General features: G+C 61.1%; 100 protein-coding genes, 1 other RNA gene and 1 other annotated feature (2 of these 102 running past the window's edge). Of the genes, 49 read left to right on the plus strand and 52 right to left on the minus strand.

The annotated features are described in order from the left end of the window. On the minus strand, positions 1-21 hold the 5' portion of the coding sequence (locus ACMGF9_RS18135) for a hypothetical protein (RefSeq protein WP_015376915.1). 189 nt of this gene lie to the left of the window's left edge; 21 of the gene's 210 nt are visible here — the first part of the coding sequence; it begins with the start codon at positions 19-21; its stop codon lies beyond the left edge, outside the window. Positions 22-226: 205 nt separating this feature from the next. Between ACMGF9_RS18135 and folD the strand changes: the two genes are divergently transcribed. Both folD and ybcJ read left to right on the plus strand, forming a co-directional pair. Then, the gene (gene folD, locus ACMGF9_RS18140; RefSeq protein ID WP_004940177.1) at positions 227-1,093 is read left to right on the plus strand and encodes a bifunctional methylenetetrahydrofolate dehydrogenase/methenyltetrahydrofolate cyclohydrolase FolD; all 867 of its coding nucleotides are present in this window, start codon (positions 227-229) and stop codon (positions 1,091-1,093) included. Positions 1,094-1,103: 10 nt separating this feature from the next. Continuing rightward, on the plus strand, positions 1,104-1,316 hold the full coding sequence (gene ybcJ / locus ACMGF9_RS18145; protein ID WP_015376914.1) for a ribosome-associated protein YbcJ: 213 nt from the start codon (positions 1,104-1,106) through the stop codon (positions 1,314-1,316). 60 nt (positions 1,317-1,376) lie between these two features. Here ybcJ and cysS read toward each other — a convergent pair whose 3' ends face one another. Beyond that, positions 1,377-2,762 (minus strand): cysteine--tRNA ligase, encoded by a 1,386-nt coding sequence (cysS, locus tag ACMGF9_RS18150; protein WP_015376913.1) that lies wholly within the window; start codon positions 2,760-2,762, stop codon positions 1,377-1,379. A 309-nt stretch (positions 2,763-3,071) separates the two neighbouring features. On the opposite strand from cysS, the gene ppiB reads away from it, so the two are divergent. The 4 genes from ppiB to purK all read left to right on the plus strand — a co-directional run bounded on the left by ppiB (position 3,072) and on the right by purK (position 6,037). Then, the gene (gene ppiB, locus ACMGF9_RS18155) at positions 3,072-3,566 is read left to right on the plus strand and encodes a peptidylprolyl isomerase B (RefSeq protein WP_004940183.1); all 495 of its coding nucleotides are present in this window, start codon (positions 3,072-3,074) and stop codon (positions 3,564-3,566) included. Between the two features lie 10 nt (positions 3,567-3,576). Next, a complete protein-coding gene (locus ACMGF9_RS18160; protein WP_015376912.1) occupies positions 3,577-4,299 on the plus strand; it encodes a UDP-2,3-diacylglucosamine diphosphatase in 723 nt (240 codons plus the stop codon). Positions 4,300-4,448: 149 nt separating this feature from the next. Further along, complete coding sequence (gene purE, locus ACMGF9_RS18165; protein ID WP_004940188.1) at positions 4,449-4,973, plus strand: 5-(carboxyamino)imidazole ribonucleotide mutase; 525 nt, start codon at positions 4,449-4,451, stop codon at positions 4,971-4,973. Next, the gene (purK, locus tag ACMGF9_RS18170; protein WP_414160358.1) at positions 4,970-6,037 is read left to right on the plus strand and encodes a 5-(carboxyamino)imidazole ribonucleotide synthase; all 1,068 of its coding nucleotides are present in this window, start codon (positions 4,970-4,972) and stop codon (positions 6,035-6,037) included. Before purE ends, purK begins: the two co-directional genes overlap by 4 nt. Before the next feature lie 70 nt (positions 6,038-6,107). Here purK and ybbP read toward each other — a convergent pair whose 3' ends face one another. Together ybbP and ybbA are read right to left on the minus strand one after the other, a co-directional pair. Further along, positions 6,108-8,540 carry a putative ABC transporter permease subunit YbbP gene (gene ybbP, locus ACMGF9_RS18175; RefSeq protein WP_351005430.1) on the minus strand — a complete coding sequence of 811 codons (2,433 nt, stop codon included), beginning with the start codon at positions 8,538-8,540 and terminating at the stop codon, positions 6,108-6,110. Continuing rightward, a complete protein-coding gene (gene ybbA / locus ACMGF9_RS18180; RefSeq protein ID WP_004940192.1) occupies positions 8,537-9,223 on the minus strand; it encodes a putative ABC transporter ATP-binding protein YbbA in 687 nt (228 codons plus the stop codon). The genes ybbP and ybbA overlap by 4 nt, the downstream gene beginning before the upstream one ends. Here ybbA and tesA point away from each other — a divergent pair. The 3 genes from tesA (at position 9,194) to ACMGF9_RS18195 (ending at position 11,567) form a co-directional block, all read left to right on the plus strand. Further along, the gene (tesA, locus tag ACMGF9_RS18185; RefSeq protein ID WP_161545168.1) at positions 9,194-9,832 is read left to right on the plus strand and encodes a multifunctional acyl-CoA thioesterase I/protease I/lysophospholipase L1; all 639 of its coding nucleotides are present in this window, start codon (positions 9,194-9,196) and stop codon (positions 9,830-9,832) included. The two genes, ybbA and tesA, sit on opposite strands and share 30 nt — an antisense overlap. Positions 9,833-9,858: 26 nt before the next feature. Next, positions 9,859-10,635, plus strand: coding sequence for an SDR family oxidoreductase (locus ACMGF9_RS18190; RefSeq protein WP_004940195.1), 777 nt, complete (start codon positions 9,859-9,861; stop codon positions 10,633-10,635). 77 nt (positions 10,636-10,712) lie between these two features. Further along, positions 10,713-11,567, plus strand: coding sequence for a co-chaperone YbbN (locus ACMGF9_RS18195; RefSeq protein ID WP_004940198.1), 855 nt, complete (start codon positions 10,713-10,715; stop codon positions 11,565-11,567). A gap of 125 nt (positions 11,568-11,692) precedes the next feature. On the opposite strand, the gene cfa is transcribed toward ACMGF9_RS18195, so the two are convergent. The 5 genes from cfa to ACMGF9_RS18220 form a co-directional block, all read right to left on the minus strand. Continuing rightward, the gene (gene cfa / locus ACMGF9_RS18200) at positions 11,693-12,844 is read right to left on the minus strand and encodes a cyclopropane fatty acyl phospholipid synthase (protein ID WP_015376906.1); all 1,152 of its coding nucleotides are present in this window, start codon (positions 12,842-12,844) and stop codon (positions 11,693-11,695) included. A 194-nt stretch (positions 12,845-13,038) separates the two neighbouring features. After that, complete coding sequence (locus ACMGF9_RS18205; RefSeq protein ID WP_350981185.1) at positions 13,039-13,941, minus strand: carbamate kinase; 903 nt, start codon at positions 13,939-13,941, stop codon at positions 13,039-13,041. Between the two features lie 21 nt (positions 13,942-13,962). Then, positions 13,963-14,832 carry a DUF2877 domain-containing protein gene (locus ACMGF9_RS18210; RefSeq protein ID WP_015376904.1) on the minus strand — a complete coding sequence of 290 codons (870 nt, stop codon included), beginning with the start codon at positions 14,830-14,832 and terminating at the stop codon, positions 13,963-13,965. 16 nt (positions 14,833-14,848) lie between these two features. Next, positions 14,849-16,114, minus strand: coding sequence for a DUF1116 domain-containing protein (locus ACMGF9_RS18215; protein ID WP_015376903.1), 1,266 nt, complete (start codon positions 16,112-16,114; stop codon positions 14,849-14,851). A 9-nt stretch (positions 16,115-16,123) separates the two neighbouring features. Further along, the gene (locus tag ACMGF9_RS18220; protein ID WP_015376902.1) at positions 16,124-17,791 is read right to left on the minus strand and encodes an acyl-CoA synthetase FdrA; all 1,668 of its coding nucleotides are present in this window, start codon (positions 17,789-17,791) and stop codon (positions 16,124-16,126) included. A gap of 358 nt (positions 17,792-18,149) precedes the next feature. Here ACMGF9_RS18220 and allD point away from each other — a divergent pair, with 358 nt between their 5' ends. The 4 genes from allD to allE all read left to right on the plus strand — a co-directional run bounded on the left by allD (position 18,150) and on the right by allE (position 22,718). After that, a complete protein-coding gene (gene allD / locus ACMGF9_RS18225; protein ID WP_015376901.1) occupies positions 18,150-19,199 on the plus strand; it encodes an ureidoglycolate dehydrogenase in 1,050 nt (349 codons plus the stop codon). Between the two features lie 172 nt (positions 19,200-19,371). Next, positions 19,372-20,619: an allantoate deiminase gene (gene allC / locus ACMGF9_RS18230; RefSeq protein ID WP_015376900.1), complete on the plus strand. Its 1,248-nt coding sequence runs from the start codon at positions 19,372-19,374 to the stop codon at positions 20,617-20,619. After that, complete coding sequence (locus tag ACMGF9_RS18235) at positions 20,616-21,875, plus strand: MFS transporter (protein WP_076740494.1); 1,260 nt, start codon at positions 20,616-20,618, stop codon at positions 21,873-21,875. The genes allC and ACMGF9_RS18235 overlap by 4 nt, the downstream gene beginning before the upstream one ends. 57 nt (positions 21,876-21,932) lie before the next feature. Next, positions 21,933-22,718 carry a (S)-ureidoglycine aminohydrolase gene (gene allE / locus ACMGF9_RS18240; protein WP_015376898.1) on the plus strand — a complete coding sequence of 262 codons (786 nt, stop codon included), beginning with the start codon at positions 21,933-21,935 and terminating at the stop codon, positions 22,716-22,718. Between the two features lie 53 nt (positions 22,719-22,771). Here the strand turns inward: allE and ACMGF9_RS18245 are convergent, their stop codons facing one another. From ACMGF9_RS18245 to ACMGF9_RS18275, 7 genes are all read right to left on the minus strand, one after another. Continuing rightward, on the minus strand, positions 22,772-23,914 hold the full coding sequence (locus ACMGF9_RS18245; RefSeq protein WP_015376897.1) for a glycerate kinase: 1,143 nt from the start codon (positions 23,912-23,914) through the stop codon (positions 22,772-22,774). Between the two features lie 128 nt (positions 23,915-24,042). Beyond that, positions 24,043-25,296, minus strand: coding sequence for an MFS transporter (locus tag ACMGF9_RS18250; protein WP_226882941.1), 1,254 nt, complete (start codon positions 25,294-25,296; stop codon positions 24,043-24,045). A gap of 254 nt (positions 25,297-25,550) precedes the next feature. Then, positions 25,551-26,432, minus strand: a complete 882-nt coding sequence (gene glxR / locus ACMGF9_RS18255; protein ID WP_015376895.1) for a 2-hydroxy-3-oxopropionate reductase — start codon at positions 26,430-26,432, stop codon at positions 25,551-25,553. 10 nt (positions 26,433-26,442) lie between these two features. Beyond that, positions 26,443-27,222 carry a hydroxypyruvate isomerase gene (hyi, locus tag ACMGF9_RS18260; RefSeq protein WP_015376894.1) on the minus strand — a complete coding sequence of 260 codons (780 nt, stop codon included), beginning with the start codon at positions 27,220-27,222 and terminating at the stop codon, positions 26,443-26,445. 11 nt (positions 27,223-27,233) lie between these two features. Beyond that, positions 27,234-29,015, minus strand: a complete 1,782-nt coding sequence (gcl, locus tag ACMGF9_RS18265) for a glyoxylate carboligase (protein ID WP_015376893.1) — start codon at positions 29,013-29,015, stop codon at positions 27,234-27,236. A 119-nt stretch (positions 29,016-29,134) separates the two neighbouring features. Further along, a complete protein-coding gene (gene allR, locus ACMGF9_RS18270) occupies positions 29,135-29,950 on the minus strand; it encodes an HTH-type transcriptional repressor AllR (RefSeq protein WP_015376892.1) in 816 nt (271 codons plus the stop codon). Between the two features lie 70 nt (positions 29,951-30,020). Continuing rightward, positions 30,021-30,506, minus strand: a complete 486-nt coding sequence (locus tag ACMGF9_RS18275; RefSeq protein ID WP_015376891.1) for an ureidoglycolate lyase — start codon at positions 30,504-30,506, stop codon at positions 30,021-30,023. A gap of 353 nt (positions 30,507-30,859) precedes the next feature. On the opposite strand from ACMGF9_RS18275, the gene allS reads away from it, so the two are divergent. The 3 genes from allS (at position 30,860) to ACMGF9_RS18290 (ending at position 33,216) form a co-directional block, all read left to right on the plus strand. Beyond that, the gene (gene allS, locus ACMGF9_RS18280; protein ID WP_015376890.1) at positions 30,860-31,774 is read left to right on the plus strand and encodes an HTH-type transcriptional activator AllS; all 915 of its coding nucleotides are present in this window, start codon (positions 30,860-30,862) and stop codon (positions 31,772-31,774) included. A 72-nt stretch (positions 31,775-31,846) separates the two neighbouring features. Further along, complete coding sequence (locus tag ACMGF9_RS18285) at positions 31,847-32,752, plus strand: SPFH domain-containing protein (RefSeq protein WP_004940203.1); 906 nt, start codon at positions 31,847-31,849, stop codon at positions 32,750-32,752. Positions 32,753-32,754: 2 nt separating this feature from the next. Further along, complete coding sequence (locus tag ACMGF9_RS18290; RefSeq protein WP_015376889.1) at positions 32,755-33,216, plus strand: NfeD family protein; 462 nt, start codon at positions 32,755-32,757, stop codon at positions 33,214-33,216. Here ACMGF9_RS18290 and cueR read toward each other — a convergent pair. After that, positions 33,213-33,614 (minus strand): Cu(I)-responsive transcriptional regulator, encoded by a 402-nt coding sequence (gene cueR, locus ACMGF9_RS18295; RefSeq protein WP_015376888.1) that lies wholly within the window; start codon positions 33,612-33,614, stop codon positions 33,213-33,215. The genes ACMGF9_RS18290 and cueR overlap by 4 nt on opposite strands. Before the next feature lie 406 nt (positions 33,615-34,020). Here cueR and ACMGF9_RS18300 point away from each other — a divergent pair, with 406 nt between their 5' ends. From ACMGF9_RS18300 to ybaK, 17 genes are all read left to right on the plus strand, one after another. Continuing rightward, entirely contained in the window at positions 34,021-35,178 is a 1,158-nt protein-coding gene (locus tag ACMGF9_RS18300; RefSeq protein ID WP_021504651.1) for an acyl-CoA dehydrogenase family protein, read from the plus strand. Further along, a complete protein-coding gene (locus ACMGF9_RS18305) occupies positions 35,175-37,190 on the plus strand; it encodes an FAD-dependent oxidoreductase (RefSeq protein ID WP_226882939.1) in 2,016 nt (671 codons plus the stop codon). The genes ACMGF9_RS18300 and ACMGF9_RS18305 overlap by 4 nt, the downstream gene beginning before the upstream one ends. Next, on the plus strand, positions 37,187-39,853 hold the full coding sequence (locus ACMGF9_RS18310; RefSeq protein ID WP_088381306.1) for a PEP/pyruvate-binding domain-containing protein: 2,667 nt from the start codon (positions 37,187-37,189) through the stop codon (positions 39,851-39,853). The genes ACMGF9_RS18305 and ACMGF9_RS18310 overlap by 4 nt, the downstream gene beginning before the upstream one ends. A gap of 170 nt (positions 39,854-40,023) precedes the next feature. Further along, complete coding sequence (locus tag ACMGF9_RS18315; protein WP_015376884.1) at positions 40,024-42,627, plus strand: hypothetical protein; 2,604 nt, start codon at positions 40,024-40,026, stop codon at positions 42,625-42,627. Next, positions 42,624-45,185, plus strand: coding sequence for an aminotransferase class III-fold pyridoxal phosphate-dependent enzyme (locus tag ACMGF9_RS18320; protein ID WP_088381305.1), 2,562 nt, complete (start codon positions 42,624-42,626; stop codon positions 45,183-45,185). Before ACMGF9_RS18315 ends, ACMGF9_RS18320 begins: the two co-directional genes overlap by 4 nt. Before the next feature lie 10 nt (positions 45,186-45,195). Then, positions 45,196-46,212, plus strand: a complete 1,017-nt coding sequence (locus tag ACMGF9_RS18325; protein ID WP_004940222.1) for a methyltransferase — start codon at positions 45,196-45,198, stop codon at positions 46,210-46,212. A gap of 23 nt (positions 46,213-46,235) precedes the next feature. Next, entirely contained in the window at positions 46,236-46,499 is a 264-nt protein-coding gene (locus tag ACMGF9_RS18330) for an acyl carrier protein (protein ID WP_004940224.1), read from the plus strand. Further along, on the plus strand, positions 46,496-48,442 hold the full coding sequence (locus ACMGF9_RS18335) for an aminotransferase class I/II-fold pyridoxal phosphate-dependent enzyme (RefSeq protein WP_075685313.1): 1,947 nt from the start codon (positions 46,496-46,498) through the stop codon (positions 48,440-48,442). The genes ACMGF9_RS18330 and ACMGF9_RS18335 overlap by 4 nt, the downstream gene beginning before the upstream one ends. Before the next feature lie 4 nt (positions 48,443-48,446). Further along, positions 48,447-49,922, plus strand: a complete 1,476-nt coding sequence (locus ACMGF9_RS18340; protein ID WP_226882938.1) for a D-alanine--poly(phosphoribitol) ligase — start codon at positions 48,447-48,449, stop codon at positions 49,920-49,922. Next, the gene (locus tag ACMGF9_RS18345; protein WP_160125155.1) at positions 49,919-52,207 is read left to right on the plus strand and encodes a polyketide synthase; all 2,289 of its coding nucleotides are present in this window, start codon (positions 49,919-49,921) and stop codon (positions 52,205-52,207) included. The genes ACMGF9_RS18340 and ACMGF9_RS18345 overlap by 4 nt, the downstream gene beginning before the upstream one ends. A 13-nt stretch (positions 52,208-52,220) precedes the next feature. Continuing rightward, positions 52,221-52,535, plus strand: coding sequence for a RedY-like protein (locus tag ACMGF9_RS18350; protein WP_004940233.1), 315 nt, complete (start codon positions 52,221-52,223; stop codon positions 52,533-52,535). Then, entirely contained in the window at positions 52,519-53,166 is a 648-nt protein-coding gene (locus tag ACMGF9_RS18355) for a 4'-phosphopantetheinyl transferase superfamily protein (protein ID WP_075685309.1), read from the plus strand. The genes ACMGF9_RS18350 and ACMGF9_RS18355 overlap by 17 nt, the downstream gene beginning before the upstream one ends. After that, positions 53,163-54,221 (plus strand): prodigiosin biosynthesis protein PigM, encoded by a 1,059-nt coding sequence (locus tag ACMGF9_RS18360; protein ID WP_414160360.1) that lies wholly within the window; start codon positions 53,163-53,165, stop codon positions 54,219-54,221. Before ACMGF9_RS18355 ends, ACMGF9_RS18360 begins: the two co-directional genes overlap by 4 nt. Positions 54,222-54,239: 18 nt before the next feature. Next, a complete protein-coding gene (locus ACMGF9_RS18365; RefSeq protein ID WP_021504656.1) occupies positions 54,240-54,968 on the plus strand; it encodes a DUF1295 domain-containing protein in 729 nt (242 codons plus the stop codon). Positions 54,969-55,173: 205 nt separating this feature from the next. Further along, positions 55,174-57,885 carry a copper-exporting P-type ATPase CopA gene (gene copA / locus ACMGF9_RS18370; protein ID WP_414160361.1) on the plus strand — a complete coding sequence of 904 codons (2,712 nt, stop codon included), beginning with the start codon at positions 55,174-55,176 and terminating at the stop codon, positions 57,883-57,885. Between the two features lie 133 nt (positions 57,886-58,018). After that, on the plus strand, positions 58,019-58,825 hold the full coding sequence (locus tag ACMGF9_RS18375; RefSeq protein WP_015376874.1) for a TraB/GumN family protein: 807 nt from the start codon (positions 58,019-58,021) through the stop codon (positions 58,823-58,825). A 228-nt stretch (positions 58,826-59,053) separates the two neighbouring features. Beyond that, positions 59,054-59,533, plus strand: a complete 480-nt coding sequence (gene ybaK / locus ACMGF9_RS18380) for a Cys-tRNA(Pro)/Cys-tRNA(Cys) deacylase YbaK (RefSeq protein ID WP_046897488.1) — start codon at positions 59,054-59,056, stop codon at positions 59,531-59,533. A 10-nt stretch (positions 59,534-59,543) separates the two neighbouring features. Here ybaK and dacB read toward each other — a convergent pair whose 3' ends face one another. Then, complete coding sequence (gene dacB, locus ACMGF9_RS18385) at positions 59,544-61,010, minus strand: D-alanyl-D-alanine carboxypeptidase/D-alanyl-D-alanine-endopeptidase (RefSeq protein WP_380692799.1); 1,467 nt, start codon at positions 61,008-61,010, stop codon at positions 59,544-59,546. A 148-nt stretch (positions 61,011-61,158) separates the two neighbouring features. After that, on the minus strand, positions 61,159-62,811 hold the full coding sequence (gene ushA, locus ACMGF9_RS18390) for a bifunctional UDP-sugar hydrolase/5'-nucleotidase UshA (RefSeq protein WP_004940243.1): 1,653 nt from the start codon (positions 62,809-62,811) through the stop codon (positions 61,159-61,161). A 178-nt stretch (positions 62,812-62,989) separates the two neighbouring features. On the opposite strand from ushA, the gene ACMGF9_RS18395 reads away from it, so the two are divergent. Together ACMGF9_RS18395 and ybaL are read left to right on the plus strand one after the other, a co-directional pair. Beyond that, positions 62,990-64,210: an MFS transporter gene (locus ACMGF9_RS18395; RefSeq protein ID WP_004940244.1), complete on the plus strand. Its 1,221-nt coding sequence runs from the start codon at positions 62,990-62,992 to the stop codon at positions 64,208-64,210. Between the two features lie 245 nt (positions 64,211-64,455). Next, positions 64,456-66,147, plus strand: coding sequence for a YbaL family putative K(+) efflux transporter (ybaL, locus tag ACMGF9_RS18400; RefSeq protein WP_004940247.1), 1,692 nt, complete (start codon positions 64,456-64,458; stop codon positions 66,145-66,147). 54 nt (positions 66,148-66,201) lie between these two features. On the opposite strand, the gene ACMGF9_RS18405 is transcribed toward ybaL, so the two are convergent. From ACMGF9_RS18405 to ACMGF9_RS18460, 12 genes are all read right to left on the minus strand, one after another. Then, positions 66,202-67,506, minus strand: coding sequence for an inosine/guanosine kinase (locus tag ACMGF9_RS18405; protein ID WP_004940249.1), 1,305 nt, complete (start codon positions 67,504-67,506; stop codon positions 66,202-66,204). A 90-nt stretch (positions 67,507-67,596) separates the two neighbouring features. Beyond that, a complete protein-coding gene (gene hemH / locus ACMGF9_RS18410; RefSeq protein WP_004940253.1) occupies positions 67,597-68,559 on the minus strand; it encodes a ferrochelatase in 963 nt (320 codons plus the stop codon). Between the two features lie 119 nt (positions 68,560-68,678). Continuing rightward, positions 68,679-69,842, minus strand: a complete 1,164-nt coding sequence (locus tag ACMGF9_RS18415; protein WP_021504662.1) for a glycerate kinase — start codon at positions 69,840-69,842, stop codon at positions 68,679-68,681. 9 nt (positions 69,843-69,851) lie between these two features. Beyond that, positions 69,852-71,117, minus strand: coding sequence for a GntP family permease (locus tag ACMGF9_RS18420; protein ID WP_015376868.1), 1,266 nt, complete (start codon positions 71,115-71,117; stop codon positions 69,852-69,854). Between the two features lie 119 nt (positions 71,118-71,236). Further along, positions 71,237-72,370: a sugar diacid recognition domain-containing protein gene (locus tag ACMGF9_RS18425; RefSeq protein WP_049188621.1), complete on the minus strand. Its 1,134-nt coding sequence runs from the start codon at positions 72,368-72,370 to the stop codon at positions 71,237-71,239. A gap of 166 nt (positions 72,371-72,536) precedes the next feature. Further along, positions 72,537-73,181 (minus strand): adenylate kinase, encoded by a 645-nt coding sequence (adk, locus tag ACMGF9_RS18430; RefSeq protein WP_004940261.1) that lies wholly within the window; start codon positions 73,179-73,181, stop codon positions 72,537-72,539. Positions 73,182-73,383: 202 nt separating this feature from the next. After that, a complete protein-coding gene (gene htpG, locus ACMGF9_RS18435) occupies positions 73,384-75,249 on the minus strand; it encodes a molecular chaperone HtpG (RefSeq protein WP_004940262.1) in 1,866 nt (621 codons plus the stop codon). A gap of 143 nt (positions 75,250-75,392) precedes the next feature. Then, positions 75,393-75,998 (minus strand): recombination mediator RecR, encoded by a 606-nt coding sequence (recR, locus tag ACMGF9_RS18440; protein WP_004940263.1) that lies wholly within the window; start codon positions 75,996-75,998, stop codon positions 75,393-75,395. Continuing rightward, entirely contained in the window at positions 75,998-76,327 is a 330-nt protein-coding gene (locus ACMGF9_RS18445) for a YbaB/EbfC family nucleoid-associated protein (protein WP_004940264.1), read from the minus strand. Before ACMGF9_RS18445 ends, recR begins: the two co-directional genes overlap by 1 nt. Before the next feature lie 41 nt (positions 76,328-76,368). Beyond that, positions 76,369-78,327, minus strand: coding sequence for a DNA polymerase III subunit gamma/tau (dnaX, locus tag ACMGF9_RS18450; RefSeq protein WP_015376865.1), 1,959 nt, complete (start codon positions 78,325-78,327; stop codon positions 76,369-76,371). Further along, positions 76,972-77,036: a sequence feature (DnaX frameshifting element), on the minus strand. It overlaps the preceding gene by 65 nt. A gap of 92 nt (positions 78,328-78,419) precedes the next feature. Continuing rightward, positions 78,420-78,971 (minus strand): adenine phosphoribosyltransferase, encoded by a 552-nt coding sequence (apt, locus tag ACMGF9_RS18455; RefSeq protein WP_015376864.1) that lies wholly within the window; start codon positions 78,969-78,971, stop codon positions 78,420-78,422. A 153-nt stretch (positions 78,972-79,124) separates the two neighbouring features. Then, positions 79,125-79,505, minus strand: a complete 381-nt coding sequence (locus ACMGF9_RS18460; RefSeq protein ID WP_004940275.1) for a DUF454 family protein — start codon at positions 79,503-79,505, stop codon at positions 79,125-79,127. Positions 79,506-79,639: 134 nt separating this feature from the next. On the opposite strand from ACMGF9_RS18460, the gene priC reads away from it, so the two are divergent. Beyond that, a complete protein-coding gene (gene priC, locus ACMGF9_RS18465) occupies positions 79,640-80,176 on the plus strand; it encodes a primosomal replication protein PriC (RefSeq protein ID WP_004940276.1) in 537 nt (178 codons plus the stop codon). A 106-nt stretch (positions 80,177-80,282) separates the two neighbouring features. Next, positions 80,283-80,462: a pleiotropic regulatory protein RsmS gene (gene rsmS, locus ACMGF9_RS18470; protein WP_004940278.1), complete on the plus strand. Its 180-nt coding sequence runs from the start codon at positions 80,283-80,285 to the stop codon at positions 80,460-80,462. A gap of 31 nt (positions 80,463-80,493) precedes the next feature. On the opposite strand, the gene mscK is transcribed toward rsmS, so the two are convergent. The 3 genes from mscK to acrR all read right to left on the minus strand — a co-directional run bounded on the left by mscK (position 80,494) and on the right by acrR (position 85,036). Then, complete coding sequence (gene mscK / locus ACMGF9_RS18475) at positions 80,494-83,886, minus strand: mechanosensitive channel MscK (protein ID WP_118892384.1); 3,393 nt, start codon at positions 83,884-83,886, stop codon at positions 80,494-80,496. A gap of 101 nt (positions 83,887-83,987) precedes the next feature. Then, positions 83,988-84,341 carry a DsrE/DsrF/TusD sulfur relay family protein gene (locus tag ACMGF9_RS18480; RefSeq protein WP_004940282.1) on the minus strand — a complete coding sequence of 118 codons (354 nt, stop codon included), beginning with the start codon at positions 84,339-84,341 and terminating at the stop codon, positions 83,988-83,990. An 11-nt stretch (positions 84,342-84,352) separates the two neighbouring features. After that, the gene (acrR, locus tag ACMGF9_RS18485; protein WP_049810854.1) at positions 84,353-85,036 is read right to left on the minus strand and encodes a multidrug efflux transporter transcriptional repressor AcrR; all 684 of its coding nucleotides are present in this window, start codon (positions 85,034-85,036) and stop codon (positions 84,353-84,355) included. 142 nt (positions 85,037-85,178) lie between these two features. Between acrR and sdeX the strand changes: the two genes are divergently transcribed. The 4 genes from sdeX (at position 85,179) to ykgO (ending at position 90,124) form a co-directional block, all read left to right on the plus strand. Beyond that, on the plus strand, positions 85,179-86,366 hold the full coding sequence (sdeX, locus tag ACMGF9_RS18490; protein WP_015376861.1) for a multidrug efflux RND transporter periplasmic adaptor subunit SdeX: 1,188 nt from the start codon (positions 85,179-85,181) through the stop codon (positions 86,364-86,366). Between the two features lie 17 nt (positions 86,367-86,383). Then, a complete protein-coding gene (gene sdeY / locus ACMGF9_RS18495; protein ID WP_015376860.1) occupies positions 86,384-89,530 on the plus strand; it encodes a multidrug efflux RND transporter permease subunit SdeY in 3,147 nt (1,048 codons plus the stop codon). 186 nt (positions 89,531-89,716) lie between these two features. Next, positions 89,717-89,971 carry a type B 50S ribosomal protein L31 gene (locus ACMGF9_RS18500; protein ID WP_004940303.1) on the plus strand — a complete coding sequence of 85 codons (255 nt, stop codon included), beginning with the start codon at positions 89,717-89,719 and terminating at the stop codon, positions 89,969-89,971. A 12-nt stretch (positions 89,972-89,983) separates the two neighbouring features. Next, positions 89,984-90,124 (plus strand): type B 50S ribosomal protein L36, encoded by a 141-nt coding sequence (ykgO, locus tag ACMGF9_RS18505; RefSeq protein ID WP_004940304.1) that lies wholly within the window; start codon positions 89,984-89,986, stop codon positions 90,122-90,124. A 107-nt stretch (positions 90,125-90,231) separates the two neighbouring features. Here the strand turns inward: ykgO and ACMGF9_RS18510 are convergent, their stop codons facing one another. From ACMGF9_RS18510 to ACMGF9_RS18520, 3 genes are read right to left on the minus strand one after another with little or no spacing between them, the layout of a single operon-like run. Continuing rightward, positions 90,232-91,110, minus strand: coding sequence for a metal ABC transporter substrate-binding protein (locus ACMGF9_RS18510; protein ID WP_118892385.1), 879 nt, complete (start codon positions 91,108-91,110; stop codon positions 90,232-90,234). 25 nt (positions 91,111-91,135) lie between these two features. Next, positions 91,136-91,993: a metal ABC transporter permease gene (locus ACMGF9_RS18515; RefSeq protein ID WP_273890174.1), complete on the minus strand. Its 858-nt coding sequence runs from the start codon at positions 91,991-91,993 to the stop codon at positions 91,136-91,138. Then, entirely contained in the window at positions 91,990-92,703 is a 714-nt protein-coding gene (locus tag ACMGF9_RS18520) for a metal ABC transporter ATP-binding protein (protein WP_118892386.1), read from the minus strand. Before ACMGF9_RS18520 ends, ACMGF9_RS18515 begins: the two co-directional genes overlap by 4 nt. Before the next feature lie 402 nt (positions 92,704-93,105). Between ACMGF9_RS18520 and ACMGF9_RS18525 the strand changes: the two genes are divergently transcribed. From ACMGF9_RS18525 to ACMGF9_RS18535, 3 genes are all read left to right on the plus strand, one after another. After that, positions 93,106-93,459, plus strand: a complete 354-nt coding sequence (locus ACMGF9_RS18525; RefSeq protein ID WP_004940311.1) for a hypothetical protein — start codon at positions 93,106-93,108, stop codon at positions 93,457-93,459. Between the two features lie 158 nt (positions 93,460-93,617). After that, the gene (tomB, locus tag ACMGF9_RS18530) at positions 93,618-93,986 is read left to right on the plus strand and encodes an Hha toxicity modulator TomB (RefSeq protein ID WP_004940312.1); all 369 of its coding nucleotides are present in this window, start codon (positions 93,618-93,620) and stop codon (positions 93,984-93,986) included. A 49-nt stretch (positions 93,987-94,035) separates the two neighbouring features. Next, positions 94,036-94,239 (plus strand): HHA domain-containing protein, encoded by a 204-nt coding sequence (locus tag ACMGF9_RS18535; protein WP_004940313.1) that lies wholly within the window; start codon positions 94,036-94,038, stop codon positions 94,237-94,239. Positions 94,240-94,569: 330 nt separating this feature from the next. Here ACMGF9_RS18535 and ffs read toward each other — a convergent pair. Next, positions 94,570-94,666: signal recognition particle sRNA small type (gene ffs, locus ACMGF9_RS18540), an RNA gene on the minus strand. Between the two features lie 156 nt (positions 94,667-94,822). Between ffs and ACMGF9_RS18545 the strand changes: the two genes are divergently transcribed. Next, positions 94,823-95,137: an MGMT family protein gene (locus ACMGF9_RS18545; protein WP_015376856.1), complete on the plus strand. Its 315-nt coding sequence runs from the start codon at positions 94,823-94,825 to the stop codon at positions 95,135-95,137. A gap of 64 nt (positions 95,138-95,201) precedes the next feature. On the opposite strand, the gene ACMGF9_RS18550 is transcribed toward ACMGF9_RS18545, so the two are convergent. Next, a complete protein-coding gene (locus ACMGF9_RS18550; protein WP_015376855.1) occupies positions 95,202-95,693 on the minus strand; it encodes a YbaY family lipoprotein in 492 nt (163 codons plus the stop codon). Positions 95,694-95,924: 231 nt separating this feature from the next. Here ACMGF9_RS18550 and tesB point away from each other — a divergent pair, with 231 nt between their 5' ends. Then, positions 95,925-96,788 carry an acyl-CoA thioesterase II gene (gene tesB, locus ACMGF9_RS18555; protein ID WP_015376854.1) on the plus strand — a complete coding sequence of 288 codons (864 nt, stop codon included), beginning with the start codon at positions 95,925-95,927 and terminating at the stop codon, positions 96,786-96,788. Positions 96,789-96,878: 90 nt separating this feature from the next. Here tesB and amtB read toward each other — a convergent pair whose 3' ends face one another. From amtB to ACMGF9_RS18580, 5 genes are all read right to left on the minus strand, one after another. Beyond that, positions 96,879-98,165: an ammonium transporter AmtB gene (amtB, locus tag ACMGF9_RS18560; RefSeq protein ID WP_004940322.1), complete on the minus strand. Its 1,287-nt coding sequence runs from the start codon at positions 98,163-98,165 to the stop codon at positions 96,879-96,881. A 36-nt stretch (positions 98,166-98,201) separates the two neighbouring features. Then, positions 98,202-98,540: a P-II family nitrogen regulator gene (gene glnK, locus ACMGF9_RS18565; RefSeq protein WP_004940327.1), complete on the minus strand. Its 339-nt coding sequence runs from the start codon at positions 98,538-98,540 to the stop codon at positions 98,202-98,204. Between the two features lie 279 nt (positions 98,541-98,819). After that, entirely contained in the window at positions 98,820-100,598 is a 1,779-nt protein-coding gene (gene smdB / locus ACMGF9_RS18570) for a multidrug efflux ABC transporter permease/ATP-binding subunit SmdB (protein ID WP_004940328.1), read from the minus strand. Beyond that, on the minus strand, positions 100,591-102,366 hold the full coding sequence (gene smdA, locus ACMGF9_RS18575; protein ID WP_015376852.1) for a multidrug efflux ABC transporter permease/ATP-binding subunit SmdA: 1,776 nt from the start codon (positions 102,364-102,366) through the stop codon (positions 100,591-100,593). Before smdA ends, smdB begins: the two co-directional genes overlap by 8 nt. A gap of 92 nt (positions 102,367-102,458) precedes the next feature. Continuing rightward, a complete protein-coding gene (locus tag ACMGF9_RS18580; RefSeq protein ID WP_004940330.1) occupies positions 102,459-102,920 on the minus strand; it encodes an Lrp/AsnC family transcriptional regulator in 462 nt (153 codons plus the stop codon). A 122-nt stretch (positions 102,921-103,042) separates the two neighbouring features. Between ACMGF9_RS18580 and ACMGF9_RS18585 the strand changes: the two genes are divergently transcribed. Next, entirely contained in the window at positions 103,043-104,083 is a 1,041-nt protein-coding gene (locus tag ACMGF9_RS18585; protein WP_015376851.1) for a PLP-dependent cysteine synthase family protein, read from the plus strand. A gap of 60 nt (positions 104,084-104,143) precedes the next feature. On the opposite strand, the gene cof is transcribed toward ACMGF9_RS18585, so the two are convergent. Then, on the minus strand, positions 104,144-104,968 hold the full coding sequence (cof, locus tag ACMGF9_RS18590; RefSeq protein WP_004940341.1) for an HMP-PP phosphatase: 825 nt from the start codon (positions 104,966-104,968) through the stop codon (positions 104,144-104,146). 104 nt (positions 104,969-105,072) lie between these two features. Here cof and ACMGF9_RS18595 point away from each other — a divergent pair, with 104 nt between their 5' ends. Then, entirely contained in the window at positions 105,073-106,788 is a 1,716-nt protein-coding gene (locus ACMGF9_RS18595) for an SgrR family transcriptional regulator (protein WP_015376849.1), read from the plus strand. A 115-nt stretch (positions 106,789-106,903) separates the two neighbouring features. Continuing rightward, positions 106,904-107,602, plus strand: a complete 699-nt coding sequence (gene queC, locus ACMGF9_RS18600) for a 7-cyano-7-deazaguanine synthase QueC (protein ID WP_015376848.1) — start codon at positions 106,904-106,906, stop codon at positions 107,600-107,602. 36 nt (positions 107,603-107,638) lie between these two features. On the opposite strand, the gene ACMGF9_RS18605 is transcribed toward queC, so the two are convergent. From ACMGF9_RS18605 to clpP, 7 genes are all read right to left on the minus strand, one after another. Next, on the minus strand, positions 107,639-108,052 hold the full coding sequence (locus tag ACMGF9_RS18605; RefSeq protein ID WP_004940344.1) for an acyl-CoA thioesterase: 414 nt from the start codon (positions 108,050-108,052) through the stop codon (positions 107,639-107,641). Positions 108,053-108,206: 154 nt separating this feature from the next. Beyond that, positions 108,207-108,581: a ComEA family DNA-binding protein gene (locus tag ACMGF9_RS18610; protein ID WP_004940345.1), complete on the minus strand. Its 375-nt coding sequence runs from the start codon at positions 108,579-108,581 to the stop codon at positions 108,207-108,209. 138 nt (positions 108,582-108,719) lie between these two features. Then, on the minus strand, positions 108,720-110,603 hold the full coding sequence (ppiD, locus tag ACMGF9_RS18615) for a peptidylprolyl isomerase (RefSeq protein ID WP_004940347.1): 1,884 nt from the start codon (positions 110,601-110,603) through the stop codon (positions 108,720-108,722). Between the two features lie 178 nt (positions 110,604-110,781). Next, positions 110,782-111,054: a nucleoid-associated protein HU-beta gene (hupB, locus tag ACMGF9_RS18620; protein WP_004940351.1), complete on the minus strand. Its 273-nt coding sequence runs from the start codon at positions 111,052-111,054 to the stop codon at positions 110,782-110,784. A 216-nt stretch (positions 111,055-111,270) separates the two neighbouring features. Beyond that, on the minus strand, positions 111,271-113,625 hold the full coding sequence (gene lon / locus ACMGF9_RS18625; RefSeq protein WP_004940352.1) for an endopeptidase La: 2,355 nt from the start codon (positions 113,623-113,625) through the stop codon (positions 111,271-111,273). A gap of 194 nt (positions 113,626-113,819) precedes the next feature. Beyond that, positions 113,820-115,091, minus strand: coding sequence for an ATP-dependent protease ATP-binding subunit ClpX (gene clpX, locus ACMGF9_RS18630; protein WP_004940354.1), 1,272 nt, complete (start codon positions 115,089-115,091; stop codon positions 113,820-113,822). A 143-nt stretch (positions 115,092-115,234) separates the two neighbouring features. Further along, positions 115,235-115,343: the 3' portion of an ATP-dependent Clp endopeptidase proteolytic subunit ClpP gene (gene clpP, locus ACMGF9_RS18635; protein ID WP_015376845.1), read on the minus strand. Its footprint extends 515 nt past the window's final position; only the last 109 of its 624 coding nucleotides appear in the window; the start codon falls outside the window, past its right edge — the gene reads right to left on this strand; the stop codon is at positions 115,235-115,237.

Genomic DNA, 115,343 nt, shown 5'->3' on the forward strand with positions numbered 1-115,343 from the left:
AAGCCGGGTTATCGCTCTCATGATCCTGCCCTCTTTCGCCCTGTGTATGGCCCCAGCGTATGCAAATGCCGGTAAAAATGGCGTAGAGGTTCCTGAAGCCGGCATAAAAAAAGCGTAAATCGGCCTCGGCAACGGCGGCGAGGGTGATTCTGCGCCTGACAGCGCGCTCAGCTTCTGACAGAATAGCGGCATCCCCGCTTTTCTTAATTGATGGATTTCCACACTGATGTCAGCAAAGATTATTGATGGTAAAACGATTGCGCAGCAGGTTAGAAACGAAGTGGCTGAGCAAGTGAAACAACGTCTGGCGGCCGGCAAACGCGCCCCAGGCCTGGCGGTTGTGCTGGTCGGCGAGAACCCGGCCTCGCAAATTTACGTCGCCAGCAAGCGCCGCGCCTGCGATGAAGTCGGCTTCCTCTCCCGCTCCTACGACCTGCCCGCTGCCACCAGTGAAGCCGAGCTGCTGGCGTTGATCGACCAGTTGAACGCCGATGAGGAAATCGACGGCATTCTGGTGCAGCTGCCGTTGCCGGCCGGCATCGATAACGTCAAGGTGCTGGAGCGCATCCATCCGGATAAAGACGTCGACGGCTTCCACCCCTACAACGTCGGCCGCCTGTGCCAGCGCGCGCCCAAGCTGCGCCCGTGCACGCCGCGCGGCATCGTCACCCTGCTGGAGCGTTATAACATCGATACCTACGGCCTGAACGCCGTGGTGGTCGGCGCCTCCAACATCGTCGGCCGCCCGATGAGCATGGAGCTGCTGCTGGCCGGCTGCACCACCACCGTCACCCACCGTTTCACCAAAAATCTGCGTCACCACGTCGAGAACGCCGATCTGCTGGTGGTGGCGGTCGGCAAACCGGGCTTCATCCCGGGCGACTGGATCAAACCGGGCGCCATCGTGGTGGACGTCGGCATCAACCGTCTGGAAAGCGGTAAAGTGGTGGGCGATGTCGATTTTGACGCCGCCAGCGAGCGCGCCGCCTACATCACCCCGGTGCCGGGTGGCGTTGGCCCGATGACCGTGGCTACACTGATCCAAAATACCTTGCAGGCCTGCGAGGAATATCACGACGTTCAACCTAAATAAGTAAGGCAGTATGGAAATTTTCAATCTGGACAATCATCCCCACGTCGAACTGTGCGATCTGCTGAAGTTCCAGGGCTGGTGTGAAAGCGGCGGCGCCGCCAAAGAAGTCATCGCCGAAGGGCTGGTGAAAGTCGACGGCAAGGTCGAAACCCGCAAGCGCTGCAAGATCGTCGCCGATCAGGTGGTGGAGTTCAACGGCGGCAAGGTCATGGTTAAACCCTAACCTGCAGCCATAGAAAAAGGCGCTGAATTCAGCGCCTTTTTTGTTTTCACTTCGGCCGGCTTACTTACGGCGCCAGGTGGTGCCCTGCGGCCCGTCTTCCAGCACGATGTTCATCTCGTTCAAGCGATCGCGAGCGGCGTCCGCCAGCGCCCAGTCCTTGGCGGCACGCGCTTCGTTACGCTGTTTGATCAGCGCTTCGATCTCCGCCACTTCACCGTCGTCAACCTGTGCGCCCCCTTGCAGGAACTGCTCCGGCTCTTGCTGCAGCAGGCCGAGCACTTTCGCCAGCTTGCGCAGCTCCGCCGCCATGCCGTTGGCCGCCGCCATGTCTTCGCTCTTCAGGCGGTTAACTTCGCGCGCCAGATCGAACAGCGCCGAGTAGGCTTCCGGAGTGTTGAAGTCGTCGTCCATCGCTTCGCGGAAGCGGGCTTCGAACGCTTCACCGCCGGCCGGCGCGGCATCGGCGTCGGTGCCGCGCAGCGCGGTATAGAGGCGCTCCAGCGCGGTGCGCGCCTGCTTAAGGTTCTCTTCGCTGTAGTTCAGCTGGCTGCGATAGTGCCCGGACATCAGGAAGTAACGCACCGTCTCCGCATCGTAATGGCCGAGCACGTCGCGGATGGTGAAGAAGTTATCCAGCGATTTGGACATCTTCTCTTTGTCGATCATCACCATGCCGGAGTGCATCCAGTAATTGACGTACGGGCCGTCGTGGGCGCAGCTCGACTGCGCGATCTCGTTCTCGTGGTGCGGGAACATCAGATCGGAACCGCCGCCGTGGATGTCGAAGTGGGTGCCCAGCTGTTTGCAGTTCATGGCGGAGCATTCGATATGCCAGCCCGGACGGCCCGGCCCCCATGGCGACTGCCAGCTCGGCTCGCCCGGCTTGGACATTTTCCACAGCACGAAGTCCATCGGGTTGCGTTTCACGTCGTCGATCTCCACGCGCGCGCCGGCCTGCAGCTGATCCAGATCCTGACGCGACAGCAGGCCGTATTGCGGATCGCTGTCGATGGAGAACATCACGTCGCCGTTGCTGGCCACGTAAGCGTGATCGCGATCGATAAGGCGCTGCGTGATCTCGATGATCTCGGCGATGTGCTGGGTCGCGCGCGGCTCTTGATCCGGGCGATCGATCAGCAGCGCGTCGAAGTCGGCATGCATTTCCGCCAGCATGCGTTCGGTCAGCTGGTCGCAGGTCTCATGATTTTCCGCCGCGCGGCGAATGATTTTGTCGTCTACGTCGGTGACGTTGCGCACGTAGTTCAGCGAATAGCCGAGATAGCGCAGATAACGCGCCACCACGTCGAAAGCGACAAAGGTACGACCGTGGCCGATGTGACACAGGTCATAGATGGTTACCCCGCACACGTACATGCCCACTTTCCCGGCATGAATGGGTTTGAATTCCTCTTTTTGACGACTCAGGGTATTAAAAATCTTTAGCATCGGGAGATTCCGTGGTGTGCGTGATAACAAAAAAGATAACCGGGCTTCAGGTTTTACGCCCGGTAGCGTATTGAAACCTGAAGCCTGATCTATTGCAAGGTTAAGGCCAAGCTTTGCTGACTTCACGCGAATAAAATGCGCGAAATTCGCCGGCCGGCGCAATTGTTATAATATAACACAAATGCAATTACCACAGACAGTGCGCGGTTGAGCCGCTGCTGACTCGCTGGGGCGGATATGTTATAAGGGCGGTCTGAATGTTCACTCGCTTTACGTGACGTCTCACTTCACCTTGTTAGGATTAAAACTATGGTTACTTTCCACACCAATCACGGCGATATCGTTATCAAGACCTTTGCTGACAAAGCGCCGGTTACCGTTGAAAACTTCCTGAACTACTGCCGCGCCGGTTTCTACGACAACACCATCTTCCACCGTGTGATCAACGGCTTCATGATCCAGGGCGGCGGTTTCGAGCCGGGCATGAACCAGAAAGCGACTAACGCGACCATCAAGAACGAAGCCAACAACGGTCTGAAAAACACCATCGGCACCCTGGCAATGGCGCGCACCAACGATCCGCACTCCGCCACCGCACAGTTCTTCATCAACGTGGCTGACAACGACTTCCTGAACTTCCGCGGCGAAAACGTGCAGGGCTGGGGCTACTGCGTGTTCGCTGAAGTGGTTGAAGGCATGGACGTGGTCAACAAGATCAAAGGCGTGAAAACCGGCCGCAGCGGCATGCACCAGGACGTACCGGTAGAAGACGTCGTCATCAACAGCGTGACCGTCAGCGAGTAATCGCGGCTGCATGAGTACGCTGTTCATCGCAGATCTGCACTTGTGCGCACAGGAACCGGCAATCACTGCCGGTTTTCTGCGTTTTTTACGGCGCGAAGCGGTGCACGCCGACGCGCTGTACATCCTCGGCGACCTGTTTGAAGCCTGGATCGGCGACGACGATCCCGAGCCGCTGCACGCGGAGATCGCCGCGGCGCTCAAAGCGCTGCAACAGGCCGGCGTGCCCTGCTATTTCATCCACGGCAACCGCGATTTTCTGCTCGGCAAGCGCTTCGCCCGCGCCAGCGGCATGCAGCTGCTGCCGGAAGAAAAAGTGCTGGAACTGTACGGCCGCAGGATCCTGATCCTGCACGGCGACACCCTGTGCACCGACGATCAAGCCTATCAGCAATTCCGCCGTAAAGTGCACAACCCGCTGATTCAAAAATTGTTCCTCGCGCTGCCGCTGCGCTGGCGACTGAAGATCGCCGCCAACATGCGCGCTCGCAGCCAGCAATCCAACCAGTACAAGTCGGAAGCCATCATGGACGTCAACCCGCAGGCGGTCGAGCAAACGATGCTGCGCCACGACGTGCACTGGATGATCCACGGCCATACCCATCGCCCGGCGGTGCACCGGCTGGCGCTGAGCAACGGCGAAGCCCATCGCGCGGTGCTGGGCGCCTGGCACGTCGAAGGATCGATGATCAAAGTCAGCGCCGACGCCGTCGAGCTGATCCAATTCCCATTCTGAGTTCCGCGCAGGCGCGCGAGTGAAAATTCGCGCTTTCGCCGGTGAAAACCGGCGACGCAACCGTTTTCCTCGCCGTGCGCTCATGGTATGCTCTACGCCCTCATTCGGCCCTCAGCCGACGCCAGACAAATCACAGGAGCCTTACACCCATGGGAGCCAACGCCGCTTCAGCCGCCAATGCCGGGGCTAAAATCGCAATTGTAATGGGATCGAAAAGTGACTGGGCCACCATGCAGTTCGCCGCCGAAGTCCTGACCCAGCTCGATGTCCCCTTCCATGTCGAAGTCGTTTCCGCTCACCGCACGCCGGACAAGCTGTTCAGCTTCGCCGAGCAGGCTGCCGCCAACGGCTTTGACGTGATCATCGCCGGCGCCGGCGGTGCGGCGCATCTGCCGGGCATGCTGGCGGCGAAAACCCTGGTGCCGGTGCTGGGTGTGCCGGTGCAAAGTGCCGCGCTGAGCGGCGTAGACAGCCTCTACTCCATCGTGCAGATGCCGCGCGGCATTCCGGTGGGGACGCTGGCGATCGGCAAAGCCGGCGCCGCCAACGCCGGGCTGCTGGCGATGCAGATCCTGGCGCTGCACGACGCCGCGCTGGCGCAGCGTTTGGCGGACTGGCGTCAGGCGCAGACTGAAGACGTTTTGAACCACCCCGATCCGCGGGAGGACGCATGAAGCCGGTTTGCGTACTGGGCAACGGCCAGCTGGGGCGCATGCTGCGCCAGGCCGGCGAACCGCTGGGCATCGCCGTCTACCCCATCGGCATCGATGCCGAACCCGAGGCGGTGCCGTATCAGAACAGCGTCATTACCGCCGAGATCGAACGCTGGCCGGAAACCGCGCTGACGCGCGAGCTGGCGACCCATAGCGCCTTCGTCAACCGCGACATCTTCCCGCGTCTGGCCGATCGCCTGACGCAAAAACAGCTGCTCGACCAGCTCGGCCTGGCGACCGCGCCGTGGCAGCTGCTGGCGAGCGCCGCCGAATGGCCGCAGATATTCGCTTCGCTGGGCGAGCTGGCGATCGTCAAACGCCGGGTCGGTGGCTATGACGGCCGCGGCCAGTGGCGCTTGCGCCCGGGCCAGGAAGCCGAACTGCCGGCCGACGCCTATGGCGAGTGCATCGTCGAGCAAGGCATCAATTTCTCCGGCGAAGTGTCGCTGGTGGGCGCGCGCGGCCACGACGGCCGTTCGGTATTCTACCCGCTGACCCATAACCTGCATGAAGACGGCATCCTGCGCACCAGCGTGGCGCTGCCGCAGCCCAACCCGGCGCTGCAGCAACAGGCCGAGCAGATGCTGGCGGCGATCCTGAACGAGCTGAACTACGTCGGCGTGATGGCGATGGAGTGCTTTATCGTCGGCGATCGGCTGCTGATCAACGAACTGGCGCCGCGCGTGCACAACAGCGGCCACTGGACGCAAAACGGCGCGTCCATCAGTCAGTTCGAGCTGCACCTGCGCGCCATCCTCGGCCTGCCGCTGCCGCAGCCGGTGGTGAGCACGCCATCGGTGATGGTCAACCTGATCGGCACCGCCGTCAACGAACAGTGGCTGTCGCTGCCGCTGGTGCATCTGCACTGGTATGAGAAAGAGGTGCGCCCGGGCCGCAAGGTCGGCCATCTCAATCTGAACGACCCGAGCGCCGCCGATCTGCGCCAGGCGCTGCAGGCGCTGGCGCCGCTGCTGCCGGGCGAGTACCAAAGCGGGCTGGCCTGGGCACAGCAGAAGCTTGCCTAAAGCGCACGCCACCGAAAGCAAAAGGGGTTAGCCTTAAGCTAACCCCTTTTTTCATCGAACTAAGCCAACATCACCCCTCATAACTGCGGAACAGCGCCTTGCCGCGCAGCAGGCGCACACCCAGCCAGCCGCCGCACAGCGACAACAGCAGCGCGCTGGCCAGCGGCAGCGCCCACCACAGCACCGGCGTTGGCGTCCACGGGAAGTCAAACACCCGGCTCTGCAACAGCCACAGCGCCGCCTCGGCGCCCACCGCCGCCGCGATGCCCGCCACCAGCCCCAGCAGGGCGAACTCGCACCACAGCGTGCGGCGCAGCAGCCGTTTGCCGGCCCCCAGCGTACGGTACACCACCAGCTCCTGGCGGCGTTGACGCATGCCGACCTGCACCTGCGCCAGCAGCAATAGGCCGCCACACAGCACCACCAGCACCACCATCACCTCCAGCGCGCGGCTGACCTGCTGCAGCACGCCGCCGACCTGTTGCAGGATCGCACCGATGTCCAGCAGACTGAGCGTCGGGAACTGACGGTTGAGCTGGGTCAGCATCTGGCCGTCGCCGTCGTAGCGGAAGCTGGTGAGCCAGGTCTGCGGCTGGCCGTCCAATGCGCCCGGCGGGAAGATAAAGTAAAAGTTCGGCTTCAGGCTCTCCCAATCCACCTGGCGCAGGCTGGTGACTTTGGCGCTGAACGCCTGGGTATCGCCGCTGAAGGTCAGCGTGTCGCCCAGCTTGATCTTCAGCCGCCCGGCGATGCCTTCATCCATCGAAACCTCGCCGGTTTTCGGCGGCCAATTGCCCGCCACCAGCGGATTGTGATCCGGCAGTTCAGCCAGCCAGGTCAGGTTCAGCTCACGGTTCACCGCCTCGCCGCCCGGATCGTCTTCATGCACCCGCTCGGTCGCCACCTGCTGGTTTATCTCGGTCAGGCGCACCCGCACGATCGGGTAATAGGTTTCCGGCTTGATCTGGTGCTGCTGCAGGAAGGTTTTCACCTGCGGCACCTGCGCCTCGGTCATGTTGAGCAGGAAATAGTTCGGGCTGTCCGGCGGCAGCTGTTGCTGCCAGCGTTCGAGCAGATCGCCGCGCAGCACCAGCAACAGCGCCAACAGCATGAACGACAGCGAGAACGCCGCCAGCTGGCTGATGGTCACCCACGGCTGATGCAGCAGACGATTGACCGCCAGCCGCAGCGCCAGGCTCTTGAGCGTGATGCGGCGCAGCAGCAGCAGGCTGCCCCAGCCGATGCCGCCCAACAGCAACGCCAGCACCGCCATACCGGCCAAAATCGCCCACAGCAGCGTACTGGCCCCCATCAGCGCCACCAACAGCGCCACCACGATCGCCGCCGTCACCGGCAGGAAGTAGCGCAGTGGCCAGACGTTGGCCGTCACGTCGCGGCGCAGCACCCGCAGCGGCTGGGTCGCCAGCAGCTGGCGATACGGCCGCAGCCCGACCAACAGCGAAATCAGCACCAGCGCGCCGAGCGCCCACAGCCACGGCCAGGCGCCGGCGGCGGGCAACGCGGCCGGCAACACCGGCTTCAGCAGGCGGATCAGCAGCGCTTCGAACGCCAGCCCGATCGCCCCACCACATACCGCCGCCAGCGCCATCACCGCCAGCCACTGGCCGACGATCAGCTTACGCAGCGCGCCGCGCCCGGCGCCGAGGGTTTTCAGCACCGCGATCAGATCGTAACGGCTGCGGCAATAGTGGCTCATCGCCACCGCCACGGCGGCGATCGACAACAGCAGCGTCAGCAGGGCCGACAGCAGCAGGAACTGTTGAGATCGCTGCAACGACTTGCCAAGCGCGCTGCCGGATTCCTGCAGCCCGAACCAGCGCTGGTCCGGCGTCAACTGCGGCGTCAGCCGCGCTTCGTAACGCTGAATATCCGGCTCGGCGCCGGCGAACATATAACGGTAGGTCAGGCGACTGCCCGGCTGCACCGCGCCGGTCTTATCGACGTCGGCCAGGTTGATCATGATGCGCGGCGCGGTCTGGAACGGATTGAAGCCGGCGTCCGGCTCCTGAATGATTTCACCGGCGATGCGCAGCGTGGTGTCGCCCACCTCGAGCGAATCCCCGACTTTCACGTTCAGCAGCGCCAGCAAGCGCGGCGCCACCAGCACGCTGCCCGGTTCAGGCTTGATGTTGGCCGGGCGCGTTTCCAGCTTGCCGTACAGCGGATAGACCAGATCGGTGGCTTTCACGTCCGCCAGCTGCGGCCGATCGCCGGCATAGGTCATGGTGGTGAACGACAGCTGGCGGCTCACCTTCAGCCCCTGCTGCTGCGCGTCCAGCAACCAGCCTTCCGGCACCGGATGCGCGCTGCGCAGCACCCGATCGCCGGCGATAAAGTCGCGGCTCTGCTGGCTGAGTCCTTTGTCCATGCGATCGCTGATGCTGCCCAGCGCCAGCACGCAGGCCACGGAGAGCGTCAACGCCAGCCAAACGATCAGCAGCGACGGCGAGCGCCATTCGCGCCAGAACCAGCGCCAGATCATGCTTCCTCCCACAGCTTGCCTTCGCGCAGCCGCAGCCGCCGCTGGCAGCGCGCCGCCAGGGTTTCGTCGTGGGTCACCAGGATCAGGGTGGTGTCGAAATCGCGGTTGAGAGAGAACAGCAAATCGGCGATGCGATCGCCGGTTTGACGATCGAGGTTACCGGTCGGCTCATCGGCGAACAGCACCCGCGGCCGGCCGCTGAAGGCGCGCGCCAGCGCCACGCGCTGCTGCTCGCCACCGGACAGCTGCGCCGGCAGGTGATCGAGCCGCTTGCCCAGCCCCAACTGCTCGAGCAGCTGCACCGCCTGCTCGCGACTCTGCCTGTCGCTCTCGCCGCGCAGCAGCGCCGGCAGCTGCACGTTCTCCAGCGCGTTCAGCGTCGGCACCAACATGAACGACTGAAACACGAAGCCGACGTTCCTGGCGCGCAGCGCGGCGCGGCCTTCTTCGTCCAGCGCGGTCAGCGACTCGCCGAGCAAACGCACCTCGCCCTCGCTGCCGTCGTCCAGCCCGGCCAAAATGCCCAGCAAGGTCGATTTCCCCGATCCGGATTCGCCGATCAGGGCGATCGTCTGCGCGGGTTTGACAAGCAGCTCGACTCCGGTAAGGATGGTGAGCTGATGCTCACCTTGACCAACGTGTTTACTAAGATGATGAACTTCAAGAACGTTTTCCGCTGGCATCTTCCCTTCCTTTTGCTGTTGGGATTATTCAGTTTACGCGCTGCCGCCGCCGATACCTTATTGATTTTGGGCGACAGTTTAAGCGCCGGCTATCGCCTGCCGATCGAGCGGGCCTGGCCGACGCTGTTGGCCGAACAGTGGCAGAAAAAACCGGGCGCGCCGCAACTGGTCAACGCCAGCATCAGCGGCGACACCGCCGCTCAGGGGCTGGCGCGTCTGCCCGCGCTGCTGAAACAGCATCAGCCGCGCTGGGTGCTGATCGAGCTGGGCGCCAACGACGGCCTGCGCGGCTTCCCGGCGCAGGACGTACAGCGCGATCTCGGCCAAATCATCACGCGGGTGCAGCAGGCCGGCGCGCAGCCGCTGCTGATGCAGATCCGCATCCCGCCTAACTACGGCCGCCGCTACACCGAGGCGTTCAGCGCCGTCTACCCGGCGCTGGCCAAGCAGTTCAACATTCCGCTGCTGCCGTTCTATATGGAACAGGTGGTGGTGAAGCCGGAATGGATGCAGGATGACGGATTGCACCCCAATGGGGACGCTCAGCCGTTTATCGCCACCTGGATGGCGGAGCGCCTGGAACCGCTAGTAAAGCATGAGTCTCACTAAATTAGGGTCGTACACTAGGTAAAGTTATGCAAAAAGCGGTATTAATAACCGGCTGTTCGAGCGGGATTGGATTGATTGCGGCGCAGGATCTGCGCAACCGCGGCTACCGGGTACTGGCCGCCTGCCGTAAGCCGCAGGACGTGGAAAACATGCGCCAGCTCGGGCTGGAAGGCATCGAGCTGGATCTGGACGACAGCGCCAGCGTCGAGCGCGCCGCCGCCGAGGTGATCGCGCTGACCGACGGCCGCCTGTACGGCCTGTTCAATAATGGGGGGTTCGGCGTTTACGGCCCGCTCAGCCGCATTTCGCGCAGCCAGCTGGAGCGGCAGTTCGCCACCAACCTGTTCGGCACCCACCAGCTAACCCAGCTGCTGTTGCCGGCGATGTTGCCGCACGGCGAAGGGCGTATTATTCAGACCAGCTCGGTGATGGGTCTGGTCTCCAGCGCCGGGCGCGGCGCCTACGCCGCCAGCAAGTTCGCGCTGGAAGCCTGGTCGGACGCGCTGCGCATGGAACTGCACGGCAGCGGCATTCAGGTCAGCCTGATCGAACCGGGGCCGATATCCACCCACTTTAGCCAGAACGTCAACCAGGCGCAGAGCGACAAGCCGGTGCACAACCCCGGCATCGCCAAGCGCCTGACGCTGCCGCCGGAGGCCATTCTGCCCAAACTGCGCCACGCGCTGGAAAGCCCGCGCGCCAAACTGCGCTATCCGGTCACCCTGCTGGCGCACGCGATGAGCGTGCTGCGCCGCATTTTGCCGGGCCGCTGTCTGGATTGGCTGCTGCGCAGCAACGCTTAATTCGCCCGACGGGGTTGAAGAATGGCGGCGCGCCCCCATTTACACCCCATGGCTCCGCACGATCAGAGAGAAAAAAGATGCTAGCTCAAGCTGTTGTTGATATTAACGAAACTAACCTGCACCAGACGCTGGAACAGTCGATGTCCATTCCGGTGCTGTTCTACTTCTGGTCCGAGCGCAGCCAACACTGCCTGCAGCTCACGCCGGTGCTGGACAAGCTGGCGGCGGAATACGCCGGTCAGTTCATTCTGGCCAAGGTGGACTGTGACGCCGAACAGATGATCGCCTCCCAATTCGGGCTGCGTTCCATTCCGACGGTCTACCTGTTTAAAGACGGCCAACCGGTCGACGGCTTCCAGGGCCCGCAGCCGGAAGAAGCGATCCGTGACCTGCTGCAGCGTTTCCTGCCGAAGGAAGAAGATCTGAAACTGGCGCAGGCGCAGGAACTGCTGGCCGCCGGCAACGCCGCCGAAGCGCTGCCGCTGCTGAAAGACGCCTGGCAGAGCAGCCAGCAGCGCAGCGACATCGGCCTGACGCTGGCCGAAACGCAGATCGCGCTCAGCCGCAGCGAAGACGCTGAAGCGGTGCTGGCGACTATCCCGCTGCAGGATCGCGATACGCGCTATCAGGGCCTGGTGGCGCAGATTGAACTGTTGAAGCAGGCGGCGGACACGCCGGAAATCCAACAGCTGCAACAGCAGGTGCAGCAAGAGCCGGACAACGTCGAGCTGGCGGTGCAGCTGGCGCTGCAACTGCATCAGGTCGGGCGTAACGAAGAAGCGCTGGAACTGCTGATGGGGCATCTGAAGAAAGATCTGGCCGCCGCCAACGGCAACGCGCGCAAGACCCTGATGGACATTCTGGCCGCACTCGGCACCGGCGACGCGCTGGCCGCTAAATATCGCCGCCAGCTGTACTCCCTGCTGTACTGATATCCGTCATACCTGAAGCTGCATCCAGGCGGCAAACGTGAGAAGCCCTGGGAGCTTAGATAACTAAGTGACCAGGGGATCGAACGTGCAGCCAACAACGATGCGGCGGAAAAGACGCAGGGATATCAACGATAGACCCGCACCCCGCCCTCCACGCCCGCCGGGCTGAACAACACCTGCCACAGCTGAATGTTGCGCGAACGAAACGCGCCGGCGCAGGCGTTCAGGTAATAAGTGAACATGCGCTCGAAGCGCTCGGAATAACCGCCCGCCAATTCCGGCCACGCCCGTTTGAAATTCTCCAGCCAGGCCATCAGCGTGCGATCGTAATCGGCGCCGAAGTTGTGCCAATCCTCCATCACGAAACGCCCTTCGCTGGCCTCGGCGATATGCCGCACCGAAGGCAGGCAGCCGTTGGGGAAGATGTATTTGTCTATCCAGGCGTCGACGTTAAGGTCGGTTTGATTGGAACCGATGGTGTGCAGCAAAAACAGGCCGTCGGGCTTCAGATTGCGTGCCGCGACGCTGAAATAGGTCTCGTAGTTTTTCGGCCCGACGTGCTCGAACATGCCGACCGACACGATGCGATCGAACTGACGATCCAGATCGCGGTAATCCTGCAGCAAGATCTCGACGTCCAGCCCGGCGCAGCGTGCCTGCGCCAGCTTCTGCTGCTCGGCTGAAATGGTCACGCCGTGCACCGAGACGCCGTAGTTTTGCGCCGCAAACTGCGCCAACCCACCCCAGCCACAGCCGATATCCAGCAGCGTCATGCCCGGTTTCAGCTGCAGCTTCTCGCAGATCATCCTGAGCTTGGCCTGCTGCGCCTGCTCCAGCGTTTGCGCTTCTTTCCAGTAGCCGCAGGAGTATTGCATGTAAGGATCGAGCATCGCCCGGAACAGGTCGTTGCCGATGTCGTAATGCTCTTTGCCCACCTGCCAGGCGCGCTTGCGCGATTGGCGGTTGAACAGCCGGGCATAGGCGATGCGCGCGATGTCGCTCAGGCTTTTCGGCAACCGCTCATCGACGCCGGCCTGCAAAATGCGGGTAAACAGCATGTCCAGCCGTTCGCATTCCCACCAGCCGTCCATATAGCTCTCGCCGAAGCCGAGCGAGCCTTCCTGCAAAATGCGTTTGAACAGCGCCGGGTTATGCACCCGGATATCCCAGGCGCGCGGGCCGTTGATGGCGACGCCGGCTTCGGCCAGCATCTCCTCTACAATGCGATACCAGCGGTCTTTCTTCTGGGCGAGTTCATCAACACTGAGCGAATCCATAACAATCCTTGGCCGAAATGTCATTTCAAAAAGCATAGTCGCAAATAAAAATGACAAATTTTTGACGGTAAACACGGGGGTGTTTTTACTCTAGCCAAGGCGAGCAACATCATGAAATGAATAAAAATTATTGAAATCATGCCATTTAGGCATACTTATCCGCGCCAACGCGGGCGCGGATAAACCGAAGGCAGCTAAGGTAAAATAGAGGTGCCGGCCTGGCCCGCCAGCACCGCGTCGATATCCTGCAGGCCACCGATATGCGCCGTCCGCCCGGTGCGATCGACGAAGCGGCTGACCGCCATGATCTTCGGCCCCATGGCGCCGTCCGCCACCGCCATCGGCGCCAGCTCCTGCGTGGTGGCGCGACGAATGGCGCGCTGGCGCGGCGTGCCCCACTCCTGGTACACCGCGTCGGCATCGGTGAGGATCACCAGATGATCGGCCCCCACCTGTTCCGCCAACAGCGCCGCCGCCAGATCTTTGTCGATCACCGCTTCGCTGCCCGTCAGCCCATGCTCGCCGGCGATCATCGGGATGCCGCCGCCGCCGTTGCAGATCACGATATGCCGCTGCGACAGCAGCAAGGTGATCGCCTCGATGTCGAGGATCTTTTGCGGCGCCGGCGAAGGCACCACCCGGCGGATATAGTTGCCGTCCGCCTTCAGCGTCCAGCCGAACTTGGCCTCCAGCGCCTGCCGCTGTTCCGGCGCATACACCGGCCCGATGAACTTGCTCGGCGTCTGATAATCCGCATCCTGCGCATCCACCAGCACTCGCGTCAGCAGCGTGGACACCGGCTGCTGCGGATGGCTGGCATTCAGCTGCTGCGCCAGCATATAGCCGATCATGCCCTGGCTTTCGGCCACCAGAATATCCAGCGGATAGGGCGGCACATCGCGGTACGCCAGGTTTTGCAACGCCAGCAGCCCCACCTGCGGGCCGTTGCCGTGCACGATGGCGATGCGGTATTTCTGCGCCAGCTTGCCGATGGCGTCGGCGATGAGGGCGATGCTCTTATACTGATTTTCCGCAGAGAGCACGGCTCCGCGTTGCAATAAGGCGTTGCCGCCCAACGCAATGACCAAGGTTTTCATGGTTTGCACCCGTAGTTGAAATCATACCGTCCCGGCCGGATCCGCGATCCGGCCCTCATGTTCACACCGCGCGCCGCACAGTGCGTTAATCGTCGTCACCCCCAGCCACACGCCCAGCAGCGTGTCCGCCCCCGAGAAATGCCCCAGGTTCAGCACCGCCGCCACCGCTGCCGATACACCGTTAGGTACCTGCAGCCCCTGCGCCAGCATATGCAGCGGCGTGGCGAACACGCCCCGCTCGGCGTAATGCAGGTAGTGCGCGCTCACCAGCGTGGTCAACGCTTCCAGCGGTGGCGTCTGGGCGAAAAACGGCGTCAGCCCGGCGACCTGGATGCGGCTGTCAAGGTGCGCGCTCAGCAACAGACCGAGCAAGGTGTCGTCGTTGCTCGGCGTCAGCCCCGGCCCTTTGCCCAGCGTATGGCGCCAGTCGACCGCGCCGCCCCGCAACCAACGGGAGAAATCCCGCGCCAGCCCGGCCGGCTCCGGCGTTAACGGCCGCTTCACCAGCCGACCGATTTCGCCGTGCAACCCGCACTGCGCCGTGCAGCGCTGCAATACCGCCGCCAGCGGCCGATCGGCAATGGCCGCCCGCTGCGCCAGCCCCAGATCCCGCGCCGTCGCGGCGGGCCGGACAAGAAGCGCATCCAGCAAAATGCCAGTGGTGGAGAAAGCGCAGTGCCGTACGGACGGCATCGCATGACGCACGCGGTCGAAATCCCGCGCGCCGAGCTGCCATCCCATCGGACTCAGGCCGCTGCCGGCGCGGTGTAGCGTCAGCAACCGCGCGTTTTCCGTCAGGAAATTGATCGCGTTGTTGAAGCTGCCGACGCAGCGCAGCGCGCCATAGTCCTGCGTCACATGGCGGCTGCCGGCCAGCGCGACAATGTCCATACGCCCCTCCGTTCACTTACGCCGTGATGCCGAGCTTATCGGCCAGCGCTTCGATCGCCTTCTCGAAACAACCGAGCGGCGCGCGCACCGTGCCGGCGCCGATCTGCCCGACCCCGGCTTCGCGGTGGGCGATGCCTGTGTTGATCAGCGGCGTGATGCCGGTTTCCACCACCCGCCGGGCATCCAGCCCCAGGCAGGCGCCCTGGAAGTCCCAGGTCGGGATCTGCAGCATCATGTTGCGCTCAAGATAGATCTCCGCCATTTCCTCGGAGATGTCGGTGGCGGCGCTCATGCCGCCGGAAGCCCCGACGAAACGCGTCACGCCCGGGGCCGCGACCATCGCCGCCCCACCGATGCCGAAGGTTTCGGTGATCGCGCTGTCGCCGATGTCCGGGTTGGCGTCCGCCTGGCTGAAGCCGGAGAAGAACAGCCCTTCCGGCGTATTGACCGGCGCGGTGAACCAACGATCGCCCATGCCGCTGATCTTGATGCCAAAGTTCTTGCCGTTGCGGGTCATTACCGTGACGATAGTGCCCTGCTCAATTTCTGCTCCCGCATCCATCGCCGCCTTGCAGTAAGCCATCGCCAGATTGAGGAAGAACTGATCGGTGATGCTGAGGAACTGCATCACCTGCGCCAGCTCCGCCTTATCGCGAGGCAGCAGGCTAATCTCCGGCGCCAACCTGCGCATTAATAGCGCCGAGGCCGCGATATTGCGCTGGTGGAATTCGTCCCCCATGCTGATCGCCTGCGCCATCAGCGCGGTCAGATCGATCCCCTCCTCCAGCGTCGCCAGCACTGCTTTCAGCACCGGAGCCAAAGAGTCGCGCATCCAGCGCAGGCGCTGCTGCACATCCTCGCCATAGGCGCCGAAGCGCATCACCTTACCGATGCCTTCGTTCATGTTGCAGTAGGCGTAGTTGCCGTGGACGGTGTTCCTGACCACCACCATCGGCATGTGGGCCGAGGTGATGCCGCCCATCGGCCCCACCGCGCTCACGCTGTGGCATGGGATGAACTCGATTTCCCCTTGCTCCAGCAGCGCCAGCGCCTGCTGTTCATCCTGCGCCCAGCCTTCGAACAGGCAGGCGCCGATGCAGGCACCGCGCACCGGACCGCTCATCTCTTGCCAGGTGACCGGCGGCCCGGCGTGCAGCAGCTTGCGTCCTTCAGCCAGCTGCGGGATCAACCGATGCGCCAGATCCACATCCTGCCAGTGCGGGCGCGCCTCGCGGATACGGGCGATAACGGCGGCGTTTGCTTGCTCAATCGTTGCGTACATAGCGGTTCCTTACTTTAATTTTTTCAAGATGTTGGCTAATCGTTGATCGCCGCCGGCCACCGGCGCCCACTGGTAATGCACCACCGGGATGTCGCTGGTTTGCAGGTCATCGGCGAAGCTGCGCAGCCCGGCGTTGATCACCGCGACGCCGTCCAGCAAGGTCGGCCGTTCACGTTCAGGTGCGGGTAAGACGGGGGTAATCAGCTGATGCGCCAACGCGACCGCCGCCGGCAGCGACGGCATCACCGCGATGCCGGCCTCCTGCAGGGTGGCGATTTGCCGCGAGCGCTGCTGCGGATCCTGTTCGGTGCCGGTGACGGTAGCGATCGCCGCCAGCGGGTGGGCCGCGCCGCGCGCCGCGCGCACGTTGGCCACCTCGTCCGCCAGCGACGCCGCCGGATCGTCCTGGGCGCCAAAGCCGATCACCACGTCCAGCAGCAACACGCCGGTCTGCGGCTGCTGCGCCAGGCGGGCGATCTCTTGATTGCGGGCGGTCGGATCAATCATCGGGTGCGGGCGCCCCTGGGTATAAAAGTCATCGCCCATGTCGATGATGCGATGGCCGTCGGCCACCAGCATGGCGCCGCGCGGGTGTTCGCTATCCACCGGCAAGCGCAGTTTTTCCGCCAGCAACATCGCGCATTCGGCCGCCAGCGTGCCGCCGGCGTACAGTCCGGCGATTTTGCCGCCGGGCACCGCGGGCTGTTGCGCCGCCTGTTGCTGCACGCAGCCCAGCATCGCCGCCAGCCGCGCCGCTTCATCCAGCGTGGCGGCGAACGTGATGTTGCCATCCTGACGCACGGCGGACTGCGCGCCGAGGAACAGCGCCACCACCGGCTTGCCGAGCGCTTTCATTTCGTCGATCACCCGCTGACGCACCTCGGGCGCCGGCGGTTTGGACACGAACGCCAGCACCTGGCTCTGCGGATCCGCCGCCAGCATGCGTAGCGCGCTGATGGCGCTGATGCCGCCGATCTCCGCCGTCAGATCCCGCCCGCCCAGGCCGATAGCGTGCGAGATGCCCTGTCCCGCCAGGGTAATTTGCGAGATCAGCTCCTGAATGCCGGTACCGGAGGCGCCGACCACGCCGATGGATCCGGCGGGCGCCACGTTGGCGAACGCCAGCGGCGCGCCGGCGATGCAGGCAGTGCCGCAGTCCGGCCCCATCACGATCAGCCCACGCTCGCGCGCCTTGGTTTTCAGCGCCACTTCCTGCGCCGGGCTGACGTTGTCGGAGAACATCATCACGTTGCAGCCGTCTTCCAGCGCCCGATCCGCCAACTCCGCCGCGTATTCGCCGGCGATCGAGATCAGTGCCAGATTGGCGGCCGGCAGCTTCTGCCGGGCGGTGCGCCAGCTGCGCGCCCGCAGCAGTTTTTTACCGCCCTGGCCGCCCTGCGCAATCGCCTTGAGCGCCGCCTCCAGCGCCGCGCCGATCTCCTCGGCGATCGACTCGTCGGCGGACTCCGCTTTGATCGCCACGCAAATATCGTTCGGCGTCGCTTGGCTAAACTGCGGATGCCAGAAACCGGTCACCTCCAATAAGGATTTATTGGCCGGCGTCCCCATCATGACGGATATTTCCTCAACCTTGGGAGACTCACTGAGTTTGCGGGAGATCAACATCAGGCTGACGGAATCCTGAAAGCTCCCCTTTTTAATAAAAGCATGGATCATGGTGATATCCTTACGACAGCATTTAATAATATCGGCAATATTTCCCGCACCGGCGGCGCGGCGATGCATTGAATCCAGCGAAAAGGTTAATTATCAAGCTACAAATTAAAATCACGCCCAGAGGTGAGTGCGGTCACACTTTATTCATTGTTAGAAAAAATAACTTAATCGTCTGAATATTAATTAATCCAGACGCGAGAAAATCATTTATAAAAAACTTCTAACAATGACGATTTAATTCAACGAATTTTTAATTCAATAGAGTAAAACGCATCTGGATCACATTATTCCCCCCCGGTATTTATACATTACAACGCAGAGGCGAATTAAATAAACCGTAGTGATAAAAGGACTGTATATGAAGGTCTCTAAACAACAATTGCATCAGCTTATCCAGCAAAAGATTCACGCCGCCGGCCTGAGCCAGGAGCACGCCGGCATCGTCGCCGACGTGCTGGTTCATGCCGATGCGCGCGGCATCCACTCCCACGGCGCGGTCAGGGTCGAATACTATTCCGAACGCATCAGCAAGGGCGGCACCAACAATCATCCCCATTTCACCTTTGAAAAAACCGGCCCCTGCAGCGCCATTTTCGACGGCGACAATGGCGCCGGGCACGTGGCGGCCAAGCTGAGCATGGATCGCGCCATCGAGATGGCGAAAGAGAACGGCGTTGCGGTGGTGGGCGTTCGCCGCATCGGCCACAGCGGCGCGCTGTCGTACTTCGTGCAGCAGGCGGCGCGCGCCGGCATGGTCGGCATCTCGCTGTGCCAATCCGATCCGATGGTGGTGCCGTACGGCGGCGCCGAGGTCTACTACGGCACCAACCCTATCGCCTTCTCCGCACCAGGCGAAGGCGACGAGCTGATCACCTTCGATATGGCCACCACCGTGCAAGCCTGGGGGAAAGTGCTGGACGCCCGCTCGCGCAACGCCGCCATTCCCGACACCTGGGCGGTGGACGCCGAGGGCAAGCACACCACCGATCCGTTCGCCGTCAGCGGGCTGCTGCCGATCGCCGGGCCGAAAGGCTACGGCCTGATGATGATGGTCGACGTGCTGTCGGGCATTTTGCTCGGCCTGCCGTTCGGCAAACACGTCAGCTCGATGTATCACGATCTCAGCGCCGGCCGGGAATTGGGCCAATTGCATATCGTCCTGAACCCAGGTTATTTCACCAACGAATCGGCGTTCCGTAAAAATATCAGCCAGGTCATGAAAGAGTTGAACGCCGTTAAACCGGCGCCGGGCGTCAGTAAAGTGCTTTACCCGGGACAGAACAGCCATGCGCGTGAAATGGAAAGCGAGAAAAACGGTATCGAAATCGTCGACGATATTTATCAATACTTAATTTCAAATGCTATTTACCAGCGTTCTTACGACCACAAAGACCCTTTCGCCAGTTAACGCAATCTTATTATCGTGGGCTTTTTACGCCGCGGCTCGCGGTTGATATTTCAGAGCCGGGGAGAAAAAAGAAAACCTTCATCAGCGCGCTCAGCGCAATAGGTCGGCCGGCGGCGAATATCATTCGCCCTGGCCGCATCGCCGCTGAGACATAACATGCGGGCAGGTAAACATGAAAGACTTCCAACAAGAAATCCGTGATATTTCCGGCTGGTTATCGAAAATCGGCGCCGACCCCAGCGGCGGCATGACGCGTCTGCTTTATACCCCGGAATGGATCGAGGCGCAGCACGCGTTGAAAAACGCCTTCGACGCCGCCGGGCTGAGCACCCATTTTGATGCGGTCGGCAACCTGTTCGGCCGGCTGGAGGGCAGCAAATACCCCGACCAGGTAATTCTCTCCGGTTCGCACATCGACACGGTGGTCAACGGCGGCAACCTCGACGGCCAGTTCGGCATTGAAGCCGCCTTTATGGCGATCAAATACCTCAAGGATACCTACGGCCCGCCGCTGCGCAGTCTGGAAGTCATCGCGCTGGCGGAAGAAGAAGGCAGCCGCTTCCCCTATGTGTTCTGGGGCAGCAAGAACATCGTCGGCCTGGCCCGGCGGGAAGATGTGCAGCACATTACGGACGCCAAGGGCGTCGGCTTCGTCAACGCCATGCGCGACGCCGGTTTCGATTTCCCGCCGCCGCATCAGCCGCTGCGCAGTGATATCACGGCCTTCGTCGAGATCCATATCGAGCAGGGCAAAGTGCTGGAAACCGAAGGCAAAACCATCGGCGTGGTGACCAGTATCGTCGGCCAACGGCGCTATGACGTGCGTCTGCAGGGCGAAGCCAACCACGCCGGCACCACCCCGATGAGCTACCGCCGGGATACCGTGCACGCCTTCAGCCGCATCTGCTGCGAATCGATCGCCAAGGCGCGCGCCGAGGGCGATCCGCTGGTGCTGACCTTCGGCAAGGTGGAGCCGAAGCCGAACACCGTCAACGTGGTGCCGGGCTTCACCCACTTCACCCTCGACTGCCGCCATACCGATCAGGCCGCGCTGCTGCGCTTCACGCAGGAGATCGAGCAGGATATCCAGCGCATCTGCGCCGAGATGGGCATCGAGGCCGAGATCGATCTGTGGATGGACGAAGCGCCGATCCCGATGAACGAACAGCTGGTGGCCTGCGTCAGCCGCCTGTGTGAAACGCAGCGGCTGAATTACCGCATGATGCACAGTGGCGCCGGGCACGACTCGCAAATTTTCGCCCCGCGCGTGCCGACGGTGATGATGTTCGTGCCGAGCATCGCCGGCATCAGCCATAACCCGGCGGAAAAAACCGCCGTCGCCGATCTGAACGAAGGGGTGAAAATCCTGGCGCAGACGCTGTATCAGCTGGCCTACACCGAACAGGGGGCCGAGGCATGAGCAACGACATCGACCCGCGCTACTGGAAAAAGATCGTCGTCGTGCTCTGCCTGGGCTGGGCGGTGATCTGGATCTACCGCACCGTTCTGACGCCGATCTTTCCCGAGATCCAACAGACCATCGGCGCGCACTCCAATGCGGAAATGGGGCTGATCGCCAGCTTCTACTTCTTCGCCTATACCGGCATGCAGATCCCGGCGGGCATCCTGGTGGACAAATTCGGCAAGAAGGTGGTGTTGATCCCGGGCTTCTGCCTGTTCATCATCGCCACCTTGCTGATCGGCAACGCCACCAGCCTGACCATGGTCTATGCCGGCAGCCTGCTGGCGGGCATGGGCTGCGGCTCTTATTACGGCTCGGCCTACTCCCTGTCGTCGGAGAATATCCCCCTGGAGCGCCGTGGCCTGGCGACCGCGGTGATCAACAGCGGCTCGGCGCTCGGCATGGCCATCGGCCTGATCGCCTCCAGCCTGCTGGTGAAAAGCTTCAACATGAACTGGCAGATCATGCTGTTCATCATCACCGGCCTGCTGGTGGTGATGACGCTGGTATTCGCCGTGGTCATCAAAGGTTCGCAGCCTCAAGCGCCGGCAGCCGTCAGCCAGACCGTTGCGCCGGCGGCGCTCGCGCCCGAAGAAGACGGTCAGGCCAGCGGCCTGTTCAGCCTGCGCATGATCTCCGCCTACGCGATGTACTTCGCCACCTGCTACGGCTACTACATGATAGTCACCTGGCTGCCCTCGTTCCTGCAGCAAGAGCGCGGCTTTGAAGGGGTAGCCATCGGCTTCTCCTCCGCCCTGGTGGCCTTCGCGTCGGTGCCGGGCGCGCTGTTCTTCAGCCGCATGTCCGACCGTTTCCGCAACAAGAAGGTGCAGCTGATCATCTTCCTCGAGCTGTGCGCGGCGATAATGCTGGTCTGCACCGTCATTTCGCCGGACTCCACCATGCTGCTGATCAGCCTGATCCTGTACGGGCTGTTGGGTAAGCTGGCGGTCGATCCGATCATGATCTCCTTCGTCGCCGACAACGCGCCGAAGAAAGGCTATGGCACCAGCTTCGGCGTGTTCAACTTCTTCGGCATGTCCTCGTCGGTGATCGCCCCCTTCCTCACCGGCGTGATCTCCGACAGCACCGGCTCCAAGGTGATGGGCTTTTACATCTCCGCCGCCATCCTGCTGGTGGGCACCGCCATTTTCTTCACCGTCAATGTATTGATGAAACGCACTACGCCAACCCGAACGGCCACCGAGGCCTGACGGCGCTTTTTTACCGGGCGCCGCCGCGGCGCCCTTTCAACGATCAGGAGAATCAACGTGGGTTACTTCAACAATCAAACCGGTTATCCAACCGACATTCTGTCAACGCGCGCCATCATCAAACGCGGCAACTATGCGCTGATCCCGCCGAACGGCCTGGTGCGCAACGTCATTCCCGGTTTTGAAAACTGCGACGTCACCATCTTGTCGACGCCGAAACTGGGCGCCACCTTCGTCGATTATCTGGTGACGCTGCACGACTGCGGCCGCAACACCAAAGGCTTTGGCGGCGAAGAGATCGAAACCTTCGTGTACGTCATCGACGGCGCCATCACCGCTTCCGCCGACGCCACCGATTACCCGCTGAGCGCCGGCGGCTACCTTTACTGCCCGGCGGGCGTCACGATGCGGCTGGAAAACGCCAACGGCGGCCAATCCAGCCGCCTGTTCCTCTACAAGCGCCGCTACCAGCGCATCAAGGGCTACGAGGCGCACGTGGTCAGCAACAACGTCGCCAACCTGGAGCAGATCCACTACGAGGGCATGAGCGAGGTGATCCTGCAGGATCTGCTGCCGAAAGATCTGGGCTTCGACATGAATATGCACATCCTCTCCTTCGCCCCCGGCGCCAGCCACGGCTACATCGAGACCCACGTGCAGGAGCATGGTGCCTATATTCTCAGCGGCGCCGGCGTGTACAACCTGGACAATGAATGGATGCCGGTGAAGCAAGGCGACTACATCTTCATGGGCGCCTATGTGCAGCAGGCGGGCTATGCGGTGGGCCAGGAAACCTTCAGCTACATCTACTCCAAGGATTGCAACCGCGACGTCGAGCCGTAAGCGCTTCGCCGCCAAAACCCAGGCCACCTGCCCGCGCAGCGTGGCCTTCTTTTTTATCCCAATCGCTGGCCGACGCGCATCGCGCGGGCGACGTTGGCGGCGCTGCGCTGCAGGTTAAGCTCGCCTTGCGACAGCGCAACCTCCAGCGTACTCAGACGCGGCAAAATGCTGAACATCGCGTCGATCCCCTGCGCGTGCAGCGCCTCTGCCCCTTCCTCCACCACGCCGGCCAATGCGATAACCGGCAGGCCGCGCGCCCGCGCCAGACGGGCGACGCCGGACAGCGCCTTGCCGCCCAGCGTTTGGCTGTCGATGCGCCCTTCGCCGGTGACCAGCAGATCGGCCTCCGCCAACGCCAGCTCCAGCCCCAGCGCCGCCATCACGATCTCGATGCCCGGCTTCAGCGTTGCGCCGAGAAACACCTGGCAGGCGATCCCCATGCCGCCCGCCGCCCCGCCGCCGGCGACCTGTCGCACGTCGCGGCCGGTGCTCTGGCGGATCACCTCGGCATACTGCGTCAGGCCCTGTTCCAACTGCGCCACCATCGCTGCCGTCGCGCCCTTCTGCGGCCCGAACACCGCCGCCGCGCCGCGCGGCCCCACCAGCGGATTGTCTACGTCGCAGGCGACCTCTATCCGGCACTGCCGCAGGCGCGCATCCAGCGCGCCGAGATCGATTCCGCTCAGCGTCGCCAGCTCGCCGCCGCCCCACGGCAGCGCCCTGCCGTCCGGACGATAAAAGCGGCCGCCCAGCGCCTGCACCATGCCGACGCCGCCATCCACCGTGGCGCTGCCGCCGATGCCGAGGATCAGGTGGCGAATGCCCTGATCCAGCGCATGCAGGATCAGTTCGCCGGTGCCGTAGCTGGTGGCCAGCAGCGGGTTACGGCGTTCCGCCGGCGTCAGCATCAATCCGCTGGCCGCCGCCATCTCGATCACCGCCGTCTTGCCGTCGCCGCTGACGCCGTAAAACGCCGCCACCCGTTCCCCCAGCGGGCCCGTGGCGGTCACACTCACCTTGCGCCCGCCGGTGGCGGCCACCAGCGCGTCCACCGTGCCTTCGCCGCCGTCGGCGATCGGCAGGCAAACGCACTCGGCATCGGGATAAACCTCGTGAAAGCCGCGCGCGATCGCCCGCGCCGCCAATTCCGCGCTGACGCTTTCTTTAAATGAATCCGGTGCAATAACAATTTTCATGACGCATCCTTTATTCGAACGGAAATAAAAACGGCCATGCCTTCCCCCGCTGAATTAATCAGATGAAGAACGCATGGCGGAATAAAATAAAACTGTTGCCGACTGTTTAATTAAGATGAAGAAAAGCGTTATTTATTGACCCATTTCGCCGGCACGCTGTAGGTCAATAATGCGCCCACGATCATCATCGCCGACAAAACGCACATCGCCGCCAAGTTACTGTGGGTCAGCTGTTTGAAATAGCCGATGATGTAAGGCGAAATAAATCCGCCGATATTGGCGATGGAATTGATGAGCGCAATGCCCGCTGCGGCGCAGGTGCCGGTAAAGATGGCATTCGGCAGGCTCCAGAACAGCGGCGACGGCACCAGGCTCGACGCCACCGCCACGCACAGCGCCGCCATCACCACGTGCTTGTTGTCCGGGAACAGGCCGATAAAGATCAGCGACACCGCCGCGATGCAGAACGGCACGATAATGTGCCAGCGCCGCTCGCGATGCTTGTCCGAACTGCGCGCGGCCACCAGCATCGCCACCACCGCCAGCATATACGGCAGCATGGTCAGCAGCCCGATATCCATCACCGAGGTCACGCCGGTGTCGCGAATGATGGTGGGCACCCAAAACGCCAGCCCGCCTTGCCCCATCACGGTACAGAAGCAAATCAGCCACATTTTGGTGAACGCGGACGACCTCAGCATGCTTTTCATCGTCCACTCCTGCCCGCCGGCGGCGCCCTGACGCGGCGCGCTCTGCGCCATATCCTCTTTGATCAGCGCCTTCTCCTGCGGGCTGAGCCACTTGGCGCTCTGATAGGTATTATCCAGGAAGCAAAAAATGACGATGGCGATCAACAGCGCGCGCGGGCCGCTGATAAAGAACAGCCATTGCCAGCCGGAGAGGTTCATCAGGCCGTTCATGTGTTCGATGATCCAGCCGCACAGCGGGCCGCCGATGATGTTGCTGACCGGGATGCCGCACACGAACAGCGCCGTCATCTTGGCGCGCTGGCTGGAGGGGAACCACAGCGTCAGGTAGAGGATCACGCCGGGGTAAAAGCCGGCTTCCGCCAGCCCCAGCAGAAAACGCGCCAGGTAGAATTGCCAGGGGTTGGTGATGAAGATGCTCAGCATCGAAATCGCCCCCCACACCACCATCAGCAGCGCGATGATCTTTCTGGCGCCGTAGCGGCTCAGCAGAATATTGCTGGGCACCCCGGCGATGATATAGCCGATGAAAAATACCCCGGCCCCCAGCCCGTAAACGGCTTCGGCCATCGAGACATTGCCGTTCAGAATATCGGGCATCATTTGGAATTTCGAAAACGAAATCCCCACCCGATCGAGATAACCGACGATATAGCTCACTAGTAGAATGGGCATAATGCGCCAGGCGATTTTTCGATATAAACGATTTTTGTCAGGGGCGGTAAGAATATCTTTGTCAATAACAGCATTATCGGTTGCCATATTCAGTGTCTCCTTGGGTTGGCATCCTGCTTTTTACTTTTTATTGTGCTGAATCATTTTTATTGGATTGGCGGGGACCCTCTTTATTTATCATAAAGAGGGCATTATTAATGTCGAACATCTCTGATTCTAATGATAAGCTGGCAAATGAAACGCCGGCGGGCGCCTTAGCCGGCTACCCGGTGGTTGCCCATGATTTCCAGCGCCCGCACCAGCGCGGAGTGATCCAGTTCGCCGTCGCCATTGGCGGCGCAGACGTTGAACAACTCCTGGCAGGTGGCGGTATTCGGCAGGCTGAGCGCCAGCGCCTTCGCGCCCTGCAGCGCCAGATTGAGATCCTTCTGGTGCAGCGAGATGCGGAACCCCGGCGCGAACGCCCGCTTGATCATCCGCTCGCCGTGCACCTCGAGGATGCGCGACGAGGCGAAGCCGCCCATCAGGGCTTCACGCACCCGGGCCGGATCGGCGCCGGCGCGCGAGGCGAACACCAACGCTTCACTGACCGCTTCGATGGTCAACGCCACGATGATCTGATTGGCGACCTTGCAGGTTTGCCCGTCGCCGTTGCCGCCGATCAACGTGATGTTCTTGCCCATCAGCGCCAGCAGCGGTTGCACCCGTTCGAAGGTCGCTTGCTCGCCGCCCACCATGATGGTCAGCGTGCCCTGTTTGGCGCCCACTTCGCCGCCGGAAACCGGCGCGTCCAGGTACTGGGCGCCCAGCTGGTTGATGCGCTGCGCAAACGCTTTGGTCTCCAGCGGTGAAATGGAGCTCATGTCCACCACTACTTTGCCGTTCAGCTTGCCGGCGGCGCAGCCGCGTTCACCAAACAGCACCTCCTCCACCTGCGGCGTATCCGGCACCATGATGAAGATCACGTCCGCCTCATCCGCCACCTGCTGCGGATCGCGGCAGGCGATGGCCCCCTGTTGCAGTAACGTTGCCGGCACCTCATGTCGGGTGTGGGCGTAAAGCGTGTGCCCGCCCGCCAGCAGCTTTTCCGCCATCGGCGCGCCCATGATGCCCAGACCGATAAATCCCACTTTCATTTTCATCTCCTCAAGACAGGTATTTTTTAATCCATGACAGGCCGCTTTCCGTGGTGGTGAGCGGTTTGTATTCACAGCCGATCCAGCCGCGATACCCCATGCGATCCAGCTGCGCGAAGATAAACTCGCAGTTGATTTCGCCGGTGCCGGGCTCGTGCCGCCCCGGGTTATCGGCGACCTGGATGTGGTCGATCCTCGCCAGCAGGCGCTCGAGGGTCTGCGTCAGCTCTCCTTCCATGCGCTGCATGTGGTAGAGGTCGTACTGCAGATACAGGTTGGGGCTGCCGATCGCCTCGATCAGTTCGATCGCCTGCCGGGAGGTTTGCAGGTAGAACTGCGGCATGTCGTAGCGGTTGATCGGTTCGATCAGCAGGCGAATATTTTGCCGCGCCAGGGTGTCGGCGGCGTAGCTCAGGTTCTCCTTCACCCGTTCGTCGGTGGTGCGGCGGCTGACGGCTGGATCCGGATTGCCGATCAGGCAGTTGATGCGATCGCAGCCCAGGGCCTGCGCATACTCGATCGCGCGCCCGACGCCGTCGCGGAACTCCGCTTCGCGCCCCGGCAAGCAGGCGATGCCCCTTTCGCCGGCCGCCCAGTCGCCAGCCGGCAGGTTGAACAGCACCTGGCTCAGACGGTGCGCCTCCAGTTCGCTGCGCAGCGCCGCGATCGGATAGTCGTAAGGGAACATGTATTCCACCGCGCTGAAGCCCTGCTCCTTCGCCCGGCGGAAACGCTGCATAAAATCGACTTCAGTGAACAGCATCGACAGGTTGGCTGAAAATTTCGGCATGGTAAGGCTCCTCAGCGGTAATCAAAGAAGTTGACCGAGGTCGGCGCGTCTTCCGGCGTTGCCGCCACCGGCTCGAACTCGTTGACGTTATCCAGCTCGGTGCCCATGGAAATATTGGTGACGCGCTCCAGGATGATTTCCACCACCACCGGCACCCGGTGCTGCCGCATCAGTTCCTGGGCCTGACGGAACGCCGGCGCGATCTCTTCCGGTTTGAACACCCGCAGCGCCTTGCAACCCAGGCCTTCCGCCACCTTGACGTGATCGACGCCGTACTCGCCAATTTCCGCGTTGTTGATGTTTTCAAACGACAGCTGCACGCAGTAATCCATATCGAACCCGCGCTGTGCCTGACGGATCAGCCCCAGATAGGCGTTGTTCACCAGCACATGGATATACGGCAGCTTGAACTGCGCGCCGACCGCCAGCTCTTCGATCATGAACTGGAAATCATAGTCGCCCGACAGCGCGACCACCTTGCGCTGCGGATCGGCGGCGCATACGCCCAGCGCCGCAGGCAGCGTCCAACCCAGTGGGCCGGCCTGACCGGCATTGATCCAGTGACGCGGTTCGAAAACGTGCAGCATTTGTGCGGCGGCGATCTGCGACAGCCCGATGGTGGTGACGTAGCAGGCGTCGCGGCCGAAGGCGCGGTTCATCTCTTCATACACCCGCTGCGGCTTGACCGGTACGTTGTCGAAATGGGTCTTGCGCAGCAGCGTTTGCTTGCGCTGCAGGCAGGCGGCGCACCAGGCGTCGCGATTCGGCAACTCGCCGCGTTCGAAACGGCGCTGCGCCGTGTCCACCAGCATTTGCAGCGCGATGCGCGCGTCGGAAACGATGCCCAGGTCCGGGCAGATCACCCGGCCAATCTGCGTCGGCTCGATATCAATATGCACCACCTTGCGCCCGGCGGTGTACTTATCCACCGAACCGGTGTGGCGGTTGGCCCAGCGGTTGCCGATGCCGAACACCAGATCCGAGTCCAGCAGGTTGGCGTTGCCGTAGCGGTGCGAGGTTTGCAGGCCCGCCATACCCGCCATCAGCGGGTGATCGTCCGGAATGGCGCCCCAGCCCATCAGCGTCGGGATCACCGGCACATTGCAGATCTCCGCCAGCCGTTGCAGCAGATCCGCCGCATCGGCGTTGTGAATGCCGCCGCCGGCGATGATCAACGGCTTTTTCGCCGCGCACAACAGATCCAGCGCTTTGTCGATCTGCGCCTGGGTGGCCGCCGGCTTATAGGCGGGCAGCGACGAGTAGGTGTCCGGATCGAACTCGATCTCCGCCATCTGCACGTCGAAAGGCAGGTCGATCAACACCGGGCCCGGCCGGCCGGAACGCATCAGATGGAACGCCTGCTGCAGCACGCGCGGCACCAGCGCCGGTTCCTGCACGGTGACCGCCATCTTGGTCACCGGCTTGGCGATCGACTCGATGTCCACCGCCTGAAAATCTTCCTTGTGCAAACGCGCGCGCGGCGCCTGGCCGGTGATGCACAGGATCGGAATCGAATCGGCGGAGGCGGAGTAAAGGCCGGTGATCATGTCAGTGCCCGCCGGGCCGGAGGTGCCGATGCACACACCGATGTTGCCGGCGGCGGCGCGGGTATAACCTTCCGCCATGTGCGAGGCCCCTTCCACGTGCCGCGCCAGATAGTGTTTGATGCCGCCGTGTCGCCGCATCGCATCGTAGAACGGGTTAATCGCCGCGCCGGGCACGCCGAACGCGGTGGTGATCCCTTCTTTTTCCAGCACGTGCATTGCCGCGTCTACCGCTCGCATAATTGCCATGTGATGCTCTCCTTAATTTATTGGAAAATTTTTCCAACTTTGAAATGCCGTCAAAAAAACCCGTCTGCTCATCAAACGGGGAGTCTTGTTCCGCGCCGGCTCACCCCGGCACGCGACGATTACGCCTTGCTGCGCGATTCACCCAGCGCGGCGCTGATATCTCTGGCCACTTCCCCCACCAGTTCACCCAGCTCTTTGAACCGCTCTTTACCGACCCGCGAACTGGGCCCGGAAATGGAAATAGCGGCGATCACGTTGTTGTTGCGATCGAAAATCGCCGAAGCCAGGCAGTTCAGGCCCAGCGCGTGCTCTTCATCGTCGATGGTGTAGCCCTGCTCCAGCGACTGATGCAGATCCTTGCGCAGCAGGTTCACGCTGGTCAGGGTTTTCGGCGTATAGGATTGCAGCCCCGAACGCACGATCAGATCCAGCATCTCTTCTTCCGCCAGCGGATACAGCAGCGCCTTGCCGGCGCCCGATGCGTGCAGCGGCAAGCGGCTGCCCAGCGGCGCGCACATGCGCACCATCGCCTGGCATTCGCATTGGCGAATCAGCACCGCATCGAAATTGTTGCGGATCGCCAGGTTGGCGGTCTCGCCGGACAACAGCATCAGCCGCCGCATGAACGGCCCGGCTACCGATACCACGTCGCGATCGTTCATGTAAGCGGAGCCGACGGTGAACGACTGAATGCCGATATGCCACCAGCCCAGCTGCGGATCCTGAAAGACGAATTCCGATTTCTCCAGCACTTTCAACAATCTGAAGGTGGTGGACAGCGGCAACTCCAGCTTTTCGGACAGCACGGAAACCGACGAGCTTCCCCCGGCGTTGGCCAGATACTGGAGGATCTCCAGCCCGCGATCCAACGCCTGCGCCCCTTTGGTCGCGCCGGCTTCGGTGGCGGGTCGTCCTTTCCTGCGTAATTCGGTCATTCAAGCTTCCTTTGTCAGTGACGGCATGGGTGACGCTATGATAAACGCCCTGCGCGGCATGCGGCCAGCGCTATGCCAAAACTATGCGATACGGCTCCGGCAAGCGGCTGACTACGCAGTTGTCGGCGCCTGCACGATCGATGGTGAAAAAGTCGGTGACTTTCGCATAGGCGAACAGCGGGTGATGCCAGACGTTACGATGATAGTTGATCCCCTGTTTGCCGTTGGTGATAAAGGCGCGCAACGTGCCAACGGGGATCGTTTCGCCCGGTTCGGCGACGATCACCACGAAGCGTTCGCCGTTCATCGGCACAAAGGCCTGCGACGAGAGCGGATGCTTTTCCAGCAGGGAAAAGGTCATCGGCAGCTCGCAGGGTTCCGCCCGGTTGATGCTGGCCAGCACCCGGTTGCCGTCCGACACCTCAATCTTGGCGAGATCGTGATAACGCTCGGTCTTTCCGTCATTGATATGAAAGAAACGCGAACCTTCTATCTGCAATACATCGCCATAAGGCGCAAAGGCCGCCGGCGTTAATTCTTCGATGACTAAATCCATGTGATTCTCCAAAGCGCATGACCCAGACGACGATTAAACGGCGATATTTCACCTAACGCCTTCACTCTAGACAGCGCATGGCAAATTTGATAGCAATTTTTTGGAAAATTTTTCCATAACAAGATCGTCCGCACATTTCACGATCGGAAGCCCATATTAATTGCTTGAAATCAATGAATTAAAAAAACACCTGATCCACGATCGACAAGAATAGGGCTGCGTATGCTCATCGCTATCCGGTGATTCTGTGACCGGGATCGTGGGGTTGGGCTTTGCCGCTGCCTATCGTGTCGCAACATCAGTAGATTCTTCTCACCGATAACCGAAAAGGCGGTGTCAGCCAAGGACCCCACATGCTGGATCACGAAACCATTCGTTCGTTTATCAAAGTTGCCGAGTGCCAAAGCTTCTCGCGCGCGGCAGAGTTGCTGCATAAAACCACCGCCACCATCAGCTACCGCATTAAAACGCTGGAAGAGAGCATCGGCACGCAGCTGTTTATCCGCACCACCCGCACCGTCAACCTGACGCCGGCCGGGGAGTATTTGCTGGAGCGCTGCCGCCAGTGGCACACCTGGCTGGACGCCATGCCGGGCGAACTGCGGCAAATCAACGATGGCGTAGAGCATCAGGTGAATATCGTGATCAACAACCTGCTGTACGACGCCGCCGCCGTAGCCGGGCTGTTGACTCACCTGCACGACAAATACCCGTTCACCCAATTCCACATTTCCCGCCAGGTGTACATGGGCGTGTGGGACGCGCTGCTGAATGAGGATTGCCATCTGGCGATCGGCGCGGCGGGCAATGAATCGCTGGAAAACAGCATCAAGGTGCTGCCGCTCGGCAAGATCGATTGGGTGTTCGCCATTTCGCCGACGCATCCGCTGGCCGTTGCCGCCGATCCGTTGAACGAAACGCAGCTGCGCCCTTATGCCGCAATCAACGTCGAAGATACCGCGCGCCATCTGGCCAAGCGTACCGCCTGGTTGCTGTCCGGCCAGCAGGAGATCAAGGTGCCGGATCTGCGCACCAAGCTGGAATGCCATCTGCGCGGTCTCGGGATCGGTTTCCTTCCGCGCCAGCTGTGCCAAACTTATCTTGATAGCGGCGAATTGGTGGCCAAGCAGCTCAGATATCCGCGCCAACCTTCACCCCTGTCGCTGGCCTGGTCCGATGCTCGCGGCGGCGAAGCGGTGCGCACCCTGATCAGCCTGTTCCAGACGCGGGATCCGTTAATCGCGGGTTTGGTCAGCGCCCTGGATTAAGTCGCGGTATCGGTAGGCATTTTTCCTGCGCTGGCGTAATATCTGTTTACATATGTCTGACAGGAGGTTTGCATGCTTACTTTTATTCCCATCGTGATCGTCGTCGCGCTGATTGTGGTGTTCGCCGGCGTCAAAATTGTGCCGCAGGGGTTCCAATGGACGGTAGAACGCTTCGGCCGCTACACCAAAACGCTGATGCCGGGCCTGAACCTGGTGGTGCCGTTCATGGACCGCATCGGCCGTAAAATCAATATGATGGAGCAGGTGCTGGACATCCCTTCGCAGGAAGTGATTTCCCGCGATAACGCCAACGTGGCCATCGATGCGGTGTGCTTTATCCAGGTGGTCGATCCGGCGCGCGCCGCCTACGAGGTCAGCAACCTCGAACAGGCGATCGTCAACCTGACCATGACCAACTTCCGCACCGTGCTCGGCTCGATGGAGCTGGACGAAATGCTGTCGCAGCGCGACAGCATCAACAGCCGCCTGCTGCACATCGTCGATGAAGCGACCAACCCTTGGGGGGTGAAGATCACCCGTATCGAGATCCGCGACGTGCGCCCACCGGCGGAACTGATCGCCTCGATGAACGCCCAGATGAAGGCCGAGCGAACCAAGCGCGCCGACATCCTGGAGGCGGAAGGGGTGCGCCAGGCGGCCATTCTGCGCGCCGAGGGTGAGAAACAATCGCAAATCCTGAAGGCCGAGGGCGAACGCCAGTCGGCGTTCCTGCAGGCGGAAGCGCGTGAGCGCGCCGCCGAGGCCGAGGCGCGCGCCACCCAGCTGGTGTCCGACGCCATCGCCAGCGGCAACATTCAGGCGGTGAACTACTTCGTGGCGCAGAAATACACCGACGCGCTGCAGAAGATCGGTTCCTCCAACAACAGCAAAGTGGTGATGATGCCGCTGGACGCCAGCAGCCTGCTCGGCTCGATCGGCGGCATTACCGAACTGCTGAAAGAAAGCAAAGGCAAATAATCATGCTCGAACTGATCGCGGCGAATCCGCTGTGGTTCTGGCTCTCCCTCGGGGGCGTGTTGCTGGCGGCGGAAATGCTCGGCGCCGGCGGCTACCTGCTGTGGAGCGGCGTGGCGGCGCTGTTGGTCGGCGCCTTGATCTGGCTGCTGCCGACGCTCACCTGGGAATGGCAAGGCGTGATCTTCGCCGTCCTGACCGTCGTCGTCGCCTACCTGTGGTGGTACTGGCTGCGCCGGCGCCCGGCGGCCGCGTCCGGCGGTTCACCGGTGCTCAACCAGCGCAACCGTCAGCTGATCGGCACCCGCGCCACGCTGACGGAGCCGATGCACAACGGCATGGGGCGCATCAATATCGGCGACAGCAGCTGGCGCGCGCAGGCGGCGGAAGATCTGCCCGCCGGCACCGAAGTGGAAGTGGTGGCGGTGGAAGGGGTCACACTGGTGATCCGCGCCATCAGCCGTTAATTCGAACGACAGCATCCCGCCAGATTATTGATGATGGGGCACTCGGCCCCCTCGTCGCCCGGACATTGTTCCGCCAGCGTCAACAGGCGTTGGCGCATTTCTCCCAGTTCGCTGATGTGCCTTTCGATCTCCGCCACCTTCTGCAGCGTGCGCGCCTTCACGTCGGCGCTGTGGCGGGCCGGATCGTTGAACAACGCCACCAGCTCACGGCACTCGTCCAGGTTGAAGCCCACCTGCCGCGCCTGGCGCAGCAGCGTCAGCTCTTCAACGTGCCTGGCGGAATAATGGCGATAACCGTTATCGCTGCGGATCGGTGCGGTAATCAGCGCTTTCTCTTCGTAAAAACGAATCGTCTTGCTGGTTAACCCGGTCTTTTTCGCGACGTCGCTAATATTCATTTTTTCCTCCGGAATGCTCCTGCTCACCTTCTATCTTAAGACGCTTTCCGCCACTCACCAAGCCTCAACGCCCTACCGTCGATAGCGATGAGAAACCGATAGCCACAGCCAAAAGATAGATACTTCACCTGCAAAGTATTCATCAAAAAACAATAGACAATCTAACCTATTAAAATTTGATCAAATTAAGATTTTTATTATATGTAAATTTTTGTGTATAAATAACACAAAATAAAACACAATTAAAACAACAAAATAAAAACACAAATTAACAAAATTGTAATAATAGACCACACAAATAAACATTTATTTACATTTGCCATTACTGCGCCTGTTTGAGTTTTGGCCACCTCCAAACTAGAAATATTAGCTAATTTAATCTCTCAACCCGATGGCGGAGTTCGTCATGGATTTTAACTTATCAAGCGAGCAGCAGGCTCTAAGCGAATCCGCTCAGCGTTTTGCCCGCGAGGTGCTGGATCAGGATGCGCATGATCGGCTTTCACGGCAGGTATTAAGCCTGGATTTGTGGCGACAAGCCGCCGCCTATGGTTTTACCCGAGCCCCCGTGACGACCGCGTTCGGCGGATTGGGCATGAGCGCGCTCGATACTGCGCTGATGATTGAAGCGCTGGGTAAAGGCAGCCGCGACATCGGCATGTCCTTTTCGCTCTGCGCCCATCTGTGCGCCTGCGTGATCCCGCTTTCCCGCTTCGGTTCCGAAGCATTAAAAACGCAGTATCTCGAAGCGTTGGCGGCCGGAAAACTGATCGCGGCGAATGCGGCGACGGAGCCGGACGCCGGTTCCGATATTTATGCCATGAAATCAACCGCTCAACCCTGTGAAGGCGGCTACCGGCTCAACGGAAACAAAATTTTCATCACCAACGCGCCGATTGCCGACATCTTCATCGTCTATGCGAAAACCCATCCCGAACATGGCTTTATGGGCGTGTCCGCATTTGTGCTCGAGAAAGGGATGCCAGGCTTAAACGTAGGCGCCGTCAGCCCGAAAGATTGCCTCTCCAACTGCCCGTGGAGCGAACTGACCTTCAACGACGTCTTCATTCCAGAGGCCCAACGGCTCGGCATGCCGGGCGCCGGCGGCGCCATCTTCCACGATTCAATGATCTGGGAAAAAGGCTGCCTGTCGGCTCTGTTTATCGGCGCAATGGAGCGCGTGTTCGACAGCGCGCTGGACTATGCCAAACAACGCCGACAATTCGGCAAAGCGATTGGCCAATTTCAGTCCGTCTCCAACCGCATCATCGAGATGAAACTGCGTCTGGAACAGTGTCGGCTAATGCTCTACCGCGCCTGTTGGAAACACGATCGGGGCCAGGATGCCGAGATCGACATCGCCATGAGCAAACTGTTGATTTCCGAATATGCCGTGCAGTCCGCGCTGGACGCGATTCAAATCTTCGGCGGAGCCGGCATGGATCAAGAACTCGGTCTGGTGCGCCACTTGCTGAACGTGATCCCCAGCCGGATCTTCTCCGGCACCAACGAGATACAAAAAGAAATTGTCGCCCGCAAGCTGGGTCTGCGGGGAGGCGCATGATGATCGTTCAACGCGTTTTTGCCGTGCTCTATATGTTGGCCGGCCTGGCGAAAGCCTTCCCTCAGTTGGAAAACGTCGCCGATATTCTGCAGCAGGCGGCCGTGGCGAACCAGGGCACCTGGTACGCCGGGGCGACGGCTTGGCTGGCGGCGCAGGGTACAGCGGTTAACGCGCTGATCGGCGTGGCGCTGTTTGCCTCCGGTGCGGTCTTGATGTTCAACCCGCGTTGGACGACATTGATCATCTACTGCCAGCTGCTGATGATGGCGGGATTTGTCACGATCCTGCACCGCGCCCAGCCGCAGGTCATATTGCTCGATGCGATTTTCGCGCTGGCGGCGCTGTACATGCTGCGGCAGCAACACCACCGCAAACCCAAGCCACGCACGTTCCCCACGCGCGACTTTTCCACGCCCACGCCGGCGTCAGCCGGCTCGGTAACCCCCACGCTGGACGGCGAGTATGACGTGGTGATCATCGGCGGCGGCGTCTCCGGTTTGGCCGCGGCCAGCGAACTGACCGAACGCCGGGTTCTGGTGCTGGAAAAAAGCGCTTCATTTGGCGGCAACGCGCGCTACCGCGCGGTGAATCGTCTGAAGTTTCCCATCGCCGGCGTCTGCTTCCAGGAGCCATTGCCGGGTTCGTTCATGTTGCAACTGCTGAAGAAAATCGGTCTGAGCGGCGCCTACAAGTCCAATGAAAAGGACACGCTGGTGTTTTTCGACACCTTCTTGCTGCTCCGATGCCTGGGTGAAGTCGTCGTTGGTTTTCTCAAACAGCCGGTCTACCTGCTGAAACCCGCCGTCTGGCGCCTGACGGGACAACTATTCCTGCATGCCTTGATCGGTAAACCTTATGTTATCGCGGCAAAACAGCTGGGCGATCCGATCTTTGCCGATCTGTACGCCTTCCTCGATACCTTCTCGCCGCGCGGCGAGCGGTACCCCAGCCTGCCCTGGACGCCGCAGAGCGCCTGGAGCAAGGCGAATATGGCGCTGCTCGACACTATCCCGCTGTACACTTATCTGTTCGAACCGCACAAACTGGATCAGATCCCGGCGGATCTGCGGCCACCGAGAAAATTCGGCAAGCTGGTAGAGAATGCCGTCAGCACCACGCTGCGCGTGGAATGTCTCGATATTCGCGAAGTCTCCGCCTATGTCGGATTGCACTTCCTGGTGGGGTATTTACGCGGCAATCTGGTCACGCTGCCGGGCGGTAACGGCAGCATCAGCGCCGGGCTGCTCGACTATCTTGAGGAGCAAAACAACGTCAGGCTGCAAAGCCGCGTACAGCTTCAAACCATCACGCCCGGCGGCGACGAAACGGTGATCCGGTTCAGCGTCAATGGCGCGGCCAGCGAAATCAGAGCCAAACAAGTGATCTGGGCAGCCCCCAAAACGCATGTGCCCACCTGGTTGCCCACCCTGCCCAAAGAGCAATTGGCGGCGATCCGTCAGATCCGCCATGAAGATTACTACTTGGCGAACGTGCTGTTGAAAAAACCGATCCTCGAACACTCGTTCGGCGGCTATCTGATCGAGCCGGAAAACACCCGCACACCTTACTATTGGAGCAAAGCCGGCACCTGCCTGATCGCCAATTGGATGGACAATCACCTCAGCGCGGAAACCGGGGTATTAACCCTGCTCAAACCGACCACTCGCCCAGAGCGGCAAGGTCGCACCGCGCAGAACGAGTTCCCGGCGCTGCAGCAACAGACCTATGTCGAAATCGCCAAAGTGCTGGGCAACATGGGCATTGACGCCGACATCATTGAAGACATTCAAATCTGGTTCTGGCCCGCGGGTCTGGTGACCTCGGTCGCCGGACAACAGGCTCAGGGCGTGTTTCACCAGGCCAGCATGCCGTTTGAGAATATTCACTTCGCCAATCAGGACAGCGTGGGCATCGGTAATATCGAAAGCGCGGTGTTAGCCGGGCTGAACGCCGCCAAAGCGGTGAGAGAACGCCTCGCAATGCCCGTTACGCCTGCGGAGGTGATGTCATGAATCCTACCCTGGTGGTTGAACTTTCCGGCGATAAAACGCTGGAACCCCATCGCCTGGGCGGCAAAGCCCATTCGTTGAATCATTTGATTCAGGCGGGCTTGCCGGTGCCGCCGGCGTTTTGCATCACCGCGCAGGCTTACCGGCAGTTTATCGAATTCGCCGTGCCGGGAGCGCTGCTCGACACGGGCGCGCCGGGCAACGTGCGCGATATGATTTTGAGCACCGCCATCCCCGCCCCGCTCGATCTGGCGATCCGTCACGCCTGCAAACAGTTGGGCGACGGCGCCTCGCTCGCCGTGCGCTCTTCGGCGCTGGAAGAAGACGGCCTGACCCACTCTTTCGCCGGGCAATACGACACTTACCTGCACGTGCGCGGGGATGACGAGGTGGTGCGCAAGGTGCAATCCTGCTGGGCGTCGCTCTGGGCGGAACGCGCCGCCCAGTATAGCCGGACATCGGCGGCGCAGAGCGATATCGCCGTCGTCTTGCAAATCATGGTGGATGCAGACGCCGCCGGCGTCATGTTTACCCAAGATCCGCTGACAGGCGATGCCAACCACATCGTCATCGACAGCTGCTGGGGACTGGGGGAAGGCGTGGTCTCCGGACAGGTCACCACCGACAGCTTCATTTTGGATAAGGCGAGCGGCGAGATCCGCGAGCGGCAAATTCGTCACAAACCGCACTATTGCCAACGCGATCCGCAGGGACAGGTCACGCTGCTGCAAACGCCTGAAGCCAGGCGAGACGCTCCCAGCCTAACCCCGGAACAGCTGCAACAGCTTGCCAGGCTGGCCAGGCAAACGCGGATGATTTACGGCGCGGAACTGGATATCGAATGGGCGGTGAAAGACGATCGCGTGTGGCTCCTGCAGGCGCGGCCGATCACCACGCAGGCCAAACCGGTTCAGATGCTTTACGCCAACCCGTGGGAAAGCGATCCGGCGATCAAGGAACGGGCCTTTTTCTCCCGAATGGACACCGGCGAGATCGTCACCGGCTTGATGACGCCGCTGGGGCTGTCGTTTTGCCAGTTCTACCAAAAGCATATTCATGGCCCGGCGATCAAAACCATGGGGCTGGCGGATATCGGCGATTGGCAGATTTATATGGGGTATTTGCAAGGCTACGTCTATCTGAATATCTCCGGATCGGCCTACATGCTCCGCCAATGCCCGCCCACCCGCGACGAAATGAAGTTCACGACCCGCTACGCCACCGCCGATATCGATTTCAGCGGGTACAAAAACCCCTATGGCCCCGGCGTACAGGGATGGGCCTATCTCAAGAGCGCCTGGCATTGGCTGAAACAGCAGAGGCATAACCTGCGCAGCGCCGGCGCGACCGTCGATGCCATGATCGCCCTGCGCCAGCGCGAGACGCGCCGCTTTCTGGCGCTGGATCTGACCACCATGACGCATCAGGAGCTGGAGCGGGAACTCAGCCGCATCGACGGTTACTTCCTCGACAGCTGCGCCGCCTATATGCCCTTCTTCCTTCAGTCGTTCGCGCTCTACGATGCGCTGGCGCTGACCTGCGAACGTTACCTCAAAGGCCGCGGCAACGGATTGCAAAATCGCATCAAGGCGTCGATGAACAACCTGCGCACCATCGAAGTCACGCTGGGCATTCTCAGCCTGGTGGAGACGGTCAATCGTCAACCGGCGTTGAAGGCCGTGTTCGAGCGACACAGCGCACAGGAACTGGTCACCGTCCTGCCCACCGATCCCGAATCGCGCGCCTTCTGGCAAAGCGACTTCAGCGCCTTCCTGTTCGAGTTCGGCGCCCGTGGCCGCCAGGAGTTCGAATTGAGTCTTCCGCGCTGGAACGACGATCCCAGCTACCTGCTGCAAGTGATGAAAATGTATCTGCAACATCCGGTGGATCTGCACACGAAACTGCGGGAAACAGAGCGGCTGCGCCATGAAGACAGCGCGACGCTGCTTAAAGCGATGCCCTGGTTTGGCCGGATGAAGCTGAAGTTCATCACCAAGCTGTATGGCGTGATGGCCGAACGCCGCGAAGCGACCCGGCCAACCTTCGTCACCGAAACCTGGTTCTACCGCCGCATCATGTTGGAAGTGCTGCGGCGCCTGGAGGCGCAAGGCCTGGTCAAACAGGCCGATCTGCCCTATGTGGACTTCGAGCGCTTCCGCGCGTTTATGGCGGGGGAACAGTCGGCGCAGGAGGCGTTCGCCGCCGATCTGATCGAGCGCAATCGCCACCAGCATCTGCTGAACCTGCATGCGGAAGAGCCGCCGATGGCGATCGTCGGGGGGTATCAGCCCAGGATGAAAGCCCCCACGGCGGAAAACGCCGCCGGCATGCTGTCCGGCCTGGCGGCCAGCCCCGGCAAAGTGGTGGCGAAGGCGCGCGTCATCACCGATCTGCTGGCGCAGGCCGGCGAGCTGCAGCCCAACGAAATCCTGGTGGCGCGCTTTACCGACGCCAGCTGGACCCCGCTCTTCGCGCTGGCGGCGGGCATCGTCACCGATATCGGCTCCGCGCTGTCCCACAGCTGCATCGTCGCACGCGAATTCGGCATCCCCGCGGCGGTCAATCTCAAGAACGCCACCCAGCTGATCAACAGCGGCGACACCTTGATTCTCGACGGCGACAGCGGGACGGTCATTATTCAACGCGGAGAACGTGCCGATGGCTAGTCAGCACCACATCCGGCGAAGGTAAACCATCCGCCTGAAAACAGCACAATTCAACGAAGGTGATGCGCGCGGCAACCGCCGCCTGCAGAGACCGTCGCGGGCTTTGTCGTGCCGAATTTGCCCGCCTGGCTGAAGCCGTCACTCCATTTTGGCTGCACAAGGAACTCATCATGACGACCCTGACAGGACAAGCAAGACTCACCAACTCCGCCGCCTACGAGCAAGTGTGGCAAGCGGAGCGCCAGGCCTGCCGCACCGACGCAGATCCCGACACTCTGACGGTCGGCGTGGTGGTGGTGACGCGCAACCCGGCGTTTTTCCAAACCGGGCTCAGCGTACTGAACGATATCCGCGATTATGTTTTCAACCGCGTGCATATCCAGTCCGAGATGCCGCTGAAACTGTTGGATCTGGCGGCGGACTCGCTTTATCAGGCCGCGCGCGAAAAGGCGCTGCACTTTCTCAAAGGCCAAAACAAGGCTATCAACGTTCGCATCATCCAATGCGCCAGCCTGGCCGAAGCCACCGGCAAGATCATCTATACCCATGCGCTGGAACAGCGTCCCGAATTTCATTTGGGCATGCTGTTCTACGATCAGACCACGCCGGCCGGCGTCGATGACAGCATCGAACAGATCGATCGCGATCTGGACGCCTTTTACAGCGCCTTGCAGCGCAGCGGCATTCCCGCGTTTTACACCACCTTCTCCACCGTTGCGTTCATTCGCCAGCTGCGATCGCCCTTCCGCTACCTGCCGCAGCAATACCGCGAAATCGTGCGCAGCGAAGATCCGGCGATCTTCCAAACCGAGCTGTTGTGCCTGTGGATGGACTTCTTCGAGATGAACTACACCAACCGCCGGGTCAAGCCGATCGGCGCGCTGGCGCTGCACAACACGCTGGGTGAGCAGTTGATTCAATTTTTCGAGCGTACCGCCGCCGAACGCTGGCTGGTGTCCTATTACACCGGGTCGATCATCTCCAATCTGATCGGCTATCTGGATCGGCATGCGGAGGCGCGCGGCGCGCTGATCCTGCGCGGCCCTAACGAACACGCCATCGCCTGCGGCGCCATGGCCAACTGGCAGCTGTATCGCATGCCGTTCCTCGGCGTAGTGACCTCCGGAATGATGGATGAATTCAAGGGGACGCTGGCCAACCTCAAGGAAACCGCCGCCCAGGGCATCATCGTCGCGGCGGAAAACCGCGGCAATCAATGGTACAGCTTCCAGGGAACGCTGACGCCGACGGAAGACATGCGTGAAGTGCTCGTCGCCCGCCGCATCCCGTTCGTTTATATCGATGACGTCGAAACGATCGGCACCGGTTTGACGGAAGCCTTCCGCCTTTATCATCAAGGCCAGGGGCCGGTGGTGATTCTGGCGACGCAAAACGTGCTGGAGTCGACCCTGTCGCTGGAGGGCGCCGTCTGCGATCCCTCGCCGATCCCGGTTCTGTCGGCGGACGATCCGCTGCCGATGAGCGAAAGCCTGGCCCAGGCGATAGCGCTGATCAACCGCGGGCCGGAACGGCTGGTGTGGCAGTTGGGCCCGGTCAGCGACGACGAATACGCCCTGATCCATGACATCGCCGACGCCGCCGGCATCGCCCTGGTGGACTCGTTGGCCCATCCAGGCTCGGCGCCGAAATATTATCAGGGTCGGCGCAATCCCCACTACCTGGGCACCCTGGCGATTTACGGCTACAGCCCGCGCGTCTACAACTTCCTGCACACCAACGACAAGCTCAACGCCATGAACGAGCAGAGCCTGTTTATGATCAAAAGCCGCGTCGCTCAGATCACCACCCCCTTCTCCGACGGCAGGCTGGAGCGCAAGGTTCACCTGGTGCAGCTTACGCACGATGAGCGCCATCTGTCGCCCTATGCCGATCTGCACCTGCACATGAACTGTCTGGCGTTCCTGCGCACGGTGAAAGCGCATCTCGACGTCGATCCGGCATTGCGGGAAAGACGCCGCGCGCTGATCGCCGCCTATCTCGATTCGCCTTCCGACGTGGTCAGCCAGCTTCCCAGTCTGCCCATGTCGGCCAACTACTTCTTCTGCCAGTTGAACCGAGTGATTGAAGAGCTGATCGAAACGGAGGGGTTCGATTTTACCGGCGTATATGACGTCGGCCGGTGCGGCATCTCCGCCGCGCGCAACGTCGCCAAAACGCGCCGCGGCTTTTCCGGCTGGTATGGCCGCGCCCTGATGGGCGACGCTCTGCTGGCCACCGGCTACCTGGCTTACACCAGCCCAAGCCACGTGATGGCGTTTATCGGCGACGGCGCTAAAGGGATCGTACCGGACATCCTGCCGGCTTTTATCGACAACATTCTTACCCATCCACAGTTGCTGAATAAAAGCATCACCGTCTTCTATTTATGCAACGGCGGGCTGTCCGTCATCAATACCTATCAGGAACGCATTCTGTTCAACCGCACCTCACGGCAAATGCGGTTGGTGAACGTCGAACAGCCGGACGTCGAACAAACGGTCAATAACTTCCATATCCAGAGCAAAACGCTTACGCATTTCGACGAAGACGTCATTCGCCAGGCGCTGACCACGCCGCACCGACTCAATCTGTTCTCCGTGGTGCTGGGGCACAACAATGAAGGCGACGGTATCTCGCTGGCCACCGCCAAAGGCTGGCAGCGCGATCCGAGCGACCACGACGCCCTGCAGGAGCGCAAAGCCTGGGCGGCCCAACAGCCCGAATCGACCAGCACCGCCTTCGACCAAGATCCTACACAGGAAGCCACCTCATGAAATTCGGATTCATCGCTCATCCCACCTCGCTGGGGTTGAAACGTTACGTCAAAATGCTCGATCTGCTGCAACGCAACTCGACCGAGCAGCACAGCGGCTATACGCGTGAACTGTGGGAACGACAAAACCTGGTTCCCTTTATGAACTTCGCCAGGATCACCTCGGCGACCGGCGCCACTTGCGAAGGGGTGATCAAATACATGCCGCTGGTGGCGGATGAAATGCTGGCCGACGCACGCGGTATCGCCGCCAGGGTGGTCCAAGGCATCGAAGAGCTGGCCGGCGATGGCGCCGAACTGGTCGGTCTCGGCGGTTTTACCTCTATCGTTGGGCGACGCGGCGAAGCCACTGCGGAAAAGTCGCCGGTGCCGGTCACCTCCGGCAACTCGCTGACCACCTACGCCGGCTACAAGGCCTTGATGCAGATCCAGTCCTGGCTGGAAATCCGCCCGGAGGAGGAACCCGTCGCCATCGTCGGCTATCCGGGATCGATCTGCCTGGCGCTAAGCCGTCTGCTGCTGGCGCACGGTTTCTCTCTCCATTTGCTGCACCGCGCCGGCAACCATGATCGCAGCGAACTGCTCAGCCATTTGCCCGAGGAGTATCACTCGCGCGTTACCCTGACCAGCGATCCCGAAGATCTCTACCCGCGCTGCAAACTGTTTGCCGCCGCGACCTCCGCCGGCGGCGTGATCGACCCCGCCAGACTGCAACCCGGCTCGATCTTCATCGACGTGGCGCTGCCGCGCGATATCGCTTCGGAAACGCGCCCGGCGCGGGATGACATTCTGATCATCGACGGCGGCTGCGTCACCGCCACCGATGCGGTCAAGTTGGGAGGAGAATCGCTCAACGTCACCATCAAGCAACAATTGAACGGCTGCATGGCGGAAACCATTGTGCTGGCGCTGGAAAACCGGCGGGAAAACTTTTCGCTGGGCCGCTATCTGGCGCCGGAAAAAGTGCTGGAGATCGGTGAAATCGCCGAGCGCCACGGGTTCTTCGCCTATCCGCTGGCCTCGTACGGCGAGCGCATCGATCGGCAGAGCGTGACCAATCTCAAGCGCTACTACCACCATGACATCTATGCCGTGGAATCGGCTGATGCGGCGTTGCCCGCATCGCGCCTGGCGTTTATCGACGCGGTCATCGCCCAAACGCCGGCCAGGGAAGACACCCTCGACCGCTATCATCAATACATCAACCCCATGATGGTGGACTTCCTCAAGTTGCAGCGCTGCGACAACGTTTTCCGCAGCGCCGCCGGCACCCAGTTGTATGACGATGCGGGCGAGGCTTTCCTGGACATGGTGGCGGGCTACGGGTGCCTAAACCTGGGCCACAACCCGCAGCCAGTGGTCAACGCGCTGAAAAACTACCTCGACGCTCAAGGCCCCAACTTCATTCAATACATTTCCATTCCCGAACAGACCGCCAAGCTGGCCGAAGTGCTCTGTCGTCTGGCGCCGGGCAACATGGGCCGGGTGTTCTTCAGCAACTCCGGCACCGAAGCCGTCGAGGCCGCGATGAAGATCGCCAAGGCCTCGACGGGCAAGCCGGGCATCGCCTATCTGCGCAACAGTTACCACGGTAAAACGCTGGGCGCGTTGTCCATCACCGGACGAGACAAACACCGCCGCTATTTCACACCGCTGCTGGACGCGATGGTGGAAGTGCCGTTCGGCGATCTCGCCGCGCTGCGGGAAACGCTGAACCGTGAAGACGTCGGCGCGCTGATGATCGAACCGATCCAGGGCGAAGGCGGCGTGCATATCCCGCCCGCCGGTTACCTGCAGGCGGTGCAGCAGCTCTGCCGCGAGACCGGCGTGCTGCTGATGGTGGACGAAGTGCAAACCGGGCTTGGGCGCACCGGCAAACTTTTCGCCTGCGAATGGGACGGTATCGAGCCGGACGTGCTGATGCTGTCGAAATCCCTGTCCGGCGGCCTGATCCCCATCGGCGCCACGCTGTGCCGAGCCGATCTTTGGCAAAAAGCCTATGGCACGGCGGATCGCTTCCTGGTGCACAGCTCCACCTACGGCGGCGGCAACCTCGCCTCGGTCGTCGCCCTCAGCGCGCTGCGCGAGATCCTGGCGCAGGATTTGGTCGGCCATGCCGAACGGATGGGCGCCTACTTTAAGCAGGCACTGAGCGAGATCGCCGCCCGCTATCCGTTCGTCAGCGAGGTGCGCGGCCGCGGCCTGATGCTGGGGATCCAGTTCGACCAGGCGTTCACCGGCGCGGTCAACGCCTCCGCCCGCGAATTCGCCACCCGGCTGCCGGGCGATTGGCACACCACCTGGAAATTCTTGCCCGATCCGGTGCAAGCCCATCTGCGGGCGGCGATGGATCGCATGGAACAGGCGCTCGGCGAAATGTTCTGCATGAAATTCGTCACCAAGCTGTGCCAGGACCACAAGATCCTGACCTTCATTACCGCCAACAGCTCGACGGTGATCCGTATTCAACCCCCGCTCATCATCAGCAAAGCCGAGATCGACCGTTTCGTCGGCGCCTTTGCCACGGTGTGCGAGGAACTCTCCACCTTTTTAGACTAGGGAGCCAGCAATGCCTTTAACCAAGCAAGATGCCGTCAATCAGATGATGGGCTTTTTCCAGGCCAAGGCGCTGACCGCCGCGCTGGCGCTGAAGCTGTTCGATCAGCTGCGCGATCGGGACGCCGACGCGGCGCACATCGCCGCGCGGCTTGACTGCCCGGCGCGTTCGACCGAGCAGTTGCTCATCGCGCTGCGGGCCATGGGGTATCTCGACCAACGAGACGGCCTTTATCATCTGCCCGCCGCCCACCGGGCTTTTCTGTTGAGCGACGAACCGCAGTGGCTGGGATGGCTGGGCCGCCACATCGATACCTTCCTGTATCCGCTGTGGGGCGAGCTGAAAACGGCGGTGCGAAACGATGCCCACCAGCGCCGCACGGTATTCGGCGATGACCGCAGTTGGTTCGACATCCTGTACCAAAATCCGGACGACGTGGCGGACTTCCAGGAGTTTCTCGGTAAATTCGCCGCGCCCTTTATCGCCGGCTTTGTTCGCGATTACGACTTCTCGCAACACCGTGCGTTTTTGGATATCGGCAGCGGGATCGGCAGCCTGCCGATGGCGATCGCCGACGCTTATCCGGGGATCGCACTGGCGATCTGCGAACTGCCGCAGGCCTCGGCGTTTTTGCGCGACAAGCTGACGCTGCAAGGCTATGGCGAACGCATTGACGTCGTGGAGGGCGATGTCATCAGCGGCGATCTGCCGATCGGCGGCTATGACCTGATCCACCTGGGATGGATGCTGCACGACTACGCCCCGGAAACCCAACTGACCATCCTGCGCAACATCTATCGGGCGATGCCGGCCGGCGGCCGCTTCATCGCTTCCGAAACGCCGCTGAACGAAGACAAATCAGGGCCGGAATTTACCGCCCTGCTGTCGCTGAACATGCTGGTCTCCACCGACGGTGGCATAGAGAGCAGCGCGCAGGAATACCTGGACAGATTCCGTCTGGCGGGGTTCAGCAACGCGCGCATCATGAAAATTGCCGGCCCACGCACCCTGATCGTCGGCGAAAAATAACCAGTTAGCAACGGGAGCTCGCAATGTTAGAAAGCAAATTGATCCAGCATATCGCCACCCAGTATCTGGATGGCGATCACGACGGCCTGAACGCTCAAACCCCGCTGTTTGAACTGAACGTCGTCGATTCCGCCTCCATTTTCGATCTGGTGGATTTTCTGCGTCAGGAGTCTCATGTCGCCATCGGCATGCATGAGATCCATCCGGCGAACTTCGCCTCGGTGCAGGCGATGGTCGCGCTGGTGCAACGGTTGCAAGCGCAAGTCGCCGCAGGGGGTGTCGCATGAGCGTTCACGCCGTCGATAGCGCCGCAAACGCGCATGAAGCCGTCCGGCAGTCGGTGCTGCACACCTTCGCCCGGCTGACCGAGTATGAACCGTCGGCACTGGCCCTGACCAGCCATCTGGAAAACGATTTGGGCGTCGACTCCATCGCGCTGGCGGAAATTGCCATGGTGCTGAACCGTCAGTTTCAATTAAATACGCCGCTGGAGATCCAGGAGATCAAAACCATTCAGGATGCGCTCGACGGTATTTTGCAGCGCGGTTTCACGCTGCCGACGCCGAACGCCGCCGCGCAACCTGCCCCCGAGACGCCTCAGGCCTGGTTGAGTGCTCTCGTGCGCCAGGTGTTCGCCACCCACAGCGGATATGAAGTGCGTGATCTGTCCCCCGACGCCGCCATCGAAGGCGACCTGGGCATCGACTCCGTCGCGGTGGTGATGGCGCGCAACGAGCTGCTCAAAACGCTGGGCCTGGACGATAACGCAGCGCTGGCGGAGTGCCGCACGTTGGCTGAGCTGGAGCACAACCTGGCGGCGCGGCTGGTTCAGGAACAGGGCGAAGCGTGGTTCAGCCGCTTTGGCCAGCACACCCCCGCGTCCGCTGCGCCGCAGCCCACCAAAGCGCCCGCGTCGCCGGACGCGCGCGATGAGCTCGGCGATCCGCGCACCATGCGGGACTTCGTCGGCATCGAGCACCCGGATTTGTTCCATAAAACGCGTGAGTTTGGCGCTTTTTATCGCGATAAAAAACAGCGTCAGCTTTACTGGTACGGCATGCCGCTTGAAACGCCGTGCAAAAACCGCGCGGTCATGTTCGACGAGATCACCGGCAAAAGCCGCGAATTTCTGATGTTCGGCTCCAACAGCTATCTGGGATTGTCGAACCATCCGGAAGTGATCCACGCCATCCAGGACGCCGCCGGCCTGTACGGCGCCACCAATACCGGATGCCGCATCATCGCCGGCAGCAACGTGCTGCATCTGGAATTGGAGCGCAAACTGGCCAAGCTCAAAGGGCGCGAAGACTGCATCGTCTATCCGTCCGGCTACTCGGCCAACCTGGGATGCATCTCGGCTCTGACCAGCCGACACGACCTGGTGTTCACCGACGCCATCAACCACATGAGCATCCAGGACGGCTGCAAGTTGGCGGGCGCGCAGCGGAAAATTTATGACCACTCTTTGACCAGCCTTGAGAAATCGCTGGCCAAATACGCCGATCACCCCGGCGGCAAGCTGATCGTCACCGATGGCGTTTTCAGTATGCACGGCGATATCGTCGATCTGCCGCGCCTGATGAAGCTGGCCGAACGCTACGGCGCACGCGTATTGGTCGACGACGCGCACGCGACCGGCGTCTTGGGCAAAACCGGCTCGGGCACGGCGGAACACTTCAATATGAAAGGCCGGGTGGATCTCGAGCTGGGCACCATGAGCAAGGCGCTGTCGGGGTTAGGCGGCTTCGTTTGCGCCGATGGCGAAGTGGTCGAATACCTGCGTTTCTACTCCAACTCCTATGTGTTCGCCGCCACCATCCCCGCCGCAGTCGCCGCCGGCGTGATCGCCTCCATCGACGTGATGCTGCGTGAACCCGAGCGACTGGCCAAGCTGTGGGACAACATCTACTACTTCCGCACGCTGCTGCTTAACGCCGGCTTTGACCTTGAGCATTCCGACTCGGCCATCATTCCGGTGGTGGTGGGTGACGACGCCAAAACGCTGCTGTTCGGCCGCGCCGTCCGGGCGCGCGGGCTATTCTGCCAGACCGTGGTCTTCCCGGGCGTCAGCGTGGGTGACGCCCGCTTACGCATCAGCGTGACCAGTGAACACACGCGTGAAGATCTGGATGAAGCCTACGCCATTTTGGTGGCGGCGGCGCTGGAGACCGGCGTGCCGGTCAACGGCGATGTCCGACGGGAAGAGCGCGCACGCGCCGCCGAGGTCTGACATCATGGCAACCTTCATTTCACCGATACTGGAGGCCCTGTTCCGGCACGCCCGCCAAGCGCCGGAAAGCACCGCTCTGCTGTGCGGCGATCGGCGCTGGAGCTATCGTCGCCTGGCCGATCGCGCCTGCATGATGGCGGCGGCGCTGCGACATGCCGGGTTAAAGCAGCAGGCCGTGCTGCTCAACCTGCAGAAAGGGCCCGACGCCGTCGCCGCCATGTACGCATGTTGGCTGAGCGGCAACCACTATGTCCCTATCGATTTCAGCCAACCGACGGCGCGCATCGAACGCATTATCGCCGCCGCCTCACCCGCGCTGATCGTCGATGAGGGCTGGTTGAGCGCGCTCGATGGCCGCACCGATCTCGATGGCGCCTGGCCGGAAGCGATCGCCGCGCTCGGCTCCCCCCTCGCCGCCATTCTCTATACTTCAGGCTCCACAGGCACCCCGAAAGGGGTGCAAATCACCCATGACATGCTGACGTTTTTCATCGGCTGGGCCGTCAGCGATACGCAACTGACGGCGCGCGACGTGCTGGCCAATCATGCCAGTTTCGCCTTTGATCTGAGCACCTTCGATCTGTTCGCCGGCGTTTGCGCCGGCGCCGCGACCTGGATCGTGCGCGAAGATGAACAGAAAGATTGCCAGGCTCTCGTTCGCGGATTGCAAACGCACGGCGTCACTCTGTGGTACAGCGTGCCTTCGATTTTAGCCATGCTGGAAAAGAGCGCGTTGCTGGCGCCATCGACGGTGAAAACGCTGCGCCAGGTCACGTTCGCCGGTGAGCCTTATCCGGCCGCCGCGCTGAGGCGTCTGGTTGCGCATCTGCCGGCCCGGTGCCGCGTCAGCAACTGGTATGGCCCAACGGAAACCAATGTCTGCACCGCCTACGCGCTGGATCGAACGCAGTTGGCGACGCTGGAGCAGATCCCCATCGGCCATCCGTTGCCCGGCTTGACGGCGCAGTTGGTCGATGAACAGGGGCGCCTGCAGCCGATTGACGGTACGCCGGGCCGACGCGGAGAATTGCTGATCGGCGGGCCGTGCGTGACCCCCGGCTACAGCAACGTCGCCTCATCGCGGCAAGCGCAATGGCATCCGCGCCAATGTCACGCGACCGGCGACTGGGTGGAGACGACGGCGAATGGGCTGGTCTACCGCGGCCGGCTGGACGACATGGTGAAAATCAACGGCTACCGGGTGGAATTGGGTGAGATTGAATCGATCCTTCATCACCATCCCTCGGTCAGCCAGGCCGCACTGTATGTCGAGCTCGGCGAGCTGAAGCAAAGACTGATCGCCGTGATCACCCTCCATCCCGGCGCGCTCCGCCCCAACCTGCTGGAGCTCAAGCAGTTCCTGCAGCCCAGGCTGCCCGCCTATATGCTCCCCAGCCAACTGGTGGTCGCCGACAGTCTGCCCACCAATGCCAACGGCAAGGTGGACAGAGGACGTTTGTCCGAGGTGAACGCGCGATGAACCAGGAAATTCATGCCGCGCCGCTGGCGCTGGTCGGCATCGGCTGCGCACTGCCCGGCATCGATCGTATCGATCTGTCCAACGGCGCCGCCTGGCCGGCGCTGTTCGACGCCCCGCCGCCGATGCCGTGGAGCGATGCGGCCGCGCCGATCCGCGGTCGCCAGATCGACGACGCCGCGTTTGATTTCAAAAAATTCGCCATCCCGCCGCTGTTTCGACTGGCGGTCAGCCGCGAGACCCGCCTGGCGCTGCAGGCCGCCTCCGCCGCCATGCAGCATCTGACGTTATCCGACGCGTTGCGCGACCGCTGCGATCAATTTTGCGCCACCCATTTGGGCAGTGATGCGGCCTATCGCAACGCCACCAAAATCGGCGCGCTGCGCAGGCTGGCCGAACGGCTTGACGCTCAGGGGCTCTCACCGGCAGCGGTCATGCGCCGGATTGACGATTACAAACAGCCGCTGGCCCAGGCGTTCGGCAGTTCATCCCACGATCGCGTAGGGGAAATGGCCTCCAGCATTCCCGCGCGCATCGCCCATTTCGCCCGCACGCGCGGTAAATGCCAAACCCTCGACGGCGCCGATCTGGGCGGCCTGCGCTTGCTGCAGTTGGCGCAAGACTGTTTTCGCCATGCCGACAGCCGCATGGCGGTGCTGACCGCCGTACAATGCTTCCACCATCAACCCCAGGCGGACATGCTGTTGGCGCAGGGCGTTTCCTCTTCGGCCTGTTGGCTGGAGGGGGCGATCAGCCTGGTCGTTTGCCCGCTGGACGTCGCTCAGGAACAGGGATGGCCAGCGATAGCGCAATTGTCGACCCTGATCGCCGAACGACAGGATGCCGCGCCGAGCGCCGGCTATTTTGCCGGCGCCAATCAGGTTTTCTGCCATCTCCTCGACATGCTGTTGCAACGGCAACAGACGTGCGCCGGCCACTCGTTCACCGGCTACCGCTGGCGGATTGACGCGGCGTCTCCCCCCTCATTAAAACCGACGGCTTCGCCACGCATCAGCATCATCGACTATCAGCCCATCACCGCGCAGGGGCTGGATAAAGCGCGTTTCTGGCAGGCCTTGCGCAACGGTGAGGACGCCCTGCGCGATCACAGCCCCGAGCAGTTGCACCCCGGCGCCTTCGTGCGACCCACGCCGCAAAAGCTCAGCGCCTACACCGCTCATGCCATGTGCTTCCCAACGCACGATCCGGTGCGGCTTGAGCTGACGCGGCCTATGATGCCGGCCAAAAAGCAGCGCCTCGACGTCACACAACTGCACGCCCTCAACGGCTGCGCGGCGTGGCCCGACAGCCTGCGACGCTTTGAACGCATCGCCATTATCGTCGCCAGCAACCTGTCTTTGAGCGCCGATCGACAACAGGCCATGAGCGCGCTGTGGCCGGCATTGCCTTCCGCCGACGTCCCCCTTTCGCCACCGCCCCAACCCGCGATCAACCGCTGGAGCTGGCATGGCGCCTGCGGCCTCGGCACCGCGCAGCTGTTGGCGCAACAGCTCGGCGTCGAGGCGGACTGCTACGCGGTCGAGGCGGCCTGCGCCAGTTCGCTGGCCGCCTTGCACAATGCGGTCAGGGCGTTACAGGCCGGCCGCTACGATGCGGTGCTCGTCGGCGGCATAGAAACGGCGACGCTCGAACGCGATATGGTGCTGTGCAGCGCGCAAATGATGCTTTCCGCTTCGCGTATGCGACCTTTCGCCCGACAAGCCGACGGTTTTACTCCCGGCGACGGTGGCGGCTTCTTCATTCTGACCGGCCAGGCGACATCGCGGGCCATCGCCACCATCGAAGCGATATCGGGATCTTGCGACAGCTATTCCATGACCGCGCCCGATCCCGAGGGCCAGGCGTTGGCAATCGAAAAAACCCAGAGCCTGAGCGCCGTCGAAGCGCGCCAGATACAGTATCTCGAAGCGCACGGCACCGGCACCGAACTGGGCGATCGGGCAGAAGTCGCGTCATTGCATCAGGGGTATCACCGCGCCGCACGCGCCCCTTTGTACATCGGTTCGGTGAAGTACAACTTCGGCCACTGTTTCGCCGGCGCCGGTGCGCTCAGCCTGTGTAAAGTGCTGAGCGCTTTCGAACACGGTCAAATCCCGCCCACGCCGGTGGCGACATTGAATGCCGAACTGCCGCTGGCGGCGATCCCGGCCGAAATCCCACAAATCGCGCTCGACTGGCCACAGGGTGAAGACGGGCGTCGGGCGGCGATCAACGGCTTTGGCACCGGTGGCATCAATTACCATTTGCTTATCCATCAACCCATTTAAAAAGGCCGCCCAGATGCACATTATCGTCCATAAGATTCGGCTAAAAGACATCGCCCACCGCGCCGCGTTTCGCGACTGGGTGGAGACGACCGATTACCAGGCTTGTCGCCACCTCGATGCGGTACGCGCCTTCGATGTCATCGAAGTCAGCCCTTCGGCGGAGGCGCCGTTTCACTTTATCGAAATCATTCAGCTGAACTCGCTGAAAATGTTCGAGCGCGAGATGCAAACCCCGCTGTTTCAAAGCCTGGTTGAACGCTTTAATCAGTTGGCGGAAGTCGTTGACGAAATCAGCGGAGAACGCATCGCCGATGGTTATCGAGCTTAGCGTGGCGCCACGTATCGTCATCGCGCTGGGCGGCCCCCACCGCTGCGCCGCCGTTCGGGGATTGCGGCATCTGTCGGCGGTGAAAAACCACGCGCGGGCACAGGCCATCGCGCTGCTGAACCGGACATGGTGCCGGGGGGACGCGACCGGCTTTACGCTGCGCCATAAGGCGAGTGGACAACCGTTCGGCGAACACCTCCTGCTGGGACGCCGCCACGTTTCTCTCAGCCATTCGCATGCCTGGTACGCCAGCGCCACCGGCGATATCCCGCTCGGCATCGATCTGCAGCATTATCGCCCCTTCTCCGGCGCGGCGCTGCGCTGGGCCTTTGGCGAGGCGGAACAGCGATTGGGACGCATACAGGCCTGCGCCGTCTGGGCCATTCGCGAAGCATTTTTAAAAAGCCACGGCCGCGGCCTGCCCTACGAATTGCGGACGATCGGCATCGACTGGCACACCGGGTTGGTCTCAAGCGCCGACGGCAGTTTGGCGAGCAGACGCTTCTGGCTGTGGCGCAGCCTGGACTGGGCATGCGCACTCTGCTTTCCGGCGGAGGAAAGCATGTCGTTCAGAGCGAACGTTACCGTATTTTCCCTGCCCGCCCCTTCCGCTTTCGGAGCCTTATCATGACCCAAGACCTTTTCGCCGCGGCGCTGCAACAGGCCGTGGACATCGCGCGGCAGGCGCCCTCTTCACACAACTGCCAACCCTGGTCTCTCCACTATGACACCGCCGCCCGATGTGGCCGGTTGGCTATCGACCGCCGTCGCGCTTTGCAGAGCCTGCCTTCGCTGGAACGCGAGATGCTGATGAGCTGCGGGATTTTCTTCGAGTACCTCAGCGCGCTGCTCAACTGTGCAGGCACGCCTCTCGCCTGGCGTTGGGAGCATGGCCCCACGCATTTACTGAGCTTTGCCCCCGCCGCGCCTGCCGCGCCCGATCGCGCCGCCCATCGCCAATTGGCGCAGCTGATCGGCGAGCGGCATACCGCACGGGCGGCCTATCAGCCTACGCCAATCAATGAAGCGCAGCGGATGCAGCTGCAGACCTTGTTCGACGGAACGGCGAGTTCGCTCAGTATCGCAGGTGACGAACGCGCTCGCCGTCGGGTCGCGCAGCTCACCGCTCGTCACGCCGCGCTCGATTTCTCGGATCGCCAAGCCTGGCGCGAAACCTATCAATACATCCGCTTCAACGAACGGCAGCCTACCGACGACGGTTTTCACCTGCACCACCTGTTTGGCCCGGTATCCCCAGCATTCAAGCGCTTCTTCCAAGTGGCGTTTCATCCTCGCTTAAGCCGGCTGGCGACCGGGCTGCGCTTGCCGGCTTATATGGCGCAAGGGCTGGCGCAACGCGTCGCGGAAGGCCCGCAATACCTGGCGCTGTGTCTGAACGACGAAAGTGCCGAGCACCTGTTCGCCACCGGCATGCGGCTTGGACGTCTGTGGCTCACGCTGCAACACTGGGGTTGGGGATTGCATCCGATCAGCGTTCTGGTGCAACACGCCGAGGCGCGTCGCGAGCTCGCAGCAACCCTGGCGCTCAGCGCTCCCCCGGTGTTTTTTGCCCGCTTCGGCCACCTGCAACAATGGGGCAGCGCAGCGCCCAGACGCAGCTGGCAAAGCATTTTGACCGCGCCGCCATCCGGCGAATGCGCGTCCCCGGGGAACGATTCCCCCTAATCCGCTGAGGAGAACACAATGAACGTATGGATTGCTTTGGCCGCTGTTTTGTTGATCCTTGCCCTGCTGGCGTTTATTACCAGCCGCGGCGCTCAGGACACTCGCCCGATGTTTCTGTGGGGGTTCAACGCCATGGGGCCGGTTACCCTGGTCTATTGCTATTTCGGCGAGGGCGATCTGAGCCACAAAGCCCTGATCCTTGTCATGGTCGGCCTGTACCTGCTGCGCATGAACATCGTGCTGACACGTTGGTACGGCAACACCGCCGCGGCCAAACTCAAGGACGTGATGCCCACGCAGCAGGTGCCATGGCTGGCGGTGATGATGGTCATGATCTTTGGCGGCCTGTACTGCCTGCCCTTCTACTGGGCCAGCCAGCTGCAGGGGCCGTGGGGCGCGCTGCAATGGCTGGCCATTGGGGTCTACCTGATAGGCACGCTGTTCCACTTCGGCAGCGATTATCAAAAACGGCGCTTCAAACAGGATCCGAACAATAAAGGCCGGCTGCTGAACAGTGGCTTTTGGGGGTTGGCGCGCCATCCGAATTATTTCGGCGACTTTCTTATTTTCGTCAGCTTCGGGCTGCTTGCCGGCAACCTGTTTGGCCTGATCGCACCGCTGACTAACCTGGTGCAGTATTTCGCCGACGCCATTCCCAAAAGCGAGAAAATGGCAGAGAAGCGCTACGGCGAGGTTTGGCGCAACTATAAACGTCAGGTTAAATGTTTCATTCCTTTCGTGCTGTAACCCCAACGCGGCAGCGCGGTTCGGGCAAGCCGACCGCGCTGCCGCCGATAAAACACCTTGTTATACAACACAAAACGACCGTCACGCCCGCGCAAGTAAAAACCGCCTTGACCTTACCCTTGCTGGAAGGTTTAAGCTCCCTTCTTAGTGAAAACAGGTCAGGCGGTTAACCTTTAAACACCGCCCTTAAGCAAGGAGTCCAATCATGTCACACACCACTATGCTGGCATTGCAGGGGCTGTCCTGCATGAACTGCGCGCAGCGGGTGAAAAAAGCCCTGGAAAGTCGCAGCGATGTCGAACAGGCCGAGGTTAACGTCCAATACGCCAAAGTGACCGGCGAAGCGCCGGACAGCGCATTGATCGACAGCGTGATCGCCGCCGGTTATCAGGCCGAAGTCGCGCCGCAAGCCGATACCGAACTGCAGCTGAGCGGCCTGAGCTGCATGCACTGCGTCGGCAGCACCCGCAAGGCGCTGGAAGCGGTGCCGGGCGTGTTCGCCGCCGACGTCGAGATCGACAGCGCGAAAGTGTACGGCGATGCCGATCCGCAGGCGCTGATCGCTGCGGTGGAAGATGCCGGTTATCACGCCAGCGTAGCGGGCGCCGCCGCCCCAAAAACTGAGCCGTTGACTGACGCAACACCTTCGTTGCCGGACGTTCAGCCAGCGGCGCAACCTTCCCTTCCGGCAACCGACAGCGCGGACGACAGCGTACAGCTGCTGCTCAGCGGCATGACCTGCGCCAGCTGCGTCAATAAAGTGCAGCAGGCGCTGCAAAGCGTACCCGGCGTAGAGCACGCGCGCGTCAACCTGGCGGAACGCAGCGCGCTGGTGACCGGCGCCGCCGATGCGCAAGCGCTGGTGGCGGCGGTGGAAAAAGCCGGCTACGGCGCCGAGATGATTCAGGACGAGACCGAACGTCGCGAACGCCAGCAGCAGACCGCACGCGCCAACATGAAGCGCTTTAGCTGGCAGGCGGCGCTGGGGCTGGCGTTGGGTATCCCGCTGATGGCCTGGGGGCTGTTCGGCGGCAGCATGACGCTGACGCCGGAAACCCAGCGCCCCTGGCTGCTGGTCGGCGTCATCACCCTGGCGGTGATGGTGTTCGCCGGCGGACACTTCTACCGCAACGCCTGGCGCGCGCTGATGAACGGCAGCGCCACCATGGATACTCTGGTGGCGCTCGGCACCGGCGCCGCCTGGCTTTACTCGATCGCCGTCAACGTTTGGCCCGATTTCTTCCCGATGGAAGCGCGCCACCTCTATTACGAGGCCAGCGCGATGATCATCGGTTTGATCAACCTCGGCCATGCGCTGGAGCAGCGCGCCCGCCAGCGTTCTTCGCAGGCGCTGGAGCGGCTGCTGGATCTGACGCCGCCCACCGCGCGCCTGGTGACCCACGACGGCGAGCGCGATATCCCGCTGGCGGAGGTGCAGCTCGGCATGACGCTGCGGCTGACTACCGGCGATCGCGTGCCGGTCGACGGCGAAATCGTACAGGGTGAAGTCTGGCTCGATGAAGCGATGCTGACCGGCGAAGCGGTGCCGCAGCAAAAAGGCCCTGGCGACACGGTGCATGCCGGGACGGTGGTCGACGACGGCAGCGTGCTGTTCCGCGCCGCCGCCATCGGCAGCCAAACCACGCTGGCGCGCATCATCAAACTGGTGCGTCAGGCGCAGAGCAGCAAACCGGCGATTGGCCAACTGGCTGACCGCGTCTCGGCAGTGTTCGTGCCGGCGGTAGTGGCGATCGCCCTGTTCAGCGCGGCGATATGGTACTTCTTTGGCCCGCAGCCGCAGCTGGTCTATACGCTGGTGATCGCCACCACGGTGCTGATCATCGCCTGCCCGTGCGCATTGGGTCTGGCGACGCCGATGTCGATCATCTCCGGCGTCGGCCGCGCGGCGGAGTTCGGCGTGCTGGTGCGCGACGCCGACGCCCTGCAGCAGGCCAGCCAGCTGGACACCCTGGTGTTCGACAAAACCGGCACCCTGACCGAAGGGAAACCGCAGGTGGTGGAGATCCTGACCTTCAATCAGGTCAGCGAACAGCAGGCGCTCGGCTGGGCCGCAACGCTGGAACAAGGCTCCAACCACCCGCTGGCGCGCGCCATCATGGAACGCGCCGCCGGGCAAACGCTGCCGCAGGTCGCGCAGTTCCGCACCCTGCGCGGCGCCGGCGTCAGCGGGGAGATCGACGGCGTGCAGGTGCTGCTGGGCAACGCCGCGCTGCTGGAACAGCATCAGGTCGCGACCGCCGAACTGGATGCGCCGATGCGCGCCCAGGCCGAACGCGGCGTAACGCCGGTGCTGCTGGCCGTGGACGGTAAACCGGCCGCGCTGTTCGCCATTCGCGATCCGCTGCGCGAGGACAGCGTCGCGGCGCTGCAGCGCCTGCACCAGCAGGGGTATCAGCTGGTGATGCTGACCGGCGACAACCCGGTAACCGCCAACGCCATCGCCAAAGAGGCCGGTATCGATCGGGTGATTGCCGGCGTGCTGCCGGACGGCAAAGCGGCGGCGATCAAACAGTTGCAGACGCAGGGCCAGCGCGTGGCGATGATCGGCGACGGCATCAACGACGCCCCGGCGCTGGCGCAGGCCGACGTGGGCATCGCGATGGGCGGCGGCAGCGACATCGCCATCGAGACCGCCGCCATCACCCTGATGCGCCACAGCCTGCACGGCGTAGCGGATGCGGTGGAGCTGTCGAAGGCCACGCTGCGCAACATGAAGCAGAACCTGTTCGGCGCCTTTATCTACAATACGCTGGGCATTCCGATCGCCGCCGGCGTGCTCTACCCGCTGACCGGCACGCTGCTCAGCCCGGTGGTGGCGGGCGCGGCGATGGCGCTGTCGTCCATTACCGTGGTCAGCAACGCCAACCGGTTGCTGCGTTTTAAACCGCAGAAGTGATCGCCGGGGCGCCGTCATGGCGCCCCGCTGTTTTCCGGGCTTTCCTGCGCGGCGGATAGCGTTTAGCATGAATAGCGATTTCCCCTCGCCTTTCATGCTGAAACGCGCACCCGTTATTCAGGAGCCACGCCGTATGGGTCAACTGTTACGCCGCCTCGCCGCCTTTCTCGGCCTGATCTCGCCCAAGCGTTACGCTTATCCGGCGTTGGACATCACCCTGCCTGGCGATCGTCGGCTGCATCTGGTGGGCAGCATCCATATGGGCACCGTCGATATGTCGCCGTTGCCGCCCCGGCTGGCCGCCCGGCTGCAGCAGGCCGACGCGCTGATCGTCGAAGCCGATATCACCGACTCCGCCTCCCCTTTCGACCACGCCGAGCTGCAGCCGGAGCTGGAACAGCGCCTGTCCGCCGAAGAATATCAACGGTTGCTGGCGCTGTGCCATGAGCTGGGCGCCGACCCGCACGCCTTCGCTACCCTGCCCGGCTGGCAGGTGGCGCTGATGATGCAGGCGCGCCAGGCTCAGCGTTTGGGGCTGCGCGCGGAATATGGCGTGGACTATCAGCTGCTGCAGGCCGCCCGGGCGCAGGACAAACCGGTGATCGAGCTGGAAGGCGCGCAGCAGCAGCTGGCGATGCTGGAACAATTGCCGGAGGGCGGCATTGCGCTGCTGCGCGATACGCTGGAGCACTGGCATACCAACGCGCGGCTGCTGCAAACCATGGTGAGCTGGTGGCTGGACGCCAAACCGCGCGGTACGCTGGACACGCTGCCCGCCACCTTCAGCGCCGGGCTGTATGACGTGCTGATGCATCAGCGCAATCGCGACTGGCGGCATCAGCTGGAGGCGCTGCCTGCCGGTGACTATGTGGTGGCGGTTGGCGCATTGCACCTGTACGGCGAGGATAACCTGCCGGCGATGCTGCAGCCGCAGGGGTAAAAAAGAGGCCAATATCGCTATTGGCCAGTCAAAGAGGAATTTCTTGTATTCTAGTTATACGCATAGCAACCGTGTTAACGGTTACAGTAAACAGGGTAGCAACCCGGTGAATATCTTGGCAACCCGCTTTATGTAACAGCCGCTCAGGTTGCCGGGCAGGTTGGATTTTTGTATTTTTAAGGCTGGTTATCACCCTTTCCCCGCCGGGGACATTTTGGACAACACATCATGACGCCCGCAGTCGTTCTGCTTGAGAAACAAAAGGTCGCCTTCACCCTCCATCCTTATCACCACGACAGCGACGAAACCAACTTCGGCGACGAGGCGGTGAGAAAGCTGGGGCTGGATGCCGATCGGGTTTACAAAACCTTGCTGGTGGCGCTGAACGGCGACGCCAAACACCTGGCGGTGGCGGTCACCCCGGTCGCGACCCAGTTGGATCTGAAGAAGGTCGCCCGCGCGCTCGGCGCCAAAAAGGCCGAGATGGCCGATCCGCAGTTGGCGCAGCGCGTCACCGGTTATCTGGTGGGCGGCATCAGCCCGCTGGGGCAGAAAAAGCGGCTGCCGACGGTGATCGACAGCCCGGCGCAAGCGTTCGCCACCATCTACGTTTCCGGCGGCAAACGCGGGCTGGACATCGAACTGGCCGCCGACGATCTGTGCCGCCTGCTGGCCGGCAGCTTCGCCGACATCGCCAAACGCGACTGACGCCGCGCGCTCAGCGGCACACCACCGTGGCGTCACAGGCCGCCAGCGTCTCCACCAGGCGGTCCTCCAGCGCCTTCACCTGCGCGCCGGGCACCAGATAGTTATTGCTGATGATGGCGAATGCCAGCGGCCGCCCGGTCGCCGAATCGACATAGCCGCTGAGCGACGATACGCCGGTCATGGAACCGCTCTTGGCGTGGGCGCGCCCCGCCGCCGCGCTGTTCACCATGCGGCTTTGCAGCGTGCCGCCCACCAGCAACCCCGGCTCGCCCGCGACGGGCAAGGCGTGATACCAGTCGGCAAACCACGGCTGTTTTCTGGCCGCCAGCAGCAGCGTCGTCAGCTGCTGCGGCGTGATTTGGTTCATGCGCGACAGCCCGGAACCGTCCACCTGGCGATACGCGTCGGCCGCGACGCCCTGGCTTTGCACAAATCCGTTTATCGCCTGAAGGCCGGCGGCCCAATCCCCTTTACCCTGCGTCTTGCGGCCCATCGCCTTGGTCAATATCTCGCCGTAGCCGTTATTGGAGACTTTCAGGAAGGTGACGACCAGGCGGGAGAGCGGCGGCGAGTTTTTTTGCGCCAGCAGCTGTGCGCCGGCCGGCGTCACGCCCTCTTCAACCTTGCCGCGCAGGGTGATGCCGTGCGCGCGCAGAGCATGTTGCAATAAAGCGCCGACGACAAGGAACGGTTGATCGACGGTAATCAATCGCGAGCTGGCCTCCGCCTGCGCGGCGATGGTGCCGCTGACCACGATCCGGTTGCTGCCCGGCCGGCGCTCGTACGTCAGCGCGGTGTCACTACCGGTGGTGGTGCGGTTGACCAGCGTCACCGCGTCATTGGCGGGATAGAAGCTCACCCGTCCCGGCGCGCCGGCGCGGGCGCCCGGCCGCACCGCCACCTGCACCACGTTGATATCGCCGCCGGGAGTAAAGGCGTAGTTCAGCGCCGAGATCGGCGCAGCGAAGGCGAAAGGTTCATCGTCCCAGCTCCAACCGGCGCCGAATGGCGTCTGATCGAAGGCGCCGGCATCCAGCAACAACCGCCCCTGTATATGACGGATGCCGCGCTTCGCCAGCGCTGCGGCGAAGGTGTCGAGATCGTCCGGATGCAGCGTCGGATCGCCGCTGCCCTGCAGATAGAGATCCCCTCGCAAGGTGTCGCCGCGCTGCTCGCCGGCGGTCAGCAGCCGGGTTTCAAAGCGGTAATCGGCCCCCAGCACGCCGAACGCCGCCAGAGAAGTGAACATCTTCATGTTGGAAGCCGGCGCCAAACGCTGATCCGCGTGCGCCTGATACAGTACCTTGCCACTCTCGGCATCGCGCACCATCACGCCGCTCGACGCCCCAACCAGCGCCTTGTCCTGGCCGATGGCCGCCAGCGCCTGGCTGAGGGTTTGTTCGTGACGTTGGCCGGATGACGAACACCCCGCCAGCGCCACGATGGCGGGCAGCAGCCAGCCTGCGGTTTTCAACATGTCATCTTCCTGTTTGCGTTATCAAAACCAAATTGTCGCTCAGGCTATCATTGGAAGGCGGCGACGGCGACTTTTGCGTGCGTTTGGGGCGGGGTTTTCGGCGGGAAAACAGGCGGCCCGCCCATGGGGCAGGCCGCTGCGGTGGCGATTAGCGATAAACGATTTCGCCCTTCGGTTCGTAAGCCGCCGCATCCAGCGGCGAGTGTTTCTCGATGTATTGCTTCAGCACTTCGGCGTCGATAAAGCCGGTGTTGACGTAGCTCGGCAGCCCGTCCAGCTTCGGATAGCCGTCGCCGCCCAGCGCGTTGAAGTTCAGCGTCGCCATGCGGTAAATTTTATCCGCCTGCAGCGGCTGGCCATTGATCTTCACCTCGCTGACGCCCTTGCCGTCCGCCACCAGGCTGACGTTGGCGAACTGGGCGTAGGCGCCGGAATCCGGCTTCATGTTGGCCACCACCGCCAGGTACTCCTCAACCTCGCTGCCTTTCATATCGACATGCACCAGGGTGTTGCCGAACGGCTGCACCTTGAGCACATTCTTGTAGGTGATATCGCCGCTTTCAATCGAATCGCGCACCCCGCCGCCGCTCATCACGGCGAAGTCGGCGTCGGCGCGCTCCCTCTGCGCGGCCAGCATCACCCGCGCCAGGTTGGTCTGCACGAAGCGCACCTTGCTGCGGTCGCCTTCAAGCTTGCCGTTGACGCTGCCGATCTTCACTTCCAGCTGCGCCTTGCCCTTATCCTGGAACGGCGTCAGCAGCTTCATCATGGCCGGATCTTCCGCAATCTGCCGGGTGTAGTACACCCGCTCGCTGGTGCCGTCCGCTTTCTCCACTTTCTTCTTCAGGTTCACCGGGATCAGCTGATAATGCACCAGCTTCAGCTCGCCGTTGCGGAATTCGAAATCGGCGCGCCCCACGTATTTGCCCCACTCGTGCGCCTGCACGATCCAGGTGCCGTTCTGGCGATCCGGCGAGCACGGCGTGCCCGGCACATAATCCACCTGTTTGCGGTTGTCGCCGGCCATGCACACCGGATCCTGCGAGTGGCCGCCGACGATCATGTCGAGATATCCGGCCGGCAGGCTGCGCGCCATCTCTACGTCGCCCGGCGCGTTAGAGCCGTGTTCGCCGTTGTCATAGTGCCCCATGTGGGTGGCGGCGATAATCACGTCCGGCTTCTCGTCCTTACGCAGTTGCTCTACCACCTGCTTCGCCTCCTGCGCCGGCACGCGGAACTCCATGTCGGTGAAGTACTCCGGGTTGCCTATCTTGGCGGTATCGTCGGTCGTCAGGCCGATCACCGCGATCTTGATGCCCTGCTTGTCGAACAAGGCATAAGGCTTGAACAGGCGCTGGCCGGTGCTTTTCTGATAAATGTTGGCGGACAGCAGCGGGAAGGTCGCCCACTTCTCCTGCTGGCGCAGCACGCTCAGCGGGTTGTCGAATTCGTGGTTACCGATCGCCATCGCGTCGTAACCCACCAGGTTCATGCCGCGGAAGTCCGGCTCGGCGTCCTGCAGATCCGATTCCGGCACGCCGGTATTGATATCGCCGCCGGACAACAACAGCAGGCTGCCACCCTGCGCCGCCACTTCCTGACGAATGCCGTCCACCAGCGTTTTCTGCGCGCCCAGGCCATATTCGCCGTGATCGTTCTGCCAGAAGTGACCGTGATGATCGTTGGTGTGCAGAATGGTGATGGCGTAGGTCTTATCCTTTTCCCAGGCACTGGCGGTCCCCGACAGCAACGTCAGGGAAACGGCCAACGCGCATGCGGTGGTTTTCAGCGAAAAACGCATGGCGGATCTCCGTGTATTAAATGGCTTTTATGATGAGGCCGAAATTGTAGCGCGAATTAATGACAGCTGATTTCAATTTTTTGCGATGTGAGTCTGATTATTTCAGATATGGTAAAAATTGAACGTCCTGCCTAAGATGTCATCTCTGTGCTCAACAACTTATCAGGCTAATAATAATATGACCGACAGTAGCCAAAGCGCGATACCGCCCGCCAAAGGCAGTGCGGTGAAAGGCACCGCCTTCTCCATCCTTGGCGCCATCAGCGTGTCTCACCTGCTCAACGATATGATCCAGTCGCTGATCCTGGCGATTTACCCGATCCTGCAAGCCGATTTCCACCTCAGCTTCGTGCAGATCGGCATGATTACCCTGACCTATCAGCTAACGGCTTCGCTGCTGCAACCGCTGATCGGCTATTACACCGATAAACACCCGCAGCCTTACTCGCTGCCGATCGGCATGGGCTTTACCCTGTCCGGCCTGCTGCTGCTGTCGGTGGCGAGCACCTTCCCGCTGGTGCTGCTGGCGGCGGCGCTGGTGGGCACCGGCTCATCGGTCTTCCACCCGGAATCCTCGCGCGTGGCGCGCATGGCCTCCGGCGGGCGGCACGGCCTGGCGCAGTCGCTGTTCCAGGTCGGCGGCAACTTCGGCAGCTCGCTCGGCCCGCTGCTGGCGGCGCTGATCATCGCGCCTTACGGCAAGGGCAACGTCGCCTGGTTCTCGCTGGCGGCGCTGCTGGCGATCGTGGTGTTGCTGCAGGTCAGCAAGTGGTATCAACATCAGCATCGGGCAACTAAAGGGCAGCCGAAAAGCCCGTCGCTGCTGAAACCGCTGCCAAAACGTACCGTGGCCTACTCACTGGGCATCCTGCTGGTGCTGATTTTCTCCAAATACTTCTATCTGGCCAGCATCAGCAGCTATTACACCTTTTATCTGATACATAAGTTCGGTGTTTCGGTGCAGAATGCCCAAATTCACCTGTTCGCCTTCCTGTTTGCGGTAGCAGCAGGCACCATTATCGGCGGGCCTCTTGGCGACAAGATAGGGCGTAAATACGTGATTTGGGGCTCTATTCTCGGCGCTGCACCATTTACCCTTGTTTTACCCTATGCATCCCTCTATTGGACCGGCATTTTGACGGTGATCATCGGGGTTATTCTCGCCTCGGCGTTCTCCGCCATTCTGGTCTACGCTCAGGAGCTGATCCCCGGTAAAGTGGGCATGGTTTCCGGCTTATTCTTCGGTTTTGCTTTCGGTATGGGCGGGTTAGGTGCGGCAGTTCTTGGTTATGTCGCCGATTTGACCAGTATCGAACTGGTCTACCAAATCTGTGCTTTCCTGCCGCTTATCGGCATTATTACCGCGCTACTGCCCAATATGGAGCATAAAGCGCAATAACCCCGCGAACCGCCCGGATGAAATTATTTATTCATCCGGGTTATCCTACGGATAAATCAATGTTATTTGGTTTATCTGCCACAAAACCCCCTCATTGCCATTCCTTAAGTGAAATCCTCTGCTTTTTTACAAAAAAGGCCAAATTAGCCAAGCAAGCCGCGAACAAATGCAATAAACTAAATGTATCTTTTCGTAACTTTGTTGCGTTTCTCCCGTGCCGCGATGCATAGCCAGAAGGAGTATGGATGCATAATTCAACACCGCTCATCACCACCATCGTCGGAGGGTTAGTACTCGCCTTCCTCCTCGGCATGCTGGCGAACCGCCTGCGCATCTCCCCTCTGGTGGGGTATCTGGCCGCAGGGGTGCTCGCCGGCCCGTTCACCCCCGGTTTCGTCGCCGACACCTCACTGGCGCCGGAACTGGCGGAAATCGGCGTTATCCTGTTGATGTTCGGTGTTGGCCTGCACTTCTCTTTGAAAGACCTCCTCGCAGTAAAATCTATCGCCATTCCCGGCGCTGTGGCGCAGATAGCCGTCGCTACCCTGCTCGGCATGGGGCTGTCCAAGCTGCTCGGCTGGGATCTGATCTCCGGTCTGGTGTTCGGCCTCTGCCTCTCCACCGCCAGCACCGTGGTGCTGCTGCGCGCCCTGGAGGAACGGCAACTGATCGACAGCCAACGCGGGCAAATCGCCATCGGCTGGCTGATCGTCGAAGATTTGGCGATGGTGCTGACGCTGGTATTGCTGCCGGCGTTCGGCAATATGCTGGGCAATGACAACGCCAGCAGCAGCCAGCTGCTGATGGAGCTGGCGCTGACCATCGGTAAAGTCATCGCCTTCATCGCGCTGATGATCGTGGTCGGCCGCCGCCTGGTGCCGTGGATCCTGTCGAAAACCGCCAGCACCGGCTCGCGCGAGCTGTTCACCCTGGCGGTATTGGCGCTGGCGCTCGGCATCGCCTACGGCGCGGTGAAGCTGTTCGACGTTTCCTTCGCGCTGGGCGCCTTCTTCGCCGGCATGGTGCTGAACGAGTCCGAGCTGAGCCACCGCGCGGCGCACGACACCCTGCCGCTGCGCGACGCGTTCGCGGTGCTGTTCTTCGTCTCGGTCGGCATGCTGTTCGATCCGATGATCGTGATTAACGAACCGCTGGCGGTGCTGGCGACGCTGGCGATCATCGTGTTCGGCAAATCCGCCGCCGCGTTCCTGCTGGTGAAAATGTTCGGTCACTCCAAGCGCACCGCGCTGACCATTTCCGCCAGCCTGGCGCAGATCGGCGAGTTCGCCTTTATTTTGGCGGGCCTCGGCATCGCGCTCGGCATGATGTCGGAGCACGGCCGCAATCTGGTGCTGGCCGGCGCCATTCTGTCCATCATGCTCAACCCGCTGTTGTTCACCCTGCTGGAACGCTATCTGGCCAAAACCGAAACCATCGAAGAGCAAATCCTCGAAGAGGCGGTGGAAGAAGAGAAACAGATCCCGGTGGATATGTGCAATCACGCGCTGGTGGTCGGTTACGGCCGCGTCGGCAGCCTGCTGGGCGGCAAACTGGCCGAGGCGGGCATTCCGCTGGTGGTGATCGAGAATTCCCGCCCGCGGGTGGAAGCGTTGCGCGAACAGGGTATCAAGACGGTGCTGGGCAACGCCGCCAATCCGGAAGTGATGGATCTGGCTAGGCTCGACTGCGCGCGCTGGCTGCTGCTGACCATCCCCAACGGCTACGAGGCCGGCGAGATCGTCGCCTCGGCGCGCGCCAAGCGGCCGAATATCGAGATCATCGCCCGCGCCCACTACGACGATGAAGTGGCCTACATCACCGATCGCGGCGCCAATCAGGTGGTCATGGGCGAACGCGAGATCGCCAACAGCATGCTGAACATCCTGCAGCTGGACACCCTGAGCGAAGAAGAAAAAATGGGCGGCTGCCCGATCTGAGGCACCGCGCATAAAAAAAGGTCCGGCATGCCGGACCTTTTCTTTTTCAGCGGGTTAACGCTCCCAGTAGGACTCTTCCAGGCTGTCTTCCCGCTCCGGCAGGCCGCGCGTGAGGCGTGGCGAATGCTGGTTCAACACCTGGTAGCTGACGCGGTTGGCGTATTTGCACACCTGCGCCAGGGAGGAGTAGGTCAGGTAACTGCGCACATGCTTGCTGGAGTTCGGCACGTTGTGGCGGTGATAGCCGTTGGCGGCGATATCGTGCAGCAACGCCGACAGCGCGCCGTCGCCGGCGCCGTTGGTGTTCATGATCTTCTCCGGCCCGCCCATATACGGCGCGATATGCGAATAAACGCGCAGCGGATTTTCACAGTGCTCGCGGCGCATGGCGCGGCTGAACTCGTAGCGGTTGAACTCGGCGATATGCCCCGGCAGCAGCGGGTGCTGGGTCTGGCGCTTATTGGCTTCTTCGGTGTAGCCCGCCATATACAGGCCATTCGGCCCGGCGGTGCACAGCACCAGATCCACCCACTCCAGCGCCATGTCCGAGGCGGTCAGCGGATCGCTCAGCCCGGTCAGCTCCAGCGCTTCGTCTTCGTTCATCGCCAGAATCGTCACATTTTCCTTCAGGAAGTCGCGCCACCACTGCGGGTTGTCGGCAATGACGTACTTGGTGCCCAGGGTCAGCACCACCGGCACATCGTGTTTTTTGGCGTACTCGATCGCCTGCAGGGTAGCGTCCTTTATCGGCTCCCCTTCCTTGCAGCGCACCAGGTAAGAACTCAGCACCAGCGCCGACGCGCCGGCGATCACCTCTTCAGGAATGCTTTCCGGGCGCAGCTGGTTCATCTGGCCGGGGTTGATGGCGAAGGTGCGCTCGCCGCTTTCGCCGATCAGCGTGAAACAGCGGCCGATGGCGCCATCAACGCCCTGCAAATAGTTAAGATCGGTGCGGCTGGAGGTATTGCACAGATAACGGTAGGCGTAGCTGCCGATTTTCACGTTGCTGCACATCACGCCGAGCAGCACCGAACGATCGTCCGCCAGCACCGAATAGTTGTGCATGGTATTGCCGATGGTGCCGCCGGCGAACTGATGGGTGACCAGGTTGTTTTCATTCAGTTCCTGATACAGCGCCTCGGCGACGTCGTCTTCGATCACCAAAGAGTGGCCCAGGCTCAGGCCGTAACGCTGGACAAAAGCATCGTCCACTTTTGCCTCGATATCCACCAGCGTCTGGTCGATGCCGACAATATACGAGGTGCTGATTTCACTTTCGGGCTGGGCCTGCTGCAGAAGCGGATCGCGGGCGCTCACCGGAAAATAGTGTTTGGACTTGCGTTTACCAGGAAATTTCATGTGATTGGCGGTGGTGACGGTTTAACAAGCGGAGAATGTTAACACATCCCCGCCCGATCACGATGCACCTAATAGACAGATTATGGATGATTACAGACGCTGCGCCACCAGCTGCTGCATCATGTCGATATGCGCCGGCTCGTCGTTCAACGCCGAGATATATTCAAACTTCTCGCCGCCGGCCTTAAGGAAGATCTCGCGGTTCTGCTCTTTGATCTCTTCCAGCGTTTCCAGGCAGTCTGCCGAGAAGCCGGGGCAAATCAGTTGAATGTGCTTCACGCCCTGCGCCGGCAACCCCTTCAGGGTTTCATCGGTGTACGGCGTCAGCCACGGCTCGCGGCCGAAGCGCGATTGGTACGTCATCATCACCCGCTCCGGCGCCAGCGGCAGCGTGGCGCTCAGCGCGCGCAGCGTATCCTCGCAGCGCTGCGGGTAGTCGTCGCCGAGCCGCGCATAGCGCTTGGGGATGCCGTGGAACGACAACACCAGCCGGTCCGGCTGGCCGTGCTCGGCGAACGAGCGCTCCACGCTTTGCTGCAGCGCGGCGATATAGGCCGGGTGTTCGGCGTAATCGCGAATGAAGGCCACAGAAGGCAAGCGGCGATAGCCTTTCAGCACCCGCGCCACGCCATCCCATACCGCCGCGCTGGTGGAACAGGAATATTGCGGATAGAGCGGCAACACCACCAGGTTAGTCACGCCCTGCGCCAGCAGCTTGTCGATGGCTTCCGCCAGGCTTGGCGAACCGTAGCTCATGCCCAGCTCCACCGGCGTATTCGGCATGCGCGCCGCCAGCGCCCGCTGTTGGCGGCGGCTGTACACCAGCAGTGGCGAGCCCTCTTCCATCCACACCGACTGATAGAGTTTCGCCACGCGCGGCGAACGGATCGGCAAGATCGCGCCGTTGAGGATCGGCCACCAGATCAGCGGCGCCGTGTCGACCACGCGATCGTCACTGAGGAATTCCTTCAGATAGCGTTTGACCGCCGACGAGGTCGGCGCATCTGGCGTGCCCAGGTTCACCAGCAATACGCCGTGTTTCTCTTGCTTCATCTCAGTTCCCCTCATTTCCTTTCCGGCCGGCATTCCGTTCTGGGTCGGGATGTCAGCAGCCATTAATGCCGGCTATTGTAACGGAAAAGTCCTGCATCGAAACCGATAACAGCAACAGGCTATGCCTGTGGGCTTCTTCCCTGCGCCAGCTGCCATACCGCCGCCACGTTGCGCGCCGTCACCTGCAGATTGCGATCGGCGTCCGCCAGCGCTTCTTCCAGCGTCACAATGCGATCGAGCACCGAAAACGCCGCATCGATGCCGTGCTGATGCACCACCGAATAATCCGGCGTCAGGCTGCCGGCGATGGCGATCACCGGCACGCCGTGGCGCTTGGCCACCCGCGCCACGCCAATCGGCGTTTTGCCGTGAATCGACTGGCTGTCCAGCCGCCCTTCGCCGGTGATCACCAAATCTGCATCGCGCACCGCCTCATCCAGGCGCAGAGTTTCGGTGACAATCTCGATGCCCGGCCGCAAGCGCGCGCTGAGCATGCCGAGCAGTGCCGCCCCCATGCCGCCCGCCGCCCCCGCGCCCGGCTGGGTGAGCACGGCGCGGCCAGTTTCCCGTTCCAGCAGCTCGCCGTAGTGGTGCAGCGCCGCATCGAGCTGCGCCACCATCTCCGGCGTCGCCCCCTTCTGCGGCCCGAACACCGCCGACGCGCCCTTTTCGCCGCACAGCGGATTATCGACGTCGCAGGCGGCGGTCACGCTCACCCGTTGCCAGCGCGCGTCCAACCCGGCGAGATCGAGGTGCGCCAGCTGCGCCAGCGCCGCGCCGCCCACCGGCAGCGGGCGACGATCCTTATCCAGCAATTTAACGCCCAGCGCCTGCATCATCCCGGCGCCGCCGTCGTTGGTGGCGCTGCCGCCGATGCCGAGAATGATCGCCTTCACGCCGCGTTCCAGCGCCGCCAACATCAGTTCGCCGGTGCCGTAACTGGTGGTTATGCGCGGATCGCGCCGGCCGGGCGGCGCCAGATGCAGCCCGGAGGCGGCGGCCATTTCAATCACCGCGGTTTCGCCATCGCCCAGCAGGCCATAGAATCCCTGCACCGGCTCCCCCAGCGGCCCGGTGACCGTCACCTGGACGATCTCGCCGCCGGTGGCCTCCACCATCGACTCCACCGTGCCTTCACCGCCATCCGCCATCGGCAACTTCACGTAGTGCGCCTGCGGGTAGATTTGGCGGAATCCCCGCTCGATGGCGTCGGCGACGCCGAGCGCGCTCAGGCTCTCTTTGAAAGAATCCGGGGCAATAACCACTTTTTTCAGCGTTTTCATCACTGTTCCTTATCCCGCCAGGTTAAATACGCCAAACATCAGCGCCGAGATTGCCGCGATGGTGAACCCCACCAGCGTCTCATACGGCAGCAGCTTCAGCCGCTCGTGCACCGCCATATTGACGCTGCCGCCGGTGGCGTGGAAGAAGCTGCCGTGCGGCAGGTGATCCAGCACCGTGGCGCCCGCGTGGATCATCGCCGCGCCGGCTAGCCCGCTCACCCCCAGTTCCAGCAGCGTGGAGCTGAACACCCCGGAGGCGACGGCGGTGCCGGCGGTGGTCGACGCGGTCGCCATCGACATCAGCGCGCCGGACAGCGGCGCCAGCAGCCAGGCCGGCAGCCCGGTGTGCGTTAAGCCGTTAATCAGGACATCCTTCAGCGCCGAGTTGGCGATGATGCCCGCCAGCGTGCCGGTGCCGAGCAGCATGATCGCCACCGGCGCCATGCGCGACAGGCCGGAGACCATAAACTGATTGCACTGGCGAATGCGCCCCATCAACAGCGCGCCCGCCAAACCGCCGGCCGGCAACGCGATCAGCGGATCGACGGCGATCCCGGCGATCGGCCGCAGCGACAGCAGCAGGATCGCCACCAGCGGCGCGCTGATCGCCGCCGCGAAGCCCGGCCGCGCCCCTTCGGCATGCTGAGTCAGCTCTTCGGCCATCACCTTGCTGCCTTTATCGCTCAGGCGGCGCGCCAGCAGATAGGCCACTACCAGGCCGCACAGCCCCGGCACGATGCCGGCCATCATCACCGAGGTGAGCGGCACGTGGAAATTGTCCGCCGCCGCGATGGTGTTCGGGTTGGGCGACATCACGTTGCCGGCCTTGCCGCCGCCGATCATCGCCAGCAGGATCGCCGCGCGTGAAATGCCGGCCTTCTGGGCGATCGACAGGGCGATCGGCGCGACGGTGATCACCGCCACGTCGATAAACACCCCCACCGCCGTCAGGATCAGTGTAGCCACCGCCAGCGCCAGCAGCGCGCGGGTTTCGCCCACCTTGCGCACGATGGTTTCGGCGATGGTGTGCGCCGCGCCGGATTCGATCAGCACCCCGGCCAGCACCCCCGCCGCCAGAATGCGCATCACGGCGTTGGTGATGCCCTGCGCCCCACCGATCATCAGCGTCACGGTCTGCACCAGATCGGCGCCGCCGCACAGCCCGCCCGCCAGCGCGCCGGCAATCATGCCGTAAGCCGGCGGCACCTTGCGTAGAATCAGGACGATGGCGACGGCTAACGCCACCAGCGCCCCCAGAGTGGATACGGTTGTCATTGTTGTTTTCTCCGTGGTTGATGTGCAGGCCAACATATCGCGCGCGCCCGGCGCAGACCTGAGGGAAAACAACAAAAAATCGCCGGGGGAACGGCGCAGAATTTGTGGGTTGGCACAATTCAGTCGTGCATCAGCATGCCGATATACAACCGCAGAGCATCGGTTAATTGATTGATTTTCATGCCGGTTATCGCCTCGATGCGCTGCAGGCGATAACGCAGGGTATTGACGTGAATATGCAGCTGCGCGGCGGTCTGCGTCTGATCACAATTCTGCGAAAAATAGTGGCGCAGCGTGCTGCGCAGCACGCCTTTTTCGTCCTGTTCGCCCAGCGTTCGCCAGGGGCGCCCCAGCTCTTGCGCACGCCAGTCCTCTCCCAGATCGCACAGCAGCGACGGCAGCGGATAGTCGTGGTAGAACAGCGTGGCGTGACGCAATTTCAGGCGTTGCGCCATCGCCTGGGTGGCGCGCGCTGTCAGGCTGGAGCGGTAGGCGCTTTGCGGATCGTCGTAGAAACCGCCGACGATCAGCCGCACCCGAAAGCGGTGCTTGAGCTGGTTTTGCAGACGCTGCGCCTGTTGGCGCTCCAGCTTCAGGCTCCACTCGCCTTGCGCCATGCTGGCCGGGCGCAGCAGGGTCATTTCATTGAAGCCGGTAATGGCGATCAACGCGTCGCGCTGGGTGGCCTCCAGCTCAGCCAGCAGTTCGCGCAGCAGGTGCGGCTGCGCCTCTTGCAGTTCGACGATCCAGACGATGCGCGCCTGGCGCAGATCCAATCCCAGATACGCCGCCATCGCCTCCAGCGACGCGGTGTTCGGCTGCGGCTGCAGCAGCTGATTCGCCAGCTCTTCCCGGTAGCGTTTTTCCCACTGGTGCTGATCCAGCAGCGCCGCCTGCTCCACCATCATCTCCGCCGCCATCTTGACCAGCTCGGCGTAGGCGCGCACCTCGGCCGGCTCGCCGGAAATGCCGATCACCCCCACTCGCTGATTACGAAAGCTGAACGGCAGGTTGATGCCAGGCCGCACCCCTTTCAGATGCTCGGCGGTGGCGCGATCGATCTCCACCACCCGATTCTCCGCCAACGCCAGCACCGCGCCCTCATGGCGCTGAAACAGACGCTGCGGATTGCCGGAGGCGATGATCACGCCGTTGCTGTCCATCACGTTGACGGAATGGCTGATGATGCCCATCGCCCGCTGGACGATCTGGCGCGCGGTGGCTTCCGCCAGAAGAGTGGTTTGTCTGAGCATGCCCGGCTCCCTGCTGAGGGTGAAAACGCAGGCTTGTTATACGCCATTTGGCGCGGGCGATTAACGGGCACGGTTGCAACAAGCCGCCGCGATCACAATTTAACGGGAAAACGGCAAAAAAAAACGCCGGGCCACGGGCCCGGCGTCATGCACGATGCGCTTGCGATCAACCGAGGATGGTCGCCAGCTCTGCGCTCACTTCGGCCACCTTGCGGGTGCCGTCGATTTTGCGGTATTGGGTGTTGCCCGCTGCCGCTTCTTTGCTGTAGTAAGAGATCAGCGGCGCGGTCATCTGATGGTATTCCACCAGACGCTTGCGCACGGTCTCTTCCTGATCGTCCTTGCGCGTGGTCAGCTCTTCGCCGGTCACGTCGTCTTTGCCTTCCACCTGCGGCGGATTGAATTTCACGTGGTATACGCGGCCGGATGGCGCGTGCACGCGGCGGCCAACGATGCGGTCAACGATCAGCTCATCCGGCACGTCGAACTCCAGCACGAAGTCCACGTTGATGCCGGCTTCTTTCATCGCGTCAGCCTGCGGAATGGTGCGTGGGAAACCGTCCAGCAGGAAGCCCTTGCGGCAATCTTCCTGAGCGATGCGCTCTTTGACCAGCGCGATCACCAGCTCATCGGTCACCAGCTTGCCGGCGTCCATGATCTCTTTCGCCTGCTTGCCCAGTTCACTGCCGGCCTTCACGGCTGCGCGCAACATATCACCGGTGGAGATTTGCGGAATGCCGTATTTCTCCATGATGAATTGAGCCTGAGTACCTTTACCAGCGCCCGGAGCGCCCAGCAGAATGATACGCATTGCGTAAATCCCCTTGCTATGTAGTTTTTATAAAATTGCGAAAACGCTCAACGATACCATTTCAGGGGGGGCAGGCTCAAGGCGCGCGAAGGAAATCGATTGCGGAATGTGCAAAAAAACCGACGAACAAAAGGCGAGAAAAGGCGGGGAAAAACCGAAAATGCGCCCCTAACGGTGCCGTTAAGGGCGCATATCTTCAACTTTAGGCGGACAGCAACTTGTTCATGCGGCGGATGAACAGGTTCGGATCCTCCAGCGTGCCGCGTTCAGCCAGCAGCGCCTGATCCAATAACAGGTCGATCCATTCGGCGAAATGTTCGTTATCGCCCACGTCAGATGCGCGTTTGACCAGAGCATGTTCCGGATTAAGCTCGAAAATGTACTTCACTTCCGGCGCCTGCTGACCGGCGGCGGCGAACAGCTTGGCCATCTGAGTGCTCATTTCGTCGGCGTCGGTCACCACGATCGCCGGCGTATCGGTCAGGCGGTGCGTCAGGCGCACATCCTTCACGCGATCGCCCAGCAGGGTTTTCACGCGTTCGATGAACGGTTCCAGTTGCTTCTCGGCGGCCTTCTGCTCTTCGGTTTCATCCGCCAGTTTATCCAGCGCTTCATCCGCCTTGCTGACCGACTGGAACGGCTTGCCGTCGAACTCGGTCAGGTAGCTCATCATCCACTCGTCGATGCGATCAGACAGCAGCAGCACTTCGATGCCTTTCTTGCGGAACAGCTCCAGGTGCGGGCTGCTCTTGGCCGCGGCGTAGCTGTCGGCGGTGATGTAGTAAATCTTCTCCTGCCCTTCCGCCATGCGGCCGACGTATTCTTCCAGCGATACGGTCTGCGCCGAGCTGTCACCGTGGGTAGAGGCGAAGCGCAGCAGTTTGGCGATCGCTTCCTGGTTACCGTTGTCTTCCGCCGGGCCCTCTTTCAGCACCAGACCGAACTGCTGCCAGAATTTCTGGTAGCCTTCGGCGTCGTCTTTGGCCAGCTTATCCAGCATCTGCAACACGCGCTTGGTCAGCGCGCCGCGCAGGTTTTGCGTCACGCGGCTGTCTTGCAGGATCTCGCGCGATACGTTCAGCGGCAGATCGTTGGAGTCGATCAGGCCGCGCACGAAGCGCAGGTAGTTCGGCATGAACTGCTCGGCGTCGTCCATGATGAACACGCGCTGCACATACAGCTTCAGGCCATGCTTGTGATCGCGGTTCCACATGTCCCACGGCGCCTGCGCCGGGATGTACAGCAGGCTGGTGTATTCCTGCTTGCCCTCCACCCGGTTGTGGCTCCAGCTCAGCGGATCGGTGAAGTCGTGGGCGATGTGTTTGTAGAACTCTTTGTACTCTTCGTCGGTCACGTCAGCCTTGCTGCGAGTCCACAGGGCCTGCGCCTTGTTGATCTTCTCCCAGGTGACGGTATCGTCTTCTTCGTTCTTGCTTTCGATCTCCACCGGCAAAGCGATGTGATCGGAATATTTGCCGATCACCGAGCGCAGGCGCCAGGCGTCGAGGTACTCATCTTCGCCTTCGCGCAGATGCAGGGTGATTTCGGTGCCGCGGGTCTCTTTGGTGATGTCGGCGATGGTGTAGTCGCCTTCGCCGGCGGACTCCCAGAACACGCCCTCGTCATCGGCGGCGCCGGCGGCGCGGGTGCGCACGGTCACTTTGTCCGCCACGATGAACGCCGAGTAGAAACCGACGCCGAACTGACCGATCAGTTGGCTGTCTTTCGCCTGATCGGAACCGATGGATTCCAGGAACGCTTTAGTGCCTGACTTGGCGATGGTGCCGAGGTTTTCAATCACTTCTTCGCGGCGCATGCCGATGCCGTTGTCGGCGATGGTCAGGGTGCGCTGCTCTTTATCGAAGGACAAACGTACGCGCAGCTCGCCGTCGCCGGCATACAGCTCCGGCGCGGACAGAGCGCGGAAGCGCAGCTTGTCGGCGGCGTCAGAGGCGTTGGAAATCAGCTCACGCAGGAAAATTTCTTTGTTGGAGTACAGCGAATGGATCATCAAATGAAGCAGCTGTTTTACTTCAGACTGGAACCCGCGGGTTTCTTGACCTTTCATACTCATTGATTACCTCAAAAGACAATGGCTACCAAAATCGAACAATGAGGATCAGATGAGGGTCAGGGTGTTGTTTTTCAAGCGGACGGCGGGATTTTTTTGGCAAAAAACAATGGGGCCGGGCGGCCCCATCCGGGAAAACATCAGAACTTGATGGCGTGGCGCCCGGCCAGCGAATGCGACAGCGTGGTGCCATCGACCATCTCCAGCTCGCCGCCCACCGGCACGCCGTGGGCGATGCGGCTGGCGAGCACGCCATACTGGCCGCACATCTCGGCGATGTAGTTGGCGGTCGCCTCCCCTTCCACAGTCGGGTTGGTGGCGAGGATCACTTCGGTGATGCTTTCCTTTTCCAGCCGTTGCTCCAGGCGATCCAGACCGATATCGCCCGGCCCGATGCCGTCCAGCGGCGACAGATGCCCCATCAGCACAAAGTAGCGCCCGGCGAACTGGCCGGTCTGCTCGATGGCGTGGATATCCGCCGGGCTTTCCACCACGCAAATCTGGCCGTTTTGCTGGCGGCGCGGATTGGCGCAGATGGTGCAGACGTCCTGTTCGGTGAAGGTGCGGCAGTCGGCGCAGTGGCCAATCTCCGACATCGCGCGCGTCAACGCCTGCGCCAGGCGCATGCCGCCGCTGCGATCGCGCTGCAGCAGTTGAAACGCCATGCGCTGCGCCGATTTCGGGCCGACGCCCGGCAAACAGCGCAGCGCCTCCATCAGGGATTCAAGGAGCGGGCTGGTTTGCATCAGAACGGCATCTTGAAGCCAGGCGGCAACTGCATGCCGCTGGAGACGGAGGCCATTTTCTCTTTCTGAGTCTCTTCGATGCGGCGCGCGGCGTCGTTAAACGCCGCGGCGATCAGATCTTCCAGCATCTCTTTGTCGTCTTCCATCAGGCTAGGATCGATCTCCACGCGGCGGCAGTTGTGCGCGCCGTTGATGGTGACTTTCACCAGGCCCGCGCCGGATTCGCCGGTCACTTCCAATTTGGCGACTTCTTCCTGCATCTGCTGCATTTTTTCTTGCATTTGCTGGGCTTGCTTCATCAGGTTGCCCAGACCGCCTTTACCAAACATAGTCGTCTCTCGTCGCTAGGGCCGCGCACCTCGCGCGGCGTTTAAAGGGGGCGAATACTCTCTTCATCCAGATCCGCGTCGAAGAATCGGCGCAGCGTCTGAATGTTGGTATCCGCTTCGATGGACTGGCGCGCCTGCGCCAGTTTTTCTTCATAGATGGCTTGTCGCCACTCCAGCGGGGTGCGCCCCGCCGGATTATCGTCCTCCACCACGGTCAGCTCAATCGGGCCGCCGTACAGCTCACCGAGCGCGTCGGCCAGCGTCTTCTGCGCCGAAGGCGAATTCAGATGGCGCTGCGAAGACCGCAGATGGAGGTTAATTTTGCCCGGCTCCGGCTGCTGCTTGAAGGCGTTCAACGCCAGCTGCTGCACCAATTTCGGGATCTTCAGCTTATCGATTTCTGCCGCCCAGGCGTCGCGCTCCAGCGACTCCACCACCAGCTTGGCGGCCAGCTCCGGCGTTTTCTCATGTTCCAACGCCGTGCGCAGCGCTTTCGGCGTCGCCAGCGGTTCCGGCGCCGCTTCCGGCTCGGTTTGCGCGCGCCAGCGATAAGCTTCCGGTTTCGCCGGTTTTTCCGGCACCTTCTTCTCCGCCAGGCGCTGCTGGCTGCGCTCGGTCACCGAAGCCAAACGCCCCAGCGCCGAGTTTGCCGGCCGCGCTATTCCTGGCGCCGCCGGCTCATTCTTTTTTGGTGTGGATGCTCCCTGCTGCCGTTGCAGCTGGGACCGCGCTTTCAACAGCTGGGCGGTGGCATCCGGTAAAGGAGTCGATGATTGTCGCTGCGGCGCGGCCGGCTGCCCTAGCGGCGGCGGCGCGTCCTGAAACTGCGGCGGCTGTGGCGATGCGGCGGCCTGCGGCTGCGCCATCGGCGCCGGCGCGGTCTGCACCAACGCCACCGGCTCCGGGATCACCGCTTTCGGGTGAAACGCCAGCGCGCGCAGCAGGGTCATCTCAACCCCCATGCGGCGATCCGGCGCATAGGCCAGCTCTTTGCGGCCCACCAACAGCGTCTGGTAATAAAGTTGCACATCGGCCGGCGGCAGGGTGCGCGCCAGCTCGCGCAGCCGTTGCTCCACGGCGGCGTATTGGTTGTCGAGCATCGAAGGCAACAGCTGCACCATCGCAATGCGATGCAGCAGCGCCAGCGTCTCCACCAGCAAGTTTTCCCAGTCCACACCGCGCGAAGCGGCCTGCGCGACCTGCGCCATCACCTTTTCACCGTCGGCGCTGACCAGCGCTTCGAGGATCGCCAGCGGCTGCTCGTCATCGAGCGTGCCGAGCATCTGGCTGACGGTGGCGGCGGTCACCTGCCCCTGCCCCATGGCGATCGCCTGATCGGTCAGGCTCAGCGCGTCGCGCATGCTGCCATCGGCGGCGCGCGCCAGCAGCTGCAGCGCGCGGGCGTCGCTGGTGATCTGCTCCGCCGTCAGCACCGTTTCCAGCTGCTGACGGATCTGATCGACGTCCAGCGCTTTGAGGTGGAACTGCAGACAGCGCGAGAGAATGGTCACCGGCAGCTTTTGCGGATCGGTGGTGGCTAACAGGAATTTGACGTGCGGCGGCGGCTCTTCCAGCGTCTTCAGCAACGCGTTGAAGCTGTGGCGCGAGAGCATGTGCACTTCGTCGATCAGGTAGACCTTGAAGCGGCCGCGCGCCGGCGCGTACTGGACGTTGTCCAGCAGATCGCGGGTATCTTCCACCTTGGTTCGGGAAGCGGCGTCGATCTCGATCAGATCGACAAAGCGCCCCTGCTCGATCTCGCGGCAGTTGTCGCATTGGCCACATGGCGTGGCGGTGATGCCGGTTTCACAGTTCAGGCCTTTGGCCAGCAAGCGGGCGATGGTGGTTTTTCCCACGCCGCGCGTGCCCGAGAACAGATAGGCGTGATGGATCCGCCCCAGTGAGAGGCCGTTGGCCAGCGCGGTCAGGACATGTTCCTGGCCGACCACGTCTGCGAACGTTTGAGGGCGCCACTTACGGGCGAGAACCTGATAGCTCATTAATACCGGAGAAGTCGAGGAATCTGGAGGGTCATGCTAACACAGCCCCGCGGCGATCCGCGAGGCCGTTGTGCCCGAGGGGCGATGCCGCATCAATGACCGGCGAAATCCACCAGGCAGTAGCAATCGATGCCCAGCTTGTTCAGACGCGCTTCCCCGCCCAGATCCGGCAGGTTGATGATGAACGCGGCATCGTTCACTTCACCGCCCAGGCGGCGGATCAGTTTGGTGGTCGCTTCGATGGTGCCGCCAGTCGCCAGCAGATCGTCCACCACCAGCACTTTGTCACCCGCGGTGATGGCATCGGTGTGGATCTCCAGCTTGTCGGTGCCGTACTCCAGCTCATAGCTTTCGCTGAGCGTGGCGCGCGGCAGTTTGCCCGGTTTGCGCACCGGCACGAAACCGACGCCCAATGCCAGCGCGACGGGCGCGCCGAACAGGAAACCACGCGCTTCGGTACCCACCACCTTGGTCACGCCCGCTTCGCGATAGCGCTCAACCAGCAGCTCGATGCTGGCCGCGTAGGCCAACGGATTTTCCAGCAGGCTGGTCACGTCGCGGAACAGGATGCCCGGCTTCGGATAATCCGGGATGGTTTTGATACTGTCTTTAATAAACTGAAGCTGCTGCGCAGTAGCGGTCATAATTGTTGCCTGATAAAACTGCCTGAAAACCGGCGCGCCGCTCACCCGCCGCCCCCGGGAGAAACACACCGGAGAAGAAATGGCAGGCGATCCGCGCACGAAAACGCCCAAATCTATGCAAACTGGCGGACAAATGCAACCAGCGGCGCACAATCAGCGCTGTTTTTGTTGCGGCAGGTCAATAACCGGCAGACGCAGCATAAAGGTCAGCAAAATGGCCAGCATCAGCAGCAACAACCCGCGCACCCACCAGATTTTCACCAGCCACAGCGAACAGGCGAAGGTCAGCACGATCACCAGCACCGCCTTCCACTTCGCCCCCGGCGGCAGCGCGCGATGCTGCTGCCAGTGGCGCAGGTAAGGGCCGAACCAGGAACGGTGCAGCAGCCAGTGATGAAAGCGCGGCGAAGAGCGGGCGAAACACCAGGCGGCCAACAGCAGGAACGGCGTGGTCGGCAGCAGCGGCAGCACCACGCCCAACGTCGCCAGCACCACCGCCAGCCAGCCCAAAATGATCAATAACCCACGCGTCATGCGGCTCTTCGCTCCTCAATCGGTTGCGGCTTACTGTAGCATCGGCGCCGCGCCGGCGGAATATGCATGCGGCGCTTGTTTCACAGCAGCATCGCGGGCAAGCTTACGCCTGTTGAAATCAAGAGGGAGCTTATGTGAGCACTCAGCGTCTATTACAGGTGTTGGCACAGCAGATCGCGGCGCTGGCGGCCGAAGTGACCCCGCGCGGCGACGTTCCGATCCCGCAGGCGCGCTTCGACGCCGCCCTGTTCGCCAATCGCGGCACGCGGCTGCGCGACTACCTGGCCGAGGTGGAGAAGAATTTCGCCCAGCTGCAAAGCGCCGCCAACGACAACCGCACCAGCCAGGTGGCCTTTCTGGCCGAAAAACTGGTGGCTCAGATCGCCGCCCTGCAGCGCGAGCTGGCGACCCAGGCGCTGCGGCGCAAGAACCAGCCGAAAGAAGCCCCCGAGGCCGATCTGTACCACAAGCTGGCCGAACATCAGGACTACGAACGCCGGCTGATCGCCATGATTCAGGATCGGGAAAGCCTGCTCGGCCGCCAAACCACGCTGGCGGCGCAGCAAAAACTGCAGCACGAGCTGGCGGCGCTGGAGGGGCGGCTGATGCGCTGTCGTCAGGCGTTGGCGCGCATCGAGCGCAATATCGAGCGCAAAGAAAACGGTTTTTGAAGATTTATCACAATATTTTAATGATTATTCCCGGTTGTGCGCCGGGTTCACTATACTCTGCCGGTATGCGAGTTATTCATCCCATTAATTAATAAGCGCAGGTGCTATGTCTCTGGAAAACGCCTCACCCGAACTGCAGCTGGCGGTAGACTTGATTTACCTGCTGGAATGCAACGAGATCGATCCGGTCACCGCACTGGCGGCGCTGGATATCGTCAAACGGGATTATCAGGAAAAGCTGCAGCGCGCCGGCGTCACCTCTCCCTACCTGCCTGCCGGACAGTAACCGGGGACAGCGCCGCTGTCCCTTCCGCCTTTCATTGCTTATCCGCCGCCGTCTGGTCGCCGTCGTCCGGCGACAGCGTTCTTTTCACTTCCTGCACTTCATTGCCCTGCTGGTTATGCAGATACACCTCCAGCTGATTGAAGGCGATGTCGATGTCGTTTTCCCGGCACAGGCGGTCGATTGAGCGATTCAGTTCGTCCACCGTGTAGCTGCGATCGCGCAGTTCGCGCACATAGAGCCGCAGTTCGTGATCCAGCGTGCTGGCGCCGAAGTTGAGGAAGAACACCTGCGGTTCGGGATCGGTCATCACCCGCGGATTGTCGTGCGCCGCCTGCAGCAACACCTTTTTCACCTTATCGAGATCGGAGCCGTAGGCCACGCCGACCTTGATCAGCACGCGAGTGATGGTGTCGGATAGCGACCAGTTGATCAGCCGCTCGGTGACGAACGCCTTGTTCGGAATGATCACCTCTTTGCGATCGAAGTCGGTAATGGTGGTGGCGCGAATGCGGATCTTGCTGACCGAACCGGAGAAGGTGCCGATGGTGATGGTATCGCCGATGCGGATCGGGCGTTCGAACAGAATGATCAGGCCGGAGACGAAGTTGGCGAAGATCTCCTGCAACCCGAAGCCCAGCCCGACCGTCAGACCGGCGGCCAGCCATTGCAGTTTGTCCCAGGAGACGCCGAGCGATCCCAGCGCAATCACGGCGCCCACGGCGGTAATCAGGTAAGTGAGCACGGTGGTGATGGCGTAAGACGCCCCCTGCCGCAGCTGCAGCCGCGACAGCACCACCACCTCCAGCAGACCAGGCAAGTTGCGGGTGAGCACGTAGGCGACGATCACTGCGGCGATCGCCACCATCATGTTGCCCAGCGTCACCGCCTGCGACACGCTGCTGCCCGCCACGGTACTGGTGTAATGCCACAGCGTGATGCTGTCCAGATAAGCGATGACCGTCACCAGATCCGACCAAATGGCATAGAAGGCGCTGGCGAAGATGGCGAACAGCACCAGGGTGGTCAGGCGCAGCGACTGCTGGTTGATCTGATCGAGCGCCAGCGGCGGCTCTTCCACCACCGGTTCACCGCCTTCGGCTCCTTCTTTCGCCACGTTTTGCCGCCGCGCCAACGCGCGCCGGTAGGCCAGACGCCGCGCCGCCACGCTCAGGCCACGCAGCGCGGTCAGGTACACGATATTCCACAGGAAAAACAGATACAGGCTGTCTATCCAGCGGCTGGCCAGTCGCAGCGTGGTATAGAAGTAACCGGCGAACATCAGCCCCAGCAGGATCAGCGGCGTGGCGGCTATGGCAGTAACCACCATCAGCCGCACGGCGTGCGAGCCCTTTTCGCGCCAGCTGTCGCGACACAGCGGGAACACCAGCACCGCGAGCAGCGCCAGCGTCAGCATCACCACGATCTGGCCGATAACGTCTTCCACCAGGCGCAGCGGCGCTTTTTCGCCCAATACCGACCAGAAGATCAGCGGCTGCAGCGCCAATCCCAGCCGCAGCGTCTGCCGGCGGTAATGCGCGCACAGATTGGCGCCGAAGTTGAAATGCCGCTCGGCAATGCCACCCGGTTTCAGCATCCGATAGCTGAAGCCGAACACCAGCCACGACAGCGCCAGCTGCTGCGACAATGCCCAGATAAAGTCGCTGATGCCGAAATCGGCGCGATACATCCAGAAACCGACGCCGAGCAGCAGCGCGGCGCCGGGCAATACCTTCAGCAAGGTCAGCGCGATAGCCTTCGGCGTATGCAGTTGGCCGTCGCGCTTCAGTTGCCCCACATCGCTGGCCAGCTTTTGTAAATGGCCGTCGATCAGCCGGTAGCGCCAGCGCAATACCCCGATCGCCAACAGCATCGGGATCAGGAACACCAGCGCATTCAACCCGCCCTGCACCAGCTTGCCGCCGTCGAATTTGATATCTAGCCCGGCAAGCTGATCGCGCACCGCCTCTGGCATCGCCTTCAGCCACGCCAGATCGACCGGCTTGTTGCTGTTGACCCAGAAGATCTGCTGGGTCAGCGTATCCTGCAACGAACCGTAGACGCTGGTCAGCTGCTGCTGATTGATCTGCAGGTTGATCGACAGCGACAGCTGGTTGCTGAGCTGTTTGTTCAGCTGATCCAACAGCTCGCGGCGCATGTCGACGATCTCGTTCAACGCGTCGATCACTTCCGGGCCGGCCTTTTCCTTGCTTTCGGCCACCAGCTGGTTGATGTAATCCTCCCCCTTGAACAGATCGTCGCGTTGCTGATTGATATCGAACTGCTCCAGCCGCAAATCGGCGATGCGCGTGTCCATATCCGCCAACAGCGTGCCCTGCGGCAGGCTCTGCTGCTGCTGATACAGGATGCGCGACAGCACCAGGCTGCCCTTCAGCACCTGGATCTGCTCTTTCAGGTTACGCTCCGCCTGCAGCCCGCGATCGAGCCAGTTTTTGACCCGAATATTCTGCTGGAACAGGGTGTTGCTCTCTTCGGTGGCGGCAATCAGCCGCTGGCTCAGCTGGCGGTTGACGTCCAGCTGCTTGCTGACCAGCTGATCGTGCTGGATATCGGTGGCGTCTTCCGGGTTCTGCGCCTCTTTGGCGGTCTTTTCAGACAGCGTCAACCGCTTGCTGTTGACGATCTCCTGCAGCAACTGCACTGACTTATCCAGCGCGTCGATATGCGCCGTGGTGTAGTCGCGCTGCTTTTGCAGCAGATCCTGCAGCGTGGTATTGGCTTCCAGGCTCTTGCGCTGCAGCTCCAGCTGCGCATTGAGCAGCGCCTGCTCGGTGCTCAGCATCACCTGTTGACTGTTGCGCAGCGAATCTTGCCCCGGCGTCTGGCCGCTGAGCTGGCTGCGGATCTCCTGCAGGCGCTGCGAGGCGGCGTACATGGTGCTTTGTACCCGCTCGGGCTGGGTTTGCAGCGACACCAGTTGGCTGTTGTAGGTGGAGAGGCTCTCCTGCGCGCTTTGCAGCTCGTCGAGCGTTTGATACAGCCGGCTTTCCAACTGGCGCAGCGACAACGGCAACAGCGCAGCGCGCGCCGCCGCATTGTCCACCGGCTGCTTCAGCGCATCCAGTTCGGCAGTGACCTGATTGAGCTTCGCCGGCGCCTGCTGCACCTGCTGTTTAAGCTGCGCGGCGTCTTGCCGGTTGCGCTCGAGGGCGTCCAGCAGCTCCAGCGTGCGGGTTAAATCCTGTTGGGACAGCTTTTCGACCGGCGTCAGGGCTTTTTGCTTGCTCAGCGTTTCCAGCTGGCTTTGCACTTCGCTGCGCTGCGGCAGATCGCCGTTCAGCGCCGCCTGTGTCGGCAAGCTCAGCGCGCAAATCAGGAAAAGAAGTGTCGCGGCGGCGATGCGCCGCCGGCATGCGCCGACAAACGAGCGCGGCGCCAGAGAGGGCAGAGTCAACCAGCGATGCATGATTTAGCTTCGGAATCGGTTAAGAAGCCTGAAGATTATCACGACAGCCGGCAGGCAACGAACAACAAAAGCGTTGCCGGTGATGTCCCATTGTCGCGAAATCAGAAAGTCAGCACTTTCTCCGCCGCCAGCGTCCACTGCGCCAGCTCGACCAGCGTGCCGATCGCCACGCCGTCCGCCAGCGGCAAGCGGCTGACGCCGCGCGCGTCGGCGCAGGTCTTGCACAGCTTGACCGGCACCTGCTGCGCGGTGAGGATTTCCAGCATCTGCTGCAGGTGGTACCCCTCGTGCGGCTGCTGCCCGGCCAACCCGGCCACCACCGCATCGGACATCAGAAACAGCCGCAGATCGAGACTGCTCTGCTGCTCTTTCATGGCGATGGCCAACCGCAGCGCATTGAACAAGGATTCGTGGCCATAGGCGGCGCCATTGGCGATGAGAACGACTGATGACATGAAATCTCTCCTTATAAAGGCAGGGAGCCGGCGTTGGGCGGTGCTGCCGTCGGCATATCGGATCTGAGGCGCAAGGTGGGGCAAAACTGCAGCATCTCCAAAAACGCATCCACCAGCGCTTCGGCTTCGGCCCGCAAATCGAAACTTTCCGGCATAAACAGCCAGTTTTCCAGCAGGCCGGTGATATAACCGCGCAGGATGATCGCCGCGCGACGAGTGTGCAGATCGGCCGGCAATTGCCCGTGGTGAATGCAGTTGTACAGCACCGCTTCGATGCGTTCGTAACCGGCGAGGTACAGCACCTTGCGCGAATCCAGCAGCGGCATCATTTCACCGACAAACTCGCATTTGTGGAATATAATTTCCATCAACGCCCGCCTGCGGCCGTCTTCAACCGTAGACGTCAGAACGTAAATCAGAATTTCCCGGATAACCCGCAGTGGATTATCGGGAAACTTTGCCTGATACTCTGTTTCGAGCTGGTCAATTTTCGGCTCGGTAGATTCCCAAACTTCATTAAACAGGTCTACCTTATTCTTGAAGTGCCAGTAAATGGCTCCACGCGTAACCCCAGCAGCGGTGGCAATATCTGTCAGTGACGTTGCAGCAACGCCACGTTCAGAGAACTCTCTCACCGCAGCATCGAGGATTTGCTGTCGGGTTTCTTGCGCCTGCTGTTTGGTTTTTCGTGCCATGGCATTGTTATTTAGGGGGAGTGTGATTTACATACATTCGCGAATGTATGTACCATAGCACGCACATATAATTAACGCAGCAATGGGTTTTAAAGCTTGTGATCCATTGATCATTTTGAAATCGGACACTTGAGGTTTTTCTATGAACAAAAACAGAGGGTTAACGCCTCTGGCGGCCGTTCTGATGCTTTCAGGCAGCTTAGTGCTAACAGGATGTAACGATAAAGAAACCCAACAGCAAGGTGCCCAACAACAGGCACCTGAAGTGGGCGTAGTCACCTTGAAGGCCGAGCCTCTCAACATCACTACCGATCTTCCTGGCCGCACCGCTGCGTATCGTATCGCCGAAGTTCGCCCTCAGGTCAGTGGCATCATCCTGAAGCGCAACTTCGTCGAAGGCAGCGATATCAAGGCCGGGACGTCTCTGTACCAAATCGATCCCGCAACCTATCAAGCCAGCTACGACAGCGCGAAAGGCGATTTGGCCAAAGCACAGGCCAGCGCTTCCATCGCACGCGTGACGGTAAACCGCTACAAGCCATTGCTGGGTACCAGCTATATCAGTAAGCAGGACTACGACAACGCCGTCTCCACACTGCAGCAAGCGGATGCCGCCGTGGTGGCCGCCAAGGCCGCCGTGGAAACCGCGCGCATTAATCTGGCGTACACCAAAGTGACCTCCCCGATCTCCGGCCGCATCGGCAAATCTGCCGTGACCGAAGGCGCGCTGGTCAGCAACGGCCAGGCGACCGCCCTGTCCACCGTGCAGCAGCTGGATCCGATGTATGTCGACGTCACCCAGTCGAGCACCGACTTCCTGCGCCTGAAGCAAGAACTGGCCAGCGGCGCGCTGAAGCAGGAAAACGGCAAGGCCAAGGTGAAACTGATGCTGGAAAACGGCACCGAATATGCGCAGGAAGGCACGCTGGAATTCTCTGACGTCACCGTCGATGAGACCACCGGCTCCATTACCATTCGCGCCCTGTTCCCTAACCCGAACGATACGCTGTTGCCTGGCATGTTCGTGCGCGCCCGTCTGGACGAAGGCGTACGCAGCGATGCGTTGCTGGTGCCTCAACAGGGCGTCACCCGCAACCCGCGCGGCGACGCGACGGCGTTGGTGGTAGGGGCAGACAACAAAGTTGAGCTGCGCACGCTGAAGGCGGACCAGGCGATTGGCGACAAATGGCTGGTTACCGATGGCCTGAAAGCCGGCGATCGCGTGATCGTCTCCGGCCTGATGAAAGTGCATCCGGGCGCGCAGGTAAAAGTGCAGGAAGTTGACACTCAGGCGCAAAAACAGCCGCAGTCTGAAGCGCAGAAGTCATAAAAAGGAGCCTGTAATACATGGCTAAGTTCTTTATAGACCGCCCAATTTTCGCCTGGGTAATCGCCATCATCGTCATGTTGGCGGGGGTGCTTGCAATAATGAAACTGCCCATCGCGCAGTATCCCACTATTGCACCGCCGGCGGTGAGTATTTCCGCCAACTACCCGGGCGCAGATGCCAAAACGGTGCAGGATACCGTCACACAGATTATCGAACAGAACATGAACGGTATCGATAACCTGATGTACATGTCCTCCACCAGTGATTCCTCTGGTAGCGTCACCATTACCCTGACGTTTGAATCCGGCACCGATCCTGACATCGCGCAGGTTCAGGTTCAGAACAAACTGTCGTTGGCCACCCCGCTGCTGCCGCAAGAAGTTCAGCAACAGGGCCTGAAAGTAGAAAAATCCAGCAGCAGCTTCCTGATGGTGGCCGGCTTCGTTTCCGACGATCCGAACATGACGCAGGACGATATTGCGGACTACGTGGCGTCCAACATCAAGGATCCGATCAGCCGTTCGTCCGGCGTGGGTGAAGTGCAGCTGTTCGGTGCCCAGTACGCGATGCGTATCTGGCTGGATCCGAACAAGCTGAACAACTACCAGCTGACGACCACGGACGTGACCTCCGCCATCACCGAGCAGAACAACCAGATCGCCGCTGGCCAGCTGGGCGGCCTGCCGCCGGTGCCGGGGCAGCAGTTGAACGCCTCGATCATCGCGCAGACCCGTCTGACTTCGCCGGAAGAGTTCGGCAAGATCCTGCTGAAGGTGAATACCGACGGTTCCCAGGTGCGCCTGCGCGACGTCGCTCACATCGAGCGCGGCGCGGAAAGTTATGCCGTTACCGCACGTTATAACGGCAAGCCTGCCGCCGGCCTGGGTATCAAACTGGCAACCGGCGCCAACGCCTTGAACACCGCCAAAGGTGTGAAAGACGAGCTGGCCAAGATGGCGCCATTCTTCCCGCAAGGGATGAAAGTGGTTTATCCGTACGACACCACCCCGTTCGTTAAAATCTCCATCAACGAAGTGGTGAAAACGCTGATCGAAGCCATCATCCTGGTGTTCCTGGTGATGTATCTGTTCCTGCAGAACTTCCGCGCGACGCTGATCCCAACCATCGCGGTGCCGGTAGTACTGTTGGGGACCTTTGCGATACTCGCGGCGTTCGGCTTCTCGATAAACACCCTGACGATGTTCGGCATGGTGTTGGCGATCGGCCTGCTGGTAGATGACGCCATCGTGGTGGTGGAAAACGTCGAGCGCGTCATGTCCGAAGAGGGGCTGCCGCCGAAAGAAGCCACCCGTAAATCGATGGGCCAGATCCAGGGCGCGCTGGTGGGCATCGCCATGGTGCTGTCAGCGGTATTCGTGCCGATGGCGTTCTTTGGCGGCTCAACCGGCGCCATCTATCGCCAGTTCTCGATCACCATCGTGTCCGCGATGGCGCTGTCGGTGCTGGTGGCCTTGATCCTGACGCCGGCGCTGTGCGCCACCATGCTCAAACCGATCCCGAAAGGCGATCACGGGGTTAAAACAGGCTTCTTCGGCTGGTTTAACCGCATGTTCGAGAAAAGCACGCATCACTATACCGACAGCGTGGGCAACATCCTGCGCAGCACCGGTCGCTATCTGATCATCTACCTGCTGATCGTGGTTGGCATGGGCCTGCTGTTCCTGCGCCTGCCTTCCTCGTTCCTGCCGGACGAAGATCAGGGCATCCTGTTGACCATGGTGCAGTTGCCTGCCGGCGCCACCGAGTCCCGCACCAACAAAGTGCTGGAAGAAGTCTCTGACTACTTCCTGAACAAGGAAAAGGACAACGTGGTTTCGGTGTTTACCGTCGCGGGCTTCGGCTTCAACGGTAACGGCCAGAACAACGGCCTGGCATTCGTCAGCCTGAAAGACTGGGGCGAGCGGCCGGGGGCCGGGAACAAGGTAGAAGCGATCGCCGGTCGCGCCATGGGCGCCTTCTCGCAGATTAAAGAAGGCCTGGTGTTCCCGTTCAACCTGCCGGCGATTATCGAACTCGGTACCGCAACCGGCTTCGACTTCGAGCTGATTGACCAGGGCGGCCTGGGGCACGAAAAACTGACCGAAGCGCGTAACCAGCTGTTGGGCATGGTTGCTCAGCATCCGGATGTGCTGGTGGGCGTGCGCCCGAACGGCCTGGAAGATACGCCGCAGTTCAAACTGATCGTCGATCAGGAGAAAGCCAAGGCGTTGGGCGTCAGCATCACCACCATTAACAGCACGCTGAGCACCGCGCTGGGTGGCTCGTACGTCAACGACTTCATCGACCGCGGTCGTGTGAAGAAGGTGTACGTACAGGCCGAAGCGCCGTTCCGCATGCTGCCGGAAGACATCAACAAGTGGTACGTGCGCGGTACCAGCGGCCAGATGGTGCCATTCTCCGCCTTCTCTTCGGCGAAATGGGAATACGGCTCACCGCGTCTGGAACGCTATAACGGCTTGCCGTCGATGGAAATTCTGGGCCAGGCCGCACCGGGCAAGAGTACCGGTGAAGCGATGAACCTGATGGAGCAACTGGCGTCCAAACTGCCAAGCGGCATCGGTTACGACTGGACCGGCATGTCCTATCAGGAACGTCTGTCGGGCAACCAGGCGCCGGCGCTGTACGCCATCTCGATTCTGGTGGTGTTCCTGTGTCTGGCGGCGCTGTATGAAAGCTGGTCCGTGCCGTTCTCGGTCATGCTGGTATTGCCGCTGGGGGTTATCGGTGCGTTGTTGGCCGCGACGATGCGCGGCATGAACAACGACGTGTACTTCCAGGTAGGGTTGCTGACCACCATTGGTCTATCGGCGAAGAACGCCATCCTGATCGTGGAATTCGCCAAAGACCTGATGGAAAAAGAAGGCAAAGGCCTGATCGAGGCGACATTGGAAGCAGTGCGTATGCGTCTGCGTCCAATCCTGATGACGTCCCTGGCCTTCATCCTCGGGGTTCTGCCGCTGGTTATCAGCAGCGGCGCAGGCTCCGGCGCACAGAACGCGGTAGGTACCGGCGTAATGGGCGGGATGATCACCGCGACCGTATTGGCGATCTTCTTCGTACCGGTGTTCTTCGTGGTGGTTCGCCGCCGCTTCAGCAAGAAGAACGAAGACCTGGAACACAGCCACCCGGTAGAGCACCACTGATCGCTCAGTGATGTGAGCTCCACCCGATAATCGAAAAGGCCGCGCATGCGGCCTTTTTCTTTTGCTTCAGTTGCTTAATGCAAACCGTTCTCATTAATTCGCTCGTGAGTGCAATTTACGCTTGATCATGATGCCAGGTCGGCGCATAATTATTGTTATAGTATAACATTACACGAGAGAGCCATTATGAAACCCGGCATCCATCCCGATTATCGCACCGTGGTGTTCCACGACGTCAGCGCCAATGCCTACTTCAAAGTGGGATCGACCATCAAAACCGATCGCACTATCGAACTGGACGGCGAAAGCTGGCCGTATGTCACCCTCGACGTCTCTTCCGCTTCGCATCCGTATTACACCGGTAAGCAGAAAGACTATTCCAAAGAAGGCAGCACGGCGCGCTTCCAGCAGCGCTTTGGCCGCTTTATCGGCAATAAGTAACAAGGAAACCCCATGCAGGTATTGAGTTCATTGCGTTCGGCGAAAAATCGCCATCCGGATTGCAAAGTCGTGCGTCGTCGTGGCCGCATCTATGTGATCTGTAAAAGCAATCCGCGATTCAAAGCGGTACAGGGACGTAAGAAAAAGCGTTAACTCCCAAGTGTCATCTGTCGCAAAGCCCCGTTGCTGCTCAACGGGGCTTTTTTTATGGCGAGAAAGTGCCTGCAAGCTGTCCCCCACCCGCGGGCGGGGGGCATAGATTACTTCATGCTACTCAGCAACGTGTCGACATTGTGTTTGAAAGCCTGCTCATAGGTGGCCGCCGGACCACCGGCGCGGGAGAGCGCTTCAGGGTACAGCTCGCCGCCCGCCTTGGCGCCGGTGGCGGCGGCAATCTGCTTCACCAGCCGCGGATCGGTCTGGTTTTCGATAAAGTAAGCGTTAACCTTCTCCTGTTTAATCTGCTTAATCAGGCTCGCCACGTCGCTGGCGCTGGCTTCCGCTTCGGTGGAAAATCCGACCGGGGCGAGGAAGGTGACGCCATACTCTTGTCCAAAGTAGCCAAAGGCATCATGGCTGGTCAGCACCTTGCGTTTCTGCGGCGGCACTGCGGCGAACTGGTTTTTGGCCCACAGGTCCAGCTTTTGCAGCTGCTGAATGTATTCCGCGCCGCGCTGGCGGAAATAGTTGGCATCTTCAGGATCGGCGGCGATCAGGGCGTTCATCACGTTGGTGGCGTACTGCACGCCGTTTTTCATGCTGTTCCAGGCGTGAGGATCGGTAATCGGTTTGCCATCCTCTTCCATCTGGCGGGTGTTGATGCCCTGTGAAGCGATGATCACCTGCCCTTTATAACCCGAAGCATTGACCAGGCGATCGATCCACCCTTCCAGCCCCAGGCCGCTGACGAATACCACATCAGCCTGAGCCAGCTTCTTGCCGTCCTGCGGTGAAGGCTCGAAACTGTGCGGATCGCCATCCGGCCCCACCAGCGTGCTGACCTTGACGTGATCGCCGCCCACCTGCTTGACGATATCTCCGAGAATGGAAAAGCTGGCGACGGCGTCGACGGTCTTCGCCATCGCCAATGGGCTGGCCAGCAGAGCAGCTACCGCCAGCGATATAGGTAAACGTTTCATATTTTCTCCTTGCAAATGGCACTTCTCAACGGCGCGCAAAGGCGTAAATGCCTCCGCGCGTTCCAAACAGGATCGAGACAAAAAAGAGGATGCTGGCGCTGAGCACGATCGCCGGGCCGGCGGGAAGCGAAGCGTGATAGGACCACACCAGCCCAATCAGACTGGAAAGCGCGCCGATGCCCATCGCCGTCGCCAGCGTCTGCGGCAGATTGCGCGCCCAGAAGCGCGCGCTGGCGGCGGGCAACATCATTAACCCAACCGACATCAGGGTGCCGAGGATCTGGAATCCCGCCACCAGATTGACCACCACCAGCGCCAAAAACAGGCCGTGGATCAGCGCCAACCGGCGCGGCGCGTTAACGCGCAGGAAAGTGACGTCGAAGGATTCGATAACCAGCGCGCGGTACAGCGCCGCCAGCGCCAGCAGCGAAACCGAGGCGATAGCACCGACCATCAGCATCGCCTGCGCATCCACCGCCAGGATCGAACCGAACAACACGTGCAGCAGATCCACGCTGGAACCGCGCAGCGAGACCAGCGTGACCCCCAACGCCAGTGAGCCCAGATAGAATCCGGCGAAGCTGGCGTCCTCTTTCAGCGGCGTGCGGCGGCTCACCAGGCCGGATAGCATCGCTACCGCCAGCCCGGCAATAAAGCCACCCACGCCCATCGCCATCAGCGACATACCGGAGATCAGATAGCCGATCGCCGCGCCCGGCAACACCGCGTGTGACAAGGCATCCCCTACCAGGCTCATGCGGCGCAGCAGCAGAAACACGCCCAGCGGGGCGGCACTGAGCGACAACGCCAGGCACGCCATGAGCGCGCGGCGCATAAAACCGAAAGAGAGGAAAGGATCGATAAGCGCATGCCACAGCATCATGGCGCCACCGCCCGCAGATCCGGCTGCCGTTCGGCGGCGTGATACCTCGGCACCTGCTCCAGCACCCGCTCGGCCGCGCCCCAGTGGCAAGCCTGCGGCGTCAGCAACAGCGCCTGCGGAAAATGCTCGGCAACCATCGACATATCGTGCAGCACGGCGATCACCGTTCTCCCCTGCCGGTGCAGCTGCGCAATCACCTGCAGCAAAATTTGCGTGGTGGCGCTGTCGATGCCGGTAAAAGGTTCATCCAGCAGGATCAGCGGCGCCTGTTGGACCAGCAGGCGCGCAAACAATACCCGCTGCAGCTGGCCGCCGGAGAGCTCGCCCACCGGGCTGTGCGCCAGCACACTCATGCCGACGCTCGCCAGCGCCTCATTAACCTGGCTCGCCGCATGCTGGTTCATACCGCCGAACATGCCGCTTTGCGGCCAACATCCCATCGCCACCAGATCGCTTACCGCGATCGGGAACTGCCGATCCAGCTCCGCCTGCTGCGGTAAGTAAGCTCTGCGCGGCGGCTTTCCGCCGCTGAAATTCAGGCTGCCGCCCATCGGCGGCAACAAACCGGCGAGCGTTTTCAGCAATGTCGATTTTCCGGCCCCATTGACGCCCACCACCGCGGTTAACGAGCCGGCGGTAAACTGCCCGCTCAGCGGTGGAAAAAGCGGCGTGGCGCCATAGCCTAGCACCAGCTGACGCAGGATGATCATGGCAGCGATACCGCCCAAAAGATGCCGAGCCACAGCAGAGCCAGCAGCACAACGGCCCCCGCACAACGCGCGGCGGCGGAGGTGGTGAACAACGAATTCAGTGACGACGCGGCGCCATGTCGTGAAGTGGGAATCAATGTGATGACCAAAATGATGGATAAGAGTTATAATATAACATCACAACAACTACCGTAGCTCAAGCTATGGCGCGACAATAATGCAACGGAACGTAACAATCCCTCGCACAGCGGATCTCCCCCCGCCCCCTTACAAAACCCAGGGATATTTCCATTCGGTTGGAATGTTGGCGTAAGGTAAAGAACAGCGGTAAATCGAAAAATTTACCGACGAGGGCGGAAAAGGAGTAAGATAAGCAGATAACATTGTTGTTGGCCGAGATTAATGCTTGTTACCCTTGCCTGTAACCTGGACGTCAACGCACTTTCTGTTAAAAAATTAAAGAAAGTGGTTCATGACAATATTGCGGAGTTAGTGCCGGCGCTGACCAGCGGACTCAGCTTTTATTCTGAAAGCGCACGCTATGCCGAAGATTCATTAGAAATACTTGATATAGTGCAGCAAGGTGACAGCGATTATTCAATGAGTTATCGTTATAAGTGGGGCATTTTTAATGCCTGCCTGGATATCAACAGCGAAGATATCATCAACGACAGCGTCCGGTTTCGAGTGACGGCGCGGGGTTTAATCTTCGACATCATTGATAACTCACGCCCATCAACTGCGGATGAATTGTAAGTTTAAGTAATAACTACAGGCCAAACGCGAAAAAATGATTTATATTCATTTTACGGGAAGTTTATTTAACCACCGTTAAGCTGCCTCCGTTCATGATGTAAATCAGCTTACTCACATAGTGTTATCACACCGCAATTAAGACTTACGGAGGGGATGATATGGATGAGTATTCGCCTAAGCGACACGACATTGCTCAGCTCAAATTCTTGTGCGAAAATTTGTATGATGAAGGTATCGCTACCCTGGGAGACAGTCATCATGGGTGGGTCAACGATCCGACGTCCTCCGTCAACCTGCAGCTTAATGAGTTGATCGAACATATCGCTTCGTTTGTGATGAGTTATAAAATTAAATACATGGACGAATCTGACCTGTCGGAGTTAGTCGAAGAATATCTCGACGATACCTATACGCTGTTCAGCAGCTATGGTATCAATGATTCCGACCTGCGCCGCTGGCAAAAAACCAAGGCGAGATTATTCAGAATGTTCTCAGGAGAGGACATCTGTACGACAATGAAAACTTAGGGGATAATTATTCCCAAGCTATTTTACGGTTATTAAACTAAAGGCCACCATGACTAAAACCGACTATCTGATGCGTTTACGTAAATGCACCACGATTGATACTCTCGAACGTGTTATTGAGAAAAATAAGTACGAGCTTTCCGATGATGAACTGGAGCTGTTTTACTCAGCGGCAGATCATCGTCTGGCAGAGCTCACCATGAACAAACTGTATGACAAAATCCCCACCTCCGTTTGGAAATATGTCAGATAATCAGCCCCCAACGCGTTGAGCCGATGCTTTTATCGGCTTCAATGTTCAAGTTGAATACGTACTTTTCCTATTGACAGTAAAACTTCACTTGCGTTCCCTCTTCCGATAATAATATTGCGCGGAAACAATTTTCTTTTTTAATCGAGACAGGTTATCTCATCGCCCGCCTCACTGTGCCCGCTCCCCAGAACCGCTAATTCATTATCCAAAAGAATTGAAGGCGGGAAGAAAAGAAATGCGTGTCGCTCTGCCTGATGACAGAAATGGATAATAGATACGTGGAGGAGAGGTGGCAAAAGCGCGGATTGGCGAAGCCCAAATGGGTGGGGACCCTGCCAGCTACATCCCGGCACACACGTCACCTGCTGCGGCTGCTTCCTTCCGGACCTGACCGAGTTCACAAGTTAGTGTTGCGGGAGAACCAACAGGGCCCCCATTGACGGCTTCTGTACTCCGAAGCGGTGGGCATTATCGGCGATGCCCCACCAAATAGCAAGCCAACCGGGGCCAACCGCTGTTTTCTTGCCCACCTGCATTGTGGCACACTCTTCGCCTGGATTTTGATTCGCGCAGGAACAGCAATATGCAACCAGAAGACGCCTCTTTCAGCCAGCGGGTTTTCCATATCGTGGCCGCCATTCCTTACGGCAAAGTCACCACTTACGGTGAAGTCGCCCGGCTGGCCGGCTCGCCGCGCGCCGCGCGTCAGGTTGGCGGCGTGCTGCGGCGTTTGCCGGAAGGCAGCACGCTGCCCTGGCACCGGGTGATCAACCGCCACGGACAGATCTCGCAGCAGGGGGAGGATTTTCAACGGCAACGGCAGGCACTGCTAGCGGAGGGGATAATTTTCGGCCCGCACAGCACGGTCGATTTCGAACGCTACGGCTGGCGCTGGTAAAACAAAACAGCCTTTGGCCGAAGCGCAAAGGCTGTTGATTTCATCTTGCTGTACCGCAGTAAGTTTACTGCATGGCGGTTGGCGCAGCCTGCATCGGCACGCCCTGCACCGGAACCAGCAGCAGATCGGCGCGGGTGCCGTTGCGGTTAACCACTTCCTGGATGGTGTCGGTAATGAACATCAGGCGCCCGTTGACCGTCACCGCTGCGCTCAGAATGATGCGCGCATTCGGTTGGATGTCGGACGGGTTGTACGGCAGCGTAAAGCTGAATGGCGCCTGCTGTCCTTCAGTACGCACCGCGCGCTGTGCAATCACTTTGGACGGCGCATCTGCCAGCGAAGCGTCAGAGAGGGTGACCGTCAGTACGGCGTCCGGCGGCAGCGCAATGCGCTGACGTATATTAACCGAACCTGTCACCGCCGGGCCCTGAATCTGCGTTTGCGCAGCCGCCGGGTTACCGGCCGTCTGTGTAGGCACATCGGCACTCTTTTGCGCGCATCCTGCCAGCGTGATCGTCAGTGCCGCGGCACCGCCTACGATTTGCCAGAGTTTCATGGATCGGTCTCCTTTTTTATTATCAACATGTTGGTGGCTTTCACCACCTCACCTATTAAACCTAGCACAAAACACTGATAAATCCACTTTACCCCGCCTATTAATCACTTAAACAGCCCAAGGCGTCCATGATTAAGAGCATTCTCATCGGCCCCTTAACGCAAAATGTTGACGCCGCGCCGTGATATTCCGCACACTGCGCAAAATGATTATTAGAAAGGTAACAACTTTATGAGCCAGGCATTGCAAAACCTCCTCGATCTGCTGGATCTGGAGAAAATCGAAGAAGGGTTGTTCCGCGGTCAGAGTGAAGATCTGGGGCTGCGCCAGGTGTTCGGCGGGCAGGTGGTCGGCCAGGCGTTGTACGCCGCCAAACAGACGGTGCCGGACGAACGCAGCGTGCATTCGTTCCACAGTTACTTCCTGCGCCCGGGCGACAGCAGCAAGCCTATCGTTTACGACGTGGAAACCCTGCGCGACGGCAACAGCTTCAGCGCCCGTCGCGTCAGCGCCATCCAGCACGGCAAACCTATCTTCTATATGACCGCCTCCTTCCAGAGCCCGGAAGAAGGTTTCGAGCACCAGAACCAGATGCCGGACGTGCCGCCGCCGGAAGGGCTGCTGTCTGAGTCAGAGATCGCCCAGAAGCTGGCGCATATGCTGCCGGAAAAAGTGCGCGAAAAATTTATCGGCCAGAAGCCGATCGAAATGCGCCCGGTGAAATTCCATAACCCGCTGAAAGGCAGCGTGGAAGAACCGCATCGCTACGTGTGGTTCCGCGCCAACGGCAGCATGCCGGACGATCAGCGCATCCACCAATATCTGCTGGGCTACGCGTCGGACTTTAACTTCCTGCCGACGGCGCTGCAGCCGCACGGCGTCGGCTTCCTCGAGCCGGGCATGCAGGTGGCTACCATTGACCACTCAATGTGGTTCCACCGTCCGTTCCGCATGGATGACTGGCTGCTGTACGCGGTGGAGAGCTCCTCTGCCTCCGGCGCACGGGGCTTTGTACGCGGCCAGATTTATACCCGCGACGGCGTACTGGTCGCCACCACCGTGCAGGAAGGGGTGATTCGCCAACGCGACGCCTGATCCGCAGCATAAAGAAAGGGGCGATGTTTCCATCGCCCCTTTTGGCTTCATCATTATTTTAGTCTTTAGCGCACTGCCCTGCTTTGAGCCTTACTGGTTGTAGGCGCTCTCGCCGTGGCTGTTGACGTCCAGCCCCTCGCGTTCCTGCTCCTCCGGCACTCTCAATCCAACCATGGCGCCCGCGATCTTGAAGGCGATAAAGGCGGCGACGCTCGACCACACCAGCGTGATCAGCACGCTCACCAGTTGGATCCAGACCTGATGGCCCATCGTCACCCCTTCGGCGTAACCGGTGCCGCCCAGTGAAGAGGCGGTGAACACCCCGGTCAACAGGCAGCCGACGATGCCGCACACCCCGTGCACACCGAACACGTCGCAGGTGTCGTCCACTTTCAGCCATTTTTTCAGCGTCACGACGCCCCACAGGCCGGCGACGCCGCCCACCAGACCGATGATCAACGCCCCGCCCACGCCCACGGTGCCCGCCGCCGGCGTCACTGCTACCAGCCCGGCGATCATGCCGGAGCAGGCGCCCAGCAATGAAGGCTTGCCGCGCAGCACCCACTCGGCGAAGGTCCAGGAGAGAATGGCGCCCGCAGTGGCAACCACGGTGTTGAGGAATGCCAGAGCCGCAATGCCGTTGGCCGCGCTGGCGGAACCGGCATTGAAGCCGAACCAGCCGATATACAGGATGGACGCCCCGGTAAACACCATCGGCAGGTTGTGCGGTTTGAAGGCCTCTTTACCGAAGCCGGCGCGCTTGCCAATCAGGTAGGCGCCGATCAACCCGGCGCTGGCGGCGTTGATGTGCACCACGGTGCCGCCGGCGAAGTCCAAGGCGCCGTCGGCGGCCAGGTAACCGCCGCCCCACACCATGTGCGCGATCGGCAGATAAGACAGCGTGAACCAGAGGATCGCGAAGATCAGCACCGCCGAGAAGCGAATGCGTTCGGCGAAGCCACCCACCACCAGCGCCACGGTGATACAGGCGAAGGAGGCCTGGAAGGCGACGTGGATCATTTGGCTGATGCTGCCGGTGACGCTGTCGATGCCGATGCCTTTCAGCATCGCCGTTTCGAACCCGCCGAACACCGCATTGCCCTCGCTGAACGCCAGGCTATAGCCATACAACACCCACAGCACGCAGACCAGCGCGAAGGTGACGGTGACCTGCGTCAGCATCGACAGCACGTTTTTGCCGCGCAGCAAGCCACCGTAAAACAGCGCGATGCCCGGCAGCGTCATGAACAGCACCAACGCGGTGCAGATCATCATAAAGGCGTTGTCGGCCTTATCAGCGACCGCCGGGGCGGCCAGGGCCAAAGAAGGAACCAGGGTTACCGAACTCAGGCCCAACATGGATAACAGTCTTTTCATTATCAATCCATCCCCATCACTTAACTGAGTTCGCGGTTACAGTGCCGATTCGTCGGTTTCGCCGGTGCGAATGCGGATCACACGTTGCAACTCGGCAACGAAAATTTTGCCGTCGCCGATTTTGCCGGTGTAGGCGGCTTTGCTAATCACATCAACCACTTCATCCAACTGATCGTCGGCGATGGCGATATCGATTTTGACCTTGGGCAGGAAATTGACGTTATATTCGGCGCCGCGATACAGCTCGGCGTGCCCCTTCTGGCGGCCAAAGCCCTTCACTTCGGTTACGGTCAACCCCTGAATACCCACGGAGGACAAGGCCTCGCGCACGTCCTCCAGCTTGAACGGTTTGATTACCACGGTCACCAGCTTCATATTGCCCCTCCACGAATTAAGCCCAAACTCACCCCTGGTACGCGTCATATGTAGCAAGGGCTGTGCCAAATTTTATTTTGCATGGCGATTCAGCGGATTAGCGGGCACGCGGGCGCCGCCGCGGCGCGGCGCAGTACCGATACCTTGAATGGGTTAAATAATGCGCACTGATTTGGTGCGTGTCGCGTCGAAAAAGTGCAGAAAGGGGGCGTAGCCTGGCGGAGTTGCCTGCTTGTGGTGCGTTGGGAAAAATAAGGGCCGCGATCGCGGCCCGTGGGATCAGGCGGGTTGGCTCTCCTCGCGCACCGCTTCCGCCAACTGCTCGCCCGCCAGCTGCAGCTGATACATCTGGTAGTAGCGCCCCTGCTGCGCCAGCAGCTGTTGATGGTTGCCCTGCTCCACCGCCTGGCCGCGATGCAACACCAGAATGGAATCGGCATCGACGATCGTCGAGAGGCGGTGAGCGATCACCACCAGCGTGGTGTGCTCGCGGATCGCACGCAGCGCGCGCTGGATAGCCTGCTCGGTGCCCGAGTCGATATTGGCGGTCGCCTCGTCGAGGATCAGGATCTGCGGCGCCTGCACCAAGACCCGCGCCATCGCCAGCAGCTGTTTCTGCCCAACCGACAGGTTATTGCCCTGCTCCCCCAGTCGGGTGTGAATACCCTGCGGGAAGCCACGCACCAGATCCGCCAGCTGCACCGTTTCCAGCGCTCGCCAAACGGCGTCTTCCTCGATATTGCGCCCCAACGTGACGTTGGCCAGCACCGAATCGGCGATCACCACCGGATCCTGCTGCACCATCGCCACGCCCTGGCGCAGCGTGCGGTGCGACAAGCTGGAGATCGGGCGGCCATCGAGACGCACTTCTCCCTCGCTGACCGGGTAATAACCCATCAGCAGGTTGGCCAAGGTGCTCTTGCCGCTGCCGGTGTGCCCGACCAGCGCCACGAAGCCGCGCGACGGCACCGACAGAGAAATATGCTGCAGCACCTTTTTGTCCGCGCGGTAAGCGAAGCTCAGATCGGTGATGTCGATGCGGCCGCCGGCCAACGGACTATCGTCGGTACCGTAACTCTGCTGGCTGCGATCCATCAGTTCGAAAATGCGTTCGCCGGCCACCACCGCCTGCTGCAGGATCGACTGTTGTGACGTCAGCTCGATCAACGGTTCGTTCAAACGCCCCAGGTAGTTGATGAAGGCATAGAGTACGCCGACGCCAATCACGCCTTCACCGCTGAAGCCGAACAACATCAGCAAACCGCACAGCACCAGCGCCGAAAACAGGCTGAGCAGCGGCCGCAGCAGGAAACCGTCGAGCCGCAGCGTCTGCATGCGCGCGAGATAGTGCGACTGGCTGGCGGCGCTCATGCGCTCGCCGAAGCGCACCTGCTGGCGGAATTGCTGGATCACGCCCATGCCGTTGATCACTTCGTTGAAGCCGTCGTTGATGTCCGCCAGATAACTGCGCACCCGGCGCACAATCGGCGTGCTGTAATATTGATAGATGCCCATCACCACGAACACCGCCGGGAAGATGCAGATAGCCACCAGCGCCATGCGCCAGTCGAGGCTGAACATCGCCACCAGCATGGCGCCGATCAGCGCGGCGCTTTTCAGCACCGTGGAGACCACCATCACGTACAGGTCCTTGATCACTTCGGTGTCGTTGGTGACGCGCGAGATCAATTGCCCGACCGGTTGCGTGTCGAAGGCGCTGAGCGGCTGGCGCAGCGCGGCGTCCATCACGTCGGTGCGCAGCCGCTGCACCACGCCTACCGCCGCCTGGTTGAACAGCAGCGCCTGGAAGTAGTGCAGCGCCGCCGCCAGCAGCTCCAGCAGAATGTAGGCCGCCGCCAGCCCGCCGACGATCATCAGCGGCAGTTGCCCTTTGGCGACGTAATTATCGATAAAATAGCTCACCAGGATCGGCCCGGCGACTTCCGCCGCCGCCGCCACCCACAGCATCAGCACCGCCACCCCCAGCGGTTTGCGGTACGGCGAACCGTAGGCCAGCAGGCGCTTCAGCGTCGGCCACAGCTTTTGCACTTTATTCATCGGCCAACGCCTCCTCGCCGTTTTCCGGCGCTTCGTCCAGCGCCGCTTCCAGCTGCTGATAGCGGTACATATCGCGATACCAGCCCGGCTGCGCCGCCAGCGCCGCCGGATCGCCGCGCTGCGCCACGCCGCCGTGCTGCATCACCAGGATTTCGCTGGCCTCGGTTAATGCCGACAGCCGGTGTGCGCTGATGATCACCGTGCGATCTTGCCCCCAGCTACGCAGGTTGTGCAGGATCTGGTGTTCGGTACGGCCATCCACCGCCGATAGCGCATCGTCGAGGATCAGGATCTCCGCATCCAGCAGCAGCGCGCGCGCGATGGAGATGCGCTGTTTCTGCCCGCCCGACAGCATCACGCCGCGTTCGCCCACTTCGGTGTCATAGCCCTGCGGCAGCCGCAGAATGTCCTCATGGACGCTGGCCAGCCGCGCCGCCTGTTCAATCTGCGCCTGCGTCGCCCCCGGCTGGCCCAGCGCGATGTTGTTCGCCACGGTATCGGAGAACAGGAACGGCGTTTGGCTCACCACCGACAGCCGCGAACGCCAGTCGTCGAGTTTGACCTGCGGCAACGGCAGGCCGTGATAGCGGATCTGCCCTTGATCGACGTCGAACTGGCGCTGGATCAGCGACAGCAGCGTCGATTTGCCGGCCCCGGTCGGCCCGCATAGCCCCAGCATTTGCCCTGGTTTCAGCGTCAGCGCCACATCGTGCAGCGCCGGATGCGGGTTTTCCGGGTAGTGGAACGCGCGGATATCCACCTCCAGCACGCCGCGCCCGGCCGGCAACGCCTGCGGGCCATCCTGCACCGCCGGCGCCTCGTCGAGCAGGCTGCGGATGCGGCTGTAGGCCGCGCTGCCGCGCTCGACGATATTGAACATCCAGGCCAGCGCCAGCATTGGCCAGATCATCAGGCCGAGGTACATCACAAAGCTGGTCAGTTGCCCGAGCGTCAGCGAACCGTTCACTACCATCCAGCTGCCGCCGCCGATAGCCAACAGGTTAGAGGCGCCGATGGCGATATAAATGGTCGGATCGAAGCGCGCATCCACCCGCGCCACGTGCATGTTCTTGGCCCCGGTCTGCGCCGCGACGTCGGCGAAACGGTTGGATTGGTGATCTTCCAGCCCGAAGGCCTTGATCATGCGGATGCTGGTCATGCTTTCCTGCGCCTGATCGTTCAGGCTGGAAAACGCCGCCTGCGCCGATTTAAAGCGCTGGTGCAGCTGGTCGCCGTAATATTTGATGGCGATCGCCATCAGCGGCATCGGGATTAACGCCAACACCGTCAGCTGCCAGCTGATTTGGGTGCTCATCACCACCAGCACCACCACCCCCATCACCAGCGAATCCACCAACGTCAGCACGCCTTCACCGGCGGCGAACACCACGCGATCCACATCGTTGGTGGCGCGCGCCATCAGGTCGCCGGTGCGATGGCGCAGGTAGAACGCCGGGTTTTGTCGGCTGAGCTGGCGGTAAAAGTTTTCGCGCAGTTCGACCGCCAGCTGGTAGGAAGCGCCGAACAGCAGCACCCGCCACACATAGCGCAGCAGGTAAACGACTATCGCGGTGCCGATCATCAGCCCGAGCCAGGCCAACAGCACGCCGGTGGACATCTGTTTTTCGGTGACGCCATCCACGATGATGCCGACCAGCTTAGGCGGCAACAGTTGCAGGATGGCGATGACGATCAGCAGCACCACCGCCCCGAGGTAGCGGCGCCACTCCCGGCGGAAGTACCAGCCGATTTGTGCAAATAATCTCACGCAGTTTGATTCCAGGATTTTATGGGATTTGTCTCTTTTTCTGCTTCAGCAGAGCAGGATACCACCGTTGAGCCGCCCGTCCGGTTAACTTTTCACTCCGGCACCGGCAGCGCAGTGGTGTATTTGATTTTTTCCATGGCAAAGCTCGAGGTGACGTCAATAAGGCCCGGTACGCCGTTCACCAGGCGCTTATAAAAGCCGTCGTAGCTTTTCATGTCCGCCACTTCGACCTGCATCAGGTAGTCGTACTCCCCCGCCATCCGGTAGAACGCCAGCACCTCGGGCATCTGGCTGGTCAGCTGCACAAACGCCTGATACCACTCGCTGCTGTGCTGCTGGGTCTTGATCAGCACGAACGCCGTCAGCCCCAGGCCGAGCTTTTCATTATCCAGCAAGGCCACCCGGCCGCGGATATAGCCTTCGTCTTCCAGACGCTTCAGGCGCTTCCAGCATGGCGTAGAGGTCAAATTAACCGCATCGGCCAGCGCCTGCAGCGACTGGGTGCAATCTTGCTGCAGCATGCACAGCAGCTTACGGTCTGTTTTATCTAACATAGCGGCCACCCGGAGAAAAATTTTCTCCCATTAGGCGATTAAACAGGGAAAATGGCAATCCTTTTTTCCCGCCGACAGGCTATGCTACGCCATAAACCAGCCCCCTATTCTGAGGCCATATCATGACAAACTCTTGGGTAAAATATGCTATCGGTGAAATAGAAGCGGATTTTCAGCGCTCCGCCGATACGCACCTGATTCGCCTGAACCTGCCGGCGTTTCCCGGCATCTGCCTGTACCTGAAAGACGAGAGCACCCACCCGACCGGCAGCCTGAAACACCGCCTGGCGCGCTCGCTGTTCCTTTATGGCCTGTGCAACGGCTGGATCACCGAGAACACCACCATCATCGAGGCCTCGTCCGGCAGCACCGCGGTGTCCGAAGCCTACTTCGCCCGTCTGATCGGCCTGCCGTTCATCGCGGTAATGCCGTCCTGCACCGCGCGCCGCAAGGTGGAACAGATCGCCTTTTACGGCGGCCGCTGTCACTTCGTCGATCATGCCGCCCAAATCTACGCTGCCTCCGAACAGCTGGCGAAAGAGCTGAACGGCCACTATATGGATCAGTTCACCTACGCCGAGCGCGCCACCGACTGGCGCGGCAACAACAACATCGCCGACAGCATCTTCCGCCAGATGGCGCGCGAACCTTTCCCGGTGCCGAAACACATCGTGATGAGCGCCGGCACCGGCGGCACCTCTGCCACGCTGGGGCGCTACATCCGCTATCAGGGGCACGACACCCAATTGACGGTGGTCGATCCGGAAAACTCGGTGTTCTATGACTGCTTCCACCACGGCGATCGCACCCTGATCGGCAGCTGCGGCAGCCGTATCGAAGGCATCGGCCGCCCGCGCGCCGAGCCGTCGTTCATCCCGTCGGTGGTCGACAACATGCTGCGCGTGCCGGATGCCGCCAGCGTCGCCACCATTCACTGGCTGGAAGGCGTGCTGGGCCGCAAGGTTGGCGCCTCTACCGGCACCAACGTTTGGGGTGCGCTGCAGTTGGCGAAGCAGATGCGGGAAAACGGCGAGCAAGGGTCGATCGTTACCCTGCTGTGCGACAGCGGCGAGCGTTATCTGGATACTTATTACAACCCGGAATGGGTCAGCAACAACATCGGCGATCTGCAGCCGTATCTCGCGCAGCTGGCGGATTTGTAACGCCAGGCTTCGGGTAAAAAAAAGCCGGGTAGTCATACCCGGCCGGCTGTAAGGAGAACCTCATTCTTCGGGGGAATAGGTGAGGCAAGGTGAACGCAGCCAATGTTGTAAATAGTGAGCCACCGCCTGTTGTTGGCAATGGCCGATAACCGGTAGCTGCGGCAGCAGGGATTTCAGCTGCGGCAGGGCGTTTCCCATCACCACGCCGTGCCCCACCGCTCCCAGCATCTCTTTGTCGTTCATCGCGTCGCCGAACGCCATGCAGTCGGCCATCGTCAGCCCCAGATGACGGCTCAGCCGCTCCAGCGCCGTGCCTTTGTTGCAACCGAGCGGCAGCACCTCCAGACAGTCGTAGGCGGAAAAGCACAGGTCTGCCTCATCGCCCAATTGCGCCCGCAGCTGCACCTGCAACGCCAGCAACTCCTCATGTGGCGCGACAAAGCACACCTTGCTGTTGCCGAACGCCGGCAGACGGCGCACATCGGCCAGTTGAAAACGAAAACCGCTCAGGTGATGCGCCCGCAGCATCTCTTCCGGCACGGGAAACTCGGTCAGCCAACCTTCGTCGCGGAATACATGCATGCTGGCGCGGGTGCGCCAATGATGATGCAGCACCTCTTCGGCCACCGCCGCCGGCAGGTCGGTGGCGTGCAGCTGTTGGCCACGGTTGTCATATACCCGCGTGCCGTTGCCGGTGATCAGGTAACCCTGCAGCCCCAGTTGCGCCATGATCGGTTGCGCATCGAGGTAGTGGCGCCCGGTGGCGAACGTCACCACCATCTCCCGCTCCACCAGCTGGTTCAGCACCGCCAGCGTTTCCGGGCCAACCCGGTGATCCGGCATCAACAGCGTGCCGTCCATATCGAAAGCTGCCAGGCGATACATAAAGACCTCATGAATGTGAACGCGATTACAATCACTGCAGTATGGGATGGTATTTGCGGAAGTAATAGTGAACAATTTGAGAAAACTGTTCCGGATTTCTGCCCATGCGCCTGGTTCACCGTCTCAGCCAATATCAACGCCTGTATCAACAGCTCGGCAGCGCGCCGGTCGCCGTGACCATCGGCGAGCTGGCGGCGATGTTCTACTGCAGCGAGCGGCACGCCCGCACGCTGGTGCAGCAGCTGCAGGATCAGGGCTGGCTGAGCTGGTATTCGCAGCCCGGCCGCGGTAAGCGCGCTCGCCTGCACTGCCTGAAAACCCCGGATGAACTGCGCGCGCAGCTGCTTCAACAGCTGCTGCAACAGGGCAATCATCAGGGGGCGCTGGAGATGGCGCAGCTCGATCCGCAGCACCTGCAGGATCTGCTCAGCCCGCACCTCGGCGGGCAATGGCAGGCCGGCAGCCCAACGCTGCGCATTCCCTATTACCGCACGCTGGAAGCGCTCGACCCGCTCACATTGACCGGCCGCGCCGAACAACATCTGGTGTCGACCCTGCACGCCGGACTGACGCGCCTGATGACCGGTAACCCGGAACCGCAGCCCGATCTGGCGCACCATTGGCAGATTAGCGATCGCGGCCTGCGCTGGCGCTTCTTTCTGCGCAGCCAGCTGCGCTGGCACAACGGCGAACCGTTGACCGGCCACCAACTGCTGCAAACGCTGGAAAAACTGCAGCGCCATCCGCGCAGCCAACCGAGCCTGGCCAACGTCACGCGCATCAGCCTGCCGCATCCGTTGTGCATTCAGTTCGATCTACACCTGCCGGACTACTGGCTGGCCCACCGGCTGGCGGAGCTGCCTTGCCTGATGACTCACCCGGAGCTGCCGGCCATCGGCGCCGGCCCGTTCAAGCTGACACTGAATGAGCCGCAACTGGTGCGGCTGGAACAGCACGCCGGTTATCATCTGCAGCATCCGTATCTGGATACCATCGAATACTGGATCACCCCCGATTTACCTACCGCCGGCACCTACACCAGTTGCCAGCATCCGGTGCGCATCACCATAGGCCAGCAAGACGATTTGGCGCAGGCCCGGCCGGTGCAGCGCAGCATGAGCCTGGGTTGGTGTTATCTGGCGCTGAACCTGCGCCACGGCGTGCTGAACGAAGCCCAGGGGCAAAAGCTGCTGATGCTGATCCAGCAGTCCGGCCTGCTGAGCCATCTGCCGATCCCCAACAGCGTGATCACCCCCAGCCATGAAATGCTGCCCGGCTGGCGCATCCCCCACCAACAGGTCGAAGAGGATGTCGCCCTGCCCGCCCGGCTGACGCTGCTGTATCGGCCGCCGGTCGAGCTGGAAACGGTGACGGCCGCGCTACAGCGTTTGCTCGCGCAGCACGGCTGCGAGCTGGAAGTGCGTTACTATGCCGGCAAGCGCTGGCAAAGCGAGGAACAGATCGCCCAGGCCGATCTGCTGCTGGCGGACAACCTGATCGGCGAAGCGCCGGAGGCGACGCTGGAGAGCTGGCTGCGGCAGGATACGCTGTGGCGCGGCATCCTGACGGAAAGCCGCTGGCAGCAGCAACAGGATACGCTGCGGCAGATCCAGCAGCTGCAGGCGCAGCAACCGCGTTTCGCACGGCTGCAGGCCTATTATCAACGGCTGATGGCCGCCGCCATCATCACGCCGCTGTTCCACTACCAGTATCAGATCAGCGCGCCGCCGCGCATGCATGGCGTCACGCTGACCGCCCACGGCTGGTTCGATTTTTGCCAGGCGTGGCTGCCGCCGCCGGTGGACAACGCACCGGCCTGAGCCGAACCGCCCTGCGCCTGGCGGCCCTTTCTGCTACTATTGTCGCCGCAACGCAATTTTTATCCTGCCGCCCGAATGTGTATCGGGAGAGGCCAAAGCCCAAAAAGGTGATTTTATGAAGCGCGCGGTTGTCGTTTTCAGCGGTGGACAAGACTCCACGACCTGCTTAATCCAGGCATTGCAACAGTATGACGAAGTTCACTGCGTCACGTTCGATTACGGCCAGCGCCATCGCGCCGAGATTGAAGTGGCTCAAGAGCTGTCGGTAGCCCTCGGTGCCAAGGCGCACAAGGTGCTGGACGTAACGCTGCTCAATGAGCTGGCCGTCAGCAGCCTGACGCGCGACAATATTCCGGTTCCCACCTACGATCCCAACCAGAAAAATGCGCTGCCGAGCACCTTCGTACCGGGCCGCAACATCCTGTTCCTGACGCTGGCGGCGATCTACGCCTACCAGGTCGAAGCGGAAGCGGTGATCACCGGCGTGTGTGAAACCGATTTCTCCGGCTACCCGGATTGCCGCGACGAGTTCGTTAAAGCGCTGAACAAGGCGGTGACGCTGGGCATCGCCCGCGATATCCGCTTCGAAACGCCGCTGATGTGGCTGAACAAAGCCGAGACCTGGGCGCTGGCGGATTATTACCACCAGCTGGATCGCGTACGCCAGGATACGCTGACCTGCTACAACGGCATCAAGGGTGACGGCTGCGGCGAGTGCGCCGCCTGCAACCTGCGCGCCAATGGCCTGACGCAGTACCGGGCCAACCAGGCAGAAGTGATGGCGGCGTTGAAACAGAAAGCCGGCCTGGCCTGAGGGCAGTGACGGCGGCAGCCTATGCCGCCCATGAGCTTACTGCGGATTATCCTTCAGCGTGAGCGCCTCCAGGTGCTCGCGCAATTCTCCTTCGATCGGCAGCGCACGCTGCGTTTTCAGATCGACGCACACGAAAGTCAGCAGCGCGTCTGCCACCGGCGTCCCCGCCGGATCCTGCGTCACCTTTTGGCTTAGCACCCCGCTCTTGCCGTTGAGCTGCACCATCTGGCTGTCGATACGCAGCTTATCCCCCAATACCGCCGGGCTGCGGTAATTGATATTGATGTTCACCACGATGAAAGCGATGTTGTTTTCCGTCATCCAGCGGAACCCGGCTTCGTTCTCCAACCACTCCCAACGCGCCTCTTCCAGGAACTCCAGATAGCGGGCGTTGTTAACGTGCTGGTAAACATCAAGGTGATAACCGCGAACTTTGATAAAGGTTTGCATAGGGAACGATCGCTCCTGCCTGGTGATTACAGAAAGAGGGAGCCGCGCTGGCTCCCTCGCCCGTTTGGTCAACGCGCCAAACTGGTAAGACCTGTAAAATGTAGCAGAGGAGTCACGGCCTCAGCGCCATTTTGCCACGCAGCCGCGACCGGGATCACATTTTCAGCCGGGTGCGGTTCTTCTCAAACAGCGCCGGCCCGATGCCCGGTACCTCCTGTAACTGCTCAACCTGGGTGAACGGCCCGTTCTGTTCGCGATAGCGCACGATGCCTTCCGCCTTCTTCAGGCCGACGCCGCTCAAGGCGGCGGCCAGTTGTTCGGCAGTGGCCTGATTGATGCTGACCGCCGCCTCTTCGGTTGCCTTGGTCATCACCGATTGTCCGCCATGGCTCGCCGGTGTTGAGAGCATCGGCGCCTCGTTTTTTTCCACCGCGGCGGCCGGGCCGGCCAGGCATAACAACAGCGCGGTCAGCGCGGCGTTAACGTGACGACGGTAACCGAAAAACGCTTTTTTCTCTGAATATTGCATGCTGTATCCTCCTTGTGTGTGACAGCACGGCTACCTTGCCGCGGCGGCGAATATTCAGCAATCGACGGATGTCAGATATGGAAAAGGCCGCGAAAGCGGCCTTTGTTTGTTGCACTGCGTTGCAGAAAAATGCGGCGATTACTGAGGCTGTTGCTCAGCGGCGCCCATTTTGATCTTGGCTTCTTTACGCAGGCTCGCCAGCAGCGAATCGAAGGAAACGCCGGTCGCGCCCTCTTCCATCTTGCCGACGAAGGTTTTCATTTCGTCTTCCGGCAGCGTGCCTGGCTTCACCGCATCAAGCGCAATCAGCACCACGTTGTCCTGACGATCCTGCGACATGCCGTACACCGGTTTGCCGTCCTGCGGGTGCGGCAGCGCGAACACGCTCTCCACCAGTTGGCTGTCTTCCGGCGCGCGCGCCATCTTCTGCACGGCGCCAAAGCTCAGGCCGGCGGCTTTCATCGCTTCGTCGCCCTTGCCCTGCTTCAGCTCAACCAGCAGCTTCTCGCCCTGCAGCTTCGCTGCCTGCAGCGCCTTGTTGCGTTTCACCAGTTCCGCCACGCGGTCTTTTACCTGGTCGAACGGTTCGATGCCTTCCGGCTTATGGCCGCTCACGCGCACCACGAAAGCGCGGTCGCCGTCTACGGTGATCACGTCGGAGTTGCTGCCCGGCGCGCCGTTCTCGCCGATCAGCGAGCCGTCGAAGATCGCCTGCACCACCGGTTTGAAGTTCAGCGCGGCAGGGATGTTGTCGCGGGTGAACCAGTCGCTTTGCGCCGCTTTCACGCCGGCCGCTTCCTCAGCCGAGGCCAAAGATTCGTTGTCGCTGGTCGCCGCTTCGCTCACCTTCTGCTGCAGCGCGTAATAGGCGTCTACCGCTTTCTCCTGCTGCACCTGCTTGGCGATGGCGTCATGCACTTCGCTCAGCGGTTTCAGTTTCTCAGGTTCGATGTCGTTCAAACGCACGATCAGGTAGCCGACGGAGGATTTCACTACGCCAGACAGCTGCCCTTTCTCGGTCAGGTTAGCCTGCTTCAGTTCGTCGGCGGTGGTTTCCGGCTCCAGCCAACCCAGCTCGCCGCCGGTACGGCGTGAGATGATGTCGGTGGATTTTTCTTTCGCCAGGGTGGCGAAATCGGCGCCCTTCTTCAGCTCATCCAGCGCCGCGTTGGCTTCCGCCTCGGTTTTCAGCTGGATCACGCTGTAGTTTTTACGCTCCGGCTGGCCGTAGCTGCTCTTGTGCTGGTCGTAGTAAGCGTTGATGTCCTCTTCGCTCACTTTCACCTTGTCCTGCATGGACGCGGCGTCCAGCGGGATATAGCTCACCTTCACCTGCTCCGGGGCGATGAAGCTGTTCTTGTTCTGATCGTAATACGCCTTCAGTTCGTCGTCGCCGGCGCTCTGTTTCGCCTGCAGCGCTTTCAAATCGATGGTCGCCAGGCGCACGTCGCGCTCCTGCAGCACCAGCGCCGCCATGGCTTGCGATTCAGACGGCAGCACGAAACCGGACTCGCCGAAGGCCTGGATCACCTGCTGATTGACCAACTGCTGCCGCATCGACTGCGCGAAATTGTCGGCGGTGTAGCCCATGCGGCCAATCAGATCGAGATATTTGGCGTTATCGAACTGGCCGTTGGTCTGGAAGTAAGGCGCCTTGCGGATGGCGTCCTTGATCTGATCGTCGCTGACCGCCAGGCCCAGCTTCTTGGCATACTGGTCGAGCAGCATGTTGTCGATCAACTGGGACAACACCTGACGGCGCATCTGCTGCATGTAGCCTTCGTTGCCGGCCAGCGCAGAGAACTGGTCACCCAGCTGCTGCTGCATGCGGCTGCGCTCACTTTGGAAAGCCTGTTCCAGCTGAGCGCGTTCGATCGTCTGACCATTTACTTTCGCAGCATAATCGCCGGAGCCGCCGATCAGGTAGTTACCCACCCCGGTCAGAACGAATGACAGGATGATCAGGGCCAGGATGATTTTGAGCACGACGTGATTGGCAGCCGCGCGTAAATTGTCCATCATAGTGTGACAACACTCCGCTGTGATGTGGATTAACAACCCTTGCGCAGGCGCGTTCCCTGCGACAAAAATAAAAAAAGCGCATCAGTCCGATGCGCCTTGTATCTTACCTTACCAGCACCGCTGCGTCAGGTGATTGTTTATTACAAAACCCTGTTACGCTAAACGGTTAGACGCTAAATCAGTTTACAGCGTCTTTCAGCGCTTTCCCTGCACGGAAGGCAGGTACTTTGGCTGCCGCGATCTTGATCTCTTTACCGGTTTGCGGGTTGCGGCCGGTACGGGCCGAACGTTCACGCACGGTAAAGGAACCGAAACCTACCAGAGCCACGTCATCCCCTGCTTTCAGGGAGTCGGTAACGGAAGCGATTACTGCGTCTAAAGCACGTCCCGCTGCCGCTTTGGAAATATCAGCACCTGCGGCAATCTTGTCGATCAGTTGTGACTTATTCACTCTATCATCCCCTCTAGAATTCTATCGTCGCACCGAAAAATCCCTACGGTTGCGACAGCGCAGCTGTTATATCAATCCCATCGAACCTTGGCAAGCCACCGACTGGGTGACAAAACGCGGGCCGACAGAGATCTAACTTAGCGGTACAAAAAAATACTGGCAAGTCCGAAATGGCTTGCCAGTATAAGTTTTATCAATGGTTTTTGCGATTCGTCACTATTTTGCCGCTACCGGCAGTGCGCCGAAGGCCGGGTTTTGCAACGCAATGTTCAAAACTTCATCGATTCGCTGCACCGGATGAATCTCCAGATCGGCGATAACATTGTCCGGAATCTCTTCCAGATCGCGCTTGTTCTCGTAAGGGATCAGCACGGTTTTGATGCCGCCGCGATGCGCCGCCAGCAGCTTCTCTTTCAGGCCGCCGATCGGCAACACCTGACCGCGCAGCGTGATCTCGCCGGTCATCGCCACATCGGCGCGTACCGGGTTGCCGGTCAGGCAGGAGACCAGCGCGGTGCACATCGCGATACCGGCGCTCGGGCCGTCTTTCGGCGTCGCCCCTTCCGGCACGTGCACGTGGATGTCGCGTTTCTCGTAGAAATCGGCGTTGATGCCCAATTTCTCCGCGCGCGCGCGCACCACGGTCAGCGCCGCCTGAATCGATTCCTGCATCACTTCACCCAGAGAACCGGTGTAGGTCAGCTTGCCTTTGCCCGGCACGCAGGCGGTTTCGATGGTCAGCAAATCGCCGCCCACTTCCGTCCACGCCAGCCCGGTGACTTCGCCCACGCGGTTTTCGGTATCCGCACGGCCGTAATCGACGCGCTGCACGCCCAGGTAATCCTTCAGGTTGTCGCCGTTGATCTCGATATGCTTGCGCTTCTTGTCCATCAGCAGCGTTTTCACCGCTTTACGGCACAGTTTGGAGATTTCACGCTCCAGGCTGCGCACCCCGGCTTCGCGGGTATAGAAGCGAATAATGCCGATGATGGCGCTGTCGTCGACCGTCAACTCGCCTTTTTTCAGCGCATTGCGCTCGAGCTGCTTCGGCAGCAGGTGCTGTTTGGCGATGTTGAGCTTCTCGTCCTCGGTATAACCCGACAGGCGGATTACTTCCATACGATCCAGCAGCGGCGCAGGAATGTTCATCGAGTTCGAGGTGGCGACGAACATCACGTCGGACAGATCGTAATCCACTTCCAGGTAGTGGTCGTTGAACGCCACGTTCTGTTCCGGATCCAGCACCTCCAGCAGAGCGGAGGCCGGATCGCCGCGCATGTCGGAAGACATCTTGTCGATCTCATCCAGCAAGAACAGCGGGTTCTTCACCCCAACCTTGGCCATCTTCTGGATCAGTTTGCCCGGCATCGAACCGATGTAGGTACGACGGTGACCGCGGATTTCCGCTTCGTCACGCACGCCGCCCAGCGCCATGCGCACGTACTGGCGACCGGTCGCCTTGGCGATCGACTGCCCCAGCGAGGTTTTACCCACGCCCGGCGGCCCCACCAGACACAGGATCGGCCCCTTGATTTTGCTGACGCGGCTCTGCACCGCGAGGTACTCGAGGATGCGATCTTTGACGCGCTCCAGGCCGTAGTGATCGGTATCGAGCACTTCCTGCGCCTTGTTCAGGTCTTTTTTCACCTTGCTGCGCGCATTCCACGGCACCTGCAGCATCCAGTCGATGTAGCCGCGCACCACGGTCGCTTCCGCCGACATCGGCGACATCATCTTCAGCTTTTGCAGTTCCGCTTCGGTTTTTTCGCGCGCCTCTTTCGGCATTTTCGCCGCATCGATCTTGCGCTTCAGCGCTTCGTGCTCGTCCGGCGCGTCGTCCATCTCGCCCAGTTCTTTCTGAATCGCCTTCATCTGCTCATTCAGATAGTACTCGCGCTGGCTCTTCTCCATCTGCTTCTTGACGCGGTTACGGATGCGTTTCTCAACCTGCAGCAGGTCGATCTCCGACTCCATCATCGCCATCAGGTATTCCAGACGCTCGGTGATGTCGGACATCTCGAGCACCGACTGCTTGTCGCTGAGTTTCAGCGGCATGTGGGCGGCGATGGTGTCCGCCAGGCGCGCGGCGTCGTCGATGCTGTTGAGTGACGTCAGCACCTCCGGCGGGATTTTTTTATTCAGTTTGATATAGCCTTCAAACTGATTGATCGCGGTGCGCACCAGCACTTCCTGCTCGCGCTCGTCGATAGCCGGCGACTCAAGGTATTCCGCCTGCGCGGCGAAATGCTCACCGCTGTCGGACAGCGTAGTGATGCGTGCGCGCTGCAGCCCCTCGACCAGCACTTTTACCGTGCCGTCCGGCAGCTTCAGCATCTGCAGGATCGACGCTACGGTGCCGACCGAGAACAAGTCGTTAATGCCAGGTTCATCCGTTGAGGCCTCTTTCTGTGCCACCAGCATGATCTTCTTATCGTGATCCATTGCGGCTTCGAGGCACCGAATCGATTTTTCCCGGCCAACAAATAACGGGATCACCATGTGCGGATAAACCACCACGTCGCGCAATGGCAAAACGGGGATTTCAATGCGTTCGGAACGCTCAGGGTTCATAGAGCTCTCTCTTAGTTTAATTTCCGCCAGGTTGAGGGGGAATCTCATGAGACGCAAGCATCTAACGTTTCATAAAATCTGGTTAATGAGTATATGGGGATGAATCTCTTACATTCAACGGCAAGAATGCAGGAAAAAGAAATGGGGGATGAAATCCCCCATTTTGCTGATAACGCGCTGGTTTAACTGGCTAATTATTCGCCAGACGCCTGGGCTTCAGGCTTGCCGTAAATCAGCAGCGGTTTGGATTGGCCGGCGATCACCGACTCGTCGATCACCACTTTGTCTACGCTGTCCATCGACGGCAGATCGTACATGGTGTCGAGCAGCGCGCCTTCCACGATGGAACGCAGGCCGCGGGCGCCGGTTTTGCGCGCCATGGCTTTCTTGGCGATGGCGTTCAGCGCTTCGTCGCGGAACTCCAGCTCCACGCCTTCCAGATTGAACAGCGCCTGATACTGCTTGGTCAGGGCGTTCTTCGGCTCTTTCAGGATCTGAATCAGCGCGTCCTCGCTCAGCTCGCTCAGGGTCGCCACCACCGGCAGACGGCCGATGAACTCAGGGATCAGACCAAACTTGATCAAATCTTCCGGTTCGGCCTGCAGCAGCAGTTCGCCTTCGGTGGCCTTCTCGGACTCGCCCTTGACGGTCGCGCCGAAGCCGATGCCGGAGCCGGTGTTGACGCGTTGACCGATCACCTTATCCAGGCCGGCAAATGCGCCGCCGCAGATAAACAGGATCTTGGAAGTATCGACCTGCAGGAATTCCTGTTGCGGATGCTTGCGCCCGCCCTGCGGCGGAACCGCGGCGATGGTGCCTTCAATCAGCTTCAGCAGCGCCTGCTGCACGCCTTCACCCGAGACGTCACGCGTGATCGACGGGTTGTCGGACTTACGGGAAATCTTATCGATTTCATCGATATAAACGATGCCGCGCTGCGCTTTCTGCACGTCATAGTCACATTTTTGCAACAGCTTCTGGATAATATTTTCCACGTCCTCGCCCACATAACCGGCTTCGGTCAGTGTGGTGGCGTCGGCCATGGTGAACGGCACGTCCAGGAAGCGCGCCAGCGTTTCCGCCAGCAGCGTCTTGCCGCTGCCGGTCGGGCCGATCAGCAAGATGTTGCTCTTGCCCAACTCGATACCGTTGCTGGTATCGCCGTTGCGCAGGCGTTTGTAGTGGTTGTACACCGCAACCGCCAGCACTTTCTTCGCCTGCTCCTGGCCGATGACGTAGTCATCCAGGTGGTGGCGAATTTCGTGTGGCGTCGGCAGCGCACTGCGCTCACGATGCGGGGCAACTTCTTTAATCTCTTCGCGAATAATGTCGTTACACAGATCGACACATTCATCGCAGATATACACTGACGGCCCGGCAATCAGCTTACGCACTTCATGCTGGCTTTTGCCGCAAAAAGAGCAGTACAGCAGCTTTCCTGAACCGTCTTTGCGCTTATCTGTCATCAGTCAAACCTCTTCTTTAGTCTTGTCCCGCAGGAAAATCACGGCGGCAGTGCGCCCAAACTCATATCGGGAACGCCGAGGGGCTACAACAGAGCGAGCCCCTGCCCACTCTGATTACTATAGTCCATCGGCGCCGCGTGGTTCTAGCTGCGGTGTGTCAGAATGCCGTCAACCAGGCCGTATTCCACGGCTTCGTCCGCGGTCATAAAGCGATCGCGCTCGGTATCGCGCTCGATCTGCTCCAGCGGCTGG

The sequence above is a fragment of the Serratia sp. BNK-23 genome (assembly GCF_047456145.1).
In the GTDB taxonomy this organism is placed as follows: Bacteria; Pseudomonadota; Gammaproteobacteria; order Enterobacterales; family Enterobacteriaceae; genus Serratia; species Serratia nematodiphila.

Excerpts from the sequence above, each read along its gene's own strand:
- smdB (WP_004940328.1), bottom strand. The coding sequence starts at position 100,598 with ATGAATAAAGTGCAAAAGCTGTGGCCGACGCTGAAGCGCCTGCTGGCC.
- ybbA (WP_004940192.1), bottom strand. The coding sequence starts at position 9,223 with ATGCCAGCGGAAAACGTTCTTGAAGTTCATCATCTTAGTAAACACGTT.
- ACMGF9_RS18220 (WP_015376902.1), bottom strand. The coding sequence starts at position 17,791 with ATGATCCATGCTTTTATTAAAAAGGGGAGCTTTCAGGATTCCGTCAGC.
- ACMGF9_RS18550 (WP_015376855.1), bottom strand. The coding sequence starts at position 95,693 with ATGAAACTCTGGCAAATCGTAGGCGGTGCCGCGGCACTGACGATCACG.
- folD (WP_004940177.1), top strand. The coding sequence starts at position 227 with ATGTCAGCAAAGATTATTGATGGTAAAACGATTGCGCAGCAGGTTAGA.
- ACMGF9_RS18315 (WP_015376884.1), top strand. The coding sequence starts at position 40,024 with ATGACGACCCTGACAGGACAAGCAAGACTCACCAACTCCGCCGCCTAC.
- ACMGF9_RS18335 (WP_075685313.1), top strand. The coding sequence starts at position 46,496 with ATGAGCGTTCACGCCGTCGATAGCGCCGCAAACGCGCATGAAGCCGTC.
- tesA (WP_161545168.1), top strand. The coding sequence starts at position 9,194 with ATGAACTTCAAGAACGTTTTCCGCTGGCATCTTCCCTTCCTTTTGCTG.
- ykgO (WP_004940304.1), top strand. The coding sequence starts at position 89,984 with ATGCAGGTATTGAGTTCATTGCGTTCGGCGAAAAATCGCCATCCGGAT.
- rsmS (WP_004940278.1), top strand. The coding sequence starts at position 80,283 with ATGTCTCTGGAAAACGCCTCACCCGAACTGCAGCTGGCGGTAGACTTG.
- ybcJ (WP_015376914.1), top strand. The coding sequence starts at position 1,104 with ATGGAAATTTTCAATCTGGACAATCATCCCCACGTCGAACTGTGCGAT.
- ACMGF9_RS18275 (WP_015376891.1), bottom strand. The coding sequence starts at position 30,506 with ATGGATTTAGTCATCGAAGAATTAACGCCGGCGGCCTTTGCGCCTTAT.
- ACMGF9_RS18250 (WP_226882941.1), bottom strand. The coding sequence starts at position 25,296 with ATGCCCATTCTACTAGTGAGCTATATCGTCGGTTATCTCGATCGGGTG.
- ACMGF9_RS18580 (WP_004940330.1), bottom strand. The coding sequence starts at position 102,920 with ATGTTAGATAAAACAGACCGTAAGCTGCTGTGCATGCTGCAGCAAGAT.
- ACMGF9_RS18160 (WP_015376912.1), top strand. The coding sequence starts at position 3,577 with ATGAGTACGCTGTTCATCGCAGATCTGCACTTGTGCGCACAGGAACCG.
- allD (WP_015376901.1), top strand. The coding sequence starts at position 18,150 with ATGAAGGTCTCTAAACAACAATTGCATCAGCTTATCCAGCAAAAGATT.
- cof (WP_004940341.1), bottom strand. The coding sequence starts at position 104,968 with ATGTATCGCCTGGCAGCTTTCGATATGGACGGCACGCTGTTGATGCCG.
- ACMGF9_RS18210 (WP_015376904.1), bottom strand. The coding sequence starts at position 14,832 with ATGGACATTGTCGCGCTGGCCGGCAGCCGCCATGTGACGCAGGACTAT.
- ACMGF9_RS18610 (WP_004940345.1), bottom strand. The coding sequence starts at position 108,581 with ATGCAATATTCAGAGAAAAAAGCGTTTTTCGGTTACCGTCGTCACGTT.
- ACMGF9_RS18190 (WP_004940195.1), top strand. The coding sequence starts at position 9,859 with ATGCAAAAAGCGGTATTAATAACCGGCTGTTCGAGCGGGATTGGATTG.
- htpG (WP_004940262.1), bottom strand. The coding sequence starts at position 75,249 with ATGAAAGGTCAAGAAACCCGCGGGTTCCAGTCTGAAGTAAAACAGCTG.
- ushA (WP_004940243.1), bottom strand. The coding sequence starts at position 62,811 with ATGCGTTTTTCGCTGAAAACCACCGCATGCGCGTTGGCCGTTTCCCTG.
- ACMGF9_RS18585 (WP_015376851.1), top strand. The coding sequence starts at position 103,043 with ATGACAAACTCTTGGGTAAAATATGCTATCGGTGAAATAGAAGCGGAT.
- queC (WP_015376848.1), top strand. The coding sequence starts at position 106,904 with ATGAAGCGCGCGGTTGTCGTTTTCAGCGGTGGACAAGACTCCACGACC.
- ppiB (WP_004940183.1), top strand. The coding sequence starts at position 3,072 with ATGGTTACTTTCCACACCAATCACGGCGATATCGTTATCAAGACCTTT.
- amtB (WP_004940322.1), bottom strand. The coding sequence starts at position 98,165 with ATGAAAAGACTGTTATCCATGTTGGGCCTGAGTTCGGTAACCCTGGTT.
- acrR (WP_049810854.1), bottom strand. The coding sequence starts at position 85,036 with ATGGCACGAAAAACCAAACAGCAGGCGCAAGAAACCCGACAGCAAATC.
- ACMGF9_RS18320 (WP_088381305.1), top strand. The coding sequence starts at position 42,624 with ATGAAATTCGGATTCATCGCTCATCCCACCTCGCTGGGGTTGAAACGT.
- ACMGF9_RS18325 (WP_004940222.1), top strand. The coding sequence starts at position 45,196 with ATGCCTTTAACCAAGCAAGATGCCGTCAATCAGATGATGGGCTTTTTC.
- ACMGF9_RS18285 (WP_004940203.1), top strand. The coding sequence starts at position 31,847 with ATGCTTACTTTTATTCCCATCGTGATCGTCGTCGCGCTGATTGTGGTG.
- allR (WP_015376892.1), bottom strand. The coding sequence starts at position 29,950 with ATGACCGAATTACGCAGGAAAGGACGACCCGCCACCGAAGCCGGCGCG.
- ACMGF9_RS18290 (WP_015376889.1), top strand. The coding sequence starts at position 32,755 with ATGCTCGAACTGATCGCGGCGAATCCGCTGTGGTTCTGGCTCTCCCTC.
- ACMGF9_RS18520 (WP_118892386.1), bottom strand. The coding sequence starts at position 92,703 with ATGATCATCCTGCGTCAGCTGGTGCTAGGCTATGGCGCCACGCCGCTT.
- ACMGF9_RS18500 (WP_004940303.1), top strand. The coding sequence starts at position 89,717 with ATGAAACCCGGCATCCATCCCGATTATCGCACCGTGGTGTTCCACGAC.
- purK (WP_414160358.1), top strand. The coding sequence starts at position 4,970 with ATGAAGCCGGTTTGCGTACTGGGCAACGGCCAGCTGGGGCGCATGCTG.
- ACMGF9_RS18445 (WP_004940264.1), bottom strand. The coding sequence starts at position 76,327 with ATGTTTGGTAAAGGCGGTCTGGGCAACCTGATGAAGCAAGCCCAGCAA.
- ACMGF9_RS18345 (WP_160125155.1), top strand. The coding sequence starts at position 49,919 with ATGAACCAGGAAATTCATGCCGCGCCGCTGGCGCTGGTCGGCATCGGC.
- ACMGF9_RS18515 (WP_273890174.1), bottom strand. The coding sequence starts at position 91,993 with ATGATGCTGTGGCATGCGCTTATCGATCCTTTCCTCTCTTTCGGTTTT.
- ACMGF9_RS18360 (WP_414160360.1), top strand. The coding sequence starts at position 53,163 with ATGACCCAAGACCTTTTCGCCGCGGCGCTGCAACAGGCCGTGGACATC.
- ACMGF9_RS18395 (WP_004940244.1), top strand. The coding sequence starts at position 62,990 with ATGACCGACAGTAGCCAAAGCGCGATACCGCCCGCCAAAGGCAGTGCG.
- ybaL (WP_004940247.1), top strand. The coding sequence starts at position 64,456 with ATGCATAATTCAACACCGCTCATCACCACCATCGTCGGAGGGTTAGTA.
- hemH (WP_004940253.1), bottom strand. The coding sequence starts at position 68,559 with ATGAAGCAAGAGAAACACGGCGTATTGCTGGTGAACCTGGGCACGCCA.
- ACMGF9_RS18215 (WP_015376903.1), bottom strand. The coding sequence starts at position 16,114 with ATGTACGCAACGATTGAGCAAGCAAACGCCGCCGTTATCGCCCGTATC.
- clpX (WP_004940354.1), bottom strand. The coding sequence starts at position 115,091 with ATGACAGATAAGCGCAAAGACGGTTCAGGAAAGCTGCTGTACTGCTCT.
- tesB (WP_015376854.1), top strand. The coding sequence starts at position 95,925 with ATGAGCCAGGCATTGCAAAACCTCCTCGATCTGCTGGATCTGGAGAAA.
- ACMGF9_RS18235 (WP_076740494.1), top strand. The coding sequence starts at position 20,616 with ATGAGCAACGACATCGACCCGCGCTACTGGAAAAAGATCGTCGTCGTG.
- lon (WP_004940352.1), bottom strand. The coding sequence starts at position 113,625 with ATGAACCCTGAGCGTTCCGAACGCATTGAAATCCCCGTTTTGCCATTG.
- ACMGF9_RS18195 (WP_004940198.1), top strand. The coding sequence starts at position 10,713 with ATGCTAGCTCAAGCTGTTGTTGATATTAACGAAACTAACCTGCACCAG.
- ACMGF9_RS18300 (WP_021504651.1), top strand. The coding sequence starts at position 34,021 with ATGGATTTTAACTTATCAAGCGAGCAGCAGGCTCTAAGCGAATCCGCT.
- apt (WP_015376864.1), bottom strand. The coding sequence starts at position 78,971 with ATGACCGCTACTGCGCAGCAGCTTCAGTTTATTAAAGACAGTATCAAA.
- ACMGF9_RS18205 (WP_350981185.1), bottom strand. The coding sequence starts at position 13,941 with ATGAAAACCTTGGTCATTGCGTTGGGCGGCAACGCCTTATTGCAACGC.
- ACMGF9_RS18365 (WP_021504656.1), top strand. The coding sequence starts at position 54,240 with ATGAACGTATGGATTGCTTTGGCCGCTGTTTTGTTGATCCTTGCCCTG.
- ACMGF9_RS18545 (WP_015376856.1), top strand. The coding sequence starts at position 94,823 with ATGCAACCAGAAGACGCCTCTTTCAGCCAGCGGGTTTTCCATATCGTG.
- ybbP (WP_351005430.1), bottom strand. The coding sequence starts at position 8,540 with ATGATCTGGCGCTGGTTCTGGCGCGAATGGCGCTCGCCGTCGCTGCTG.
- ACMGF9_RS18415 (WP_021504662.1), bottom strand. The coding sequence starts at position 69,842 with ATGAAAACGCTGAAAAAAGTGGTTATTGCCCCGGATTCTTTCAAAGAG.
- ACMGF9_RS18460 (WP_004940275.1), bottom strand. The coding sequence starts at position 79,505 with ATGACGCGTGGGTTATTGATCATTTTGGGCTGGCTGGCGGTGGTGCTG.
- sdeX (WP_015376861.1), top strand. The coding sequence starts at position 85,179 with ATGAACAAAAACAGAGGGTTAACGCCTCTGGCGGCCGTTCTGATGCTT.
- ACMGF9_RS18605 (WP_004940344.1), bottom strand. The coding sequence starts at position 108,052 with ATGCAAACCTTTATCAAAGTTCGCGGTTATCACCTTGATGTTTACCAG.
- cysS (WP_015376913.1), bottom strand. The coding sequence starts at position 2,762 with ATGCTAAAGATTTTTAATACCCTGAGTCGTCAAAAAGAGGAATTCAAA.
- cfa (WP_015376906.1), bottom strand. The coding sequence starts at position 12,844 with ATGGATTCGCTCAGTGTTGATGAACTCGCCCAGAAGAAAGACCGCTGG.
- glxR (WP_015376895.1), bottom strand. The coding sequence starts at position 26,432 with ATGAAAGTGGGATTTATCGGTCTGGGCATCATGGGCGCGCCGATGGCG.
- glnK (WP_004940327.1), bottom strand. The coding sequence starts at position 98,540 with ATGAAGCTGGTGACCGTGGTAATCAAACCGTTCAAGCTGGAGGACGTG.
- ACMGF9_RS18480 (WP_004940282.1), bottom strand. The coding sequence starts at position 84,341 with ATGTCATCAGTCGTTCTCATCGCCAATGGCGCCGCCTATGGCCACGAA.
- ACMGF9_RS18510 (WP_118892385.1), bottom strand. The coding sequence starts at position 91,110 with ATGAAACGTTTACCTATATCGCTGGCGGTAGCTGCTCTGCTGGCCAGC.
- ACMGF9_RS18305 (WP_226882939.1), top strand. The coding sequence starts at position 35,175 with ATGATGATCGTTCAACGCGTTTTTGCCGTGCTCTATATGTTGGCCGGC.
- ACMGF9_RS18420 (WP_015376868.1), bottom strand. The coding sequence starts at position 71,117 with ATGACAACCGTATCCACTCTGGGGGCGCTGGTGGCGTTAGCCGTCGCC.
- cueR (WP_015376888.1), bottom strand. The coding sequence starts at position 33,614 with ATGAATATTAGCGACGTCGCGAAAAAGACCGGGTTAACCAGCAAGACG.
- allS (WP_015376890.1), top strand. The coding sequence starts at position 30,860 with ATGCTGGATCACGAAACCATTCGTTCGTTTATCAAAGTTGCCGAGTGC.
- ACMGF9_RS18350 (WP_004940233.1), top strand. The coding sequence starts at position 52,221 with ATGCACATTATCGTCCATAAGATTCGGCTAAAAGACATCGCCCACCGC.
- purE (WP_004940188.1), top strand. The coding sequence starts at position 4,449 with ATGGGAGCCAACGCCGCTTCAGCCGCCAATGCCGGGGCTAAAATCGCA.
- ACMGF9_RS18595 (WP_015376849.1), top strand. The coding sequence starts at position 105,073 with ATGCGCCTGGTTCACCGTCTCAGCCAATATCAACGCCTGTATCAACAG.
- hyi (WP_015376894.1), bottom strand. The coding sequence starts at position 27,222 with ATGCCGAAATTTTCAGCCAACCTGTCGATGCTGTTCACTGAAGTCGAT.
- ACMGF9_RS18310 (WP_088381306.1), top strand. The coding sequence starts at position 37,187 with ATGAATCCTACCCTGGTGGTTGAACTTTCCGGCGATAAAACGCTGGAA.
- ACMGF9_RS18245 (WP_015376897.1), bottom strand. The coding sequence starts at position 23,914 with ATGAAAATTGTTATTGCACCGGATTCATTTAAAGAAAGCGTCAGCGCG.
- sdeY (WP_015376860.1), top strand. The coding sequence starts at position 86,384 with ATGGCTAAGTTCTTTATAGACCGCCCAATTTTCGCCTGGGTAATCGCC.
- allC (WP_015376900.1), top strand. The coding sequence starts at position 19,372 with ATGAAAGACTTCCAACAAGAAATCCGTGATATTTCCGGCTGGTTATCG.
- adk (WP_004940261.1), bottom strand. The coding sequence starts at position 73,181 with ATGCGTATCATTCTGCTGGGCGCTCCGGGCGCTGGTAAAGGTACTCAG.
- ACMGF9_RS18330 (WP_004940224.1), top strand. The coding sequence starts at position 46,236 with ATGTTAGAAAGCAAATTGATCCAGCATATCGCCACCCAGTATCTGGAT.
- ACMGF9_RS18405 (WP_004940249.1), bottom strand. The coding sequence starts at position 67,506 with ATGAAATTTCCTGGTAAACGCAAGTCCAAACACTATTTTCCGGTGAGC.
- ACMGF9_RS18355 (WP_075685309.1), top strand. The coding sequence starts at position 52,519 with ATGGTTATCGAGCTTAGCGTGGCGCCACGTATCGTCATCGCGCTGGGC.
- dnaX (WP_015376865.1), bottom strand. The coding sequence starts at position 78,327 with ATGAGCTATCAGGTTCTCGCCCGTAAGTGGCGCCCTCAAACGTTCGCA.
- ACMGF9_RS18375 (WP_015376874.1), top strand. The coding sequence starts at position 58,019 with ATGGGTCAACTGTTACGCCGCCTCGCCGCCTTTCTCGGCCTGATCTCG.
- ACMGF9_RS18425 (WP_049188621.1), bottom strand. The coding sequence starts at position 72,370 with ATGCTCAGACAAACCACTCTTCTGGCGGAAGCCACCGCGCGCCAGATC.
- mscK (WP_118892384.1), bottom strand. The coding sequence starts at position 83,886 with ATGCATCGCTGGTTGACTCTGCCCTCTCTGGCGCCGCGCTCGTTTGTC.
- recR (WP_004940263.1), bottom strand. The coding sequence starts at position 75,998 with ATGCAAACCAGCCCGCTCCTTGAATCCCTGATGGAGGCGCTGCGCTGT.
- ACMGF9_RS18535 (WP_004940313.1), top strand. The coding sequence starts at position 94,036 with ATGACTAAAACCGACTATCTGATGCGTTTACGTAAATGCACCACGATT.
- ACMGF9_RS18340 (WP_226882938.1), top strand. The coding sequence starts at position 48,447 with ATGGCAACCTTCATTTCACCGATACTGGAGGCCCTGTTCCGGCACGCC.
- dacB (WP_380692799.1), bottom strand. The coding sequence starts at position 61,010 with ATGTTGAAAACCGCAGGCTGGCTGCTGCCCGCCATCGTGGCGCTGGCG.
- tomB (WP_004940312.1), top strand. The coding sequence starts at position 93,618 with ATGGATGAGTATTCGCCTAAGCGACACGACATTGCTCAGCTCAAATTC.
- ybaK (WP_046897488.1), top strand. The coding sequence starts at position 59,054 with ATGACGCCCGCAGTCGTTCTGCTTGAGAAACAAAAGGTCGCCTTCACC.
- ACMGF9_RS18525 (WP_004940311.1), top strand. The coding sequence starts at position 93,106 with ATGCTTGTTACCCTTGCCTGTAACCTGGACGTCAACGCACTTTCTGTT.
- gcl (WP_015376893.1), bottom strand. The coding sequence starts at position 29,015 with ATGGCAATTATGCGAGCGGTAGACGCGGCAATGCACGTGCTGGAAAAA.
- copA (WP_414160361.1), top strand. The coding sequence starts at position 55,174 with ATGTCACACACCACTATGCTGGCATTGCAGGGGCTGTCCTGCATGAAC.
- ppiD (WP_004940347.1), bottom strand. The coding sequence starts at position 110,603 with ATGATGGACAATTTACGCGCGGCTGCCAATCACGTCGTGCTCAAAATC.